This window comes from Janthinobacterium longum, from assembly GCF_051380735.1.
Taxonomy (GTDB): Bacteria; Pseudomonadota; Gammaproteobacteria; order Burkholderiales; family Burkholderiaceae_D; genus Janthinobacterium.
This window is the reverse complement of the sequence record NZ_JBNYXQ010000008.1, coordinates 113,027-226,839: the sequence shown is the minus strand read 5'-3', so window position 1 is coordinate 226,839 and position 113,813 is coordinate 113,027. Positions and strand designations below refer to the sequence as shown.

Below are 113,813 nucleotides of genomic sequence, written 5' to 3'. Positions count from 1 at the left end.
TTTTGGCGTAAAGCTCTCGAAGGTGTCGGCCTCGACGCGGGCCAGTTGACCGGCGTCAAGCAGCCGCGCCCAGTTGGCTGCGCGCACGGCATCGGTGAGACTGATTTCAGCTGTGATCATTGTGCGATGCACCATCGAAAAGTGGGTAAATGTCCCCGAAAAGACAACTCGTCATACCTGCGCAAGCTACTATCATTGCACAAACGCCGTACACATAAAAACACAGAGTGCCACACAACGAGGTGGCGCCTGAGACACGCAACAGGAGACACTGGTGCAAAACAACACAGCAATGCCGACTTTTCCCCGGCGCCTGGTGCAGCATGGCGCCGTTCGTCCCGACAAACCGGCTTTCCGCGAAAAATACCTGGGCATCTGGCAAACCTGGACCTGGCAGGACGTCAATGCCGAGGTTCGTGCGCTGGCCTGCGGCCTGGCCGCGATCGGCTTCCAGCGCGGCATGAATCTTGCCATTATCGGCGACAACCGCCCGCGCCTGTACTGGGCCATGCTGGCCGCGCAAAGCCTGGGCGGCGTGCCGGTGCCGCTGTACCAGGATGCGCCGGCGGCCGACATGGCCTACGTGCTGCAGGACGCGCATATCCAGTATGCCATCGTCGAAGACCAGGAACAGGTCGACAAGCTGCTCGAACTCAAATCACTGTATGCGAACGTGGCCCATATCGCGTATGACGATGAGCGCGGCATGCGCCACTACCACCAGCCCGAACTGATGTCGTTCGCCGGCCTGCAGGCGCTGGGCCGCGAGTACGACCGTGACCATCCGGGCTTTTTCGAGGCAGCCGTGGAAGCGGGCCGCGGGCTGGACTCGGCCGTCATCCTGTACACCTCGGGCACCACCGGCAAACCCAAGGGCGTCTGCCAGAGCCACACCGCCTTGCTGTGCGCCGGCGAAGGTGGCGTGGCCTTCGACAAGCTGACCGACGAGGAAGACATTTTGTCTTACCTGCCGATGGCATGGGTAGGCGACTGCCTGTTTTCGCTGGCGCAGGCGATGGTGGCGGGCTTTACCGTCAACTGCCCGGAGTCCGGCGATACGGTGATGATCGACATGCGCGAAATCGGCCCGACCTGCTACTTTGCGCCGCCGCGCGTGTTTGAAAACATGCTCACCAGCGTGATGATACGGATGGAAGACGCCAGCAGCATCAAACGCCGTATCTTCAGCCATTTCATGGACGTAGCCAGGCGCTGCGGCGCGCAGATTTTGGACGGCAAGCCAGTCTCCCTGATGGACCGCCTCAGCTACCAGCTGGGCAATGTGCTGGTCTACGGCCCGCTGAAAAACGTGCTGGGACTGTCGCGCGTGCGCGTGGCCTACACCGCCGGCGCGGCCATCGGACCCGACCTGTTCCGCTTCTACCGCTCGATCGGCGTCAACCTCAAGCAGCTGTACGGCTCGACCGAAACCTGTGCCTACGTGTGTTTGCAGCCGGACGGCAATATCAAGTTCGACAGCGTCGGCCTGCCGGCGCCCGGCGTGGAAGTCAAACTGGCGGCCAACGGCGAAGTGCTGGTCAGGTCGCCGGCCACCATGAGCGGCTACTACCACCGCCCCGAAGCCACCACCGAAGTGATCGACGCCGACGGCTACTTTCATACCGGTGACGCGGGCGTGTTCGACAGCGAAGGCCATTTGAAGATCATCGACCGCGCGGCCGATGTCGGCAAGCTGACCTGCGGCGCCATCTTCGCGCCCAACTATATCGAAAACAAGCTCAAGTTCTTCCCCTTCATCAAGGAAGTGGTCGCCTTCGGCCATGGCCGCGACCAGGTCTGCGCCTTTATCAATATCGATATCGAGGCGGTCGGCAACTGGGCCGAGCGGCGCGGCATTGCCTACGCCGGCTATACCGACCTGGCCGCGCGCGAGGAAACCTATGGTCTGGTGCGCGATTGCATCGAGCAGGTCAATGCAGAACTGGCGGCCGATCCGCTGATGGACCGCACGCAAATCCACCGCTTCCTGGTGCTGCACAAGGAACTGGACCCCGATGATGACGAACTGACCCGCACGCGCAAGGTACGCCGCAAATTCATCGCCGAAAAATACGCGGTGCTGATCGCTGCCCTGTACGAGGGCAAGACCTCGCAGTTCATCGAGACCCAGGTCAAGTTCGAGGATGGCCGCACCGGTTCCACCAGCGCCGACCTGCAGATCTGGACCAGCAAAACCCGGCCGGCCCTGGGCCTGGCAGCATGATGGAGCAAGCGACGATGCCTATGAATGAACCCGACGTCCACTTCGGCACCGAGCGCAAGACTGGCCCCGTGATCCTCGACCTGAAAAATATCTCGCTGTCATTCGGCGGCGTGAAGGCGTTGACCGATATCTCGTTCGACGTGAAGCAGCACGAGATCCGCGCCATTATCGGCCCCAACGGCGCCGGCAAAAGTTCGATGCTCAATGTGATCAACGGCGTTTATCGCCCGCAGCAGGGCGAGATCATCTACCGCGGCGAACACCGGCGCGGCATGGACTGCTACCAGGCCGCCAAGTCCGGCATTGCGCGCACGTTCCAGAACATCGCCCTGTTCAAGGGCATGACGGTCCTGGACAACATCATGACCGGCCGTAACCTCAGGATGAAATCGAGCTTCCTGCTGCAGGCCCTGTACTGGGGACCGGCACGGCGCGAGGAAATAGAGCACCGCAAGAAGGCCGAGGAAATCATCGACTTCCTGGAAATCCAGGCGATCCGCAAGACCCCGGTGGGGCGCCTGCCCTACGGCCTGCAAAAGCGCGTCGAGCTGGGCCGCGCACTGGTGGCCGAACCGGAAATCCTGCTGCTCGACGAACCGATGGCCGGCATGAACGTGGAAGAAAAACAGGACATGTGCCGCTTTATCCTCGACGTCAACGACCAGCTGGGCACCACCATCGTGCTGATCGAGCATGACATGGGCGTGGTAATGGATATCTCGGACCGCGTGGTGGTGCTCGACTACGGCAAGAAGATCGGCGACGGCACGCCGGACGAGGTGCGCAGCAACCAGGATGTCATCAACGCGTACTTGGGTAGTGTAGCCGGGAATTCAGGCAGCACGCTGCCTGCCGGCGAAACGACCTGCCCGTAATCGGGCAGGGCTATCCGCACACCACACTGGAAGACTCATGAATATCAATTTTTTCTTTGAAGTGCTGATCGGCGGCCTGCTGTCGGGCGTGATGTATGCACTGGTGGCGATCGGCTTCGTGCTGATCTACAAGGCCTCGGGCGTGTTCAATTTTGCGCAAGGCGCGATGGTGTTTTTCGCCGCCCTGACCTGCGTCGGCATCATGGACAAATTCGGCCTGTCGCTGTGGCTGGCGATACCGCTGACGATGGTCACCATGATCGTATTGGGCATGGCGATCGAACGGGTGGTGCTGCGCCCGCTGGTGAACCAGCCCGAGATTACCCTCTTCATGGCCACGATCGGCCTGGCGTTCTTTATCGAAGGCCTGGCGCAGCTGATGTGGGGCTCGCAGGTACACAAGCTGGACCTGCCGATCGAAGACGTGCCGATGCAGTTCTTGATGGATAACTTCAACATCATCATCTCGCAGTTCGACGTGGTGGCGGCCGGCATCTGCGCGCTGCTGGTGATCTGCCTGGCCCTGCTGTTCTCGAAAACCAAGGTCGGCCGCGCACTGCGCGCGGTGGCCGACGACCACCAGGCGGCGCTGGCCGTGGGCATTCCGCTGCAGCGCATCTGGGCCGTGGTGTGGGGCGTGGCGGGCCTGGTGGCGATGGTGGCGGGCCTGTTGTGGGGCGCCAGGAATGGCGTGCAGTTCGCGCTCACCTTTATCGCCCTCAAAGCGCTGCCGGTGCTGATCCTCGGCGGCTTTACCTCGATACCGGGCGCGATTGTCGGCGGCCTGATTATCGGCGCGTCCGAAAAACTGGCGGAGGTATATATCGGCCCGATGGTGGGCGGCGGCATCGAAGGCTGGTTCCCGTATGTGTTGGCCCTGCTGTTCCTGCTGGTGCGCCCGGAAGGCCTGTTCGGCGAAAAAATCATACGGCGCATCTGACGCCTGCCCCTGCACAATGCTATCGCAAAGGACCACCCCATGATCTACCGTGAAGCCGGACAATTCAAGACCAGCTACCAGGACGACAACCAGATCTTCCCGATCCGCCAGGACCGCCTGGCACTGACGGCGACTTTGATCGCCGCCGTCTTCCTGCTGCCGTATTTCGCCTCGCCCTACATCCTGTCGGCGATCATGATCCCGTTCCTGATCTTCGCCCTGGCCGCCCTGGGCCTGAACATCCTGACCGGTTACGCAGGCCAGCTGTCGCTCGGTACGGCCGCCTTTATGGCCGTCGGCGCATTCGCCTCATATAACTTCATGGCGCGCCTGCCTGGCCTGCCGCTGCTGGTGTCGTTTATCCTCGGCGGCCTGTGCGCGGCCATGGTCGGCATCGCCTTTGGCCTGCCTTCCTTGCGCATACGCGGCTTCTATCTGGCTGCCTCCACGCTGGCAACGCAGTTTTTTGTCGTCTGGTGCCTGACCAAGATTCCCTACCTGACCAACTACAGCTCGTCGGGCGTGGTGACGGTGCAGCCGATGCAGATCCTCGGCTACCAGTTCGATACGCCGCAAAGCAAATACCTGCTGGTGCTGGCCATCGTCGCAGGCATGGCGCTGCTGGCCAAGAACATGATCCGCTCGAACGTGGGCCGCTCTTGGATGGCCGTGCGCGACATGGATATGGCGGCCGAAGTGATCGGTTTCAGGCTGATGCGCACCAAGCTGCTGGCGTTTGCCGTCAGCTCGTTCTACTGCGGCGTGGCCGGCGCCCTGTATGCCTACGCCTACCTGGGCACCGTGGAGCCGGAAGCCTATAACCTCGACCTGTCGTTCCGCATCCTGTTCATGATCATTATCGGCGGCGTCGGTTCCATCCTCGGCTCCTTCCTCGGTGCCGCCTTTATCGTGCTGCTGCCGGTGTTTCTGAACATCGTCGCGCACGGCCTGTCATTGCCCACCAGCGTGGCCTCGAACCTGGAACTGATGGTGTTCGGCGCGCTGATCATCTTCTTCCTGATCGTCGAGCCGCACGGCCTGGCCAGGTTGTGGCAGATCGCGAAAGAAAAATTGCGGCTCTGGCCTTTCCCCCACTGATTTTGCAGTCGATGTCGGTTCTGTTGAATACCAAATAAAACAAGAGGAGACACAATGAAACACATCAAATCGCTCATGCTGGCCACCGCCTTTGCCACTGCCGGATTGACCATTGCCGGCACCGCGCAGGCGCAGGATCAGTACATCGCCCTGCCGTCCTACCGCGTGGGCCCATATGCGGCCGGCGGCTCGGGCTTTTACGGCGGCATCATCGATTACTTCAACCTGGTCAACCAGGCCGGCGGCGTCAATGGCGTGAAGATCAGCTGGGAAGAATGCGAGACCGAATACAACCCCTCGCGCGGCGTGGAATGCTACGAGCGCCTGAAAACCAGGCAAGGCGGCGCCACCCTGGTCGAAACGCTGTCCACCGGCGTTGCCTACGGCATCCTGGACCGCGTGGCGCAGGACAAGATCCCGATGACCATGATCGGCTACGGCCGCTCGGACGCCGCCAACGGCAAGGTCTTCCCGTATGTCTACCCCCTGATCTCCAGCTACTGGAGCCAGGCCGCCGCCATGATCAAATACCTGGGCGACAAGGAAGGCGGCATGGACAAGCTGAAAGGCAAGAAAATCGTCCACCTGTACCACGACTCGGCCTTCGGCAAGGAGCCGATGCCGGTGCTCGACGCGCTGTCGAAACAGTATGGCTTCGAGCTGATCAAGATTCCCGTCGCGCCGCCAGGCAGCGAACAGCAGTCGCAGTGGCTGCAGATCCGCCAGGCCAGGCCAGATCACGTGATCCTGTGGGGCTGGGGCGTGATGAATTCGGTGGCCATCAAGACCGCGCAGCGCAACGGTTTCCCGCGCGAGAAAATGCTCGGCGTGTGGTGGGCCGGTTCCGAGGAAGACACGATTCCATCGGGTGACGCGGCCAAGGGCTACAGCGCCATGACGTTCAACACGCCCGGCAACTACCCGGTGCTCGACGATATCCGCAAAAAACTGTACGCATCCGGCAAGGGCAACCTGGCCGACCAGTCGCGCATCGGTTCGGTCTACCATATGCGCGGCGTGACGGCCGCCATCCTGTGGGTCGAAGCGATCCGCACGGCGCAGGAAAAATTCGGCAAGGGCAAGCCTATCACCGGCGAGCAGATGCGCTGGGGCCTGGAAAACCTGAACGTCGACGACGCACGCCAGAAAGCCGTCGGCGCGCTGGGCATGTTCCCTACCGTGAAAACCAGCTGCGACGATCATGAAGGCTCGGGCGCCGTCAAGGTGCAGCAGTGGGATGGCAAGAAATGGACCGCCATCACGCCAAAATGGATCGTCGGCGACAAGGCACTGGTGCGCAAACTGGTCGAGGAATCGTCAGGCAAGTATGCGGACGAGAAAAAGATCACGCCGGCTTGCATGAAGTAAGCAAAAAAAACGGGCCGGCCGCTGCCGGTCCCCTGTTTGACATTTTGAAGAAGCAGCCATGACACTCACTGCCACGCAAACGCCGGACATTCCTCCGCCCTATTTGTCGGTCAACAATATCGAAGTCATCTACGACCATGTGATCCTGGTTCTCAAGGGCGTGTCGCTGCAGGTCCCGCAGGGCAAGATCGTCGCCCTGCTCGGTGCGAATGGCGCCGGCAAGTCGACCACCCTGAAAACCATCTCGACGCTGTTGCGTGGCGAGCGTGGCGACGTTACCAAGGGCGAAGTGCAGTTCAAGGGCGAGCGCGTCGACCAGCTGACGCCGAACGAACTGGTAAAACGGGGCCTGTCACAGGTGATGGAAGGGCGCCACTGCTTCGGCCACCTGACGATCGAGGAAAACCTGCTGACCGGGGCCTACACGCGCAGCATTTCGCGCGGCGAACTGAAGGACGCGCTGGAGAAGGTGTATCACTATTTTCCGCGCCTGAAAACGCGGCGCAGCAGCCAGGCCGGATACACCTCGGGCGGCGAGCAGCAGATGTGCGCGATCGGCCGCGCGCTGATGGCCAAGCCGTCGATGATATTACTGGACGAGCCATCGATGGGCATCGCGCCACAGATCGTCGAAGAGATCTTCGGCATCGTCAAGGACCTGAACCACAAGGAAAACGTGTCGTTCCTGCTGGCCGAGCAGAACACCAACGTGGCGCTGCGCTATGCCGATTTTGGCTACATCCTGGAAAACGGCCGGGTGGTGATGGAAGGCCAGGCGCAGGATCTGGCCAGCAATGAAGACGTCAAGGAATTCTACCTCGGCGTGTCGAGTGCCGGGCGCAAGAGCTTTCGCGACATGAAGTTCTACCGCCGCAGGAAACGCTGGCTGGCCTGATCAAAAAACGCTCACTTTCAACGCGCCTGGCAGTCACGGACAACCGGGCGTGAGGACAAACACGCACTGACATTTGGAGAATGATAGCCATGACCGATACGCTCGACACCCTGGAAACGCGCACCTTTGAGGCGCGCGAAAGCGAATTGATGGCCGGCCTGCCGCAGCTGGTCGCACGCGCGCAAGGCGCGCCGGGATGGGCGCGCATCCTGGCCGGCGTCGATGCGGCCACCATCACCAGCCGCGAGGCACTGGCGCGGCTGCCCGTCACGCGCAAGTCCGACCTGAAACATCTGCAGCAGGGCGAGCCGCCGTTCGGTGGCCTCAATACAACGCCGAAACACGCCCTGGCGCGCGTGTTTGTCTCGCCCGGCCCGATTTTTGATCCCGAAGGCCGCGGTAGCGACTGGTGGCGCTTTGCGCGGCCCATGTACGCGGCCGGCGTGCGCGCCGGCGGCCTGCTGCAGAACTGCTTTTCGTACCACTTCACGCCGGCCGCCTTTATGGTCGAAGGCGGCGCCGCGCGCATCGGCTGCACCGTGATCCCGGCCGGCATCGGCCAGACGGAAATGCAGGTGCAGGCGATGGCGGACCTGAAACCGGACACCTATGTCGGCACGCCGTCGTTCCTGAAACTGATCATTGAAAAAGCACGCGAAATGGGCGCCGACATCAGCAGCGTCAGGCAGGCCCTGATGGGGGCCGAAGCGCTGCCCGAATCCTTGCGCAGCTGGTTTGCCGCCAACGGCGTGCCGCATGTGTTCCAGACCTATGCCTCGGCCGATATCGGCAGCATCGCCTATGAAACGGCCAGCAACGGCAAGCTCAATGCCGGCATGGTGGTCGATGAAAACGTGCTGCTGGAAATCGTCCATCCGGGCAGCGGCATCCCCGTGGCGCCCGGCGAAGTGGGTGAAGTGGTGGTCACCGTCTTCAATGCCGACTATCCGCTGATCCGCTTTGCCACCGGCGACTTGTCGGCCGTGCTGGTCGATGCACCGGCCTCGCCGTGCGGGCGCACCAATACCCGCATCAAGGGCTGGATGGGCCGTGCCGACCAGACCACCAAGGTGCGCGCCATGTTCGTCCATCCGTCGCAGGTGCATGAGGTAGCGCGTCGCCATCCGCAGATCCTCAAGGCGCGCCTGGTAGTGTCGGGCCGCATGGCCAACGACGAGATGACCCTGCATTGCGAAGTGGAACAGCCGGGCGATGGTGCGGGGGTGGAAGCCATCGTCACATCGATCCGCGAACTGACCAAGCTGCGCAGCGAGGTGCGGCTGGTGGCCCGTGGCAGCTTGCCACTGGACGGGAAAATCATCGACGACGTGCGCGACTACACATAGCGCCATAGCACGCATGAGCCAAATTGCGGGATAATATCGGCATTAACCATTAGCCCCGTTTATCGCCATGCAAGAGTCCATGCAAGAATTTCATCACAATCGTGCCCGCGATCTGCTCAAGAACGCGGAGCTGCTGTTTGACCAGGAAGCCGTGCAGGCATCGATCACGCGCATGGCCGATGTGCTCAACGCGCGCTACAACGCCGAAGGCACCAAGGACTTCCCGCTGGTGCTGGGCGTGATGGGCGGCGCGGTCGTGTTTACCGGCAATCTGCTGCCACAGCTGAGCTTCCCGCTGGAGTTCGACTACATCCATGTGAGCCGCTACGGCGACGATGACAAGGGTGGTGAAGTGGTGTGGAAAGTCATCCCGCGCTCGAACGTGGCGGGACGCACCGTCATCGTGCTCGACGATATCCTCGACGAAGGCGAAACGCTGGCCCACGTCAAGCAGCGCCTGCTCGACATGGGTGCGGCCGAAGTCATCCTGGCGGTATTCGCCGACAAGGCAATTGGCAAGAAAAAGCCGGTGCAAGCCGATATCGTCGGCCTGGTGATCCCGAACCGCTTCGTGGTCGGTTTCGGCATGGATGCGTATGGCTACTGGCGCAACCTGCCGGGACTGTGGGCGATCAAGCCCGAGGATTTGAAGCAGGAATAAGCCATCTTGCAAGATGGCTTATTCCGGGGTCAGACCCGTCGGGTCTGACCCCAGCCTTTACGTTTTACAGCTTCAACCGCGCGCGCGCCGCCTCATATTCGGCCGTCAAGCGCGCCACCATCTCGGCCACCGTGGGTACGTCGTCCATCAAGCCCACGCCCTGTCCAGCGCCCCAGATATCGCGCCAGGCCTTGGCGCTGCCAGAGCCGAAATTCATTGCGCTTTTGTCCGCTTCCGGCAGCGCTTCCGGATCCAGCCCGGCCGCTTCGATCGATTTTTTCAGGTAGTTGCCGTGCACGCCCGTAAACAAATTCGTGTAGACGATGTCGGCCGCGCTGGACTCGACGATGGCGTCGCGGTAGCCGTCGCTGACGTTCGATTCTTTCGTCGCCAGCCAGCGCGAGCCGATGTACGCAAAGTCGGCACCCATCGCCTGCGCGGCCAGTACAGCGTCACCGGTGGCGATCGAGCCAGACAGCGCCAGCGGGCCGTCGAAGAACTTGCGCACTTCACCAACCAGCGCGAACGGCGACAGGGTGCCCGCATGGCCGCCGGCGCCGGTAGCGACCAGGATCAGGCCATCGACACCGGCTTCCAGCGCCTTTTTCGCGTGGCGGATCGAGATCACGTCGTGCAGCACGATGCCGCCATAGCTGTGGATGGCGTCAAGCATTTCCTTCGGCGGCGCGCGCAGCGACGAAATGATGATGGGAACACGGTGCTTGACACACACTTCCACGTCATGCGCGAGGCGGTCGTTCGACTGGTGCACGATCTGGTTGACGGCGATCGGGCCCACTTTTTTATCGGGATTGGCGGCCTGGAAGGCGGCCAGTTCGGCTTGCAGGTCGGTCAGCCAGGTGTCGAGCAACTCGGCCGGGCGCGCGTTGAGCGCCGGGAAGGAGCCGACGATGCCGGCCTTGCACTGCGCCGCGACGAGGGCCGGACCGCTGGCGATAAACATCGGCGAGGCGATAACGGGAAGGGACAGGTTTTGCAACGCTACAGGCAATGCCATGGCGGACTCGCTGAAAAGTTAATTGGACTATCGGAACAACGATTATAGATTAAAAAAAGTACGGTCGTGCTCTATTTTTGGTCTGTCCGTTTTCAGCCCTGGTTCAGCAGATACGCGCCGTCTACCCTGGCCGCCGCCGCGCGCACCAGCTGCGCCACCGCCCACTCGGCCAGCGCCGGCACTTCCTGGCGCAGGAAGCGCCGGTTCGCCTGGTGCAGCAGCGGCATATTGCCCAGCAGCGCAGGCACGTCGGCAAGCACGATGCGCTGGCGTTCCAGCAGCAAAAATTTCAGCAGCACTTTGACGGCGTTTTGTGCATTGCGCGCCGGCTCCGACGACAGGTAGTCCAGCCGTGAAAAGGCGCGTTCCAGCGCGCCTTTCGCATCGGCAAACGGCCGGCCATGACCGGGGATCACCACCCGCACATCGAGCGTGGCGATCAGCTCCAACGTGGCGCGCGCTTCGGCAAACCCCGATTCGCCCTCCAGCTCCGGGAAGATCACGCCAAAGCCGTTTTCCCACAGCGCGTCGGCCGACACCAGTATGCCCTCGGCGGCACAGTAAAAGATCAGTGAATGGGGATCATGGCCCGGTGCACCCAGCGCCTGCCAGCCCTGGTCGGCCAGCACCAGCTTGTCGCCGGGAGCGACGGTGGCATCAAAAGAAAAGCGCGGACACTGCTGCCCGGTGGCCCTGAAGCTGAGCGCGTCGACGTCCCAGGCACGCACCTTGGCCGCTTCCGACACGGGAATCGCGGTATGGCAGCCGTGGGGAGCATAAGCGGCCTGCAGCAGCGCGTTGCCGCCGCAATGGTCGGAATGCAGATGAGTATTGAACAGTCGGTCCAAGGGCCGGCCCTGCAGGCTGTGGCGCAACAGCGCCAGGGTTTGCGGCGCATGCGTGACGTAGCCGCTGTCGATCAGCGCCACCTCGTCGCGGCCGTGCAGCACGATATTGTTCGACGACAGCCAGCCGCGCTCGAACACGACGATGGAGTCCGGCAGCAGCGTCATGGTTTTCTCAGTAATCGGGCTCGAAATCGAGCAAGGACTCGCGCCCGGGAAGCTGGGCCCAGACGGCGCGCTTGAAGTCGTCGTCGGCCTTGCTCCAGGCGATGATCTCGTCGAGCGTGCGCAGACAGCCTTCGCACAAGCCGCTGTTGCGGTTCATCTTGCACAGGCTGACGCAGGGCGACGGCACTGGCGTCGACAAGGCTGGGGGAAGGACTGGCGAAGTATCGACCATCATGAAAGGCACCTGTAAATGGAACAGCCATTATGCCGCGAAACGCTGGCCCGGTGGCGAGCCGAAAAATGCTGTCGCATCAACAAGAGTGCACACTTTCCGGCGCTGATTTTACATTCTGTAGGACAAGAACCCCGGCCAAAATCAGACGGGAATGACTTGACTGGGATGCCTTCAGGTCTATAATACCATCCATACAGATGGCAATTGGATGCCGCATGGAGTTTATGGAGCGCTATGGCCACGCAAGACAGCAAGCCCAAAATAGGGGAATCGGAAAAAATCACCATCAATCTGGGCCTGATCGACCTGGGACAGATTGATCTGCTGGTACGGGAGGGATTCTATTCCAACCGCACGGATCTGATCCGTACGGCGATACGCAACCAGCTCGGTACGCACGCCGATGTGGTGAAGCAGACGGTAGCGCGACGCAGCCTGGTGCTGGGCATGCAGCATTATTCACGCGCCGACCTGGAAGCGATCCAGGCAGCCGGCCAGCGCCTGCAGATACAGGTACTGGGACTGGCCAGCATCGCCAACGATGTGTCGGTGGAACTGGCCCTGGCCACCATCGAATCGATTTTTGTATTAGGTGCCCTGCATGCCAGCACCGTTGTCAAAACGGCGCTCGCAGGGCGAATTCACTAGCGCGACGGTCGCGGCAAGCTGCCGGACCCGTTGCGCATGCAACAGTTAAGGACTGCCATGAAACTTCCGCACGACATGATGGCGCAAATGCGCGCCGCCACCAGCAAACTGATGGGCAGCGGCCCGCAAGCCGCCACCGAAGCGATCCAGAGCGCATTATCGGCCGCTGGCCTGATGCCGCCCGCCGGTGCGGCAACGCCGGCAGCGCAGGCAACAGCCACGCCGCAACAACGCCCGATGCAAGATATCAATCCGCCACCAGCTGGCAGCCAGGCCAGGGCAGCCCAGCCACAGCCTGAAGCAACCGAGGCACAAGCTGCGCCGGTGCCGCCTACTCCCGCGCAGGCTGCGCAGGACTTCGCCCAAGACTTCATGTCACGCCTCGGTGTACCGGCCGGCCTGGGCCAGCACGGCTTCGACATGCCCAGTTTCGAGATGCCGAACTTCCAGCCGTCCGGCCTTTCCGGCTTTGGCGGCCCGGCAGTCAGGAGCGCGCCGCTCCCAGAAGGCGCGCAGTTCATCGACGGCAGCTACGCCAACCAGGCAGGCACGCGTTCGTACAAACTGTATATCCCCAGCAGCTACCATGGCCAGGCCATGCCGCTGATCGTGATGCTGCACGGCTGTACGCAAAATCCCGACGACTTTGCGGCCGGCACGCAGATGAACGCAGTGGCCGAAGAAAAGCAGTGTTTTGTCGTTTATCCTGCGCAAACCCAGGGCGCCAACAGCTCGCGCTGCTGGAACTGGTTCAACGCCATCGACCAGCAGCGCGACCAGGGCGAACCGTCGCTGATCGCCGGCATTGCCCGGCAGATCATCGACGAGTATCCGGTCAATGAACGCGAAGTGTTTGTCGCCGGCCTGTCGGCGGGCGGCGCCATGGCCGTGATCGTCGGCACTCTGTACCCGGAGCTGTTTGCCGGCGTCGGCGTGCATTCGGGCCTGCCCTTCGCCTCGGCACAGGACTTGCCGTCGGCGCTGTCGGCGATGAAGGGCGGCGCGATGTCGAAGCGCCAGGCGCCGGAAGGCGGCGTGCCGATCATCGTCTTCCACGGCGACCGCGATACCACCGTCAACCTGCGCAATGGCGAAGAAGTGATTGCACAGGCGGTACGCGGCCAGGATGCCAGCAGCGACTCGGTCGACGGCAGCGTACCGAATGGCCACCGCTACACGCGCACCACGCACAGCCAGCCGGACGGCTCGCCGCTTGGTGAATACTGGGTAATCCACGGCGCCGGCCACGCCTGGTCGGGCGGCAGCGACAGCGGCAGCTACACCGATGGCAAAGGGCCGGACGCGAGCCGCGAAATGATGCGTTTCTTTACGACCCTGGGCTGAACGCCGCCGCCTCGCGCACGCCGTCGGCATAGCGGCTGGCAATGGCCCGGAACTGCTCCTGGATCAGCAAAAAGGCGTCGACCATGTCGGCGTCAAAATGCGTGCCGCGCCCTTGCGCGATAATCTTCACTGCCTCTTCGTGGCGCATGCCATCCTTGTAGATGCGGCTGCTGATCAGCGCGTCATACACGTCGGCCAGCGCCATCAGGCGCGCCGAAATCGGAATCTGTTCGCCGGCCAGGCCCAGCGGATAACCGCTGCCGTCCCATTTTTCGTGATGGCTGTAGGCGATCTCTTTCGCATGCTTCAAAAAATCGACTTCGATGCCCAGTTCGCGCTCGGCCGCCAGGATGGCGTCGCGCCCCAGCGTGGTATGGGTCTTCATGATGGCCATTTCATGCGGCTCGAAGCGGCCTGGTTTCAGCAGGATATGGTCGGGAATGCCGACCTTGCCGATATCGTGCAGCGGCGCCGTCTTGAACAGCAGTTCGATATTCTTGTCGGTCAAAAAATCGCGGAAGCGCGGCAAGTGGCGCACCTGTTCGGCCAGTGCCTTCAGGTAAAACGAGGTGCGGCGGATATGGTTGCCCGTTTCGCTGTCGCGCGTTTCGGCCAGCGAGGCCATGGCGTGGATGGTGACGTCCTGCAGCGCCGCCACTTCCCGCACCCGGCGCTCCACTTCGCTTTCCAGGTAATGGTTCTGGTCACGCAGGAAATCCTGCATGCGCTTCATGCCCAGCTGGGTTTTGATGCGCGCCAGCACCAGCGGCGCCGAAATCGGCTTGGTGATGTAGTCGACGGCGCCCAGCGCCAGGCCCAGCTGCTCGTCGGCCACCTCGCTCATGGCGGTGACGAATATGACGGGAATATTGACGGTGGCCGGATCGGCTTTCAGCGCGCGGCACACATCGTAGCCGCTCATGCCGGGCATCATGATGTCGAGCAGGATCAGATCGGGCTGGTCGCTGCCGGCGGCGATCTTCAGCGCACGCTCGCCGTTGACGGCAATCTTGGTGCGGTAATCGTCTTCCAGCACCGCGCGCAGCAGGTCGATATTGTCGGGGGTGTCGTCGACCACCAGGATGGTCGGTTTGCTGTTCAATGGCTTCATGGCTGTCCTGTCTGCGGTGACTGCAGTGTCAAATCGAGCGCGGCGGACACTTCGCCCAGCTGCGCCAGCGCGCCTTCAAAATCGTATTGTCCCAGCATGCGTTTCAACTGGCGCGCATGTTCGGCCTGGCCGGCCGCCACCAGCATCGGCGCGATGCAGTCGAGATGTTTTACCGCCTGCGCATCGTCCTGCAGCAGCAATTGCGACAACTCGCGCAAGCGCGTTTCCAGCTGCACGCGATCCACCGCCGCCACCACCGCCGCAGCCACTGTATCGGGCTTTGGTGCGGCCCTTGCCTGCATGGCTTGCGCAATCTTCGGCACCAGTTCATCGAGCGCCAGGGTGCATGCCTCCAGGGCCTGCGGCAAGCCGTCGTGCGAACCGAGACTGAGCAAATGCTCGACCCGCGCCGCGCTGTCGGCCAGGCCGCCGGCGCCGATATTGCCTGCCAGGCCCTTCAGGGTATGGGCGACCCGAATCGCCGTTTCCAGCTGGTTGTTATCGATCGCGGCAGCGATGCGCAGCATGGCATCGAACTGGGTTTCGACGAAGCGGTCCAGCAATTTTCGCATCAAGCCGACATTGCCACCCACACGGCGCAAGGCGTCGGCCATCATCAATCCCGGCACGACCGGCAAGGACGCTTCGGGCTGCGGCTGCGTCATCTCCAGCTGTTCGGCATGCGGCCCGCTTGGGGCCACCCAGCGCGCCAGGGTGCCGAACAGCTGCGCCACGTCGATCGGCTTGGCGATAAAGTCGTTCATGCCGGCATCCAGGCATTTTTCCTTGTCGCCGACCATGGCATTGGCCGTCATGGCGATCACCGGCAGGTTCGAATAGCGGGCGTCCTGGCGCAGCTTGCGCGTGGCCTGGTAGCCGTCCATCACCGGCATCTGGCAATCCATCAGCACGCCGTCATAGGAATTCTCGGCGATTTTCGCCAGCGCGATGGCGCCGTTGCCGGCAATGTCGACGCGGATGCCGGCGTCGCTCAATATCTGCTGCGCCACTTCCTGGTTCACCTCATTGTCTTCCACCAGCAGCAGCCACGCGCCGCGCAAGGCCCGCTCGTCTTCCTTGTAGCTGCTCTGGCGCTGCGTCTTGCGGCTTTGCCCGGGGACCCCGCCAAACACCAGGGCGATCTGGTCGAGCAGGGTCGAGGCGCTGATCGGTTTGCTCAAGATGCCGTCGAGCGGCAGCTCGCGCTGGCGCGCCGCGTCCAGCAGCGCTTCGCGGTGATACGCCGTGGCCATGATGCAGGCCGGCGTGGACGCGATGCCGGCCGCGTCGGCGCGGATGCCGGCCAGGGTATCGAGGCCGTTCATGCCCGGCATTTTCCAGTCCATCAGCAACAGGCCAAAGGGCCGGCCTTCGAGGCGCGCCTGCGCGACCAGGCCGATCGCCAGTACGCCGCTGCTGACGGCGCGCGCCTCGAAGCCCAGCGCGGTGAGCATGCTGACGAAGATCTCGCGCGCGCTGGGGTTGTCGTCGACCACCAGCACGCGCAGGCCGGCAAACTGTACCGGCAGTGGTTGCAAATGCGGCAGCTGATCGCGGCGCACGGCGGCCAGGCCGAAGCGGGCCGTAAAGAAAAAGGTGCTGCCCACGCCCGCTTCGCTCTCCAGGCCGATCTCGCCTTCCATCATTTCCACCAGGCGCTTGCTGATGGTCAGCCCGAGGCCCGTGCCGCCATGGTGGCGCGTGGTCGAGGTATCGGCCTGCGTAAAAGCCTGGAACAACTTGCTGCGCTGGGGCGGCGTCAGGCCTATGCCCGTATCGCGCACGTCGACGCGCAAGACGGCCGAATGATCGTCGATCTGCTGCAGCCGGATGGTGACGACGATTTCTCCCTTGTCGGTAAATTTGATGGCGTTATTGGTCAGGTTGATCAGCACCTGCCCCAGGCGCAGCGGATCGCCCTGCAGCGCATTGGGCACGTCGGCGCCGACATCGAACAACAGTTCCAGGCCCTTGTCCTGGGCCCGCATCACGGACAGGTCGGCGATCTGCGCCAGCACGTCTTCCAGGAAAAAATCGACTTTTTCAAACGTCATCTTGCCGGCCTCGATCTTGGAAAAATCGAGGATGTCGTCGATGATGGCCAGCAGGTTCTTCGACGCCGACTCCACCTTTTCAAGGTAGTTGCGCTGGGTCGGCGTCAGGTCTGTCTGCAAGGCCAGGTGGGTCATGCCGATAATGCCGTTCATCGGCGTGCGGATTTCGTGCGACATATTGGCGAGAAAATCGGACTTCATCTTGGTCGCGTCTTCGGCCACCTCGACCGCATGGCGCAAATCCTGTTCCAGCGCCAGGCTGATACTCATGTTTTTCAGCGCCTGCATCAATTCGCCCGTTTCGTCGCGCGAATCGACGTCGATCACGGAACTGAGGTCGCCATTGGCCACGCGCGTGGCGATCGCCACCGCCTGCCCCAGCGGGCGCGTGATCGAGCGCGCCGACCAGGCAAACGCCAGCCCCACCAGCAGCGCCGCCAGGCCGATTGAGCCCATCAGCAACAAAGAGGTATCGATATCGCTGCGGATACGCGCCGCGCTGTCGCTGATCTGCTGCTGTTGCTTCACGTCGAGCTGGCCCACATACCGCAGCACTTCTTCCAGCTCTGCGCGCATCGCATAAATGCAGCTGCCCGACAGCACGATCACCACCAGCGTCAGCAGGATCAAGATCGCATAGCCAGCGTTGATGCGCACGCCGATGCGGATATCCCTGAAACGCATGATTATTTCCTTACGGTAACTTCCGAAGAGGGAGTCTGGCCGGCTTGCCGTACTGGGCGCAAGCACAAATGTGAAGAAAATCGAAAATGGTCACGCTTATTTTGATGGTGCACCAGCTGTCGGCGGCACGCTCAGACCGGCGATATGGGCTTGCAGGCAGGCCGGGCACCAGCAGCCGATGGCAGCCGCGCTTGGCACCGGCACCGAAACCACCGGCGGCATGGCTGTGCACCAGCAAGGTTCGCTGGCGTCAGGATCGAGCTGGCCGCAGCAAAATTGCGCACCGCAAAGCGTACACTGGCTCATGATTGTTAATGAATTGATCACTGTGGCATGCATATCAGGCCAGACTATCGGATGATCCGGAAAAATACAACAAGATCGTCCTATAATGCCTCCAGGATTTTCGTCTTCCCTGTAAAATCTCCCCTATCTATTTTCCGGACTCGCCATGAATCAACTCGCTAATTTGAACCTGGACATGAATGACGACTTGACGGCCGTATCGCCGCAAATCAAGGCGCAGATTCTGGCCGAGGCCCTGCCCTACATCCGTAACTTCCACGGCAAGACCATCGTCATCAAATACGGTGGCAATGCCATGACCGACGAGCGCCTCAAGCACGGCTTCGCGCGCGACGTGATCCTGCTCAAGCTGGTCGGCATGAACCCGGTCGTGGTCCACGGCGGCGGACCGCAGATCGACAATGCGCTGAAGAAAATCGGCAAGCAAGGCACTTTCGTGCAGGGCATGCGCATCACCGATGAAGAAACCATGGAAGTGGTGGAGTGGGTGCTGGGCGGCGAAGTGCAGCAGGACATCGTCATGCTGATCAACCATTACGGCGGCCAGGCTGTCGGCCTGACCGGCAAGGATGGCGGCTTGATCCGCGCGCGCCGCATGCAGATGCCGGACCGCGAAAAGCCGGGCGAATTTCTCGACATCGGTTTTGTCGGCGAGATCGACGCCATCAATCCGGCCGTCGTCAAGGCGCTGCAGGACGACGCCTTTATCCCGATTATTTCGCCGATCGGCTTCGGCCAGGACGGCCAGGCCTACAATATCAACGCCGATGTAGTGGCCGGCAAAATCGCGGAAATCCTGAAAGCGGAAAAGCTGATCATGATGACCAATATCGCCGGCGTGCAGGACAAGCAGGGCAACCTGGTGACCGACCTGTCGGCACGCGAGATTGACGAGATGTTCGCCGACGGCACGATTTCGGGCGGCATGCTGCCAAAAATCTCGTCCGCACTGGACGCCGCCAAGTCCGGCGTGAACACCGTGCACATCATCGACGGCCGCATCGAACACTCTTTGTTGCTGGAAGTGTTGACCGAGCAGGCTTTTGGTACTATGATCCGTTCGCACTAAAAAAAACGCGACACATCGCGAGCAACATGGCGGCGCACTCACCTGGCGCCGCTTTCAATTTGCCCTTGTAGCTCAGTGGTAGAGCACTCCCTTGGTAAGGGAGAGGCCACGTGTTCGATCCACGTCAAGGGCACCATCAGCTTCGATCCGTATCTGAAAAAACGCCCATGGCTGCGTTGCCTTTCCTAGCCGTACATTCGTACTGCCTTCGTCAAGGCGCCTTGCCCTGAACGCTTTTTCATCTACTCTGCCGCCTGTATTGCGCGGCTGAGCTGACGTGACGTTTCTATCTGCGTTTCAAACTCAATAAACTCGTTCTACCTTCAAGCCCTTCTTGCGCAGCAGGTCGGGTACGCTTTGCTTGCCGACCAGGTGCAGTACGCCGATGGCGGCCAGGCTGGTCTTTTCCTGCCTGAGCAGCCTGGCGATGCCGTCGGCGAGCTTGGGGTTGCGGCCATCGAGCAGGACTTCCTGCATGAAGCGGGCGGCGAAGGAGGGGTCGGTGGCGGCTTTGGCGGCCAGGCGCTCGAAGGCGGCTGAATCGGCGGTGCGCCAGGCGTTGGCGATTTCGCGCGCTTCTTGCTGCTGGTCCTTGTCCTCGATCGACTCGATGCTGTCTTCCAGAAAGCGGCATTGCTCGTCCTGCGTCATGCCGCCGAACAGCGCCAGCTGGCTTTCCATCGATTCCAGTTCCAGCACAGGGATGCTGCGCTGTTTCGCCTGCTGCGCCAGGTAGCTGTCGACGGCCAGGTCGGTGCGGTAGCCGAGAGTGGAAAATTCGCTGATGGCCAGCACGCTGGCCAGCATCCAGGGCTTCATCGGCACCGCTGCCTCGGCAGGTATGCCATATTTTTGCAACAGCGGCGTCACGCGCGGCGCCAGCACCTGGCGGCAGTCGGCAGGCAGCTTGCTGCCCGGCGCATCCATGCCGTACTTCAGCACGGCGCTGGCGGCCAGGCGCGGGTCAAGGGTGGGGTCGATCTCCAGCGCCAGCGCGCCGGCCTCGTGCAGGGCGCGCGTGACGGTGGGCTCCAGAGGATAAAAATCGGGCGCGCCGACGTGGATGGTGCCGAACAAATACAGGGTGTGGCCGGCATCCTGTACCTTGAACAGCGCACCCCGGTTGACGGCCACCAAAGGTGCTTCGGCAAAGGCTGCCGGCAGCGGCAGCAAGAATAATCCGCAGAACATCACTATAATCTGGCGTCGCATGGTTTTCCTGATGGTTGGTTTCGTCGTTAATTTTTATATATTGATTGCTGAAGACTCTCGTGCCCGTGCTCCATCTTAATCGCTCCTCGCCGGTCTGGCTGTTCGACCTCGACAACACGCTGCACAACGCCTCGCACGCCATCTTCCCGCTGATCACGGCCAATATGAATACCTATATTGCGCGCGTGCTCGGCGATGGTGTGACGCCGGCCGGCGACGCCATCGTCAATGCGGCGCGCGCGGCCTACTGGCGCCGCTATGGCGCCACTTTGCTGGGCATGGTCAAGCACCACCAGGTACAGGCCGCGCACTTTCTCAGCGAGACGCATGCCTTTGCCGACCTGCCGTCGATGATAAGCGCCGAACGGGGACTGGGCGCCTTGCTGCGGCGCCTGCCTGGGCGCAAGATCTTGCTGACCAATGCGCCGCTGCGCTATTCGAGCGACGTGATGCGCCACTTGCGGCTGCGCCGGCATTTTACCCATCACGTGGCAATCGAAGCGATGCATGTGCACCGCCAGCTGCGTCCGAAACCGTCGACCCTGATGCTGCGCAAGTTGATGCGCAAACACCACATCCAGCCCAGCCGTTGTATTTTGGTTGAAGATACGCTGGCCAATCTGAAGGGCGCCAAAAAGATCGGTTTGCGTACGGCGTGGGTCACGCAATACCTGAAAATGGCCGATCCCATCGGCATGGCGCGGCTGCCAAAAGCGTTAAATCGCCCCGCTTACGTCGATGTCAAAGTAAAATCTGTCCGGCATTTGGCACGCCGCCTTCACCGCCTGCGCTGAAGGGGACCGTCTCTGCCATCGGGATGATCCCCGGTGGCGGGCCGCTAGCGGCGGTTTCGAAGTCTCCTCAAGGCAGCATTTTTTTAACTACAAGAGAAAACATGGCAAGCACACCGCCGGGCCAACGCAGGCTACAAATTCTTCAGGCCCTCGCCGCAATGCTGGAGCAGCCGAAAGGCGAAAAGATCACCACGGCCGCACTGGCGGCCAGGCTGGCCGTATCCGAAGCGGCGCTTTACCGCCATTTCGCCAGCAAGGCGCAAATGTTCGAAGGACTAATCGAATTCATCGAGTCGAGCGTCTTCGGCCTGATCAACCAGATCACGGAAAAGCACAGCGACGGCCTGTCGCAGACGCGCGACATGGTCGGCATGCTGCTCAATTTCGCCATCAGCAATCCGGGCATGACGCGCGTGCTGATCGGCGACGCACTGGTCAATGAAGACGAGCGCCTGCAAGTGCGCATGAACCAGTTCTACGACCGCGTGGAACTGGCGCTCAAGCAGGCCCTGCGCGTGGCCGTCTCGGAAGGCCATGGCAAGGAAAGCGAAGTGGCGGCGCGCGCCACGCTGCTGGTCAGCTTCGTTATCGGCCGCTGGCACCGCTATGCAAAAAGCGGCTTCAAGATCAATCCGTCCCAGGAAGCGGCGCTGCAAATCGCCATGCTGCTGGGCTGATTCCATCGCCGCTGTCGCCATGCGCGCCGATTGCTATGCCCTGCTTGACGACGCCGCCAGCCCGGGCGCCGGCTCACGCCTCTATACGGGCCTGGCGGGCGTGCTGCGCTGCGATGCGGGCGAGCAGTGGCCGGCACTGCTGGACGGCCTGCAAGCGGCTTTAAAACGCGGCCTGTACGCGGTCACGGCGTGCAGCTACGAACTGGGTGTGCATTTGCTGGCGATGCCGGCGCGCGCGTTGGCCGGCGCCGCTCCCCCGCTGGCGCAGGTGCTGCTGTTCGAGCACTGCCAGCACTTGACGCAGGAGGAAGTGCTGCAGTGGCTCGCTACCCAGGCAGCGGCAGGCGCTACACCGGCCGGCATCGCCAATATCGCGGCCAATATCGACCAGCAGCAGTTCAGGCAGGCGCTGGCACGCATCCACGACTATATCGCCGCCGGCGACACCTACCAGATCAATTACACGTACCGGCTGCGCTTCGATGCGTTTGGCGCACCGGCCGCCCTGTATGCGCGGCTGCGCGCGCGCCAGCCGGTGCCGTATGGTGCGCTGCTGATGCTGCCCGACGGCGCTACCCTGCTGTCGCTGTCGCCCGAACTGTTCGTGCGCCATGCGCAAGGTGAGCTGACGGCGCGGCCGATGAAAGGCACGGCGCCGGCGGCGCCAGCGGACCGGGAAGAAGAAAACAAGCGCCGCGCGCAAGCATTGTCGCAAGACCCGAAAAACCGCGCCGAAAACCTGATGATCGTTGACCTGCTGCGCAACGATATCGGCCGCATCGCCCAAACCGGCACGGTGCGGGTACCGGCCCTGTTCGAAGTAAAACGCTACAGCAGCGTATTGCAGATGACGTCCACCGTGCAGGCAACGCTGCGCACGGACGCCACCCTGGCCGATATCTTCCAGGCGCTGTACCCGTGCGGCTCGATCACGGGCGCACCCAAGCGGCGCAGCATGGAAATCATCGCCGAACTGGAACCGGCTCCACGCGGGATGTATACCGGTGCGATCGGCTGGTTCGATCCGCCCACAGCGGGCGGCGCGCGCGCGGTGGGCGACTTCTGCATGTCGGTGCCGATCCGCACCCTGGCGCTGCAGGCGCTTGACCCTGCCAGCGGCACGCGCCGGGGTGAACTTGGCGTAGGCGCCGGCATCGTGCATGACAGCGTGGCAGCCGAAGAATACGCGGAATGCCAGCTCAAGGCGCGCTTCCTGACGGGACTGGCGAACGACTTCGAGCTGTTCGAGACTTTGCATGCCAGCCGCATCGATGGGTGCCGCCAGCAGGCGCGCCACCTGGCCCGTCTGAGCGCATCGGCCCGCTACTTCGGCTTTGCCTGGGATGAAAACGCGGCGTTGGCCACCTTGCATGCCGCCTGTGCCGCGCGGCTTGACGATACTCCCTTCCGCCTGCGCCTGGCGCTGCGTCAGGATGGTGCGTTCAGCGTGCAGAGCGGCACGCTGGCGCCCCTGCCCGCCACCGTCAAAGTGATGCTGGCGCCCGAGGCGACAGCGAGCAACGACCTGTTCCTGCGCCATAAAAGCAGCGTGCGCGTCCGCTACGACGCCGCCTGGCGCGCAGCCGAAGCGCAGGGCTGCTTCGACATGCTGTTCTTCAATGAGCGAGATGAACTGACCGAGGGCGGGCGCAGCAATGTGTTCGTGCGGCTGGACGGGCGCTGGCATACGCCGCCGCTGGCCTGCGGCCTGCTGCCCGGCGTGCAGCGCGCGGCCATGCTGGCCGACCCGGCATGGAATGCGCAGGAAACCGTGATCACGCGCGCCATGCTGGGCATGGCAGAGCAAATCGTTGTATGCAATGCACTGCGCGGGGCGATGCCGGCGCAGCTGGTCTAAGGCCATCGGGTAAGGACAGCATCTTTGCTTCATTTGCAGTCGCAACTGACATCATATATACTCATATTTGAGACAATAAGAACTCAATATGAAGCCCAATTACAAACCACTGTTCGTGTCATTTGTTAAAAAGCAACGCAAGCCTTTACAACTTGCGATTGAGGATGCGGTCGAGGAGGTTTGCAACACACCTGCGATCGGTGAAGCCAAGACAGGTGATCTGCAAGGAATCCGGGTGTATAAGTTCGTGCAAAATCGCCAGCAATACTTGATTGCCTATCGTCCTCCAACGGTTGAGCAATTGGAAGCAAATGGCGCAGATATCGAGCTATTATTTATTGATTTCTACCAAGTAGGTGTACATGAGAATTTCTACACTGCCCTCAAAAAATATTTGAAATCGTGAGGCCGACAATGAGTCTTTTTACCGCAGAAATAGTGTTCAAGAATTTCCGCCAGTTGCCTTCTGCCGAGCGGGCGAAATTTTTTGCACTGCTGGCAGAACCCAGCATCTACGCCGAGAATTTCTCTCATGAGGAAGTGTTTGGCCACTTGGCGCAAGACGAGTTTACGTCGCGCGAAGCGGCCGAGTATCTGGGCGTATCGATGTCAACCTTTCGTCGTTATGTCAGCGACGGCAAGATCAAGGCATCAAGTGAAATGGGCAGAAACCAGCTTTTTGCAACCAAAGAACTGAAGGCTTTCAAGCGATCACGCCGGGAAGCCACAGAAGGCGCTGCATCGATCGCATAAGGCAGACCATGCGCGCCAGCAGGCGCCGCTGGCACGCACGCTGCTGCCGTCCTTACATCGCCAGCGCTTTTTCCACCGCACCGACCAGTTTCTTGTCATCTGGCGTCACCTTGCTGGGGAAGCTTTCCAGCACCTTGCCGTTACGGTCGATCAGGTATTTATGGAAGTTCCACGCCGGTGTCTTGCCGGTCTGCTTGATCAGGTCGGCATACAAGGGGTTTGGCGTGGAACCGGAGACTACCGACTTGGCGAACATGGGGAATTTCACGCCGTAGGTGTTGTAGCAGAGGTCGGCGATATCCTTGCTGTTGCCCGGCTCCTGATTGCCGAAATCGTTCGACGGAAAGCCCAGCACCACCAGGCCCTTGCTGCCGTACTTGGCATACAGCGCTTCCAGGCCTTCATACTGCTTGGTAAAGCCGCAATAGCTGGCGGTATTGACGACCAGCACCACCTTGCCAGCGTACTGGCACAGGTTTTGCGGCGCTTCATCCTGCAGGCGGTTGAAGGTCTGCTTGAGAATGGCCGGGCAGGCCACTGGTGCAGCGGCGGCCGGGGCAGCGGCGGCAGCGATGGTAGCAGTAACGGCGGGTTGGGCGGCAAAAGCGGGCAGGCCCGCACACAGGGCGGTCAACGCGAACAGCTTGGCAATAGTCTTGGACATGCGGGCACCATGATGAAAGATAAAAAAGCATTCTATGCCAATCCTTGCGCGAGCGTGCACGCTGCCGATGCGACGCGCAGGTTTGAGCGGCGTCAAGGGCAAGGCAGTCGCCGCCCTGCCCGGCGTTTTTTTACCTATGCTCGCTATTTCCTGTGCTCAATCTTTCCAGACCAAGGAAACGCCATGTCCCGATTCCACTCCACTATTGTGCTCGCTGCCAGCCTGCTGCTCGCCTCGCAGGCCCATGCCGTGGTCGGCAGCCCAAAGCCCCCCGTTACCAGAGACGAGGCCAGCGCCCTGCCCGCGCTGCAGGTCGACCTGCGCCAGACGACGGTGTCCGGCCTGTCGTCGGGCGGCTTTATGGCGGCGCAGTTCGCCGTCGCCTTTTCGGCCACTGTCAGCGGCGCCGGCATTGTCGCCGGCGGGCCGTACTATTGCGCCAGCCAGCCGGGCCGCTTTCCGTTTATCGCATACCTGAACAATGCCTTGAGTACCTGCATGAACCCCGCTAACGCGCAAATATCGCCACCGGACGCGGCCGGCCTGCTGCGCGCGGCGCAGGACTTTGCGCGCGACAAGCTGATCGACGACACGGCCAACCTGCAGCGCCAGCGCATTTATCTGTTCAGCGGTACAAAAGACCAGATCGTGACGCGGCCGGTAGTGGAACAAGTGGCCAGGTTCTACCAGCTGGCCGGCACCCCGGCGGGCAATATCCGCTTTGCCGACACGGTGGCGGCCGGCCACGCCATCATCACCGACAGCCTGCGGGATAACGCCTGCGACGCTACCGAGCCGCCTTTCATCAACAACTGCGGCTTCATGCAAGCGCGCGACATATTGCAGCACCTGTACCCGGACCTGCGGCCGCCGTCGGCCACCTTGAACGGCAAGCTGATCGCCTTTAACCAGCGCGGCTTTATCAGGAGTTCGTATTCCAGCATGGGCAATACCGGCTACGCCTATATTCCCGCCGCCTGCAACAGCGAGAGCTGCCGCGTGCACGTGGTGTTCCACGGCTGCCTGCAAACCACGCAGGCGATCGGCGAGCAGTTTTATATGCGCACCGGCTACAACCAGGTGGCCGACGCGAACCGGATCGTGGTGCTGTATCCGCAGGTGGAACCGAGCCCGGTCTACCCATACAACCCGAAAGGCTGCTGGGACTTCTGGGGTTATACCAGCATCAATCCGCTGGATCCGGGTTTTTACCGCAAGAGCGGCACGCAGATGGAGGCGGTCAAAAACATGCTCGACCGCCTGGCCGCGCGCCGCGGCTCACGCTAGTTTTTACTCCACCTTGTAGGAAGACAGTTTCGGATCGGGTGCGGGATAGCCGAGCTTCATCGACTGCAGGGTTTCCAGCAGCAGCGACGCCACCACCAGGTTGCGCTGGGTTTTGGAATTGGCCGGCACCACATACCAGGGCGCGTGGTCGGCGTCGGTCTCGCGTATCGCGGTTTCATAGGCCCGCTGGTAGGCGTCCCATTTCTTGCGCTGCGCAATATCGTTGGGGTCGAACTTCCACTGGCGGTCGGGATCGTCCAGGCGCTCCTGCAGGCGGCCGCGCTGCTCGTCCTTGGAAATATGCAAAAAGATCTTCAGGATGACGGTGCCGGTTTCGCTCAGCATGCGCTCGAAATCGCGGATCTGCGCGTAGCGGCGCTGGCATTCAGCCTTGTCTATCATGTCCTGCACGCGCGTGATCAGCACGTCTTCATAATGGCTGCGGTTGAAAATCGCGATCTCGCCTTTCACCGGCACATGCTGGTGCACGCGCCACAGGTAATCGTGCGCCAGTTCGATATCGGTCGGCCCCTTGAAGGCCACGGCGCGGATGCCCATCGGGTTGATATTGCTGAAGATGGCTTTCACTGTGCCATCCTTGCCGGAAGTATCCATGCCCTGCAGGACCAGCAGCACTTTCTGCTTGTGCTGCGCATACAGCATGCTCTGGCACTCGGCGATCTGCGCCGTCAGGGCCACGGTTTCCTCGCGGTCCAGCGCCTTGCACTGGGCATGGGTCAGCTTCTTGTTGGCGGCCTTGGTGGCGGCGCCCAACAGGCGCTTGCCGGCACGGTCCTCGTCGAGGTCAAACCCTTTGCCGGCGCGGAACTGCGTGCGCGCCTTCATGCTGCCACCTGCACGTTGCGGTGCTCGATTTTTGTACAGTGATCCATCACCACGTCCAGGCCGGCCGCGCGCGCGATTTGCGCCGCTTCCTCGTTGACGACATCGAGCTGCAGCCACAAACAGCCGGCCTTGATGGCGACGGCTTCCTGCGCGAACGGCACGATATCTTCGGCTTTGCGGAAAACATCGACGATATCGATGCGCCTGGGCGCGACAGAGGCGGCAGCCTCGGTCAGCGTGGCAAAGGCGCGCTGGCCCAGCACTTGCTGGCCGGCCAGCGCCGGGTTGACGGGCACGATCTGGTAGCCCTGCCCTATCAGGTATTCGGCCACCTGGTGGCTGGCGCGTTCAGGTTTGTCGGACAGGCCGACGATGGCGATAATACGGGCGTCTTGCAGGATGCGGGCGATAGTGGACATGGTCTGGACTTGGGCAGGCGTGCGAGATTGCCCGCCTAGCGTAGCAGATTCAGGCCCGTACCGCTGTCCGCCTGAAGACCTATTTGCGCACGGCTTTCATCTGCGCCACGAACTCGCGCGCGCGGCTGGTGACGGCGGCATAATCGCCCTTGGCACCGGGGCCACTCAGGCTGCCGCCGATGCCGACAGCGACGGCGCCGTTGGCAAACCACTCACCGAGGTTCTCCACCGTGACACCACCGGTCGGCATCAGTGGCACTTGCGGCAGCGGTGCGCGCAGGGCCTTGATATATGCGGGGCCGAACATCTCTGCCGGGAACACCTTGACGATATCGGCGCCAGCCTGCACGGCCGTGACGATTTCGGTCGGCGTCATGGCGCCCGGCATGGCCAGCACCTGGTAGCGCTGGCAGACGGCGATGGTGTCGACATTGACGCTGGGCGAAATAATGAACTGGGCGCCGGCCAGGATGGCCGCACGCGCCGTTTCCGGATCGAGCACGGTTCCCGCGCCCAGTAGCACGTCCTTTCCGTGGCGCTCGCGCAGGGTGCGCAGCACGCCCAGGGTGTCGGGGGTGGTGAACGCCACTTCCAGCGCCGTCACGCCGCCGGCGATGCACGCCTCGGCAATCTGTACCGCCGCTTCGGGCGAGTCGGCGCGCACGATGCCGACCATGCCGCGTTCGATAATGCCTTGAAAAATTGCTTGTTTCAACATGCTGATACTCCTGATTGGTTGGTCAGACTGGCAGTGCCGTGAAGCGCACTTCGGGCAAGCCGCGCACGCCCTCGATGCGCGCATGGAACAGGCCACCGGCCTGCGGCTCGGCCGCCAGTTGTTCCGGCGTCAGGTTTTCCTGCGCCGTGGTGATAAATATCTCGTTGAAATCGGCGCCACCGACGCTCACGCAGCTGGGCTGAGACACCGGCAGTGTGACCTGCCGGGCTATGCTGCCATCGGGTGCAAAGCGCAGCACGCGCGAGGCGCCCCACTGCGCGCTCCACAGGTAGCCATCGGCGTCGATGGTGGCGCCATCGGGCGCACCGGGGTCGCCGGCCAGCTGCGCAAACACCTTGATGCAGCTCGCGTCGCCACCGAGGTAGTCGTCCCAGCGCCAGATCACACCCTGGATCGAATCACAGAAATACATGGCCGCGCCATCGACGCTGAAGCAGATGCTGTTCGAGATCGCCACATTCGGCAGCGGCAAACGCTCCAGCGTCAGGTCCAGGTTCAGGCGGTAAAAACTGCCGATACGGTCGCGGCAAGGGCGCTCGTCCAGGGTGCCGAACACAAAGCGGCCCTGGCGGTCGCAGCGGCCATCGTTCAGGCGCGTCATCGGCATGTCGGCTTCGACCACGTGCAAGGTCGTGACGGCGCTGCTGCGCAGGTCATACCAGGCCAGGCGCGAGGCCAGGCCCAGCAGCAGCACATGCTCGTCGTCCGTCAGTGCAAAACAGGCCAGGCGCTCGGGCATCACCCAGGTCTCGCGCACGCCGGTGGCGAGCGTCAGCGCATGCAGCTTGCAGCCTTCAATATTGGTCCAGAAAACGCGCCCGCTGCGTTCGCACCAGCGCACGCCCTCGCCCAGGAAATCCCGGGAGTCGACCAGCAGTTCGGCTTTTGTCTCCATTATTTTTTTCCTCCGGGGGTCAGACCCCCGTCTACGTTAGCTCAGAGCTTTGAGTTGTCAACATTGAGGGTCTGACCCCAGCAGTTCGGCGGATCAGCAGAAAGCTGGGGTCAGACCCGGCGGGTCTGACCCCGGTGTCAGTGCGACTCGCGCGGAACGGCGGAACCACGGCAACCAACCAGGAAGTCCAGGTCGGCGCCTTCGTCGGCCTGCATCACGTGCTTGATATACATCGACTGGTAGCCGCCGCGCATGGTCGGCGCAATCGGCTTCCATTCGGCGCGGCGGCGTGCCAGTTCTTCGTCCGAGACTTCCAGGTGCAGGCGGCGGCCATGCACGTCGAGTTCGATCATGTCGCCATCGCGTACCAGCGCCAGCGGGCCGCCGGCGGCGGCTTCCGGCGCCACGTGCAGCACCACGGTGCCGTACGCCGTGCCGCTCATGCGCGCATCCGAAATACGGACCATGTCGCGCACGCCCAGCTCCAGCAGTTTTTTCGGCAGGCCCATATTGCCCACTTCGGCCATGCCCGGATAGCCTACCGGGCCGCAGTTCTGCAGCACCATGATGCAGCTGGCGTCGATGTCCAGTTCAGGATCGTCGACCCGTTCCTTGTAATGCTCGATGCTGTTGAAGACCACGGCGCGGCCACGGTGCTGCATCAGTTCCGGCGAGGCGGCCGACGGCTTGATGACGGCGCCGCGCGGCGACAGGTTGCCGTGCAGGACGGCGATGCCGCCTTCGTCCTTGAACGGCTGCTCCAACGGCGTAATGACTTCCGGGTTGAAGTTTTCAGCTTCGGCCACGTTGATGGCCATGGTGGCGCCGGTCACCGTCAGCGCTTCGCCATGCAGTTTGCCCAGCAGGTCGCGGATAATGACGGGCAGGCCGCCCGCATAGTAAAAATCTTCCATCAGGTACTGGCCCGACGGCATCAGGTTCAGCAGGCATGGAATGTCGCGGCCCAGGCGGTCCCAGTCGGCCAGGCGCATGTCGACGCCGATGCGGCCGGCAATCGCCAGCAGGTGGATCACGGCATTGGTCGAGCCGCCGATGGCGCCGTTGACCATGATGGCGTTTTCAAACGCGTCGCGGGTCAGCACTTTCGACAGCTTCAGGTCTTCATGCACCATGTCGACGATACGGCGGCCCGTCAGCTGCGCCTGCAGCTTGCGGCGCGAGTCGACAGCAGGAATGGCGGCGTTACCCGGCAGGGTCACGCCCAGCGCTTCGACCATGCTGGCCATGGTGGAAGCGGTGCCCATCGTCATGCAGTGGCCGGCCGAGCGCGACATGCACGATTCGGCCTGCTTGAATTCGGCAGACGTCATGCGGCCAGCGCGCACGTCTTCGGAGAATTTCCAGACGTCGGTGCCCGAGCCGATAGGCTTGCCACGGTAGTTACCGTTCAACATCGGGCCGCCCGACAGCACGATGGTCGGCAGGTCGACGCTGGCCGCACCCATCAGCAGGGCAGGAGTGGTCTTGTCGCAGCCGGTCAACAGCACCACGCCGTCGATCGGGTTGGCACGAATCGACTCTTCGACATCCATGCTGGCCAGGTTGCGGAACAACATGGCGGTCGGGCGCAAATTCGTCTCGCCCAGCGACATCACGGGGAATTCGACCGGGAAACCGCCAGCTTCGAGCACGCCGCGCTTGACCATTTCGGCCAGGTCGCGGAAGTGGGCATTGCATGGCGTCAGTTCGGACCAGGTATTGCAAATGCCGATCACCGGACGGCCATCGAAGGCGTCGCTGGGGAAACCCTGGTTTTTCATCCAGCTGCGGTGGATAAAGCTGTCTTTGTCGTCGCCACCAAACCACGACTGGGAGCGTAATACTCGTTTGTTCTTTTGCTCGCTCACGCGGCCTCCTGCTGTGAAATCAAGCCGCGCGCGGCGGCAATTAAAAGGGCCCCATGGCCCGCCAGATTGGCTTGCTGTCCATCGTCGACGACGATGCGCTTGCCGTAAAAAAATCCGTGTTCTTCGATCAGTAATGCCAGCGCCTGGCGCAGCATGGCCTTGCCCGTGATGACCAGCGTGGTTTCGGGGCGCATCTGGATGGCGCTGCTGTTGCGCAGCGCCAGCAAGTCGCCGCTGAGTACTGCGCCCATCAGGAAATTGGCGCGCTCATTGCGCTCGACGGCGCCGAACTGGCCCAGGGTGCGCACGCTGAAGCAGGCACGCGCCAGGCCCGTCTTTTGCGCGGCGGCCGCGCCGGCCAGCAGCATCTTGGGCACCAGCGACTCGGCAAAGTCGCCGTCGACCGATTGGCGTATCAGGGTATGCTGGGTAATCGCCTGCAGCAATTCGCCGGCAATGGTGGTAGCGCAGCCCATGATGCGGCCGCGCTCGTCAACGCTGACGAGCTTGGTATGCGAACCGGGCATGATCAGGGTGGCCGGATCCTGCAACTGCAGGCGGTCCAACAGGCCGATCACTTCCGTCTCTTCGCCGCGCATCATGTCCATCGCTTCGGCATTGTGCAGGCCGATGGCGCCATGCTGGTTGCGCACGCCAGGCACCAGCCACAGGGGCTGGGCCAGCACGTCGGGCAGGTCAACCGCCTGCATGCCCTGCGCCAGTTGGGCCAGGCCGGCAGGCGCCGGCAGATGCGGTATTTCCTTGACGCCCATCGGCGAGGTAATCATGCCCGAGGCCAGCACCAGGGCGACATCGGCGCTGGAAATCGCCGCCTGCTCCTGCACGGCGGCGATGCTGTCGCGCAGCGCCTGCTTTAGCGCGCCGTTGTGACCATCGATGGCCGTATTGCGCACACCGATTTCCTGTGACGCCTGGGCGATGACGGCGCCGTCCCGCCATAACAGGGTACGCGTATTGGTGGTACCGGCATCGATGGTGATTATATTCATGGGCAAGTTTCGCAGCGTCGGTAAAAAGATGGGCTAAAAACTGCCCTATGTTAGAACCGCGCGGCATATCTGACCAATCACTTATTTAACGCTACCGATACCGATTCTGATATGTCAAATGCATCGATATCCTGCACCCCCAGACGATACACGAAAGTGTGCCGCGCCGCGGCGCCACACGGCAGTTCCAGCGCCTCGGTGGCCAGGCAAAAGCGGTGCTGGTCCGACTGCAGGCGCAGCCGTGGCTGGGTGGTAAAGAAGCGCAGCTCGCGGCCCGAGGCCGGGTCGGCCACGCGCGCCGCTTCACGCAGCAGGCCGTCGGCGGCCAGGCAGAAACCATGGTCGAAGCCCACCGTGCCAGCTGGCTGGGCGCCGGGCCAGGCCAGGCGCGCACCGAGCGGCGCCGGCTGGCGAAAATCAAACGCGCTGCCGGCCACCTCGGTGACGCCGGCCGCCGGCAGGTAATGATCGGCCGCCACGCGCAGCACATGGTCTGCCACCATGCCGCCGCCATGCAGATTGAACGCGGGCGCGGCCAGGCCGATGCGGGCCGGCGCGATGGCCACCGCCTCGCAATCGATGCGCAAGCCGCCATTGTCTTCCAGCCGGTAGCGCAGGCGCACGCACAAGCCGTCACGCGCCAGGCTCAGTTCCAGGGCGGCGTCGCTGGCGGCCTCGCAGTGCCAGTGCGCGCCTGGCACGTCGGCTGCGGGCGCGGCCATCGCATGCCCGAGTACATCGGCCAGGCGGCCGTAGCGGTCGGGCGCCCACCACGCTTGCAGGCTGGCCTCTACCGGATTGACCTGCACGCGCATGCCGCGGTGGTTGCTCAAAATGTGGCTGCTACCGGAAACGGTCATGGCGGAGCGATGCTGGCAGAGCGGCTGCGCAGCTGGAATTCGCGTGGCGTGCAGCCCAGTTCGCGCTTGAAGACGGCATGCATGTACTGCACCGTGGTAAAGCCGCAGCGCACGGCAACGTCGGCCACTTGCCCCGGTTCGCGCGTCAGCAGGGTCTTGGCCGCGTCGAGCTTGAAGTGCAGGATCTCGTCATGCACGCTGCGCCCCAGCTCGTGGCGGAAATGCGCTTCCAGGGTCGAGCGCGACACGCCCACGTAATCGGCCACCTGCTCGGTCTTGATGCCCTGGCAGGCGTACTGGCGGATGAAATGACGCGCCTGCATCACTTGCGGATGCTGGAACGGCTGGTGGCGCGTCGAGGCCAGCACATTCAGGCCGGCCGGCGGCACCAGGATGCGGGTGCTGGACAGGCGCGCGCCATTCAACATCTGGTGCAGCAGGTGAGCCGCCGTGCGGCCCATCTCTTCGGCGCCCTGGATCACTGAACTCAAGGGTATGCGCGTCAGCATGCGCGCCAGCGGGTCGTTGTCGATGCCGATCAGGGCCACTTGCTCGGGCACGGCGATGCCCGCATGCATGCAGGCCTGCAGCAACTGGCGCGCCCGCGCGTCGCTGACGGCAATGATGCCGACCGGTTTTTCCAGGCTGTTGAGCCAGGCGATCTGCTGCCCGACCGCTTCGTCCCACGACGGCGCGCTGGTGGCCACGCCCCGGTACACGTCGGCGCGCATATGGTCGCGCTCCATCAGCGCGCAGAACGCCGTTTCGCGCTCCTGCGCCCAGCGGTTGACGTCGGCTTCGGGCAGGCTGAAACAGGCAAAGCGCGTGAGGCCCGCTTCGACCAGGTGGTCGTAGGCCAGCTTGACGATCTTGAAATTGTCGGTCGCCACGTAGGGAATGCCAGCCGGATAGCTGCTTTCCTGCGCGTAGGAGCCGCCCACGGCCACCACCGGCAGATGGCTGCTGGCCAGCGCCGCGCAGACGGCCGGGTCGTCGAAATCGGCGATGATGCCGTCGCCCTGCCAGCGCTCGATGCCGGGCAGGCGGCAGCGAAAGTCCTCTTCCAGGAACAAATCCCACGACACGCGCGTGGTGTTCAGATACGACGCAATGCCGGCGATAATGTCGCGGTCATAAATCTTGTTGCCATTGAACAGCAGCGCGATCCGGTGCGCGGTCGGCATTTTCATTCTGTGTCTCCTCCAGGTGGCGGCCGGGACGTATCTTCGCCCCTGGCTGCAGGTCAAGCACCTGCCTCGAACACCTGACAAAACCGTAGCGAGCGGCAGTGAGTTGCGGCCGAGAAGCGGAGCTGTACGAATGTACAGTGAGCATCGCAGGCCGCAAATCGCGACGCGCAGTAGGTTTGGTCAGGTGTTCTTAGCGGCGTCCCGCGCGGGTACTGACATCGACCCAGACCGCGAGGGTGAGAATACTGCCTTTCACGATCATCTGCCAATACGTGTCCACGTCCAGCATCGACATGCCGTTATCGAGGCTGGCCATCACCAGTGCGCCGATCAGGGCGCCGTAGACGGTGCCCGAGCCGCCGCGCATCGAGGTGCCGCCGATAAAGCAGGCGGCGATGGCATCGAGTTCGCTGAATGTGCCGGCCGAGGGCGAACCGGCGGCCAGGCGGCCCGTGTTGATCAGGCCCGCCAGCGCGCACATCAGGCCCATGATGCCGAAAATCCACAGCTTGACGGCTTTCACGTTGATGCCCGACAGGCGCGTCGCTTCCATATTGCTGCCCACCGCGTAGATGCGGCGGCCGAACACGGTCTGGCTGGTGATATAGCTGAACAGGCCCAGCAGCGCCAGCAACAGCAGCACCGGCAGCGGGATGCCTTCATAGCCGTTCAGCGTGCGCACAAAGGCATACAGCACGGCGCCGATCACGGCCACGCGCAGGGCGTCGACCCAGACCGCCGTTTGCGGCAGGCCATGCTGGGTGCGGCTGACCCGGCCACGCCAGGTCAGGAAGGCCGCCAGCACGAACAGGAACACGCCCAGCACCACGCCCGGCGTGGCCGGCAGGTAGCCCTGGCCCAGGTAGACCATCGGCTCGGAGACGGGCGCCACCGTGATGCCGCCCGTGATGCCCAGCAAGATGCCGCGATACGCCAGCATGCCGCCCAGGCCGACGATAAACGAGGGGATGCCCCGGTAGGCCGTCAGGTAGCCGTTCAACAGGCCGATCACCAGGCCGCAGCCCAGCACCGCCATCAGGTTCAGCGCCAGCGGCCAGTGCTGAGTGACGTCAAGCACGGCGGCGATGCCGCCCAACAGGCCCAGCAAAGAACCGATCGACAGGTCGATCTCGCCGGCGATAATCACCAGTACCATGCCGCAGGCCAGGATGCCGGTCACCGACATCTGGCGCAGCAGGTTCGACAGGTTGCGCGGCGTAACGAAGCTGCCTTCGGTCTTCCACGAAAAAAAGGCCCAGATCAACGCCACCGCGATCAGAAGGGCCAGCATCTTGTATTGGGTGAAAAGCTGTTTGATGCCGATAGGTTTCATGCCACGTTATCCTTGTGTTCGGTGTTCGCTGCCAGCGCCGCCGCCAGCACGGTTTCCTGGCTCAGGCCATCGTTGATAAAGTCGCCGCGCAAGCGGCCTTCGCCCATCACCAGCACGCGGTCCGACACGCCCAGCACTTCGGCCAGTTCGGACGAGACCATGATGATGGCCACGCCCTGGTCGGCCAGCGCCAGCATCAGCTTGTAGATTTCATATTTGGCGCCCACATCCACGCCGCGTGTCGGCTCGTCCAGAATCAGCACGCGCGGGCGCGTCAGCAGCATCTTGGCCAGCACGGCCTTCTGCTGGTTGCCGCCCGAGAGACTCGTAATCGGCAGCGCAGGGCTGGCCGTTTTCAGCTCCAGCTGGGCGATCTCGCCGCGCACCGCCGTCAGCTCCGCATCGCCATCGATGCGCGTGGCGCGCACGAACTGGCCCAGCACCGACAGGGTGATGTTCTGGCCCACGTCGAGGTCCGGCACGATGCCGTGGTGCTTGCGGTCTTCCGGCACCATTGCCAGGCCCATGGCAATCGCCTTTTGTGGCGAACTGGTGTCGATCTGCTTGCCATCGAGCCAGACCTCGGCCTGGCATGGTCCCTGGTAGGCGCCAAACAGGGCGGAAACGAGTTCCGTGCGCCCTGCCCCCACCAGCCCGGCGATGCCGAGAATTTCGCCACGGCGCAGGGTGAACGATACATCGTCGACGCGTTTGCGCTGCGGGTTGTCGGCGTCGATGCAGGTCACGTGGCGCGCCTCGAACAGCACCTCGCCGATCGCGTCTTTCTTGCTACGGTGCGGATACAGCTGGTTCATTTCGCGGCCCACCATCTGCGCGATAATGCGTTCAACGTTCATCTGCCCCATCGGCGTGGTGGCGATATGCTTGCCGTCGCGGATGACGACGATGGTGTCGCAGATGGCCGCCACTTCATCGAGCTTGTGCGAAATATAGATGCAGGTGACACCCTTGGCCTTCAGCGCGCGGATAATGTCGAGCAGCACGGCGATTTCGGACGCCGTCAGCGACGACGACGGCTCGTCGAGTATCAGCAAACGCGCATTCTTGTTGAGCGCCTTGGCGATCTCCACCAGCTGCTGGTGGCCGCCGCCGTAATTCATCACCGGCAGCGCCACGTTCAGTTCGGGGATCTTCAGTTCGCGCAGCAGCTCGTCGGCGCGCTTGTACATGGCGCCATAGTTCATGCGCCCGCCCGCCAGGGTGATCTCGCGGCCCATGAAGATGTTTTCGGCCACCGACAGCTGCGGCACCAGCATCAGCTCCTGGTGGATGATGATGATGCCGGCCGCCTCGGTATCGCGGATCGATTCGGCGCGCAAGGGCTGGCCATCCCACAGGATTTCGCCATCCCAGGTGCCGTGCGGGTACACGCCTGACAGCACCTTCATCAGGGTCGACTTGCCGGCGCCGTTCTCGCCGCACAGGCCTATGCATTCGCCGGCCCGCACCTGCAGGTCGATGCCGTCGAGCGCGCGGACACCGCCAAACTGTTTGACGATGCCTTTCATTTCAAGCAGATAGTCGGACATGCTCACTCTCGTTGCGGTTACAGTCGCTGGTATTGATTACCCCAAAAGCAAATTCCGGGGTCAGACCCTCAGGGTCCGACCCCAGCATTTCCGCCGTTGGGGTAAAAAATGACGTGGGTGATCAGTTACCCAGTTGCGCCTTGGTGTAGAACCCGTCGTCAACCAGAATATTCACGTTCGCCTTGGTCAGCGGCGTTGGTTTCAGCAGCACGGTGCTGACTTTTTTCAGGCCGTTGTCATAGCTGGAGTTGTAGGCCGGCTTTTCGTTGCGCGCCAGTTGCACGGCCAGCTTGGCCGCTTCCGAAGCGATGGTTTTCAACGGCTTGTAGACGGTCATGGCCTGGGTGCCGGCGATCACGCGCTTGACGGCCGCCAGATCGGCGTCCTGACCCGAAACCGGCACCTTGCCGGCCAGTTTTTGCGCGGCCAGCGCCTGGATGGCGCCGCCGGCCGTGCCGTCGTTCGAGGCAACGATGGCGTCGATCTTGTTGTTGTTGGCCGTCAGCGCATTTTCAACGATGGACAGCGCTTCGGTAGCGCTCCAGTCCTTGACCCACTGCTGGCCGACGATCTTGATATCGCCCTTGTCGATAAACGGTTTCAGCACCTTCATCTGGCCTTCGCGCAGCATCTTGGCGTTGTTGTCGGTCGGCGAGCCGCCCAGCAGGTAATAATTGCCTTTCGGTTGGACCTTGGTTACGCCTTCGGCCTGCATTTCACCGACTTTTTCATTGTCGAACGAGATATACGCGTCGATATCTGCACCCAGGATCAAACGGTCATACGACAGCACCTTGATGCCGGCCTTTTTGGCTTCCTTGACGGTGTTGTTCAATACCGTCGCATTGAAGGGCACGATCACCAGCACGTCGACACCGCGCGAAATCAGGTTTTCGATCTGCGAGATCTGGCGCTGCTCGCTGGCGTCGGCCGATTGCACAAAGACCTTGGCGCCCTGCTTTTCGGCGGCGGCGATAAAGAAATCGCGGTCGCGCGTCCAGCGTTCGACGCGCAGGTCGTCGATGGAAAAACCGATTTTCGGATTTTTTGCGTCAGCCAGGGCGGCGCTGCTGGTCAGTGCCAGCATGGCGGTCATGATGGCGGCGCTGATGATTTTGTTCATTGTGTGTCTCCTTGTTGGATTTTATTAACGACGTTTTGAACTACGGGTGCTGCTGAAAAAGTTGGGATCAATGGTTATGCCGTGGCAGGGTCTGGCCCACGGCGCGGTATTTCAGCGCCAGCTCCATGCAGGCGCCGGTTTCCAGCTGGCCCACGCTAGCGCGGTAGATTTCCTGCCACGGCGTAGAACTGTCGTTGATCGGTGGCGGCAGCTCATGTGTGCGGCGCGCCAGCTCGGCTTCATCGACCAGCATGTCGCAGCGCCCGGCCGCCAGGTCGACGCGGATCATGTCGCCTGTGCGCAGCAAGGCCAGGCCACCGCCGACCGCGCTTTCCGGCGACGCATTCAGGATCGACGGGCTGTCCGAGGTGCCCGACTGGCGGCCGTCGCCCAGCGTCGGCAAATTCAATATGCCGGCTTTCAGCAAGGCGTCGGGCGGCTGCATATTGACCACTTCGGCCGAACCGGGCCAGCCCACCGGCCCAGCGCCGCGCATCACCAGCATGCAGCTGTCGTCAATCTTGAGGGCCGGATCGTTGATGCGGGCGTGATAGTCGGCAGAACCGTCGAACACGATGGCGCGCGCTTCAAAGATACCTTCGCAGCCGGGACGCGACAGATAGCGCTCGCGGAAGGCGGGCGAAATTACGCTGGTTTTCATGATGGCAAAGTCGAACAGATTACCTTTCAAGGCCAGAAAGCCCGCCTTTTCCTTGAGTGGTTCGGCAAACGGACGGATCATTTCGCGGTCATTGCTTTCCTGCCCTGCCAGGTTCTCTGCCATGGTCTTGCCGGTGACGGTGGGGCGGTTCGCGTGCAGCAGGCCCGCCTGCTGCAGCTCCCACATGATGGCCGGCACGCCGCCGGCGCGGTGGAAGCGCTCGCCCAGGTATTTACCGGCCGGCTGCATGTTCAACAGCAGCGGCACGTCGTAGCCATGCGCCATCCAGTCGCTTGAATGCAGTTCCACGCCGGCGTGGCGCGCCATCGCCATCAAATGCGGCTGGGCGTTGGTCGAGCCACCGATCGCCGCGTTGACGATGATGGCGTCCAGAAATGCTTCGCGCGTCAGGATGCTTGAAGGACGCACGTCCTCATGCGCCAGGGCGACGATGCGGCGCCCCGTTTCATAGGCGATCTGGCCCCGCTCGCGGTACGGCGCGGGGATTGCCGAGCAGCCGGTCAGCGACATGCCCAGCGCTTCGGCCAGCGCGTTCATGGTCGAAGCCGTGCCCATGGTGTTGCAGTGGCCGGCCGATGGCGCCGAAGCGGCGGCGATCTGCAGGAATTTGTCGTTGTCGATCAGGCCGGCGGACAGTTGCCGGCGGCCCTTCCAGATGGCCGCGCCCGAGCCCACTAGTTCACCGTCCATCCAGCCATCGAGCATGGGGCCGCCCGACAGCACGATGGCAGGAATATCGACCGTGGCGGCGGCCATCAACTGCGCCGGCGTGGTCTTGTCGCAGCCGGTGGTCAGCACCACGGCGTCGATCGGATAACCGTGCAAGATCTCCACCAGGCCCAGGTAGGCCAGGTTGCGGTCCAGCGCGGCCGTCGGCCTGCGGCAGTTTTCAAAAATCGGATGCAGCGGGAATTCCATCGGAATGCCACCCGCATCGCGGATGCCGTCGCGCACGCGCTTGGCCAGGTCCAGGTGGATGCGGTTGCACGGGCTGATGTCACTGCCGCTTTGAGCGATGCCGATAATCGGCCGGCCCGAGCGCAGTTCTTCGGCCGTGATCCCGTAGTTCATGAAGCGCTCAAGATACAGCGCCGTCATGTCGATATGGTCGGGATTGTCGAACCAGTCCTGCGAGCGGAAACGGCGCGGCGCAGTCGATGGCGGTATTTTCATCTCGCTCATGCGCCGTACCAGCCCGCGTCGACATAGTATTCACGCCCGGCGCACTTGGCCGCGTTGTCCGACGCCAGGAACAGCGCCAGCGCTGCCACGTCTTCCGGCTCCACGCGCAGTTGCAAGCACTGGCCCTGCAGGATCATGGCTTCGGCTTCCGGCGTATGCCACAGCCGCTCCTGGCGCGGCGTGCGCACGGCGCCCGGAATAATGCAGTTGACGCGGATGCCGTCGACGCCCAGGTCGCGCGCCAGGCCGCGCGTCAGGCCTTCGATGCCGGCCTTGGCCGTCATGTAGATCGACAGGTTGGCTTGCGCCAGGTGCCAGGAAATCGAACCGAGGTTCAGGATCACGCCGCTTTTCCGGGCGCGCATGGCCGGCGCCACGGCCTGGGCGCAGAAATACTGGTGGCGCAGGTTGACGGCGATGCGCTCGTCCCAGTAGGCGGGCGTGACGTTTTCGATCTGGTGGCGGTCGTCGTTGGCAGCGTTGTTGATCAGGATATCGGCCGCACCGCAAGTCGCTTCGATCTCGGCAAACGTGGCGGCCAGGCCGGCCAGGTCGGTCAGGTCGCAATAGCGGAACACGGGCGGCTGCGGCAGGTCGGCAAGTTTGGTTTCCAGTGCGCGCGAGGCTTCCTCGGCGATGTCGAGGAAGGTGACATGGGCGCCCTGGCGCGCAAACGCTTCGACGATGGCCACGCCGATGCCGGTGCCGCCACCGGTAATGATGACGTTTTTTCCGGCCAGGCTGGGATAGGTTGCATGCAGCATATGATGTCTCTTTCTGTTTCTAATTATTAATGGGTAGTCAGATCAGGCCGCGTTTTGCCAGGCTGCTGTACAGCGCGCGCACGCCGAACTGCCACGGTGCGATCGCGTCGCAATGCTGGACTTCATTGACCAGCGCGCCAAGTGCGGGGCTGGCGATCGTCACGCGGTCGCCAAGGTGGTGGGTAAAGCCGCCGCCCGGGGCGCCACGGTCTTTCACGGGCGAGAACATGGTGCCCAGGAACAGCATGAAGCCGTCCGGATACTGGTGGTACTGGCCGGCAGTCTGGCGCACCAGGTCGAGCGGGTCGCGGCTGATCTCGCGCATGAAGCTGGCGCCTTCGAGCACGAAACCATCGTCCGCCCCTTCGATCAGCAGCGACACTTCGGCGTCGCGCACGGTGTCGATGGTGTAGCGCTCGTCGAACAGGCGAATGAAAGGGCCGATGGCGCAGGAACCGTTGTTGTCCTTGGCCTTGCCCAAGAGCAGCGCGCTGCGCCCTTCGATATCGCGCAGGTTGACGTCATTGCCCAGGGTCGCGCCCAGCACTTCGCCGCGGCTGTTGACGGCCAGGACGATTTCCGGCTCCGGATTGTTCCAGGCGGAGGCCGGCAGCAGGCCCACTTGCGCACCGCAACCGACCGACGACATCGGCTGTGCCTTGGTAAATACTTCCGCGTCGGGGCCGATGCCCACTTCCATGTATTGCGACCAGGCGCCGCGCTGCTGCAGCTGTTCCTTGAGGCGCTGCGCCGCGTCCGAGCCGGGCTTCAGGGCCGACAGATCGCTGCCCAGGGTTGCCTGCAGGGCGGCGCGCAAGGTATTGGCCTTGTCGGCGTTGCCGCCGGCCTGTTCCTCGATCACGCGCTCGAGCAGGCTGACGGCAAACGTCACGCCGCAAGCCTTGACGGCCTGCAGATCGCACGGCGCCAACAGCAGCGGCTGGCCTGCCGGCGCAGCCAGGGCCTGCGCCAGCAATTGCTCTACCTGTCCCAGCGACTCGCCCTGCGCCTGGCGCACGAAGGCGAGCGGATTGTCGCGCTCCAGCAACTCCGATACGGTGGAGACGGACGACGTGATATCAAATACTTCACCGCCACGCACGACTACCACGCAGGGACCGTCGCGCCAGATGCGGCCGATCAGGGTGGCGTCGGCAAGGTCCTGCGGCAGCAGGGAAACAGGGGAAATCGGCAACATGGCAGCTTTCGGGAAAAGGGAGCAAAGTTCAGGTGAGGCCGATTCTGCGCGCCGTCCAACCTGACCGCAATTACGAAAATCACCAAATTGCATGATGATTATTGGTATTGCGACGCACCAAAAAAACCCTGTCCGATGGCCAGGTCGCGCCCTTTTTCCTGCCCACAAAAATCCATGCCGCAGTGCATCAATAAGGGGGGTGATATCTATTTGGATATCGCATAAGTGAAAAAATTGATTGGTGAGGTCTCACTGGACAAACTAGTATCAGCCGTGGCCTGGATTGGCCACCAGCATCACGCCGGCCGACAGACCGCGAAGCTGGACCATTCAACTATTCAAAGACGGTGGAGACCTAATATGAAAACAACAATGAAAATGCTGAGCGCGAGCCTGGTGCTGGCCATGTCCGGCATGACCGTGATGCCAATGGCCAACGCCGCAGACAAGGGCGCAGTCGGCATTTCGATGCCAACCAAATCGTCGATGCGCTGGATCGCCGACGGCGACAACATGGTCAAGGTATTCAAGGAACGCGGCTACAAGACCGACTTGCAGTTCGCCGACGACGATATCCCGAACCAGCTGGCACAAGTGGAAAACATGATCACCAAGGGCGCCAAGGTGCTGGTGATCGCCGCCATCGACGGCACCACCCTGTCGAACGTGCTGCAAAAAGCGGCCGACAAGGGCATCAAGGTCATTTCCTATGACCGCCTGATCCGCGGCACCAAAAACATCGATTACTACGCAACGTTCGACAACTTCCAGGTCGGCGTGCTGCAAGCGGGCTATATCGAATCGGCGCTGAAACTGAAAGAAGGCAAGGGCCCGTTCAATATCGAACTGTTCGGCGGTTCGGCTGACGACAACAACGCCCACTTCTTCTACAACGGCGCCATGTCGGTACTGAAACCATACATCGACAGCGGCAAGCTGGTGGTGCGTTCGAAGCAGATGGGCATGGAAAAAGTGGCCACCCTGCGCTGGGACGGCGCCGTGGCGCAAGCCCGTATGGACAACCTGCTGAGCGCCTACTACGGCAATGCCCGCGTCGACGCGGTGCTGTCGCCATATGACGGCCTGAGCATCGGTATCCTGTCGTCGCTGAAAGGTGTTGGCTACGGTACGCCGAAGCAGCCATTCCCGGTCGTGACGGGCCAGGATGCCGAGATCCCTTCGGTGAAATCGATCATCCGTGGCGAGCAGGCTTCGACCGTGTTCAAGGACACCCGCGAACTGGCCAAAGTGACCGCCAATATGGTCGACGCGATGATGAACGGCAAAACGCCGACCGTCAACGACACCAAGACCTACAACAATGGCGTGAAAGTCGTGCCATCGTTCCTGCTCAAACCAGTCATCGTCGACAAGGCAAACTGGAAGCAAGTGCTGGTTACCGGCAGCGGCTACTACACCGAAGCGCAAGTAAAGTAATTTCGTAGACGGGTACTGAAGGCCCGGCAATGCCGGGCCTTTCGCTTCACGCAATATCAAGACAAGACTGCAGCACGACCGCAACATGCGGCGCGGCCGTGCCAGAGAGGTTATATGACGAACACTATCCTGGAAATGCGCGGGATACGCAAGACGTTCCCGGGTGTAGTTGCGCTCGACAATGTCAATCTGCGCGTGCGCAGCGGCGAGATCCACGCCATCGTGGGCGAAAACGGCGCCGGCAAATCGACCCTGATGAAAGTGCTCAGTGGCGTGTATGGCCACGGCAGCTACTCGGGCGACATCGAGTATCAAGGTCAGGTGCGCCAGTTCCGCGGCATCAAGGACAGCGAAGAAATCGGCATTATCATCATTCACCAGGAACTGGCGCTGGTGCCCCAGCTGTCGATCGCCGAGAATATCTTCCTCGGCAACGAGCCGGCCAAGATGGGCGTCATCGACTGGGAACACACGCAAAGCAAGACGCGCGACCTGATGCGCAAAGTCGGCCTGAAAGAGTCGCCCGACACCCTGATCACGAATCTGGGCGTGGGCAAGCAGCAGTTGATCGAAATTGCCAAGGCACTGTCGAAAGACGTCAAGCTGCTGATCCTCGACGAGCCAACGGCCAGCCTGAACGAAAGCGACAGCGCGGCCCTGCTCGACCTGCTGCTGGGCCTGAAAGCCCAGGGCATTTCGTCGATCCTGATTTCGCACAAGCTCAATGAAATTTCGCGCGTCGCCGATGCTATCACGGTGCTACGCGATGGCAACACCGTCGATAGCTTCGACTGCCGCGTGGAGCCTGTCAGCGAAGACCGCATCATCGAAAAAATGGTCGGACGCGAGATGGCCGACCGCTATCCGCCGCGCACGCCCACCATCGGCGAGACCATTTTCGAAGTGCGTGACTGGAAGGTCTACCATCCCGAGCACGCCGACCGCGCCGTGATCAAGGGCATCAACCTGCACGCCAAAAAGGGCGAGATCATCGGTATCGCCGGCCTGATGGGTTCAGGCCGCACCGAACTGGCAATGAGTATTTTTGGCCGTGCTTACGGCCAGCGCATCAGCGGTACGGTATTGAAAAACGGCCAGGAAATCGACGTCAGCACCATCGGCAAGGCGATTGCCCACGGCCTGGCCTACGTCACGGAAGACCGCAAGGGCCTGGGCCTGATCCTGGAAGAAGATATCCAGAAGAACACCAGCCTGGCCAACCTGGACGCGATTTCGAAGCACATGGTGATCGACGAGCAGCGCGAGTACAGCGTGGCCGAAGAGTTCCGCCGCAAGCTCAAGACGCGCTGCTCGAGCGTGGCGCAGAAGGTAGTCAATCTGTCCGGCGGCAACCAGCAGAAAGTGGTGCTGGCGAAGTGGCTGTTTTCACGCCCTGACGTACTGATCCTCGATGAACCTAGCCGCGGCATCGACGTCGGCGCCAAGTACGAGATCTACAGCATCATCAGCGACCTGGCCGCCGAAGGCAAATGCATCATCATGATTTCGTCGGAAATGCCGGAATTGCTGGGCATGTGCGACCGGATCTATGTCATGAACGAAGGCCGCTTTGCGGCAGAACTAAGCGCAGCAGAAGCGTCGCAAGAAAGAATCATGCGCGCAATCGTCACACACGGAGAGAACAATGGATAACAAACTGACAGCCGGCGCACCAGCAGCGCCAGCGGCCGCGCCGGAAGCGAAAAGCTACGCCGGCTTTTTGAAGAACAATATGCGCGACTACGGCATGCTGCTCTCCCTGATCGTCATCATGGGCTTTTTCCAGTACATGACCAACGGCACCCTGATGGAGCCGCTGAACCTGACCAACCTGGTGCTGCAGAACAGCTATATCGTCATTATGGCGCTGGGCATGCTGATGGTCATCGTGGCCGGCCATATCGACCTGTCGGTCGGCTCGGTGGTGGGCTTTGTCGGTGCGCTGGCGGCGGTACTGATCGTCAACTACAACATGAACTTTGTCGCGGCCAGCATTATCTGCCTGATCGCCGGCGCCGTCATCGGTGGTGCGCAGGGTTATTTCGTGGCCTTCTTCAAGATCCCGTCGTTTATCGTCACGCTGGCCGGCATGCTGGTGTTCAAGGGCCTGACCCTGGCGCTGCTCGCTGGCCAGTCGGTCGGCCCGTTCCCGGACGGCTTCCAGATGCTGAGCTCGGGCTTCCTGCCTGACCCGTTCGGCGGTGACCATCTGCGCGGCTTCTCGCTGCTGCTGGGCGTGATCGCTGCTGCCGCACTGATCATCACTTCGCTGCGCAGCCGCGCCAAGCAAATGAAACACGGCATGGAAAACGAGCCACGCGCTTTCTTCCTGCTGAAAAACGGCGTGTTCGCCGCCGTGATGGTGTACTTCAGCTACCTGCTGGCCTCGTACCGCGGTTTCCCGAACGTGCTGGCAGTGATGTCGGTGCTGATCGTCGCCTACACCTTTGTTACCAATCGCACCGTGCTGGGCCGCCGCGTCTACGCCGTCGGCGGCAATGAAAAAGCGGCGCGCCTGTCGGGTATCAAGACCGAGCGCGTCAGCTTCTACACCTTCGTCAACATGGGCATGCTGGCCGCCCTGGCCGGCCTGATCTTCGCAGCACGCCTGAACACCGCCACGCCGAAAGCCGGTACCGGCTTCGAGCTGGACGTGATTGCAGCATGCTTTATCGGCGGTGCCTCGGCGTCGGGCGGCGTCGGCAAGGTCATGGGTGCAGTGATCGGCGCCTTTATCATGGGCGTGATGAACAACGGCATGTCCATCATGGGCATCGGCATCGACTACCAGCAAGTGATCAAAGGCCTGGTACTGCTGGCTGCCGTGTTTATCGACGTCGTCAATAAAAACAAGTAATCCAGTTCGAGCCTTTAGGGGGTTCAAGCCGGCGCATGCGCCGGCTTTTTTTATGGGCGCCTGGTCAGAACGGCACGGCGTCGGCCGTGACCAGCGTAATCGGATTGCCGGGATTGAGCAGCTGGCGCCAGACGCAGTTGTGATGTTCGACGATGGCCGGCGCGGCCAGGTGCGGGCGGTCGCGCGTGGTATGCGCGTCGCTGATTACTACGGTCGCCAGTTCCAGGCTGGCGGCGCGGCGCACGCTGGTGTCGATGCAAAATTCGGTGGCATAGCCGCATACATAAATCGTGTCGATGCCGGCCTGCGCCAGGTGCTGCTGCAGCCCGGTCTGGCGAAACGCATCGCAGGAGTTCTTGGCACTGACATGGTCTTGTGGCTGCGGCGCGATTCGCTCGGGAAACTGCCAGCCATGCGTACCAGCTTCCCATTCCGAGCCGTCAGTATCGTGCTGCACATAGATCACCGGCACGCCAGCGGCGCGCGCCCTGGCGATCAGGCCGGCGATGCGCTCGAGCATGGCATCGGCCTGCCAGGCTGGCGGCTCGCTCAGTACGGCGTTCTGGAAATCGATCACAATCAAGGCATGGTGCATGGTGTTCCTTTCAAGATAAGGTTCTATCGTAGCTGTTAATCTCGCATTAGTTACTCCGATTTGGGGGCGGCGTGGTATCTGGCCGCAATTCTGTCGCGGCCGCATGGGCCGCATTGGCAGGTGCCATGTCCGCCGCCGCCGCGAGGTCGGCGACGCGCTGCGGTGCGCGCGGCACTGTGGCGGTGACACATTGGTTCAGCGGCTCACGCTCGGCAGGGCGCCGGTAGCATATGGTCAGCAGTTCCTTGGACGACGATGGCGTTGGCAGGGTGGCTATGTAAATCGTCGTCGCGTCGCCCCAGGAGCACGAATAATTGCCAGGGATACGGATGCATTTTCCAGTCAGCAGGCCTGCTTCCTCCTCTCTCGAGGCCGGTGCGTCGGGCTTGCGCGCCGCTGCGGGTAGACGAGCCAGCAGGGTGCGCAACATTGGCCGATCATTGATCAGCGTGACGTGGAAACCAGCCCTGCGCAACAGCGTAATCAGGCCTGGTCCGAACCGGCTGTCGGCGAAGTGGTCGGCGCCGATGGCGTAGAATGGCAGGCGCTCGGTCGCAAGTACCGCCGGAAGTTGTGCGACCCAGGCGCGGTTGCGCTCGGCGATCAAGAAGTGGTGCTTGATCAACTCCTCACCAGACCAGCGTCGTTCGGCGTGCGCCATGTCCGGCCCAGCCGTGCCAGTCGCCGGTGCCAACCCGAGCGTATCTCGGATGTCGTCCAGGCTGGCGCGGTAGAGGGCATCGATGTAGCGGTAGAGTCCGCGCAGGCCGCTCTCCGGTTGCAGCATCGGCACCGCAACAGCCTGCGGCCGCCAGCCGTCGATTAAGCTTCGGATCAGGATGCTGCGCTCCGCCGGCACCAACGCGCAATAGGCATTGAAAAACGTCGCCGTATCGTCAATCGAGCGCAATGGGCGCGGCTTCTCGATCATAAGGCGTCCCGATTGCGAAGGTAGTACGTTAACTGTCGTCGCGTTTTTGGCCGGGCCGCCAGCGGGCTGCTCATAGACTCGTCCAGACCACGCTTGCAGCAGCAGTTCGAATCGCATAAAGCGGCCCAGGTGCTCGATCCCCTCGTTCAGCGGCATGACACGCTCCAACACAGGGTCTGGGTGAGCGCGCAGGGCAGCGTTCAGCTCCGTATCCAACGCGCCCTCATCTGGCCCTTCGACCGTGCAGTGTCGTTGCTGGTAATCGTAGTCGAGCCGAGGACTGGCGCCACGTTCGAGTAACAGTTCCGAGGCGGCCGCAAAGGCTTCGCGAATAGGTCCATTAAAATATGGATCCTTTTGCATCGGAGTGCCGATATGACTTTCTGGTAAAAAGAAGGCCAGCTTGCCATCCTTTTCGGCGGCTAACAGGCGAGCGCCAAGCTCCGCTTGCGCGGCCCCGGCTGGCGTGCCGCAGACGGCGCCCGCCAGCGTAAAAACGCCCAGCATTGTACGAAAAAACGATGTGGGTAGGCTCAGGTGTGACATTGAATTTCCTGTCATTCGTGTTGGCATGCTCTTATCCTCCATGCTTCATGCTGGCGCGCAGCGGATCCCGCAACCACTCGAACAGGGAACGCTGCGCCAGCAATTGGCCCTCCTAATTGTGTCTCAAACTGTCGCTGAGTAAATCGCCGACCTGTAACTTGGGAGCAGAAGAAATGCCGATGCGCAAGCTACAGGCGACCGGCGTGACCTGCACCGCCACAGTCTCCTTGCGCGCGTAGTGGGTAGTGCAGACAAATACCGTAGCTGCCGACAGTAACGTGGCGAAGAACAGTGTCAAAGCCCAACCGGAGAGCCCAAGCAACATCACTGGCGCACCGAGTCGTGAACGAGCTTCATCGACCGCCTCCGAGCGAAACAGTTGCTGCAGGGGGCTAAAGTGCTGCCTGTATTATTTGCGTATGGATGAGACGTACATTAAGGTCTTGTCGCTGCGATGTCTGAAGCGGAAAATTTTACTTTTTGAGAAAGATACATAATCAGGAATATTTTTTATTCCTTACGGCCACTGAGTTATCTAAATTTTTTCCAGTATCTTGAGATATGAATCATTAAATTTATCCCGTATAATTTTAATAATTTCAGGTTCATTTTGTTGCTGAAATTATCAGAGTTTTCTTCTATTACTTTATAGTGCTGATTGAATTTTTGAATATCATTTTCAGCATAAGCTGCAAGCGCAAGAAAAAAGTCATTAAATTTGAATTTTTCATCAATTTTTTCGTTTTCCCGAAGTGCCAATATAATGCTTTCTTTCACCTCGGAACGCCTATCCAATCTCAGCTCAATTTGTCGCAGATGAAGAAAAAGGCTAGATTGCGTTCAATTTATTTCCATGTATTGCTTGATAATTTTTCCAGCTTCTTCAAAACATTTGGCATCAGCGAGCACCCGCCATCCACTGTTCATTTTTCTATCAAAATCAACCAAGGAAAGCGATGACACTGCTGATGCTTGACGAGAAAATTCGGCATGACAGTCAATGATTGGAGCAGCTTGCACCATTGCGTGCATGGCAAAAAAATGAGAAAAATGAAAATTTTGAACATATTTTTCATGAATAAATGTAGCAATATTTTTCAGCATATTGAAATGTTTTTTCACAATCGACTTGGGGTTTACCTGACGAAGTGCGTTCTCAAGCTATCCACCCAAGTTAAGTCACCGTCCTGCAGCGCGCCTTCGCTGGCAATCCTATCCAGTCAGGCGCATAGCGGCTGAATAGTCACAAAATAAACTGCCCATGACACTGATCGTTGACTCAAATATATTATCAAACGAATAAAAACCATCAAAAATACATCAACTACCGAGGTTGTACGCCACACGGTAAATTATCACCATCAGAAGGGCTGCTGCTGCAGACGCAAAAGTACGTAATACGAACCCTCTGAAAGTTACAACTGATTGCACTCCGGAGTCGATTTTGACAAACCGGAACCAAAATAAGTTCGGCAAAATGCCGACGATAAATAATACGGAAGGCGAGATTGTTATCTTGTTTCCAAAAATAAGCGGCAACATCAGGTATGAAAGCGTCAAAATGACAATTACAAAGACTTTATATTGCGATTTTAATTTTTCAACAGACTGATTTTTCATAGTATATCCAGAATTGAAATACCGCTTTGATCAAATAAAAAACTACCAAAATAAATTTCTTCGAAAATACTAAATTTTATAAAAATTTACTCTTGTAATTTATATCCGAAGACTTTTACTGTCAATAATTTATGGACCAGTTTTATTACATTTTGGAAAGGTTTGTAAAGACGGCGCGCTTGCGATCGTGAGAATTCAAATTGGCGAGCTAGTCAGCACCAACATTTATACTGCCGCCAGCCGCGCCGCCCTATCCCCCCACCACGCCGCTTCCTCGAACACGGAAAAGCCCGACAGGTCCGCATGCGCGAACAGTATCGCGCCTTCGTGTTCGCGTAGCGCTTTCAAGCCGGCATTGCTGCGAAAGCCGGGCAAGGGGGCGGCCATGGCGTGGCCGCGCACGGTGATGTCGACGCGCTCGACGCAGCTGGCAAAGTCGCGGCCATAGGCTGTTTTCAAGTCGACGCTGGCCAGCGCCAGCAGTTCTTCGGGGGTGGCCGTGTCGAGCCACTTGCGCGCCTGTTCGGGCGTGCGGTCGGACAGCGCCACGTAGGCGCTGAAGACGGTTTTTTCGGGCGGGCGCACGCGGATGTCCTGGTGGGTGGAGACCACATAGCCCAGGCCCGGTTCCTGGTACACCACGTTGTCCCAGCACAGCGGCGCATGCGGCAGTTCATGGGGAAAGCGCTTGAGCAGGAAATTGGCCACCATCCACGGCGCATAGGCAGGCACATGGCGCTTCAAATCAAAGCCATAGCTGGCCATGTCGCGTACCACGCGCGCGGCTACATACAAGGGCATGGCGCAGATGGCCTTGCGGGCGCGCACAAGGTAGGTGCGCGGCTGGCCGTCGACCAGTTCAAAGCACAGCGCCTCCACGCCGCTGGCGGTAGTGGTCAGCGACACCACCGTGCCGGCATGGCGCTGCACCCCGGATGCCTGTTCCAGCGCGGTGGCGACCGGCTGCATGCCGCCCGGCCAGGTCAGCCAGGCGCCGTTTCCCGCGTTGGCGGCCTGGCCCCAGCGGCTGCAATAGTAGTGCAGCCCGGCCCAGGCCGAGACCTGATCGTAGCGCGTGCCGTAATCGTCGCGGCAGCAGTAGTTCAGGTACCAGTGCAAGGTGGGCGAGGTATAGCCGTGCTGCTCCATCCACGCTTTTAACGTGATGGTGTCGAGCGCCTGCCAGGCCGGGTCTTGCGAAGATTCGATGGTCGGGAATACAAACACGCGCTTGCCGTCGCTGCCGTGTGCCTGGCGCAATTGCTCCACCTGCGCAAAAAAGCGCCGGTGCTGCGCAAGTTCTTCGGCGGGCACGCCTTCGACGGGAATAAAGCCGTCCTGCCAGTGGCCGTTGAACAGCAGCCGTTCCTCGGGCGCATGCAGGATATAGCGCTCGTCGTAGGTCGGTTTTTCTGCCATCGGGTCGCGCTGAATAATGCCCAGGTCGAACAGGATCTCGCGCACGTGCGTGGATTCTGGCGAAGGCAAAGGCAGGTAGTGGCCGCCGGTGGGATACGCCAGGTCGCCGAAATGGCCACCGGCCGCATTGCCATAGGGTTGCGGGCCGTCGACCATCAGGAAGTCTTTGTGACCGAGCTTGTTGAGCCGCCAGGCAGCGCTCAATCCGGCGATGCCGGAACCGAGAATGGCGACGTCGGTGGTGAGGGTGCGCGACGGCGGTGGCAGCGCCCTGCGCTCGCGCAGAAGGTTACGCAAATAATGCCCCTCGCTGCGGCCCGGATACAAAATCTTGGGCGTGATTTCCTGCCAGCGCAGGTAGGCCGCGATACTGCCGGCGCCAGCTGCCACCGCCGCCGTGCCGCCGGCCGCCCACAGCATAAAGGAGCGGCGCTGCATCAGCGTATCACCCGATTCCAGTCCTGCTCGAATTCATGCACAAGCGACTGCGTATTGAGGCGGTTCGGCGCCATCGGCAAGCGCTGCATATCGGGCGGGAAAATGAACATTTCGCGCGTGGTATCGGCACTCAGGTAGCGCATGGGCAGGCGGTAGCGGGTCGGCGGCACATAATCGGCCTGCGGCGACGCCAGGATAAAACCCCATTCGCCGAACGACGGCACATAGGCGTGATACGGCCAGGTGCGCATGCCCACTTCACGCAAGGTGGCATCGATGGTCCAGTAGGCGTGCGGCGCAAAGAACGGCGAAGTCGATTGCACCACCATCAGGCCCTTGGCCGCCAGGTGTTTTTTCACCAGGTCGTAAAACGGTACCGAGTACAGCTTGCCCAGCGCGAAGCTGGACGGGTCGGGGAAGTCGACGATGGCGGCGTCAAACATGTCCTGGTTGTTGCGCAGCCAGACTGCAGCATCGGCATTGATGACGGTCACGCGCTTGTCCGAAAACGACTTGTGATTCAATGCGGCCAGCTCGGGGCGGGTGGTAAACGCGCCCGTCATGGCCGGGTCCAGGTCGACCACGGTAACGTGTTCGATATTCGAATAGCGCAGGATCTCGCGCAGGGCCAGGCCGTCGCCACCACCAAGCACCAGTACGCGGCGCGCCCACGGCAGCGCTTCGAGCACAGGATGCACCAGCGCTTCATGGTAGCGGTATTCGTCGCGCGAGGAGAACTGCAGGTTGCCGTTGATGTACAGGCGCGTGTCGTCCTTCCAGCGCGTGATGACCAGGCGCTGGTAGGGCGTGGTGGTGGAATAGACGATCTGGTCGCCGAACAGGCCATGCTCGCCCCACTCCACCATGCGGTCGGACATGGCAAAACCGGTCACCAGCAGCAGCATCACGGCGCAGGCGCGCAGGAACTGGCCGCTCATGTTTTTCAGTTCGGCGCGAAACACCCAGATGCTCCACAGGCCAACCGCCACGTTGAGCATGCCGAACAAAAAGCCCGTGCGCACCAGGCCCAGGTAAGGCGACAGCACCAGCGGGAACAGCAGCGACACGGCCAGCGCGCCCAGGTAGTCAAACGTCAGCACGCGGCTGACCAGTTCGGAAAATTCGGTCTGGCGCGTGTTCAGCGCGCGCATCACCAGCGGCACTTCCATGCCCACCAGTGCGCCGATCAGGAATACCATCACATACAATAAAGTGCGAAACGGCGCGGCCATCCACGAAAACGTCATGAACAGTATCGCCGCCGACAAGCCGCCGATCAGGCCGACGGCCAGTTCGATATCGACAAAGCGCGACAGCACTTCGTCGTCTTTCACATACTTTGAAAAGTGAGCGCCCACCCCCATGGCAAACAGGTAGCAGCCGATAATCGTGGAAAACTGCAGGATGGAGTCACCGAGCAGGTAACTGGACATGGCGCCGGCGATCAGCTCATACGCAAGGCCACAGGAAGCGACCACGAATACCGATAAAATCAGAATCTTTTTGTTCATTGGGCTGGTTTTGTTCTAATATGCTTGGACGTTATCAAATGCTCAATCGAGGAATGCCGTGCACGACATCCTAAACTATCTGATCCACCTTTTACTGGCCGCCGTGCTGCTGATTGCTTTTTTTGTCATCTACACGCGCGTCACGCCGTACAACGAAGTGCTGCTGATACGCCAGGGTAATCAGGCTGCGGCGCTGTCGCTGGGCGGCGCCATCCTCGGCTTTTCGGCCACCATCGCTTCCTCGCTGATGCATACGGCGAACTACCAGCAATTCTTCGGCTGGGCGTTTGGCGCGATGGTGGTGCAGCTGCTGGCCTACCTGGTCACCACGCGGCTGCTGCGCATGTCGAAGGACCAGATCGAATCGAACAACACCGCTTTTGGCGGCCTGCTGGGCGCCATCGCGCTGGCCATCGGCGCCATCAACGCCGCCTGCATTTCCTGACCCCGTATTTACCTTCGCAAGGACACAATCATGAGCCTCGGCAGCTTTATCAAGAAGCAGTTTATCGATGTACTGCAATGGAACGAAGAGAAGGAAGGCGTGCTGGCCTGGCGCTTTCCGATGCAGGATTTCGAAATACAGAACGGCGCCATCCTGAACGTGCGCGAGTCGCAGGTGGCCGTGTTTGTCAACGAAGGCAAGATCGCCGACGTGTTCGGCCCCGGCACGCACAAGCTGACCACGCAAACCCTGCCCCTGCTGACCAACCTGAAAAACTGGGACAAGCTGTTCGACTCGCCCTTCAAGTCCGATGTGTATTACTTCAGCACCCGCGTGCAGACGGGCCGCAAATGGGGCACGCCGCAGCCGATCACGATACGCGACAAGGACTTCGACATGATACGGGTGCGCGCCTTTGGCATGTACTCGTACCGCATTGCCGACGCCCGCACCTTCTTTACCGAAATTTCCGGCACGCGTGAAGTCTATACGCGCGACGAAGTGGAAGACCAGCTGCGCGGCATCCTGATGTCCAGCATGGCCAGCTCGCTGGGCGGCGCCAACGTGCCCTTCCTCGACATGGCGGCCAACCAGGCGCTGATGGCGCAGCAGGTCAAGGACGGTCTGGCGCAGGCGTTTGCCCGCTATGGCGTGGGTCTCGATGAATTCAATGTGGCCAGCATCAGCCTGCCCGAAGAACTGCAGGCGGCGCTCGACGAGCGCATCTCGGCCGGCATGAAGGGTGGCCTGGGCGCCGACAAGATGAGTGGCTTTACCAAGTTCCAGGTGGCCAATGCGATTCCGCTGGCGGCGCAGAACGAAGGCGGCATGGCCGGCATCGGCGCGGGCCTGGGCGCTGGATTGTCAATCGGCCAGGTGATGGCGCAAGGCATGGGCAATGCATTGCAGCCACCGGCACCGGCAGCACCTCCCGCACCAGCCGAGGAACCGGTCGAAGCGCGGCTGGAAAAACTCAAGGGTTTGCTGGACAAAGGACTGATTTCGCCGGCCGACTATGACGGTGCGAAAGCGGAACTGCTGAAAAAACTGATCGGCTAAGCGCGACTGCATGCAAACTGTTTCCTGTCCCAGCTGCGGCGCGCAAGTCCACTTCCGTTCGCACGCTTCCGTGCTGGCCGTGTGCGAGTACTGCCACAGCACCATCCTGAAGGACGCCGATTCGGTGCGCGATATCGGCAAGATGTCGGCCGTGCTGGAGGATTATTCGGCTATACAGATCGGCACGGCAGGCGTGCACGAAGGCGTCAACTTTACGGTAGTCGGGCGCATCCAGCAGCGCTATGCGGCAGGTACGTGGAACGAGTGGTATCTGCTGTTCGACGACGCCAGCACGGCGTGGCTGGGTGACTCGTCGGGCCTGTACACGCTAACGCGCGAGCGCAAGGCAAACGGTGCCCTGCCCGCTTTTGCAGAGCTGCGCCCGGGCCAGCAATACACCATCAACAACGAACCGTACACGGCGGCCGAAGTGCGCAGCGGCGAGTGCGTCGCCGGCCAGGGCGAACTGCCATTCAAGGTCGGCAGCGGCTGGCGCATCCAGGTGGCCGATCTGCGCAACTACGCCAGCTTTGCCACGCTCGACTACACGGACGGCCCGCAGCCGGTGCTGTACCAGGGCGTGGCCGTTACCCTGGAAGGCATGCAGTGCCAGCTGCTGCGCGACCAGGATGCAATTGCCGCCAGCGCCGGCAAATACCGCGGCAAGCTCGATGCGCTCGACTGCCCTTCCTGCGGCAGCGGCATCAAATATGTGCCCGGCGCCGCCTCTCAACTGGTGTGCCCTTCCTGCCATGCCCAGCTTGACGCCAGCGGCCCGGAAGCGCAGGTGCTGGCCAAGGGCAAACAGCTGGAAGACGAAGCCGCAGCTGAATTTACGCTCGATCTTGGCGCCACGGCGAAGATCAACAATGCCGACTTTACCGTGATCGGCATGATGCGCCGCGCCGACGACGAAGCCACCGAGTGGAACGAATACCTGCTGTACAGCGCCCACGCGGGCTTTTTCTGGCTGGTGGAAACCGACGAAGGCTGGTCGCGCTCGAATGTACTACCGAACTGGCCGACCTGGCCTGCGCTGGAGGCCGAAAAATGCATGCTCGACGGTGCTGTTTATACCAAGCTGTATGACTACGGTTCGCGGGTGACCTATGTGGCTGGCGCCTTCAACTGGAAGGTGGCCGTCGGCGACACCACCCATGTGGTCGAATTCGAACAGGGGCAGACCAAACTGGCGGCCGAGCTGACCGGCGAAGAAATGACCTGGTCACGCTCGGTGCCGGTCGCCTACGACCAGATGAGCGCCTGGTTCGGCGCCGCCTTCCATGGCAGCACGCCCACGTCGAACGTCAAGATGTCGCATCGCGGCGTGGCCAAGGTCTTCATCATCATCACCCTGGTGTTGAATGCGATCCCGATGTTCGTGTCGTTTTCCAGCACGCTGATGTGGAGTTTGCTCGGTTGCGTGGCGCTGTTTGTGCCCGCCCTTTTCCTCGACAAGAACAAGACCCCATAATGAGCAAATACGTGATCTATGCACTGATGGTGACGTTTTCCGTCACGGCCGCCAACTGGGTGCGCATGTTCAAGGTCGCCGGCAGTGGCGGTGGCAGCAGCTGGAGTTCGCGCACCGGCAGCGGCGGCGGCAGTTATGGCGGCGGCTCCAGCGGCGGCAGCCACAAGTGACGGCAAGCGCGCACCTGCCGCTCGGTACACACTTGCTGGCCGATCTGTCCGGCGTCGATGCGGCACTGTTGCGCGACTGCGCGGCGCTGGAAAGCCTGCTGCGCCAGGCGGCCATCGAAGCCGGCGCGCGGGTATTGCATGGCCACTTCCACAGCTTCGGCGCGGAACTGGGCGTAACCGGGGTGCTGCTGCTGGCCGAATCGCATATCTCGATCCACACCTGGCCCGAAGCCGGCTTTGCCGCCGTCGATATATTCATGTGCGGTGCGGCGCGCCCGCAGGTCGCGCTCGATATCATCGCCGCTGCCCTGCAGGCTGGCCACTGCGCCTTGCAGACGGTGCGGCGCGCACCGCCAGATCACGCATAAGCCGGCTGGCCGATCGTCGGAGGATCGCTTACACTGTCGGCTCGCTTCCCTACTGGTTGATCCCCATGCGCCGTTCCGCCCTGCTTGCCCTTCCACTCCTGCTGCTGGTGACCGCCTGCGACGACTATACGGCGCCCAGCCTGTACCAGGCCACCACGCCCGATTGCAAGACGTGGACGGAAGGCTCGCGTTTCGAACTGCCACGCGGCATTACCGTGTATGCCACGCCACCGACCACGCTGAAAGACGGCGGCACCGAACTGGCGCTGATTTTCACTTTGCCGGTCGGCACGCAAGCCAGTTTTACACGCTTGTCCTTCCTGCTGGAAGAGCCGAAAAAGCCGCCTTTTGCCAACGCCAACGTCACCACCATCTACCAGCGCGGCCTGGACCAGAAAGCGGAAATCGTCGACGTGATCGAGCAGCTGCCGATCATGTTCTCGGCAGTGGGCAACAGCAAGGCGACGCAATGGCGTTTGCGGCTGCAGCTGCCGCGCCAGCTGCCGCAACGGTTTGACCTGAATATGCCGGACATGCTGGTGGCCGGCAAGCGCTATCCGGTGCGCACGTTTACGTACCGGTATTTCGACGAGCGCAAGGCGTATGGCATGTGCAGCTGATTAAAAAAAAGCAGCCCAAAGGCTGCTTTTTTTGCGTGCGCGGCAATTAATGCTTGCGCAGCTTCTGGATCGCGGCCAGCTGCGCAATCGCGCTTGCCAGCTCGGCTTGCGCTTGCGCGTAGTCGATGCCCGAATCCTTGTTGTGGATGTTTTCTTCCGCCAGCTTCTTCGCTTCCAGCGCTTTCGCTTCGTCCAGGTCGTGACCGCGAATCGCGGTATCGGCCAGGACGGTCACGGTGTCAGGCTGCACTTCCAGCAGGCCGCCGGCAACGAAGACGAACTCTTCTTCAGCCTGGCCGACTACCTTGATGCGGACCGCGCCCGGACGGATGCGGGTAATCAAGGGCGTGTGGCGTGGGTAGATACCCAGCTCGCCCTGCTCACCCGGCAACGCGACGAATTCTGCTTCACCTGAAAAAATCAATTCTTCAGCGGAAACCACGTCAACGTGAATTGTGTGTGCCATGTGTGTCCTATCGGGTTGAAGAACCCCGCCCTGCGAGGGGCGGGGTTAGGCCCAGACTTAACTTAGTTAAGTTTCTTGGCTTTTTCGATTGCTTCGTCGATCGTGCCGACCATGTAGAACGCTTGTTCCGGCAGGTGATCGAGTTCGCCCGACGCGATCATCTTGAAGCCTTTGATCGTGTCTTTCAGCGAAACGTATTTACCTGGCGAACCGGTAAATACTTCAGCGACGTGGAATGGCTGCGACAGGAAACGCTGCATTTTACGTGCACGGGCCACCAGCAGTTTGTCTTCCGGTGCCAGCTCGTCCATGCCCAGAATCGCGATAATGTCACGCAGTTCCTTGTAGCGCTGCAGGGTCGTTTGCACGGCACGCGCGGTGTCGTAGTGCTCCTGGCCAACGATCAGCGGGTCCAGCTGGCGCGAGGTCGAGTCCAGTGGATCAACTGCAGGGTAGATACCCAGCGAGGCGATGTCACGCGACAGTGCAACGGTCGAATCCAGGTGAGCAAAGGTGGTTGCCGGCGAAGGATCGGTGTAATCATCGGCAGGCACGTAGACAGCCTGGATCGAGGTGATCGAGCCGGTCTTGGTCGACGTGATGCGCTCTTGCAGACGGCCCATTTCTTCGGCCAGGGTAGGCTGGTAGCCCACCGCCGACGGCATACGACCCAGCAGTGCCGATACTTCGGTACCGGCCAGGGTGAAGCGGTAGATGTTGTCGACGAAGAACAGAACGTCCTTGCCTTCATCACGGAACGATTCAGCGATCGTCAGGCCGGTCAGCGCGACGCGCAGACGGTTACCTGGCGGTTCATTCATCTGGCCGTAGACCATCGCCACTTTGGAGTTTTCCGGATTTTCCAGATCGACCACTTTCGCGTCAGCCATCTCGTGGTAGAAGTCGTTACCCTCACGAGTACGCTCACCCACACCGGCAAACACGGACACGCCGCTGTGTGCCTTGGCGATGTTGTTGATCAGTTCCATCATGTTCACGGTCTTGCCCACGCCGGCGCCGCCGAACAGGCCGACTTTACCGCCTTTTGCAAACGGGCACACCAAGTCGATCACCTTGATGCCGGTTTCCAGCAGTTCTTGCGATGGCGACAGTTCGTCGTACGCAGGAGCGGTGCGGTGGATCGAGGCGATCTGTTCGTGCGATACCGGACCGCATTCGTCGATCGGGTTACCCAGCACGTCCATGATGCGGCCCAGGGTTGCCTTACCGACTGGCACCATGATTGGTTTGCCGGTGTTCTGGATCATCATGCCGCGACGCAGGCCATCGGACGAGCCGAGTGCAATGGTACGGACAATGCCGTCGCCCAACTGCTGTTGTACTTCCAGGGTTAGTTCCGAGCCCGCCATCTTCAAGGCATCAAATACCTTAGGCATCGCGTTGCGGGGAAACTCAACGTCCACCACAGCACCGATACACTGAACGATTTTGCCATCAGCCATGTTCGTTCCTTCAAATATAGTTAAATTCGTTTAAACCGCTGCCGCACCGGCGACGATTTCGGAGAGTTCTTTGGTAATCGCAGCTTGGCGGGTCTTGTTGTAGACGAGCTTCAGTTCGCCGATCACACTACCTGCGTTGTCGCTTGCAGCTTTCATCGCGACCATCCGTGCCGATTGCTCGGACGCCAGATTCTCCGCGACTGCCTGGTACACCAGCGCTTCTACATAGCGCTCCAGCAATTCGTCGATGATGCTTTGTGCATCTGGCTCGTAGATGTAATCCCACGAGTGTGCGCTCTTGTCGGCGACCATTTTGTCGGCCGTCAGGGGCAGCAGCTGTTCGACCACTGGTTCCTGCTTCATCGTGTTGATGAATTTGGTGTAGCACAGGTACACTGCATCGAGCTCGCCTGCCTGGAACTGTTCGAGCATGACCTTGACAGGTCCGATCAATTTATCCAGGTGCGGCATATCACCAGTTTGAATGGCAGAAGCGACGATCTTGACGCCGATGCGATTCAAAAAACCCAAACCCTTGTTACCGATAGCGACTGCTGCAATCTTGTTGCCGGCTGTTTCCAGCTCGCGCGACTTGGTCGTCACCTGGCGCAAGATATTGGTGTTCATGCCGCCGCACAGACCCTTGTCGGTCGTGACGACGATGAAACCCACTGCCTTGGCGTCCGTGCCTTGCGCTGCCGCCAGGAACGGGTGCGTGTATTCCGGATTGGCATTCGCCAGATTGGCGGCGATATTACGAATCTTGTCACTGTAGGGACGAGCAGCCCGCATCCGGTCTTGCGCCTTGCGCATTTTGGACGCGGCGACCATTTCCATCGCCTTGGTGATCTTCTTCGTATTCTCTACGCTTTTGATCTTGCCACGTATCTCTTTGCTTGATGCCATGAGTCCTTACTCCTTCTGCGCGTAGGGCAGCGCCTCACTCGAGGTGGGCGCCGCCTGGCCGCTTAATATGCGCCGGATTTCTTGAAATCAGCAATGGCCGCCGACAGAGTTGCTTCGCTGTCTTTGTCGAGTTGCTTGGTTTCTTCGATCTTGGCCAGCAGAGCAGCTTGCTTGGTTTTCATGTAAGCGTGGATGCCTGCTTCGAACGACAGCACTTGCTTGACTGGCACGTCGTCCATGAAGCCCTTGTTCACCGAGAACAGCGAGACAGCCATCAGCGAGATCGACAGTGGCGAGTACTGGGCTTGCTTGAGCAATTCCGTTACGCGGGCACCACGGTCGAGCTGCTTGCGGGTCGATTCGTCCAGGTCCGAAGCGAACTGTGCAAACGCGGCCAGCTCACGGTACTGCGCCAGATCGGTACGGATACCGCCGGACAGGTTTTTGATGACCTTGGTCTGGGCGGCGCCACCGACGCGCGATACGGAAATACCGGCGTTAATTGCAGGACGGATACCGGCGTTGAACAGCGACGTTTCCAGGAAGATCTGGCCGTCGGTAATCGAAATCACGTTGGTCGGCACGAAGGCCGAAACGTCACCTGCTTGGGTTTCGATGATCGGCAGTGCCGTCAGCGAACCGGTCTTGCCAGTCACGGCGCCGTTGGTGAACTTCTCGACGTAGTCGGCGTTCACGCGGGCTGCGCGTTCGAGCAGGCGGCTGTGCAGGTAGAACACGTCGCCCGGGTACGCTTCGCGACCTGGTGGGCGGCGCAGCAGCAGCGAGATCTGACGGTAGGCAACAGCTTGCTTGGACAGGTCATCGTAGACGATCAGTGCATCTTCACCGCGGTCACGGAAGTATTCGCCCATGGCGCAACCCGAGTACGGCGAGATGTATTGCATGGCGGCCGATTCCGAAGCGGAAGCGGCGACAACGATGGTGTATTCCATCGCGCCGTGCTGTTCCAGCGAGCGCACGATGTTCTTGATCGACGAGGCCTTCTGGCCAATCGCGACGTAGATACATTTCATGCCCTGGCCTTTTTGATTGATGATCGCATCAATCGCCACGGCCGATTTACCGGTTTGACGGTCGCCGATGATCAGTTCGCGCTGGCCGCGGCCAACAGGAACCATCGCATCGATCGACTTCAGGCCGGTTTGCATCGGTTGCGAAACGGATTCACGGGCAATCACGCCCGGAGCGATTTTTTCAATCGCAGCCGTCATTTTCGCTTCGACCGGACCTTTGCCGTCGATCGGCACGCCGAGCGCGTTGACCACGCGGCCCAGCAGTTCAGGACCAACCGGGACTTCCAGAATGCGGCCGGTGCATTTCACCGTGTCGCCTTCGGAGATGTGCTCGTAAGCACCCAGAATCACGGAACCGACGGAGTCGCGCTCCAGGTTCATCGCCAGGCCAAAGGTATTGCCCGGGAATTCCAGCATCTCGCCTTGCATCACGTCCGACAGGCCGTGGATGCGGCAGATACCGTCGGCAACGGAAATAACCGTACCTTGGTTACGCACTTCAGCGCCGCCATCAAGACCTTGGATCCGGCTCTTGATCAACTCGCTGATTTCAGATGGGTTGAGTTGCATACTAACTCCTAAAAGTGTTTCTCTCAGCTTGCGCGAGGGGTAAGGGTCTGTCTAAGCTGGCCTGCCGAAGCGCGTGTCTTACGACACCAGTGCGACGTGCAATTGCTGCAATTTGGCGCGCACCGAGGTGTCGAGCACCTGATCGCCAACAACGACGCGCACGCCGCCAAGCAGCGATGGATCCACTGTGACAGCAGGATTGAGCTTGCGACTGAATTTCTTTTCCAGCGTTGCAACCAGCTCGGCCGTTTGGCCTTCGCTCAGATCGAAAGCGCTCGTGATCTCGGCGTCAGCCGCACCTTCCAGGCCATTTTTCAAGGCATGGAATTGCGCGCCGATTTCCGGCAGCAGGCTGATGCGGCCATTTTCGACCAACAAATTGACGAAGTTTTTGACTTCTTCGTTGAGCGGCGATTTCAACAACGACAGGATGGTGGCGGCGACGTCGCTCTCCGAAACTTTCGGATTGCGCGCGTACGCCTGTACCTCGGGGTGGCTGCCGACCTGGGCCAATTCGGACACCAGTTCGGACCACGCCGCGAGGTTGCTTGACTCCTTACCTGCTTGGGCTACGCGGAACAAAGCTTCCGCGTAGGGACGGGCGACGGTTGCGAGTTCTGCCATGATTACAGCTCGACAGCAAGACGCTGCAACATTTCGGCGTGAGCCGTTGGGTTTATTTCACGTTTCAAGATCTGCTCTGCACCCTTGATCGCCAGGTCAGCCACCTGAGCGCGCAATTGTTCGCGTGCTTTCGACAGTTGCTGCTCGGCGTCGGACTGGGCTTGCGCAATGATCCGCGCCGCTTCAGCCTGAGCATTTTGCTTGATCTCTTCAGCAACCAGCTGGGCACGCTTTTCAGCGTCCGCAACGCGTTGCGACGCTTCTTCACGTGCACCGTTCAATGCTTCTTGCGCACGCTTTTCAGCGACAGCCATCGAAGCCTGACCTTGATCGGCCGCAGCCAATCCATCCGCGATTCGTTTGGCACGCTCATCCAGCGCTGTATTCAGCGCTGGAAATACGAACTTCATCGAGAACCAGACCAACACCGCGAAGGTGATCATCTGGCCGATGAGCGACATATTGATGTCCATACCTTTGCTCCTGACTAAAAGTTTCTCCTAGGATTGGAGCGAATTACTGAGCAACAGCAGCCATCAATGGAGCCAGGAACGGGTTAGCGAACGTGTACAGCAGAGCGATACCAACGCCGATCATCGAGATGGCGTCCAGCAGACCAGCGATAACGAACAGTTTGGTTTGCAGTTGTGGCATCAGTTCTGGTTGACGTGCCGAAGCTTCCAGGAATTTACCACCCAAGATAGCGAAGCCCAAAGCGGTACCGATTGCGGCCAGGCCGATGATGATTGCTGCTGCCAGAACGGTCATGCTTTGTACTTGTGCGATCAGAGCTTGCATAAAATTCTCCTAAATTTAAAAACGAAAGGTATTAACAAAAAAACAAAATATAAAGTTGCTGATTAATGCTTCTCAACCGCAAGGCTCAGATACACAACCGTCAACGCCATAAACACAAAAGCTTGCAAAGTTACAATCAAGATATGGAAAATTGCCCATGGACCACCCAACGCCCACTGTGCCCACCAAGGCAACAACGCGATCAAGATGAAAATCAGCTCGCCGGCATACATATTGCCGAACAGTCGCAGCGACAGGGAGATCAGTTTTGCAACCAACTCAACCATTTGCAGCAAGAAATTAACTGGTGCCAACAAGATCGTGCCGATAATGCCACTGGCATGGAACGGCGCCGTGAACAGCTCCTTGATCCAGCCGCCGAGGCCCTTGGCCTTGACGGAAAACGCGATAATGCACAGAACTACCGAGAACGACATGCCAAAAGTATGGTTCACGTCCGCAGTTGGTACCACGCGCAGGTTATGTACGCCAAAAAAGGTCAAAATCTTCGGCAGCAGGTCAACCGGCAGGAAGTCCATTGCGTTCAACAGCCAGACCCACACGAAAATCGTGATGGCCAGCGGCGCGATGATCTTGCTTTTGGCGTGAAAAGCACCATTGATGGTCTCATTGACCATTTCCATGATCATTTCGACGAAGTTTTGCAGCTTGCCGGGAACGCCAGCCGTCGCACGGCGCGAAGCCATGTAGAAAACGGCCAGGAAAACAAAGCCCAGGGCAGCCGAGATCCAGAAGGTGTCCAGATTGAAGGTGCCACTGGCACTTTTCAAGTGGGTCAAATGGTGACTGATGTATTCTGTGGCGTTGGCCGGGGCAGCATGGCCCGCTTCAATAGCGTGTTCTGTGGTCATAATGAATTTAGATTTGTCGTTTCAGAGCACAACAGGCCCTGAAACCAATGATTAAACAGCGAGCAATGAAAACCAGTATGCTAAGGTTGCCACCGCGAAACCCAAGATCAGCCATAACCAGGCGGCCGACTGAAACAACACCAGTGCCAATACAAACAGCACCGCTGTGATAAACATTTTCACCGCTTCCGCGCGCACGTGCGCACGAAAAGCCTTTTTGGCGTCGCTGGAGCCGCGAACCACCAGCATGGCATATGTCATGCTGCCTATGACGGCGATTGCACCGCCAACTGCGGCGGACCAGCCCTTCACGCTGCCACCAAAAAACAGGGTAACAGTGGCGAAGGTGATCACGATTGCTAGCTGCAAGGCAACTACTTTGTAGACCGGCTTGGCAATGTTTTGCTTCGAATCACTCAATTACCAAGTCCCCGGAAAAATCTACACACGCAAAGACACGGGATTATAGTTGGCTTTGATATACAGAGTCAAACGTTGACGCACCGCTGCTGGGCAATTGCAGCATGAAACAGACGCTTTACCGACACTTCGCGGCGATTTGCACCAACATATGGCAAAGCGGCTTGCCGCGCCGCCCGCGCTTGTGTTAGCAGCCCGTCATTTAACCACGCAAACGGCTCAGCAAACCGTCCAGTACGTCAAGATCGGCAAAATCGATCACCAATTGGCCACGGCCCTTGCTGCCCATCTTGAACACTACCGGAGTGGCGAGGGCATCGGACAGCTCTTCTTCCAGGCGCGCGATATCGCCCGATTTTTCTTTCACGCGCGGTTCCACCGGGTTGGCTGCCTCTTCCACGGTGCGGGTCACGAGCTTTTCCGTTTCGCGCACGGACAAGCGTTTTGCCACCACCTGGTTGGCCAGCGCGATCTGGCTGGCCGCATCGACCGCCAGCAAGGCGCGCGCATGGCCCATGTCGATATCGCCAGCCATCAGCATGGTTTGCACGGGCGCTGCCAGATTCATCAGGCGCAACAGGTTCGATACCGCGCTGCGCGAGCGTCCGACCGCAGTGGCCGCTTGCTCATGGGTAAAACTGAAGTCGGTGATCAGGCGGTGGATGCCCTGCGCCTCTTCCAAGGGGTTCAGGTCTTCGCGCTGGATGTTCTCGATCAGCGCCATGGCGGCCGCCGCCAGGTCGTCGACATCACGCACCAGCACCGGTACTTCCGCCAGCCCGGCCAGCTGTGAGGCGCGGAAGCGCCGTTCGCCGGCGATGATTTCATATTTTACAAGGCCGCTGACGCTATCCTGGCCGATCGGGCGCACCAGGATAGGTTGCATCAGGCCCTGCGCCTTGATCGAGGCGGCCAGTTCATTCAGGGCGCCCTCGTCCATGCGGGTACGCGGCTGGTATTTGCCAGCCTGCATTTGCGTTACCGGCAAGGTTGTCGGCGTATTCACTTCGGGACTGGCGAAGTCGCCGCCGCCACCCAACAGAGCGTCAAGGCCGCGGCCCAGTCCTTTTAATTTTTTCGTAGCCATGCTGTCCTAATCAGTTTTCAAGTAAGCGCTCACATATTGACCCTGAGCGCTCGCTTATTACATATGCTTGATGCGCTCGACCATCTCGGCACCGAAGGCGATATACGCTTGCGCGCCTTTCGAGCTGGGGTCGAAGTTGACGCCAGGCAATCCATACGATGGCGCTTCGGCCAAGCGCACGTTGCGCGGAATAATGGTCTTGAAGACCTTGTCGCCAAAGTGCTGTTCCAGCTGGGCCGACACCTGTTGTGATAATGTCATGCGCGGATCGAACATGACGCGCAACAGGCCGATGATCTTCAACTCGGGGTTCAGGTTGGCATGGACCTTCTTGATGGTGTTGACCAGGTCCGACAAACCTTCCAGCGCGTAGTACTCGCACTGCATCGGGATGATCACGCCATGTGCGGCACACAGGCCGTTCAGGGTCAGCATTGACAGTGCCGGCGGGCAATCGACCAGGATAAAGTCATAGTCGCCGTCGACTTCGGCCAGCGCGTCCTTCAGGCGGCTTTCGCGACGATCCAGTTCGACCATCTCCACTTCGGCACCGGCCAGCTCGCGGTTCGACGGCAGCACATCGAAGCGCCCCGCTTCCGAACGCTGGCGTGCCGTTTTGACATCGGACTCGCCCAGCATCACTTCATAGGTCGACGCTTTCAGGCCCGCCTTGTTGATGCCGGCGCCCATGGTCGCATTGCCTTGTGGGTCGAGGTCGACCAGCAGCACGCGCTGATCCAGCTTGGCCAGGCCGGCAGACAGGTTGACGCTCGTTGTGGTTTTACCAACACCACCCTTTTGATTTGCTACACAAAAAATTTTGGCCATGTATCTTCTAGTTGTAAATGGATGCAAACTTCATTGTCGCGCCCCGGCTCTCCACCGAAACGATTTATACTGTTTATTTGATTTATATCATTTACATAGTATAAATCGTTTATATTATTCATACGATTTATATAGTATAAATGGTTTATATCGTTTATTTTTTTGGCTTTCAAATTCTTGTTATAAATACCAGATGACGCTCTGCATCCAGCCCTGGCACCTGTATAGGGGTCAATTTCGTCACTTTCCAGTCTGCCGGCAACCGCTCGCGCTCGTCTGGCGGTGCCACCCCTTTCAAGGCGATAAATTGACCGCCCTCTGCCAAAACGTGGTTCGACCAGTTGACGAAGTCGGACAGGTCGGCAAAAGCACGCGAGGTAATCACGTCGAATTTCTGCTTCACTTCCAGCTGCTCCACGCGCTTGGTGTACACCGTGACGTTGGCCAGGCCCAGTTCGGCCTTCACTTGCGTCAAAAATGCCGTCTTCTTGTGCACCGTATCGATCATCGAGACTTTGATATCGGGCCGTGCGATAGCCAGCACCATGCCCGGCAGGCCGCCACCGGCGCCCACGTCGAGCACATTTTTCGCGTCAACAAATGCCGGCACGGCGGCCAGTGAATCGAGCACGTGCAGGGTCAGCATCTGCTGCGGATCGCGTACTGAAGTGAGGTTGTAGACGCTGTTCCACTTGGCCAGCAAGGCCAGGTAGTCGAGCAATTGTTCAGCCTGCTGCGCGCTCAGCTCCAGCCCCAGCGCGGCAATGCCATCATTCAAAATCTGGGCAAGTTCAATCCGGTCAAACTGCTTCATTCAACAACCTCGTCCTTTAAATTAGTGGTCTGTATTTCAGCCTGCCCCGCGCCAAAACCGCGCTTTTTCAGGTGGACCAGCAACAGCGAAATGGCGGCCGGCGTGACGCCGGAAATGCGCGATGCCTGGCCCAGGGTTTCAGGGCGCTGCTTGTCGAGTTTCTGGCGCACTTCGACCGACAGCGCGCCAATATCGAGGTAGTTGAAACCCTCTGGCAAGGCCAGGTTTTCATAGTGTTCATGACGCTCGATTTCCTTGGTCTGGCGCTCGATATAGCCCGCGTATTTGAGCTGGATTTCCACCTGTTCGCGTACCGCCGGGTCTTCCACGCCGGGGCCAGCCAGGGCCTGGCCTGCCACGCCCGTCATGCTCATCAGCGTGTCGTAGGCCACGTTCGGGCGGCGCAGCAGATCAGCCAGCGAGTATTCGCGCTCGATCGCCTGGCCAACGATGCGTTCCGATTCGGCCGCTGCCAGGATGCGCGGATTGACCCACGTGGAACGCAGGCGCTCGAGTTCAACCGCCACCGCTTCGCGCTTGCGCTCAAACGCTTCCCACTGCGCATCCCCGACACAGCCCAAAGCGCGGCCGATTTCCGTCAGGCGCATGTCGGCATTGTCTTCACGCAGGCTCAAACGGTACTCGGCGCGGCTGGTAAACATGCGGTACGGCTCTTGCACGCCCTGCGTGATCAGGTCGTCGACCAGCACGCCCAGATAGGCCTCGGAGCGGCCCGGTGTCCACGATTCCTTGCCTTGTGTCAGCAGTGCGGCATTGATACCGGCCAGCATGCCTTGCGCAGCCGCTTCTTCGTAACCGGTGGTGCCATTGATCTGGCCGGCAAAGAACAGCCCTGCCACCACCTTGGTTTCCAGCGACGCTTTCAAGCCGCGCGGGTCGAAATAATCGTATTCGATGGCATAACCGGGGCGCAGAATATGTGCGTTTTCCATGCCCTTCATCGAGCGCACCAAGGCGATCTGCACGTCGAACGGCAAGCTGGTCGAGATGCCGTTTGGATAGAATTCGTGCGTCGTCAGGCCTTCCGGTTCGAGGAAAATCTGGTGCGATTCCTTGCCGGCAAAGCGATGGATCTTGTCTTCGATCGACGGACAATAACGGGGGCCCACGCCCTCGATCACGCCCGTGTACATGGGGCTGCGATCAAGGCCGGCGCGGATGATGTCGTGCGTCTGGCTGTTGGTATGCGTGATCCAGCACGGCACCTGTTGCGGGTGCATGGCCGTGTTGCCCATTACCGAAAATACCGGCACCGGATCAAGGTCGCCCGCCTGTTCCTGCATCACCGAAAAATCGATGCTGCGGCCATCGATACGCGGCGGTGTGCCGGTTTTCAGGCGGCCCTGCGGCAGCTTCAGTTCTTTCAGGCGGCTGGAGAGCGAGATCGCAGGCGGATCGCCGGCACGGCCGGCGGAGTAATTGTTCAGACCCACGTGGATCTTGCCGTCGAGGAAAGTACCGGCGGTCAACACCACGGCGCGCGCCAGGAACTTCAGGCCGATCTGTGTCACGGCGCCGACCACGCGGTCGCCTTCGATCATCAGGTCATCAACGGCCTGCTGGAACAGCCACAAATTCGGCTGGTTTTCCAGGCGCGAACGGATCGCGGCTTTATAGAGAATACGGTCGGCCTGGGCGCGCGTGGCGCGAACTGCCGGGCCTTTCGAGGAATTGAGGATGCGGAACTGGATGCCGGACTCGTCGGTGGCAATCGCCATCGCGCCACCCATGGCGTCGACTTCCTTGACCAGATGGCCCTTGCCGATGCCGCCGATCGATGGATTGCACGACATCTGGCCCAGGGTCTCGATATTGTGCGTGAGCAAAAGTGTCTTCTGCCCCATGCGGGCGGAAGCGAGGGCCGCCTCGGTACCGGCGTGACCACCACCGACGACGATGACGTCGAATTCTGTAGGAAATAACATGAGTATCAGGTAAATGCGAGGAGTGAGCTCCGATTATAGAGTCTTTTTGCGGCCATAACTTTTTACGGGTCATTTTTTGCCTATTTTTTACTCAGCAAGCAAGTTACGCTTATCTTCGTGTTCCACGTGGAACAACGATATCGCTGATCGAAGATGGTTTCACGTGGAACATGGGCCCGAAAAGCGGAGTAAATTCTCGGACTGGCTCTTCTGTCGCAGATACGACCGCTTGGTGAGATAACAGACAGATACAACACCGTCTGCTGATACACTACCCTCATGAACAACAAAGATATTCCCATCCATCCTGACACAACGACATTTCCTCATGGGAAATGCGCGGGTTGCCACGACAGTGCGCCGCTGGATTTTGACTTCGAATATGCTTACCAGCCCATCGTCGACTTGGCCACGCGCAGCATCTATGCCTACGAGGCGCTGGTACGCGGCCCTAACGGCGAGAGCGCCGCCAGCGTGCTGGCGCAAGTAACGGATGCGAACCGCTACCGCTTCGACCAAGCCTGCCGCGTAAAGGCCGTGGCCGGCGCCGCGCAGCTGGGGATGAAGGAATTCCTGTCGATTAATTTCCTGCCGAATGCCGTCTATCGCCCCGAAGTGTGCATCCGCAGCACCCTGGAAGCGGCGCGCATACACAATTTTCCTACCGATAAGATCATCTTTGAAGTGACAGAAGGCGAGCGGGTGCTGGATCGCCCTCACTTGGTGAATATCTTCAGTGAGTACCGGCGCTTCGGTTTCCAGACAGCCATCGACGATTTCGGCGCCGGCTTTGCAGGCCTGAACCTGCTGGCAGAATACCAGCCCGATATCATCAAGATCGACATGGACCTGGTACGCGACGTTGATCACCACGCGCCACGCCAGGCCATAGTGCGTTCGATCGCCGGTCTGTGCTGCGAACTGAATATCAAGGTGCTGGCCGAAGGCATCGAGACGCGCGCCGAACGTGACTTCCTGGCCAGCTGTGGCATTACGCTGATGCAGGGATACTGGTTTTCAAAACCCGTGTTCCAGGGTTTGGCAGACATACCGGACAGTGCCTGGAATTGAAAATGGCCACGTGAAACGTGGCCATTTTCTTTTGGACCTGCTACCTTAATCAGGAACGTTCACCAGGGCCCCCGTCAAGCTAATGGTATTGGCCACAGCGGGCACCGCAGCAATCGCCGGCACATTGACGTTAGTGATTGGCGTGTTGGCGTCAGGCCGCTTCACCGTGCGCACCACTTGCGATAGCGGCAAGGCCTGGTTCGAGCGCAGGTGCAAATACATGGCGTCGAGCGCACGGTTCAGATACACATGTAGCGGCACCACCAGTGTCGGCAAGGCGCTGCTGAAAGAATCGAAATGGTTGGCGTTGGTCACCTCGATATAGCGCAGCTTGCTGTTGGCGCCCTCCGCTGCCGCGTTCAACCCTAGGTAGGCGCGTGAGGCGTGGTTGACGGGGATCAGGGTATCGCTGCGGCCCTGCACGATGATCGCCGGCTTGCCATTGAGCTTGCCAGTTGCCTGTACCTCGGCCACGCCGGCACGCACGCGCGTGCTTTGCGCCGCCAGTATCCCGGTCAAGGCTGCGCCGCTGACGGCATCCACGCCAGTGGCCAGGCTGCGCAGGCACAGAAAACCGTCAAGCGCCTGGTCGGCCAGCTTGCTTGATGGCGACACGGCGGTCGTATACACACTTGCCCCACCCACCGCATCTTCATAGAGTACGTTGCCGAGGATGCCGTTCTGCGTGGCGAAACTGGCCGCCTTCTGTGCATTGGTGTAGGCAACAGGATGGCCGAGCGCATCGGTCTGGGCAAAACTGAAACCGCAGACTTTATCCGTCACGGAGAATTTCCCGTAGGCATAAGCATAGGTCACAGCCACCAGGATATTCGTGCCCGCATGCGAGGCCTGCAAGGGGTCGGAGTCCGCAAGCCAGCCATACGCCTGCAAGCGCAGTTTCGCATCCTGCTGCTGCGAGGCCAGGTCGCCGCCAGTCAACAAGCCTTTGGCCACCAGCGCCGTGCAGCGTCCGGCATTGCCGGCAACAGAGGCGATGCAGGGCTGGTAAAGGGCTGCATAGCTGGCGTAGTCGAACAGCGCACGGCCAGCGCCGGCCATTGTCAGCGCGCCCTGGCGCACGTTGTAGGCAGTCGATGGTTGCGGCTGTATCTGTGGCTCACTGACGGCCACGCCACTGATCAGGCCACGGCTATCCTGCTCAGCGGCCAGCAGCGCGGCACCAGCGCCGTTGGAAATGCTCGACGCAATCGTGATGGTATTGGACGGTTTCAAACGCAGCAGTCGGCCAACCCCATCGCGTGCGGTCGCGCCATAACGCTCGTTGAGCACATAATAGGCAAACTCGACCGCCTGCAAGGTCGCCCTGCCCCACTCTTTCTCCGGATTCTGCTGCGAGTGCGCATGCTTGAAAGCGATGCGGTTCGGATAGGCACTGGCAAAGGCGGCACGGTCGGCCTCAACCAGGTCGGGTGCGAAGATGGCACTCTTGCCGGCTTGGCCACACGTGGCACGCAATCCGCTCTGCAGATTGACGCTGTCGTCTTCAAACACATACAGGCCGGTGCCGGAGCCCTTGTCGGCATAGGCCACGGCGCAACCTTTTTTCAAGCCCCATTCGCCGGAGCTGCCGACGGCGCCATAGATGCCGCGCGAGCCACTGGAAGTACCGGTAACGATGCAGGCGCGCTCGGGATCGAAACTGGCGGGCACCTGCACCATCAGGGTGACGTTCTTCTTGCCCGTGCCATCGTCGGCGTAGGCGATATATTCGCTGCCGGCAATCAGGCCTTCGCCACCACCCACTACGCCATTGGCGTCGACATTCGGGCCGTACAAAGTACCGTAGCCGCTGCTGGCGGCTATATCGAGCACGGCGCGGTAATTGGCGTGGATGGCGTTGCGGCGCAACTCCATCGCAGTCGGACGCTCGGGATCGGCATACGCGGGGGCCGCTGCGCCCAGGCCCGTCTTGCCCAGGCCAGCTGTCAACAAATCATTGGTCTTGCCGTCGACGTCAAGGCGCGTGATGGCGCCCAGGTAGGCGGGCAACTGGTTCAGGTCTTCTGTCGTGTGGCTGCTGCCGCAGGCGGACAATAACAACAGTGCGCCCAGGCCGCTGGCACGCGGGACGGTGGTGGTCATCGCTGTTCTCCCTTCATTGATGAGCTAACGCTAAAAACGGTCTCCAGATGAAAAAAGCCGGACTTGCGTCCGGCCGTGCTTGCTGCTTCAATCTCAGGCTGCTGGCCTGGCTGCCCTGATCCCGAAGCGGGCGAGCACCTCGCCCACGATACCGCGCCGGAACATCAGCACGCAGATCACGAAGATGATCCCGGTAACAATGCCCACCGATTCGCCCAGGGTACCGAACCACTCCACGCCGGTATGCGTGGCCAGATAGGTGCCGAAGTCCCCCAGCTTGTTTTCCAGCGCAATGATCAGCACGGCGCCAATAATGGGACCAGCCAGGGTACCCATGCCACCCACCAAGGTCATCAGCACGACCAGGCCCGACATGCCCCAGTAGACATCGGTCAGGGTTTCAAAGCCCAGCACCAGGGTCTTGGTGGCGCCGGCCAGGGCAGCCAGCGAGGCCGACAGCACGATGGCCATCAGCTTGTACTTGTTGACGTCATAGCCCAAGGAAATCGCGCGCGGCTCGTTTTCCTTGATCGCTTTCAACACCTGGCCGAACGGCGAATGGATGGTGCGCACGATCAGGGCGAAGCCGGCGATAAAGATCGCCAGCACCAGGTAGTACAAGACGGTGTCATTGCCGAGGTCTATGGTGCCCAGCAAGGTTCCACGTGGAACACCTTGCAAGCCATCTTCGCCGCCTGTGAACGGCAAACGCAGCGCCAGGAAGTACACCATCTGCGCCAGCGCCAGGGTGATCATGGTGAAATAGATGCCCTGGCGGCGGATCGCCAGTCCACCCATGACCAGGCCCAGGAAAGCGCCAGTGGCGACGCCGGCCAGCAGGCCCAGCTCCGTCGGCCAGCCCCAGGTACGCAGCGCATAACCGGTAACATAACCGGCGCCGCCAAAAAACGCCGCATGACCGAATGACAGCAGACCGGTATAGCCGATCAGCAGATTGAAGGCACAGGCAAACAGGGCAAAGCACAGCAACTTCATCAGGAAGACCGGATAGCCGTAAAACGGTGCGGCCAGCGCCAGCGCCAGGGCGATTGCGTAGCCTACATTCTTATTCATCGTGATTGCTCCAATACATGACTGATGAGATTACTTTTCTTTGCCGAACAGGCCGGCCGGACGCAGCAGCAGCACGATAACCATCACCACGAACACCACGGTGGCCGAGCCTTCAGGATAGAACACGCGGGTCAGGCCCTCGATCACGCCCAGGCCCAGGCCCGTCAGGATGGAACCCATAATGGAACCCATGCCACCGATCACCACCACGGCGAACACGACAATAATCAGGTTCGAGCCCATCAGCGGCGAGACCTGGATAATCGGGGCTGCCAGCACACCGGCAAAGCCGGCCAGCGCCACGCCGAAGCCGAACGTCAGGGTCACCATCAGCGGCACGTTGATGCCGAACGCTTCGACCAGTTTCGGGTTTTCCGTGCCGGCCCGCAGGTAGGCGCCCAGCTTGGTTTTTTCGATCACGAACCAGGTCGCCAGGCATACCACAAGGGAGGCGACAACCACCCAGGCGCGATAGTTTGGCAAAATCATGAAGCCCAGGTCGGTGGCGCCAGCCAGCAATTCGGGTACCGCATACGGCTGGCCCGATACGCCATAAAACGAGCGGAACACGCCTTCGACAATCAGCGTGATGCCGAAGGTCAGCAGCAAGCCGTACAGGTGGTCGAGCTTGTACAGCCAGCGCAGCATGGTTTTTTCGATCAGGATGCCGAAGGCGCCGACGATGAGTGGGGCGATCACCAGCATGGCCCAGTAATTGATATCGAAATAGCTCAGGCCCATCCAGGCCAGGAAGGCGCCCATCATGTACATGGCGCCGTGCGAGAAATTAATGACGTTGAGCAGGCCGAAGATCACGGCCAGACCGAGGGACAACATGGCATAGAACGAGCCGTTGACGAGGCCCAGCAGCAGCTGGCTCATCATTGCTTGTAATGGAACGCCGAAAATTTCCATGGCATCACAGTATAAAAAGCACCGCCGGACGGCGGTGTGGTGTCAAGGGAGACGCACGGCCACGACTGGGCGTGGCCGTGCAAGGTGAAGCATGGCCAGTGCTGTCAGCTTATTTCCAGAGCGAACATTTCGATTCGGCCTTGGTCAGGTACGCTTGCGCACCAGGCACAGTGGCCACCACCTTGTAGTAATCCCATGGGTATTTCGACTCGGCCGGCTTTTTCACTTCCATCAGATACATGTCGTGCACCATGCGGCCGTCGGGACGCACTTCGCCGTTCTTGGTGAACATGTCGTTGATTTTGGTTTTTTTCAGGTAGGCCATGACCTTGTCGGAATCGTCTGTGCCGAGCGCCTTGACGGCTTTCAGGTAATTGCTTGCGGCCGAGTAGTCGGCTGCCTGCAGCATCGACGGCTCTTTCTTCATCTTGTCGAAATAGCGTTTCGACCAGGCCCGGGTTTCCGGATTCAAATCCCAGTACCAGCCATCAGTCAGGTACATGCCCTGCGTCAAATTCAGGCCCAGCGAATGGATGTCGTTGATAAAGATCAAAAGGCCCGCCAGCTTGACGGTTTTCGACACGCCGAATTCATTGGCGGCCTTGATGCTGTTGATGGCGTCGCCACCGGCATTGGCCAGGCCCAAAATTTGCGGCTTGGCCGCTTGCGCCTGCAACAGGAAGGAAGAAAAATCGGAGGCGCCCAGCGGATGCTTGACGCTGCCGAGCACCTTGCCGCCGGCCGCCTTGACGACCTCGGCCGTGTCTTTTTCCAGCGAATGGCCAAATGCATAGTCGGCCGTCATGAAATACCAGTTCTTGCCACCCTGCTTGACGATGGTGCCGCCGGTGCCGCGCGCCAGCGCCACGGTGTCGTAGGCGTAGTGCACGGTGTAGGGCGAGCACTCTTCATTGGTCAGGCGCGAGGAACCTGCGCCGATGGCAACAAACACCTTTTTCTTCTCGGCCGCGACCTTGGCCATCGCCAGGCTGGCACCGGAATTGGTGCCGCCGATCAGCATGTCGACGCCCTGCTGGTCGAACCACTCGCGCGCCTTGGAGGCGGCGATATCGGCCTTGTTCTGGTGGTCGGCGGAAATGAATTCCACTTTCTTGCCAGCCAGCACCACGCCGGCGTCGGCGATTGCCATCTTGATGGCTTCGGCGCCACCGAGGCCGTCGACGTCGGAATACACGCCCGACATGTCCGAGATAAAACCGATCTTGATGGTGTCGCCCGAGACCTGGGCGTGAGCGAAGGAGGAAAAGCCCACCGCGCAAATGGCAGCGGTGGCAATGGCGATAGCGTTACGTTTCATGGTGTCTCCGTTGGAAATTATTGTTTGCTATTGAATTCGATCGCTCGCACTACACGCCAAGCAGTTCGGTCAGTACCGGCATCTTGGCCTCCAGTTCGGATGCAGCAAAAGTCTCGACGATCTGACCGTGCTCCATCACATAAAACCGGTCCGCCAGCGGCGCGGCAAACCGGAAATTCTGCTCCACCATGACGATGGTGTATCCCTTCGCTTTCAAAGTGGTAATCATGCGCGCCAGCCCTTGCACGATGACAGGCGCCAGGCCTTCCGATATTTCGTCGAGCAGCAGCAGCCGCGCGCCGGTGCGCAAGATGCGCGCCACGGCCAGCATCTGCTGTTCGCCGCCGGACAGGCGCGTGCCCTGGCTGTGGCGGCGCTCTTGCAGGTTGGGGAACATGGCGTAGATTTCGGCGACCGACATGCCCTTCTCGCCGCTGGCCACGTTCAGTCTGGGCGGCAGCATCAGGTTCTCCTCCGTCGACAGCGAAGAAAAAATGCCGCGCTCCTCGGGACAATAACCAATGCCCAGGTGGGCGATCTTGTGCGTGGCCAAACCGATCGCCTCGACGCCGTTGACCTTGATCGAGCCGGTACGCGCGCCCGTCAGTCCCATAATGGCGCGCAAGGTGGTGGTGCGGCCGGCGCCATTGCGGCCCAGCAAAGTGACCACCTCGCCCTGCTGCACTTTCAGGTTCACATCATGCAAAATGTGCGACTCGCCATACCAGGTTTGCAGCTGCGAAATTTCCAGCGCCGGCGCTTTGTTGATCGATGTCATCAATGCGCCCCTTCCAGTTCGGCGTGGGTGGTGCCCATATACGCTTCCATCACCTGCGAATTGCGCGACACTTCGGCATAACTGCCTTCGGCCAGCATGGCGCCGCGCTGCAGCACGGAAATCTTGTCGCAGATGCCGGAGACCACGCTCATATTGTGTTCCACCATCAAGATGGTGCGGCCGGCCGAGACCTTTTTGATCAGCTCGGTGACACGGTGCACGTCTTCGTGGCCCATGCCCTGCGTCGGTTCATCGAGCAGCATCATTTCCGGCTCCATTGCCAGGGTGGTGGCGATCTCGAGCGCGCGCTTGCGCCCGTAGGGCATGTCGACCGTGATGGTGTCGGCAAATTCGGTCAGGTCGACCTCGGCCAGCAAGGCCATGGCACGGTCGTTGAGCTGGTTCAGGGCGCGTTCGCTTTGCCAGAAATGGAACGAGGTACCGAGCTGGCGCTGCAAGCCGATGCGTACATTCTGCAGCACGGAAAGATGCGGGAATACGGCAGAAATCTGGAAAGAACGTATCACCCCCATGCGGGCAATCTGGGCCGGTTTTGCGGCCGTGATGTCATTTCCATTGAACAGGATCTGTCCGGAAGTGGGAACCAGAAATTTCGTGAGCAGGTTAAAACATGTGGTCTTGCCGGCCCCGTTAGGGCCGATCAAGGCGTGGATATGGCCGCGCTCCACTTGCAGGTTCACATCGCTCACAGCGGTGAAGCCCTTGAATTCCTTGGTCAAATTTCTTGTTTCCAAGATGATGTTTGACATCGTGTCTCCTAGTTGTACTTTTTGTACTACTTAGTTTTTTTCATATTACACAACTTGAATTTGCCGCACAATACAGTATAACTACGGGGACTTTCGCCTCTCTATCATGGTGCAAGCGGCCTCAAACCGTATCGGGTTTCCAGCATTTTTGTATCATTTGTGCCGCTTTTTCGGCAATCATCACGGTCGGCGAGTTGGTATTGCCCGAAGTGATAAACGGCATGATCGAGGCATCGACCACGCGCAAGCCAGCCACGCCAATCACCCGCAACTGGCTGTCGACCACCGACAAGGGATCGCTGGCCAGGCCCATGCGGCAAGTGCCGACCGGATGAAAAATCGTCGTGCCGATCTCGCTGGCCGCCTGCACCAGTTCGGCTTGCGTCTGGTAATGCGGACCGGGCTTGTATTCCTGCGGAGCAAACCGCTGCAAGGCCGGCGCAGCAACGATGCTGCGCGTCAGGCGCAAGGCATCGGCTGCCACCTGGCGGTCTTCCGGCGTACTCAGGTAATTGAGGGTGATGGCTGGTGCTGCATAACTGTCGTTCGAGGCCAGTTCCACACTGCCGCGCGAAGTCGGGCGCAGATTGCAGACGCTGGCCGTAAATGCAGGAAATGTATGCAGGGGCGTGCCGAATTTGTCGAGCGACAAGGGCTGTACGTGATACTGCAGGTTGGGCGTGGCCTGGCCCGGGTCGGAGCGGGCAAACGCACCCAGCTGCGACGGCGCCATCGACATCGGTCCGCTCTGGAATAGCGCATATTGCAAGCCGATCTGCATCCTGCCCAGCAAATTGCCAGCCATCATGTTCAAGGTCTTCACGCCCTGCACCTTGAATACCATGCGCAGCTGCAAATGATCCTGCAAATTGCCACCCACGCCAGGCGCGTCGACCACCGGCGCAATACCATGTTGCCGCAGCAAGCCGGCCGGGCCTATGCCGGACAATTGCAGCAGATGCGGTGAACCGATGGCGCCGGCAGTCAGCAGCGTTTCACGCCGCGCCGTCGCCTGCCACTGCGTGCCGCCGCCCGTAAAGGTAATGCCGGTACAGCGCGGACCGTTTTCCGAAGTAGTGATTTGCAGGCGTTCCACGTGGCAGCCCGTCATGATGGTCAGATTTGGGCGCTGCGAGGCCGGTTTCAAAAATGCTTTCGAGGTATTCCAGCGTATGCCGCGGCGCTGGTTGACGTCGAAATAGCTGCTGCCGCTGTTATCGCCGCAATTGAAGTCCGGCGTTTTCGGGATGCCGACCTGTTCTGCGGCGTCGCGGAAAGCATTCAGGATATCCCACGATAAGCGCTGTTTTTCCACCCGCCATTCACCGCCGGCACCATGGTAGGGTGAAGCGCCGCCATGATAATCCTCGCTTTGCCTGAACAGCGGCAGCACCTGGTCCCAGCCCCAGGAAGCGTCGCCGACAAGCTCGGCCCAGCGGTCGTAGTCCTGTGCCTGGCCACGCATATAAATCATGCCGTTGATGGATGAACTGCCGCCCAGTACTTTTCCGCGTGGATAAATCAGGCTGCGCCCGCCCAGGCCCGCATCGGCCTTGGTGGAATACAGCCAGTCAGTACGCGGATTGCCGATGCAATGCAAGTAGCCGACGGGGATATGGATCCACACATAGTCGTCCTTGCCGCCAGCTTCCACCAGCAAGACGGTGGCATCCTTGTCACGCGTGAGCCGGTTGGCCAGCACGCACCCTGCCGTACCGCCACCGATGATGATGTAGTCAAATTCGCCTGCCGATTCCAATGAAGCTCCTTTCGGTAATACCTTTAAGGGTGGGCGGCGTGTCTCCTCGCCGCTTGCCATTACCAGAGTCTGTTCGTGCATGAGTCGCAAAACAGATTACCACCAGTGACCTTGCTCGGCGACATTAATTGCTCAGCCTGCTCCATGGCTGCTCAATCCGTGCTCAAAAAACACCGCTTTCTGCTGTGGATAAGTGTAGGGATATCCACAGGTACGATATGTGCGTAAACGAAAAATTTTTCAGAGGCGATTTTTTTATCCCAAAACTGTTGACGCGTCATACAGCGCTTGAACAGTGTTTATACGCGCGCCAAGTTTTTGTTTACAAGGATAAATCTGTACTTATCCACAGGAAAGTGCTGCGTTAACTACTATTACTATTCTTGTATACGGTCTTGTTAGAGTAAACCTGGTCACGTGCACTTGATCTCGCCATGGCAACGCTGCCAGCTAAAAAAATCAGGCACCAATGACCCGGCAAAAAAACGGCAAGCCGGCATATCAACATCGACGCTGCAAAACGGTTTTGCAGGAAACGACGCCTGTACGCATGCCTGCCGACAATCCAGGCAAGGCGTGCAAAATGAAAAAAAGGGGAATTTCAGAACGATTGTGGATAAGTCAGTCGATATCCACAGGATGACTTGTGCGTAAACATGAAATCAGCGCAGGGCCGATATTTTATACAATTTTGCTCCTTCAGCGATACAGGCCTTATGCAGGCTTTTTTTTACGCGTAAACAATTGATCCTGTTGAAAAAAAGCGACTTATCCACAGAAAAATCGGCGTTTACTATTACTACTATTTTTATATATCAATCTATTGTAAACCGACAAAAAAAGCGCGAACGCCGCCGTTTTTTCCAAAAACCGGCAAATACCGCAAAAAAAACGTTAACAGCGACCCTGACACCCACTGCCAAACCGTCTACAGGAATTCGCGGTCGATCCTGCGCAACATACTGGCCAGCCATTGAGGTGTGCCAACAGCACGGCGGCAAACGTGAAAACCGTGTTTTTTTGCTGGCTACTGTGGATAACTGCCTGTATATCCACAGGACGAGATGTGGGAAAAGTCCTTCTTTGTCCACAGGCTAACTTTTATCCCAAACAAGTCCTGCCTCGATACAATGCTTGTGCAAGGGCTTTTTTGTGGGCTAAGTGCTTGTTAACGCGCCTGTATACCGACTTATCCACAGAAAAAGCGTCGTTTACTATCACTACTATTTTTATGTATACATCTTTATTTAAAACACAGAAACCAACGCAGACCGTAGAAAAGTCACGTAAACGGTGCTGTTAACGTTTTCAACCGCGCAAAACCAGTGAAAAACACATGAATACAGACAAAAAAATGCGCCTGGGAATCATCAGTGCCCTGCATGAAGAACAGCAGGGGCTGGTAGAAGCCATGCAAGGGGCCGTCACGCGTTCGCACGGCATGCGGGTCTACACCCTTGGGCAGCTGTGGAATATCGACGCTGTGTGCGTCCTGTCGCGTCTGGGCAAGGTTGCTGCCGCCATGACGGCTTCTTTGCTTGTGGAAAAGTTCGGAGTTACCCACATCGTCTTTACCGGCGTGGCCGGCAGCGGGGATAGCTCAGTCAAAGTGGGCGATATCGTGGTGGCCGAAGCCTTGTTGCAGCACGATATGGATGCGCGGCCCCTGTTTCCCCGCTTCGAAGTGCCGCTGACCGGCTTGCAGCGCTTTGCCAGCGATCTGGCATTGAGCGAACAACTGGCCAGTGCTGCGCAGGACTTTTTGGGTGAAGACGCAAACACCGTGCTCGATCCGGTGGAAATCAGGCAATTTGGTTTACAGCAGCCACAAGTGCATCGCGGCCTGATTGCCAGCGGCGACCAGTTTATCGGCAGCGCCGCCCATCTGAACCAGTTGAAAGCGGATCTTCCGGACCTGCTGGCCGTTGAAATGGAAGGCGCAGCTGTCGCGCAAGTGTGTTTTGAACTGGGCGTGCGGTTTACCGTGATGCGCACGGTGTCCGATAACGCCAATGAAGAAGCGGCCGTCGACTTCATGCGTTTCGTGAACGGCGTTGCTTCGCGTTATGCTTTTGGCACCATCAAACGACTGTGCCAGCGTCTGGCCGGCTGATTTTGTATAAAAAAAAGGCAGAACCCGCCAGGTTCTGCTTTTGTTGAGCAGCTTACACGCTCAGCATCATCAGGCTGGCGTTGCCGCCGGCCGCCGTCGTATTCACGCACAGCGCCCGCTCTGCGACCAGGCGCCACAGAGGGATGGCGGAGTCAGCCGTTGTGTCGATGATGCCCACCACGGCCCCTTCACGGGCCGCCAGCAGCGTTTTGAGCTCGCCTGCCAGTGCTGCTTCTATCATGGCGATCTGGAAATCATGTTCGCCCGACGAAATATCCGTGATGACCTGGATGCGGTCTTTCAGCGCCGCCGGCAAGTCGGCCGGGATCAGGCTGACCGATTGGGCCAGCACCAGCGCCTGGTTACCGGTTGCCAGCACCGCCGCCAGCTGGTTCATCAGCACGCCCGAAGTGGCGGCCGCGCACAAGATGGTGCCGCGCGCGGCAAAGCTCAGGGTATTGCGCTCGCCCGTCGGACCCGGCAAGACGATGGTGCTTCCCAGCAAGGTCGTGCGCGTGTATTCCTGAGCCAGCTGCATCACCTGGTCGTGGCCGTGCATCTTGGCCCAGACGATCAGCGCATCAAGCGCTGGCGCTGCCTGGCGCTGGTGCTGCGCTCCGGCCGGCGCATTGCGCTGCAGGCGTTTCAGATACAGCGGGCCGCCCGCTTTCGGACCGGTCCCCGACTTGCCTTCGCCGCCGAATGGCTGCACGCCGACCACGGCACCGACGATATTGCGGTTCACATAAATATTGCCCACATGTGCGCGCTGGGTGATGAAATCAATCGTTTCATCGATGCGCGTATGAATCCCCAGCGTCAGGCCATAGCCGCTGTTATTGATCGACTGCACCAACTGCGGCAACTGGGCGCGCTTGTAGCGGATGACGTGCAGCACGGGGCCGAACACTTCTTGCGTCAGCTGGTCCAGCGACTTGATTTCCAGCACGGTCGGCGCGACAAACGTGCCTTCCACGGGCGGCAGGTCGAGCGAAAAATGGTCGAGCGCCACGGTTTTCATGCGGTTGATATGGGCCAGCAGGTTGCCTTGCGCTTCGAGATCGATGACGGGGCCAATATCGGTTGCCAGGCGGTCAGGATTGCCGACGCGCAGTTCCTGCATCGCACCCTTGAGCATTTTGATGGTTTTGTCGGCAATTTCTTCCTGCAGGAACAAAACGCGCAAGGCCGAGCAGCGCTGGCCAGCGCTGTCGAACGCCGACGACATCACATCTTGCACTACCTGTTCCGGCAAGGCCGAGGAATCGACGATCAGTGCATTCTGGCCACCGGTCTCGGCTATCAATGGAATATCGATGTTTTCCGCCACGGCGCGCGCAGCCAGGGTACGGTTGATCAGCTGCGCCACTTGGGTCGATCCGGTAAAGATCACGCCTTTGACGCGCGCATCCTGGCATAGCGCCGCGCCGACGACTTCACCGCTGCCGGGCAAAAATTGCAGGGCGCCGCGCGGCACGCCCGCTTCGTGCATCAATTGCACCGCGCGCCAGGCGATCAGCGGCGTTTGCTCGGCCGGCTTGGCCAGTACCACATTGCCGGCTGCCAATGCAGCGGCCACCTGGCCCGTGAAAATGGCCAGCGGGAAATTCCATGGACTGATGCAGGTCACCGGACCCAGCGCCACGGTAGCCGGCGCATGGTCGACCTCGGCCGCGTAATAGCGTAAAAAGTCGACCGCTTCGCGAATTTCGGCGATCGCGTTCGGCAGCGACTTGCCCGCTTCGCGCACGGCCAGCGCCATCAGCTCGATGTGATGCTCTTCGAACAGATCGGCGGCGCGGCGCAGCGCATGGGCGCGCAACGACGCTTCCGTGCCCTGCCATGCGGGAGCGAAGGCGCTGGCGGCGGCCAGCGCTGTTTCCACGTCGGCCGGGCACGCTTCAGCGACCTTGCCTACCTGGTCATCATGACGCGCCGGATTGCAGATCATCAATGTGGGGGCGTTCAGGCTGACAGCGCCATCGATCAATGGCGACGCTTGCCAGGCGTGTGTCTGCGCCAGGCCCTCGGCCAGCGCGCGCAAGGTGTCGTCGTTGGACAAGTCGATGCCGGCAGAATTCTTGCGCTCGCTACCGAACATGGCCTGCGGCAGGGCGATCGCCGGATGCGGCAAACCGCCCTGCAGCCGAGCCTGTTCGATCGGATCACGGATCAGGCTGTCGATGGCCACGTTTTCGTCGACGATCTGGTTCACAAACGACGAATTGGCGCCGTTTTCCAGCAGGCGGCGCACCAGGTAGGCCAGCAAGGTTTCGTGCGAGCCGACCGGCGCATAGATGCGGCATGGCTTGTCCAGATTGGCCGTGCCCACCACCTGGTCGTACAGGGTTTCGCCCATGCCGTGCAGGCACTGGAATTCATAGTCAGTGATGCCGTCGCGCCTGGCCCAGGTGTAGATCGTCGCCAGCGTTTGCGCATTATGGGTAGCAAATTGCGGGTAGATCAGGCTGCTGGCGGCCAGCAGTTTTTGCGCGCACACCAGGTAGGATACGTCGGTGTAGACCTTGCGCGTATAGACTGGATAGCCGTCCTGGCCATCGACCTGGGCGCGTTTGATTTCAGCATCCCAATACGCACCCTTGACCAGGCGCACCATGAATTTGCGGCCGCTGCGCCGGGCCAGGTCGATCAGGTAATCGATGGCGAACGGGCAGCGTTTTTGATACGCCTGCACCACGTAGCCGATGCCTTCAAAGCCGGCCAGATCCGCATCAAACGCCAGTGCTTCCATCAGGTCGAGCGACAATTCCAGGCGGTCGGTTTCTTCCGCATCGATATTGAAGCCGATGTTGTATTGCTTGGCCAGCAGCAACAGCGCTTTCACGCGCGGCAGCAATTCGGCCAGCACGCGGGCACGCTGGGCGCGGCTGTAGCGCGCATGCAGGGCAGATAATTTGACGGAGATGCCGGGGCCGTTCTTGATGCCACGCCCGTTCGACGCCTTGCCGATGGCGTGGATCGCCGTTTCATACGAAGCGTAGTAGTTGAGCGCATCCTGTTCGGTCAGGGCTGCTTCACCGAGCATGTCGTAGGAATAGCGGTAGCCGCGCGTTTCATTGTCGCGGCTGTTTTTCAGTGCTTCTTCGATGGTCTGGCCCGTTACGAACTGATTGCCCAGCATGCGCATCGCCAGGTCCACGCCTTTGCGTATCAACGGTTCGCCGCCCTTGGCGATCAGGCGGGTCATGGCTGAACCCAAGCCCGACTCGCTGCTGGTACCGACCAGCTTGCCGGTAATCAGCAAGCCCCAGGTGGCCGCATTGACGAACATCGACGGCGATTCGCCCAGATGCTTTTTCCAGTCACCCTTGCTGATTTTGTCGGCAATCAGGCGGTCGGCCGTCTGAGTGTCAGGTATACGCAACAGTGCTTCGGCCAGGCACATCAGGGCAACCCCCTCTTCCGAGGACAGTGAGAATTCATGCATCAGTGCATCAACACCGGACGAGCGTGTGCGTTTTTGGCGCACGGCCGCCACCAGCCGGTGCGCCAGCGCCTGGCCTTCGGCGGTGGTTTCGGTGCTGGAAGGACGTACCTGTTGCAATAGCCACTGGACGGCGGAAACCTCGTCGCGCCTGTAGGCGGCAGTGATGGCGGCACGTGGCGCCGTCGCTGGAGGCAAAATTTCCGCCTGGAGCGCGGCGAATGGATGCGGGGTAAAAGCCGGGTGGCCAGCAGGGTGCATAGGGACTCTTTACAAGGAAAAAGATGACGGAACCGGCGGTATTTTTTGCCCTTTTTTAGTGCAAAATAATACAGAAAGTCGGATGCTAAGATGATTCGATTGTAAAGGGGATTCTTATGGATTAATTCTGGTAATACAGAGGGCTAGCAATAGATAGTTTTTGATGCGACAATTTAACCAAATAATATTTATTTGGGGAGTGCTTCGGATGCTGGACAAGATAAGCAAGAAAATCTTGATGGAATTGCAGAGCGATGGACGCATCAGCAATGTGGAGCTGGCCGCGCGCGTGAACCTGTCACCGGCCGCCTGCCTCGAGCGCGTGCGCAAGCTGCACGAATCGGGCTACATCATGGGCTATACGGCCCAGTTGAATCCGCAACTGCTCGACGTGTCGCTGCTGGTGTTTATCGAGGTCGTGCTCGACCGCACCACGCCGGAAGTGTTCGACGCCTTCAAGCATAGCGTACAAATCATTCCGGAGGTACTGGAATGTCATATGGTGGCCGGCGGTTTCGATTATCTGGTCAAGGCGCGCGTGAAAGACATGGCGGCCTACCGCGAATTCCTCGGTAAAACCTTGCTGCAAAAAGGCGTGCGTGAAACCCACACTTATGCGGTGATGGAAGAGGTCAAAAATACCACCAAACTGCCGATCAAATGACCTCGCTTGCATCCCGTCATTTTTCCGATTGAGCTAAGCGGATAAATGTTGTAGGGTGGAACTACAAATCTGCCATCCGGTAGCCGCCTGATACGACGCGCAGACGTCGGGATCAAGGTGCGGTGCGTGCAATCGTGCACACCCGCATCCGGCTACAGCTTGCCCCGACTGGGGCCGGTACGGATTCTCGCAGCGGGGGACAAATGAAGCAGTTGCCGCACCAGATGGTACGTTTCTTTCTATTCACGCTCGCGGCCATCGTGCTGGCCTGTTGCCTGGTGTTCCTGCTGCAACTGGCGGGCGCCACTTCCCCTTACCTGATCGCCGTGCTGGCCGCCCTGGTGGGGGCGGTGCTGCTTGCCATGGCGAACCGCAGCGATGGCAAGCAGGGCCTGCAGCTGTTTGCCGGCACGGTCGGGCGCGCCATCGACGCCATCATGATAGGCGCGGCGGAAACCTCGTATTTTGTCGATTCGGTCAAAAAGAAAGTCGACCTGGATGTGCAGACGGCCAGCGATATCGCCGACAGTTCCGAACAGAATGCGCGCACCACCGAAAAAATTGCCGCCAATGCCGAGCGGGCTGCCAAAGTGGCCGCCGGCGTACGGGTCGAAAGCGTGGCAGCGCGCGCCGAACTGGACCAGGGCTTGCAGCGTGTCCACCGCGCGCGCGAAGACGCGCAGGCGGCGTCTACCGCCATGCTCAGCCTGCAAGACAAATCGAAACGCATTACCGGCTTTACGGAAGCGATCTCCGATATTTCCGCACGCACCAACCTGCTGGCGCTGAATGCCGCCATCGAGGCGGCGCGGGCCGGCGAACATGGCCGCGGCTTTGCGGTGGTGGCCGGCGAAGTGCGGCAACTGGCGCTGCGCACCAAGGAAGCCAGCGACGAGATCAGCGTGATGGTGCGTGAAATCAATCAGCAGGCCGAGCTTGCCGCGCGCGACATGCAGTCGCTGGCCGCCGGCGTGACGGAAGCGGCGCGCAATGTGGAAAGCGTGCATGGCTCATTGAGCCATATCGAGGAATCGTCAGGTGTGTCGGAAGACGAGATCGGCCAGATCGCGCGCGCCTCGCGCGAACATGTGGACACCACGCAAGTGATCGCCGACGCCATCGCGCAGATACGCGACAGCATGTTGTCGACCAATACCGAATTGCCGCGCGCCACGCAGTCGGCGATGGCGCTGGCCGAACGGGCCGAAGTGATCGCCAGCGCGCTGGGAGAATCCACCGTATCGACCCCGCACGACGAGATCCGCATTGCCGCCCAGCAGGCCGCGCACGCGGTGGGCAAGTTGTTCGAGCAGGCGATTGCCGCCAGGCGCATCACGCGCGAGGCGCTGTTCGACCGCCACTACCGGCCTATACCGAATACCAATCCACCCAAGCACAGCACCCTGTTCGACGCGTTTACCGACAAGGTCTTGCCGGACCTGCAGGAAGCGTTATTGGTCGCCCTGCCCCAGCTGGCGTATGCGGGTGCGGTCGACACGAATGGCTATTTTCCGACCCACAACAAGAAATTTTCACAGCCGCTGACGGGTGACTACGATCACGATATCGTGCACAACCGTACCAAGCGCATCTTCAGCGACCGCACGGGCGCGCGCTGCGGCAGCAATACCCGGCCGTTTTTGTTGCAAACGTATAAAAGGGATACGGGCGAGGTCATGCATGACCTGTCGGCGCCCATCTATGTGGACGGCAAGCACTGGGGTGGGTTCCGCGTCGGCTACCGCTCCAGCAACGCCTGATTAAAGCTACTGCGCGGTGCGATTTGCGGCCTGCGATGCTCGCCGTACTTTAGTACGGCTGTGCTTCTCAGCCACAACTCACATCCGCTCGCTACGCTTTCCTCAGGCGTTGTCGTGGCATTGATCAAGCTGATCAATCGATGTGGGGTTTGGCGGTGACGCCACCACCGGCGGCCGTGGCCGAGCGCAACACCGGCGTATTCATGCCTTCGAGGTGATTGCGCAGCCATTTGTGGGCCGGGCTGCGCGCGTCGCGTTCGTGCCACAGCATGTCCAGGTGGACCGCCGGCAAGGTCAGCGGCAAGTCCTTGTACAGCAGCGATTCGGTCATGCCGGTCGAGGCAATCAGGTGACGTGGCAGGACCGTGATCAGGTCGGAGTTGGCCACCACGCGGCCGGCCGTGAAAAACTGGTTCACGGTCAATAAAATGCGCCGTTCGCGGTGGATCTGCGACAGCGCTTCGTCGATCAGGCCATGAGCGCGGCCGGAAAAACTCACCAGCAAGTGATTCGCGGCGCAATAATTGTCCAGGGTCAGCTCCTGGTTGGCCAGCGGATGGCCGCGCCGCATCACGCACACGTATTTGCCCGAGTAAAGGCGCTCGTGGCGGATCGGTGAGCCTGTTTCACTCGACAATTGCGCCGCTACCCCGGGGAAGAAGCCGACTGCCAGGTCGATGTCGCCACGCAGCAACATCGGCCGCGGTTCGCGCGTGGTCAGTGGCATCATGCGCACATTCACGCCCGGTGCCTCGCGCTCGATCGAGCGCATCAACGACGGCAGCCAGAACGCGGCGGTGGCGTCGGCCATCGCCATGCGGAAGGTGGCATGGGTTTTCGAGACATCGAAGGTTTCCGGCGTCACTGCCGCTTCCAGGCTGGCCAGGGCTGAGCGTACGGACGGCCACAGCGCTTCGGCGCGCGGCGTCGGCTTCACGCCATACGCCGTGCGGATCAGCAATTCATCGCCCAGACTTTCACGCAGGCGCTTGATGGCGTTCGATACCGCCGGCTGTGTCATTGCCAGATGGCCGGCCGCACGCGTCAGGTTTTGTTCCGTCATGACGGCGTCGAAAACACGCAGCAAGTTCAGATCCAGCGTCAGAAAACTCATGGAAAGTCCAAGGTAAAGTTGAATTCAGAGAAATTATTTACCAGTGTAAACCGCGCCGGGGCGGATTGATTTCACTGGTAAAAAAATATTACAGTTTTCCATTCATGATTCATATAATTGGTATCAGAAAATGGAATTAGATTTATATGTTGCACCGCACTATAGTACTGCCAAATTCTATAATGCACTGGAAATCATGTCTACCTTCGCCACCGCCCTGTACGCAATACCCGCAGCCGTACTGGACATCTCCCTGATCGCCTTCCTGCAACTCGCGCTGGCGCTGGTCGCCATTGCTGCCTTTGCACTGGTCTTCAAACCTTTGCTGGTCGGTATCGCCCGTGCGCTGGTGCTGGTGGTGCGTCCCAAGCTGAGCCGTGAGCAACGCCTGGCGCGCGAGCTGGCCACACGCACATAAGATTTTCCCGCACATGCAAAAGCCGGTCACGCCGGCTTTTTTAACGTCCGTGATTCAGCTCACCTCGCCCAGCAAATGGGAACGCAATTGCATGTCGGCCGGATGGGCGCCGATCCAGATCTTCAGTAGCGCATTATAAAAAGCCAGGTCGGGCACTTTTTCGCCCAGCTGCTTGCCGTTCAGCCTGCACACCGTACCTTCTTCGGGCACCCAGTCCACCGTCAGCATGTCGCCTTTTTTCAAGCCCGGCACCATTTCAAACATGGACCCCAGCTGCATCGTCTGGCTCAGCAGGCGCGTGCGGTCGGCCTGGTCGGAACTGCGGTTCAGGCCTTCCATGAAGGACTTGCCCAGGTCGTCGGAACTGATATCGCGCAACATGACGATTTCGAGCCGGCGCGGCCCGGGTAGCGCCAGGATCTCGGCCAGCTGGCTTTTCTTTTCAGGCAAGTAGAGCGCGATGGTGTAGACCTTGAAGATCAGCTTGTAGCGCACGCCGGCGCCATTCAGTTTCAAGGGCTGGTTCGCCAGTTGCACCGTGTCGTCGAGCTTGACGCCGCCCACCTCGACGGCCAGCGCCGGCAGCGCCAGAGCGGCGCAGAGACAGGCGGTGGCCAGCGAGCGGCCGAGTCGGGATATGCTGAGCATCTGCTGCCTTCCATGAAATAAGCGAAGGGACAGTGTAGAACAGTTGCCGCAAGAGGGCCGCGCAGCTTGGCGGCCGGAATGTTTACGCTTTCAGCGGCAATTCGGCTTGCAGGCGTTCGTACTTCGCCTGCAATTGTTCCGGGCTTTCGATCCAGGCCGGATTGAGCGGGATGCAGCTGACCGGGCACACTTGCTGGCATTGCGGCTCGTCGAAGTGGCCTACGCATTCGGTGCACTTGTTCGGGTCGATTTCGTAGATTTCGGCGCCCATGTAGATCGCGTCATTCGGGCACTCGGGCTCGCAGATATCGCAATTGATGCATTCGTCGGTGATCAGTAGTGCCATGATGTTTACTCTTGCTTATTGCGTCAATGCAGCGTTGGCGGCAATCTTGCTTTGCAGCCAGCGGTTGACCGAGGGGAAGACAAACTTGGAGACGTCGCCGCCCAGCGCTGCGATTTCGCGCACGATGGTGCCCGAAATAAACTGGTACTGGTCCGATGGCGTCAGGAACATGGTTTCGACATCAGGCAGCAGATAGCGGTTCATGCCGGCCATCTGGAATTCGTATTCGAAGTCGGACACGGCGCGCAGGCCGCGCACGATCACACGTGCTTCATGGTTGCGCACGAAATCCTTGAGCAGGCCGGAAAAGCTTTCCACTTGCACATTCGGATAATGACCAAGCACTTCGTTGGCAATTTCCAGGCGTTCGTCGAGCGAGAAAAACGGATTCTTGTTCTTGCTGTCGGCCACACCCACGATCAGCTTGTCAAACAGACCCGATGCGCGGCGCACCAAATCTTCATGACCGCGCGTGAGCGGATCGAACGTTCCCGGATAAACGGCTACAACCATTGCGGCTCCCTGACGATGCACCAATATAGACGCGCATTATGCCTGAATTTGGTGCTTTGCCTTGGGCTGGGGGCCGCTTTTGGCTGATTTCTGCTCAAATTATAAGCAGATTCAGGCCGTTGTCAGCACTTGTTGTAAGTTAGCAAATGATAATAAACTGTCCCTGCTTTATCGGCGCGGATGACTTCCCACGGCGCCATCCAGTCCGGCTTGTCCAGTTCGCTGTTTTCATCGAACACCATCGACAAGCCCGATTCCGCATAAACAATGCCGCCCTCTTTCAACAGATTCGCGCACAGCGGCAATACCTTGGCTAAAAAGTCTTGCTGGTAAGGCGGATCGAGGAAGATCAGGTCGAAACGCTGGCCGTGTGCCGCCAGGCCTTGTGCCGTCAGCAAGGCGTCGCCGCGCAGCAGCTGCACATTGTCGGCACGCAGTTTGGTCTTGTTTTCTTCCAGCTGGCGTATCACGGGCGTATGTGTGTCGACCATGGTGACGGACGATGCACCGCGGCTGGCCGCTTCGAAGCCCAGCGCGCCGCTGCCGGCAAACAGATCCAGCACCTGGGCGTTGGCCCACTCGCCGTCGCGCAGGTGATTGATCCAGTTAAATACCGTTTCGCGCACGCGGTCCGGTGTCGGGCGCAAGCCCAGCGCCTGCAGCACGGGCAAGACGGAGCGCTTCCATTGCCCGCCAATAATGCGCACCTGGTTCGGTGGCGGCGCGTGGTGGACCGGCACTTTGGCCGGTTTCTTGATCTTCTTTTGCATGGGGGATTTCTTCAATTCGATGGCGGCCACTATAGCATATGGCCCCCACCGCCCCTGTGCCGGCGCTGCTTATTTGGGCTGCGCCGCCAGCGAATTGAAGTCGTCGATCCAGCCCTGCATGCGCTTGACGGCATGGGCTTTTTGCGCCGGCGTGGCGATCTTGATGACGGTCAAAACCATCTGCGCCGTGCTGTTGTCAAACGTATCAAAAAAGGCCTTGCGATCGGAGTGTTCGAGGCGCTCGAAACTGTCCTTGATCAGGGTATTGATCAAAGCCACGGTGGCTTCCTTGCTCAGTTTTTCGTTCTGCACCTTTTGCACCAGGTTCAGCACATTGCGCTGGCGGCGCGAGCGCTCGTCGAGCCAGATTTCATTGTCCAGCGGCCGCGCGTCGGACGCCTTGCGGATAATGGCTTCCTGCTCGCTGCTGAAACTGCCGAACCACAGCTCGAACTGCTCCATCGATTTCTTGTAGCGCAGCTGCTGGCGCTTTTCCTGGTCGCCCGTGAGAAACTTCTTGCGGTAGTCGTCATTGTTCGACTTGAACTTCTTCTCCATTTGCGCCACCTGTTCCGGTTTCAGCGAGCGCGCCAGGTCGGCCAGGTCGGGCGCCGCTTTCAGCAGCAGCGACTGGGTACGGCTCTTGATTTCGCTGTAGTCGGCCAGCAGGTCCGCCTGCGTGGGGTTGCCCTGTACCTGCTTCTGGCCCTTGCGCAGGATTTCCACGTAGTCCTTGAGCTGGGTCTTGCGGTGCCAGTCGAACAGCTTGTCGATATCTTCGCGGACCCAGCCTTTCTGGTCGCGGTCCAGGTCGACATAGGCGTTCAGCCACCAGTACAGCACGGTGTCGCCATTGTTGTAAGCCAGGCGCAGGCTGGTGCAGCCGGCCACCACCACCAGCATCAGCGTCAATACTGCGTACTTCAAGCGATTCTGGAAAAGGGCCTGCGTGTTAAACTTTTTCATATTCTTAACTTATAAAATAAATACGGACTATGAACGTTGTCATTCTCGCCGCCGGTATGGGGAAACGCATGCAGTCGGCGCTGCCAAAAGTACTGCACCCACTGGCTGGCAAGCCGCTGCTGTCGCATGTGATTGATATGGCGCGCACCTTGGCGCCGTCCAGATTATGCGTGATTTACGGACATGGGGGCGCAGCGGTGCTGAAACTGCTCGAGCAGTACAAGTCCGGACAGTCGCTGGACATCGCCGCCGCCGAGCAGGCGCAGCAGCTGGGCACTGGCCACGCCGTGCAGCAGGCGCTGCCTTTGCTGGACGATACCGTCCCTACCCTGATCCTGTACGGCGACGTGCCACTGACCAGCAGCAATTCCTTGCAGAAACTGGTACAGGCGGCCGGCAACGGCCAGCTGGCGATTCTGACGGTGGTGCAGGATGATCCTTTCGGCCTGGGCCGCATCGTGCGCGAAAATGGCGCCATTGTGCGCATCGTCGAGGAAAAAGATGCCACGCCCGAGGAACGCGCCATCCGCGAAATCAACAGCGGCATCATGGTCGCACCGACCGTGCAACTGAAGAAATGGTTGTCAGCCCTGTCGAACAACAATGCACAGGGTGAATACTATCTGACCGACATCGTCGCCCAGGCGGTGGCCGACGGCGTGCCCGTCACCTCGGCCCAGCCCGGCGCCGTGTGGGAAGTCGCTGGCGTCAACAGCAAGGTGCAACTGGCGCAGCTGGAACGGATTCACCAGAACAATATCGCGCTGGCCCTGCTTGAGCGCGGCGTGACGCTGCTGGACCCGGCCCGCATCGACGTGCGCGGCGAACTCATTTGTGGGCGCGACGTCACCATCGACGTCGGCTGCGTGTTCGAAGGCCGGGTGGAACTGGGCGACGGCGTGCGCGTGGGCGCCAACAATGTGCTGGTCAACGCCACCGTGGCGGCCGGTGCGCACATCAAGCCGTTCTGCCATATCGAAGAAGCTGTCGTTGGCGCCGGTTCGCTGATCGGCCCGTACGCGCGCTTGCGCCCAGGTACGGTGCTGGCCGAGGAAGTGCATATCGGTAACTTCGTCGAAGTGAAAAACAGCCAGGTGGCCGCCAACAGCAAGGCCAATCACCTGGCGTATATCGGCGACGCCACCATCGGTTCGCGCGTCAATATTGGTGCCGGCACCATTACTTGCAACTACGACGGCGTCAACAAATCGCGCACCGTGATCGAGGACGACGCTTTTATCGGCAGCGACAGCCAGCTGATCGCACCGGTGACCGTCGGCAAGGGCGCCACCCTGGGCGCCGGCACCACCTTGTCGAAAGATGCACCGGCCGGCAAGTTGACCGTTTCGCGCGCCAGGCAAATCACCATCGAGGGCTGGGAACGCCCGGTCAGGAAGCCGAAATAAGTTGCGCTGCCTGATGGCAGACGATGCCGCGAGCCTTTACGGCTTGGCGGCATTTTTTATATGCATGGGTGTTGTGGACAAGCTTGTGGACAGTTGGTGTGCAAAAAGGGGATAAGTCAGCAATTTTTGAATTGTCATTTTTACTATGTGGATAAAGCTGTGTGCAAGCATGCGAAAGACGCAGGGATAAGCCTGGTATAAGCCATGTAAAAGCTGTGAAAAAGACGGGACAAGTTTCGCGTCTTCTCCAGCCTCATCCATCTTTACCCTGCAAATGAACATGATATTTCGAGATGTTCATTTTGAGTTTTCCATCTGTGGATAATGCTGTGTACAAATACTGAATAAGCCAGGAATAACTTCCAAGTTATTGAATTAAATAAGTATTTTATGCATGATTCGCATGGTTTCCTGTGGATAAATTTGTGCACAAGCCTGTTGCCAACTGGTGAGCAATCGCTGGGCAAGTCGGGATAACTTGTTTTTCACCCTAGCTTTTCCCAGGCATGAAAAAAGCAGCTGCGCCATGCAGCCCCGGAGCACTTCGCAGGCTGTGGATAACAATGTGCACAAGTGGCATAACAAGTCTGGATAACTTGTCTGTGCCCCGGCTCAGACGGCGATGCGCGTCTCGAACTTGCTGCGGAAGGTGGAAAAATAGCTTTTTACATTGCGCACGTTGGCGTGCGCTGTAAACAGGCTGTGCGCCAGCGCATGGTAGGCCGGCATGTCGGCCACCTGCACGAGCAGCACGAAATCGGGGCCAGGCGAGACGCGGTAGCATTGCAGCACGGCCGCTTCGTTCGCCACCAGTTGTTCGAACTCGGCCATGCGTTCGGCCGCCTGCACATCGAGCGTGATCTCGACCACGGCCGTCAGGCTGGGCCCCACCCGTTGCGGCGCGACGATCGCCACCTGCCGTTCGATCACGCCGCTGTCGGTCAGATGCTTGACCCTGCGCAAACAAGTCGGCGCCGAGACATGCACCAGCCGCGCCAGTTCGCTGTTGGTTTGTGATGCATCAACTTGCAAGGCATTCAGAATGCGCCGGTCGATATCGTCTAGCAGGATGGTAGTGTCGCTCATGAATTAGAAAATAAATTTGAATTAAATGAAAGAATATTTCATCGCAAAATATACATGAAATATTCAATCAAAAAAAAATGAATTTAGAAAGCTTATTTCATACTCGCTGGATTAGCATGGATGCATTAGTTAATTCAATTCGAGGTTTCCATGTGCGGCATAGTCGGCGCGGTAGCGCAGCGTAATATCACCCCCATCCTGCTCGAAGGCCTGAAGCGCCTGGAGTACCGCGGCTACGATTCCTGCGGCATCGCCCTGCACGCCGATGGCCGTTTGCAACGTTCGCGCTCCACCGCGCGCGTGGCCGAGTTGGAAAAGCGGATCGCCGAAGAAGGCCTCGCCGGCTTTACCGGCATCGCCCATACGCGCTGGGCCACGCATGGCGCCCCGGTTTCCTTCAATGCCCACCCGCACTTTTCGCCAACCGAAGACAACGCCCGCGTGGCGCTGGTGCATAACGGCATTATTGAAAACCACGACGACCTGCGCGCCGAACTGACGGCCCTCGGTTATGTGTTCCAGAGCCAGACCGATACCGAAGTCATCGCCCACCTGGTCGAGCATATGTATAACGGCGACCTGTTCGAGACGGTGCAACAAGCCGTCAAGCGCCTCGACGGCGCTTATGCGATCGCCGTTTTCTGCCGCGACGAACCGCACCGCGTGGTCGCCGCCCGCCAGGGGTCGCCGCTGATCGTCGGCTTGGGCGAAGGTGAAAACTTTGTCGCTTCCGACGCCATGGCGCTGGCCGGCACCACCAGCCAGATTATCTACCTGGAAGAAGGCGACGTGGTCGACCTGCAACTGTCGCGCGTGTGGATCGTCGACGTCGACGGCAGGCAAGTCAACCGTGAAGTCAAGACCGTGCATGCGCACACCGGTGCCGCCGAACTGGGCCCGTACCGCCACTACATGCAGAAAGAAATCTTCGAGCAACCGCGCGCCATCGGCGACACGCTCGAAGGCGTGACGGCCATCATGCCCGAGCTGTTCGGCGACGGCGCCTATAAAATCTTCAAGCAGATCGACCGCGTGCTGATCCTGGCCTGCGGCACCAGCTCGTATGCCGGCATGACCGCCAAGTACTGGATCGAATCGATCGCCAAAGTGCCGGTCAGCGTGGAAGTAGCCAGCGAATACCGCTACCGCGACAGCGTGCCGCATCCGAACACCCTGGTCGTCACCATCTCGCAAAGCGGCGAAACGGCCGACACCTTGGCCGCCCTGAAACACGCGCGCAGCCTGGGCATGCATCACACGCTGACGATTTGCAACGTGGCCACCAGCGCCATGGTGCGCGAATGCGCGCTGGCCTACATCACCCGCGCCGGCGTCGAAGTGGGCGTCGCCTCGACCAAGGCCTTTACCACCCAGCTGGCCGGCCTGTTCCTGCTGACCCTGTGCCTGGCGCAAGTCAACGGACGCCTGACCGACGACGAAGAAGCGGCCCACCTGAAAGCCATGCGCCACCTGCCCGTGGCAATTGCCGCCGTGCTGGCGCTGGAACCGCAAATCATCGCCTGGTCCGAAGAATTCGCCCGCAAGGAAAACGCCCTCTTTTTAGGCCGCGGCATGCACTACCCGATCGCCCTGGAAGGTGCGCTGAAGCTGAAGGAAATTTCCTATATCCACGCCGAAGCGTACCCGGCCGGTGAACTCAAGCACGGCCCGCTGGCCCTGGTGACCAATGAAATGCCGGTCGTCACCATCGCCCCGAACGACGCCCTGATCGAAAAGCTGAAGTCGAACATGCAGGAAGTGCGCGCCCGCGGCGGCCAGCTGTACGTCTTCGCCGACGTCGACTCGCGCATCAGCTCGGGCGAAGGCCTGCACGTGATCCGCCTGCCGGAACACTACGGCGTGCTGTCCCCGATCCTGCACGTCGTAGCGCTGCAACTGCTGGCGTACCACACAGCGCTGGCACGCGGCACCGATGTGGACAAGCCGCGGAATTTGGCCAAGTCGGTGACGGTGGAGTAAGGGTTCAATGGCTGGGAGAGAAGGTGTTGGCAAACAATAAAGTCTGACACAAGTGGCCTTGGATACTTGCCATTAGCTGAAGCCCATGTTTGCCTTGATCTGACCACATGGGCTTTTTAATGCCGCGACGATGTCGTTTCAATGATTCCACTGCAAACGGAAATCAGGACTGACGCCATCGCTGAGCAAGCTTGCCGCGATGACGCCAGGGCCTCCCGGTCATCCAGTTCGTTTTTCGACGCGCGCGCCTTCATGCTCCCGATCGCGAAATATATAGATACATGAACTGCGAGAAAGAACTGCGGGAGCCAAAGTGATTGATATTGTTCGGTTGGCTGACATGGAGCGAGGCTGCGATATAGTGCCGCTTTCCCTATAGTCATTAGGACAGCCCATGGATCGCGTACATGCAATGCAAGTATTTCTTAGAGTGGTCGAAAGCAGAAGTTTTGTCCGCGCAGCAGAGACCTTGGGTTTGCCGGCTTCCTCAGTCACCGCCATCATCAAGCGGCTGGAAAAGCATTTGCAGATACGGCTGCTTAACCGTTCCACTAGAAACCTTAGCCTGACGCCAGAGGGCGAGCGCTACCTGTCCCGCTGCCGCGAAATACTTGACCTGATTGACGACACTGAATCGAGCCTGCACGGCTCTGCCGAGCGTCCGCATGGGCGCTTACGCGTCGATGTGCCCGCAGGGATTGTGCACGCCTTGATCCTGCCAAAGTTGGAGCAGTTCCAGCAGCGCTACCCCGATGTGTATCTGATGATAGGCGTAAATGATCGTCAGGTGGACTTGATCCAGGAAGGCATCGATTGCGTGATCCGCACCGGCAGCCTCCATAACTCGGCGCTGGTCGCGCGCCGGTTGGGCGAGTTGCGCTGGATTACCTGCGCAGCGCCGTCCTATCTGGAAGAAAAGGGGATTCCCGAGGGTTTGGAGGATTTGCCATTACATCGGGCGGTCCACTATTTTTCCAGCACGACGAGGCGGGTAACTGAGCTGAATTTTACCGAGGACGGCAGCAGTGTCGGTGTGGCGGTTCCTGGCTCGGTAGCGGTTAACGAGACGGGACTGTACATCAAGCTGGGCCTGGACGGAGGCGGCTTGATGCAGCTGGCGGAGATCCTGGTGGCGGACCAGTTGCGCACCGGAGAACTGGTCGAGGTACTGGCCGACATGCGGCCGGCCCCTGTGCCGGTGTCACTATTTTATCCCCATCAGCGCTTTCTCTCTCCTGCGATGCGGGCGTTCGCCGACTGGACGGCTGAGCTGTTCAGCACTGTCGGGTAGCCGACATTGTTCGGATTTTCTGCATGTTGAAAATGCGCGGTGGCACTTTTTCTCCGTGCTGGCCTGCACTAGACTGCCTGCATCTCATCACCTGCGCAGGAAACGACCATGCCCGCACCAGATCGTCAATTACTCCAGCCCCTGGCCTCGGTCTCCCACAAGATACTGATTCGCGGCGCTACCGTCATCAGCATGGATGGCAATGTCGGTAATTTACCCAAGGGCGATATCCTGATTGCCGATGGCGTGATTGCTGCCATCGGTCTGCGGCTCGACGCTGACGGCGCCGAAGTGATCGACGCCGCAGACATGATTGCCATTCCGGGCATGGTCGATACCCATCGCCATTCCTGGGAAGGCCAGCTGCGCCGGATTAACCCCAACGCGGAATCGCTCGAGCACTATTGCAACGCCACGCATTTCTCGTTTGCCAAATACTACCGGCCGCAGGACATCTACGTGGGCAACCTGCTCACGGCCTTGGGCTGCATTGATGCCGGCATCACGACCGTCATCGACAACTCCCACAACAGCCGCACGGCAGCGCACTCCGACGCGGCAGTCGAAGCCCTGCTCGATACGGGCATCCGTGCGGTCCATGCTGCCGGCGCGCCCGTCGCTGGCGACTGGGATACGGCGCATTGGCCCGGCAACCTGGCACGCCTGCAGGCCAAGTACTTCAACGACCCTGACAGCCTGGTGACACTGGCCATGATGGCGCAGCTGGAACCCGACCAGTGGACCGTCGCACGCGAACTCGGCATTCCTATCGTGACCGAGTTTTTCGGCGGCGGTATGGCAGCCGAGCTCGAAGGCCTGCACGAGCAGGGGATGCTTGGCAGCGACAACATCTTTAACCACTGCACCTGTCTGCCTGAATCCGGCTGGAACATCTTGCGCGAAGCAGGTGTGCGCGTCAATGTATGCCCGCGTTCGGATGCCCACTACGGTATCGAGGATGGCGTGAACGCCTGGCAGAAGGCGTTCGAGCATGGCATACGCCCCGGCCTGAGTGTCGACAACGAGACCTCGTACAGCGGTGACATGTTCATGGAAATGCGCGTGGCGTTCTATCTGCAACGGGCCATGGATCATACCCGGCGCCACCATGGGCAGCACCATGTGGCAGCGCCCAGCGATGCGTTCCGGTTACTCGAGGCTGCCACCATCGACGGCGCCGCAGTTGCGGGGCTGGAACAACGGATCGGCAGCTTGAGCCCGGGAAAGCAGGCCGACCTGGTACTGATCCGAACCGGCGACCTCAACATTTACCCGGTCAACAACGCCATCGGCACCGTGGTGCACGCGGCAGAGCGCAGCAATATCGATACCGTCATCATTGGCGGGCGCCTGCGCAAACGCGGTGGCGTCGTGCTGGGCGTCGATCAGGCCAAGCTGCGTGCTGCAATCGACGAATCCTGCATGCACCTGTTCAGTGCTGCGGGTTACAAGCCCGATCTGTTCGAGGCGTCGTTTGCACCGATCCACGGTTCGTAAGCAGCGCTTGATGAACGCGTTACTGTTACCGATTGCTTTCTGCGCCGGCATTGCCATCGCCTTGCAAACTACCTTGAATGGTCAGTTAGCGCGCGGCATCGGCGGAGACTCCCTGACGGCATCGCTGGTGTCTTTCATCATCGGTGCGTTGTCTCTGGCTGTGATCGCCTTGCTGCGCGGCGGTGCCATACCATCACTGGCGCAAGTACCTGCCCAGCCCCTCTGGAGCCTGTTGGGCGGCCTGCTCGGTGCCGGAGCATTGCTGTGCAATGTCCTGCTGGCACCGCGCATCGGCCTGACCATGCTGGTGGGGCTGGCCGTCGTCGGCCAGCTGACGTCTTCGCTGATCATCGATCACTTTGCCCTGCTGGGTGCAACGGCACGGCCGATTTCCGCAGCAAAACTGGTAGGCGCATTGTTGATGATTGCCGGTTTGGCCATGCTGGTATTCGGTGAGCGGGTGTCGAAGCCCTGAGCGGATGAAAGCGGCGCCTCCCTGGCAGAGCCGCATCAGAAAATGATCTACACAAACGAGAAAATCATGTTCGAAATTATTGAAAAGTCCGAGGATATGCTCGGCGAATGTCCGATCTGGTGCCCACGGACACACCGTCTTTTCTGGACCAACATCTTGGGAAACGAGTTGCTGGCCTACGCGCCGGGCACCGGAGTCCGTGGGCGCTGGCCCTTGCCCGAGCGACTGGCATCGTTTGCATTCACCGCGCGGCAAGACGTGCTGTTACTCGGCCTGGCATCCCGCCTGGCCTTTTTTGATCTGGCGACAGGAGTGCTCACCGAGATCGGTGCATCACCCGGCAACCCGAATACGCGCATCGGTGACGGGCGTTGCGATCGCGAAGGTAACTTTGTCTTCGGCACCATGCACGAAGGCGAGCCGCAGGAGCGGGTGGGGGCTTTTTATCGTCTCAATGCCCAAACGATGACCATCGAGTCTCTGGCGCTGCCCGGCGTTGCCATCGCCAATAGCGTTTGCTTCAGTCCCGATGGCACGACGATGTATTACTGCGATTCGCTGCAGCCGAACATTTTTTGTTGCGAGTATCCAAGTCTTGAACACCAACGCGTATTTGCGGATGTCCTCGGCGGCGGCGCGCCGGACGGCTCCTGTGTCGATGCGGATGGTTTCCTGTGGAATGCGGAGTGGGGCGGCAGCAGGGTCGTTCGATACAGCCCGGATGGTCGGGTTGACCGTGTTATTGCATCGCCGGCAATCCAGAGCACGTGTCCGGCAATCGGTGGCCACTCGGGCGATATCCTGTTCTGTACCAGCGCGAGAGTGGGTCTTTCCACGCCCACCGATGCAGACGGTGCCCTGCTTGCGGTCAGTGTGACAGGGGCCAATGGCATGCACGAGACCTGTTTTGCCGGCTAGGGGCCTCGGCGCCATGCGTAAGCGCGCATATGCCAGAGATGCAGCTGCACTGTCGGGCCGGTTGGGCGTTCATTCTCCAGTGTTAGCCAACGCGCTTGCGGTTTGTGCACAAGAAGGTGCGCGTTTCAGCCATGCGTTGCCGATGTACTACACGCCAATCTGATTCCTCGCTGCGTGCGGCGACACGGCGCCTTGGTTTCCGCCTGGGCGGCGGTCTGTCGGCAACCCGTATGGTCAGCACACACATGTGAGCTAAAAAACAGACACCGGGCACCGGCTTGTCGGCCATGCCTTCCTGCCCGACATCCCTACCCCAGCGTCAGCACATGCACCCCACTATCCTCGCAGCCCACATCAATCATGCGCCCCGCCTGGTCGAACAACAGTATGTGCCCGTCATCGACCTGCACCCTTGCCGCTTCGCATGCGCCCAGCGACAGTTGGGCCAGTACTTTTCCCGTCCGGTTGTCGACCACCAGGCATTCCAGCGTGTCGTCGTCAGGGTGGCTGCGCACCAGCAGCAAGCCGGCCGCCTGTGTCACGTCGATGGCGCTGTAAATCGCCCACGATGCCAGCGTAAATGGTGCGGCAGAAACGCCGTTATGCACTTGCAGCGACATGTATCCTTCATTGTGCTGTTCACGGACCAGTGTCGGTGTGTCGCGCGCGTGGTGCGGCAACAGCGCCAGCAGTTCATGTTGCGGGCGGGGAAAGCTGTCGCGTTGCGTCAGGCGGCGCGCGGGCAGCTGATAGCGCCATTGCTCGATCTCGTGCGCGGTTTCCAGCAGCAGGGTTTGCGTGCCCTGCTCTTCCAGGAAGGCGATCACGCGGCCCGGCAGGTCGGCCACCTGCCAGCACACCGTCAATTGATCCTTGCTGATATCGATGGCGACCAGGCGGTTGTCGATCACTGCGTTCCATACCAGGCCGTCATGGTTGTCGGCCCAGAAGCGCAGCGGTTCGATGATCCAGTCCGATACCTTGCGCGCGAGCAGGTCGATGCGGCTGACGCGCCACTTGCTGTCGCGCTGCACCAGCGCCAGCGCGCGCTGGCCGCCGGCCGCCAGCACCAGGCGCGTGGCCGGCACGGGGAACTGCGCCAGCTGGCGGCCATGGCGGTCGATGCGCACCACGCCGCCCTCGCCCAGCGCCAGCAGGTAGTGGCCGTCGGGCAGGCGGCGCGCGTCGTGTATCGGCAGCAAGCCGCGCTCGTCCAGACGCACGCGCAGCATCTCGCTGCGCGCCGTCAGCCCCGGTGGCGGCGTGATGGCGGTCATCGATAGCGGCGGCAGGTCGGCCTGCAGGATGGCGCCGTCGGACAGGGCCAACAGCCTGGTCAGCGATTTCTTGTCGAAGTCGCTGCGCCCGGCCATGCGATCGGTCAGCAGCGGGCGCATCAGTTCTGCCGCCACCCGTTTGGTGGCGGGCGAATGCTGCGATAGCACCAGCAGTTCCGTGCCCAGGCGCATGCGCTGCTGCACGCCGTGTTCGCTGTCGTCGTCCAGCAGTTGCAGCACGCGCGCCTCGCTGTCGGGCAGGCTGGCCGGCAGCAGCACCAGTTTCTTGAGCAGCGAGCGCAGGCCCAGGGTGCCGCCGGCGCGCTCGCCTTCGAGCAGCCAGGCCAGCGCCTGGCCTTGCTGTTCCGGCAGGGGCCAGATGGCCTCTGCCGCTTCGGCAAGCTGGCCGCGCATGGCCAGGTCTTCGGCCCACAGCAGCCGCATCAGCGCAGCTTGCGGGCTGCGGCGTTTCTCCAGCAGCTGGACTGCGGCGGCGAAGGCCTGGCCTATGCGGGCCAGTTGCAGCGCCCGCTCGAGATTGCCGGCCATGCACCACAGGCGCACGGCGATTTCCGGCGCCAGCTCCATGGTTTCGGCCAGCTGGGCGGCCTGCTTGAGGCGGCCATGCTGTTCCAGATAGTCGACCGCTTCGCTGCCCTGCTTGAGCAGTTCGGCCAGCACATAGGTGGCTTCGTCGATCTTGCCTTCGCGGTCCAGCCGCTCAAAAGTGCGGCGGTAGGTTGTGCGCAAATAGTCTTCCAGCTCGCTACCGAGGCCGATCGCGCTGCGCGCCTGGCCCGGGCCGGAGATTTCCAGGCTGCTGCGCGGGCGCGGCGTGCCGAAGGCCTGGCGGCTGGGCTGCGACGAGCTGTCCAGCGGAATGGCATGGCGCAGTGCTTCGGCCGTATCGCCTTCTTCAAGCAACGCCATCATCTTGCGCAGATAAGCGGCCTGGCGCCAGCCGATAATGCGGGAGGCGCGCGTCAGGATCGCCAGCCGGCTTGCCAGCGCGGCCAGTCGTTGCGCCAGCACCGACTCAGGCTGCCGCTGGCCATGCCCGCCGCCCGCCTGCCTGGATTGACCCTGCGCACGGCCACCGAACAGCCTGGCCAGCATGCCCGCCATGCCCGCCGCCACCTGGCCGATGCCGGCGCCCGATATCGCCGGCCGCTGGCCGTGCCGGGCCTGGTCGAGCTGTCTTAAAAAATCTGCGCGGCTGGCGCTGGGCGGCGCCAGCGTATCCGAAAAGATCTCATGCACAGGCATCGCCGCCAGCAGCGCCGGATCGGTGGCGGTGGCGGTGGCGGCGGCGCGCGGTGGCTGCAAAGGCGCATGCAGGGCAATCGCGTCCAGCTCGAGCCAGGCGGCGGGATCGATGCGCGGTGCTGCGGCAAGGCTGATCAGTTCCGCCTGCGCCGCGCGTACCAGCCAGCAGTACGATGGCGGCGTGGCGGCACGCTCGTCCGCCGCCAATGGCGCGCTGCTGAGGATGCCTGCCTGCTCGCATAGCGGCAGGCCGTCGAGCAACTCGCAACGGGCCTGGCGCGGGCTTGCCAGCAGCAGCAGGAAACCGTCCTGCACCAGATGCAGCCGTGCACCGGGCGCCCAGTGGCGCAGCACGCGTCGGCGCGCCTCGGCTTCGCCAGTCAGCGCCAGGTCGAACCACAGCGCATGCACCAGTTGCATGCCTTCATAAAGGGGGCGGCGGACTTTATTCATAGGCGTCATCGGCGTCATCGGCACCGCCATCGCAGGAAATTTGCAGCAATGGCTGTTCGCCATCAAGATCGCGCACCACCACCGTGCTGCTCTTGGCCGTGATCCAGGCGATGCGGGCACTGGCGGCGTCCATGCTGGCCTGCTGTATCGGTTCGGGCGAGGTCGCCAGTTCATGGCGCACATGGCCGACCCGCATTTCGATGCGGCGGCGGCCCGGGTGCAGCACCACCAGGCCCGGTTTCGGGTGCTTGCTGCTGATGGCCACGCCCAGCACAGTGGCGCCATCGTCGATGTCCATCGTTTCGCCCTTGTTATGGCTGCCGACCCACCATTGCGTCGCGCCGGTTTTGATTGCCAGCAGCGTGCCGCCGTGACCATCGGGCTCGCCTTTCAGTGCGCCATGCAGTAGCGCGCTGCCTGCTTGCGCGATCCGGTTCATCTTGGATGGAGACGAATTCTGGCTATGCCAGTGATACAGCTGGACGCCGCCGCCCTCGGCGCAGCCGATGTACAGCGAATCGCCCAAATGATGGATGCCGATCACGTCGTCGAGCATATGATGGAAAGATACAGTCGGCATGGCCGTTGGCGATGCCGGCGGGACGGCTTGCCAGCAAACCAGGCGTCTTTTGGTATCGAGCACAACCACATGTTCATAGCGTTTGACTGTGTGGTTCGCCAGCAGATAAAACGCCTCCAGCCACCGTGCCATGCCGGGCGGCGCATGAAAGTCTTCCAGCGGTGGGCGTTCGCACAAGATCGGCTTGCCGGAAAGCAGCGGGCCGGGAAAGTTGTGAAACTTCAGCGTGCCATCGGCGCTGGTGATGCACGACAACGTGGTCTTGAACACGCCTGCGGCAAGGATGGCGCCGTGCGCGGGCACCGACAGGATGCGGTATTTGCCCGGCTTGCCAGAGGCCGACTGCGGCACATGATAGACGATGCCACTACCGTCGAGCTGGCGCACGCAGACCAGCTTGCCGCCACTGGAAAAACGCGGCGCTTGCGCGCGCGATGGCCGGGTGTCGCGGTGATGGATCGTGCCCGGCAGCGCGGCAGGCGTGAACGGTTTTCGCAACAGGCGCACGGCGACAGGCGCAGCGGGCAGTTCGAGCTGCAGCGTGCGCTGGTCGCGCCGTTGCCGCACGCAGACGTGCAGGTGATTGCCGCCCAGAGCGCGGCGGATAGCAACCTGGTTGCGCGCCTGCCTTGGGGCTTCGCCGCTAACGCCGATCAGCCAGCAGTCGGCCAGGTCGGCGCCGAGCTCTGCTTCCCATTGCTGGCGGGCGTCAACCGGCGCCGGCTGCAAGGTGCGCGAACGCAGCAGCTTGCGCAGCGCATCGTGCCCGCTGTCGTCGAACATGACGCCCGGCCGCTGCCAGATACCCCAGCGAAATTGCGCGCCGGCCTGCTGCGCGCGGCGCGCCAGCAGGATGAACAGCGCCAGGTGGGCCAGGCGCGGCTCGCCCAGTTGCGCCGGGCCGGCGTCGAACAGCGCCACGCTATGCAGCGAACGCTGGTGCACGGCCGGTTCCGGGCCGTTGAACAGCAGTTCGCCGCTGCCGGCGCGGCGCAAAAATTCGTCCGGTTCGGCGTCGGCAATCGCCCATTCCGAGATCAACAGGCGCTCGTAGTGGCCGCGTCGCACGATGTTGCCGATGCCGGCAGGCTCGGCGCCGCGTTCCAGTGTGGCCGTGCTGAGTTTGCCGACCAGCGGATGCAGGCGCAGCAGCAGCGCGCCGACGGCGGGCGCCAGGTCTGGCGCAAACAAATTCAACCAGAGCGCCCATGGCTCCAGTGCGGCCGGCAGCGCTGTCATGCCAGCTCCTGCGCCAGCCAGTCCAGCAGCGAAGGCGTGAGCGCCTGTGCGCCGGCCAGCGGCAGCAGCAGTTCCGGCGCGTGCCACAGCAGTACCGGGCTGCTGGCGGCACGTTCGATCAGCCTGGTTTGCACCAGGTCGGCCGGCAGCGCTGGCGCCAGATGCGTGGGGGTCCACAAATTGGGCGCATGCGGATCTGGCGCGCAATAGCGTGCGCCATCGATCCACGGCAGCGCCTGGTTGGCGCCCAGCAGCACCAGCAGGTCGCGCGTGGCCACCACCGACAGCGCTTGCAGCTGTTTGAGACTGCATGATTGCAATAGCGCCAGCAGCGCGGGCGCAAGCAGCGCGGGCGCGACCAGGCCGGCCGGCACCAGTGCGGTGGCGCGCGTTTGCCAGGCCATTACCGGCATCAGCGCTGGCCCGCCGCAGCGATCAGGCGCTGGCGCCGCTCCGCCAGTTGTTCCGGCAATTGTGCGGTATCGAAGTTGGCGTCGATTTCGCGCAGCAGCGCTTCGATCCGCACGTGTTCGCCAGCGCCATCGGCCAGCAGCAGGTCGGCGCTTTCCAGCAGCCGCGCCAGGCGCGCCATCGGCTGCTGCGCGGCCTGTTCGACCACCGCCTGCAGTAGCGGATGGCTGGCGTCGGCCAGCAGTTCGCGCAGGGTTTCGCGTGCGCTCTGCTGGCCGGCGGCGGTCGGTATCACATACAGCAACGGCCACAGGTCGGCGCGGGTGGCGGCGCTACGGCCGGCCAGCACGGCGGCTGCGGCGATCAGTTGCTGGGCCTTGACGATGCGGCGGTCCGACAGCTGCACGTGGGCCTGGCGCAGCAGGCGGATCGCCTGCGCCAGCGCCAGCCGCACGCCCTCCATGTCGACCTGCGCCACGGCCTGGTTCAGCACGTCGAGGCTGGCCAGGTCGGCGATCGCCGTCACCTTGTGCCGGGCAGCGGCCCAGCCGCCCGCCAGCAGGTCTTCCAGGCGGTTGTCCGGTACCGGTTCGACGAATACATGCAGCAGGAAGCGGTCGGCGAATGCCGCCAGGCCTTCGTCTTCGGGCAGCGCATTGGCCGCGCCGACGCAGACGCGCAGCGGGCAATCGATGCGCGTGTGGCCGCGCCGGAACTGGCGTTCGTTCAGCAGTCCCAGCAAGGTGTTGAGGATGGCGGTCGAGCCGAGGAAGACTTCGTCGAGGAAGGCGATCTCCGCCTCCGGCAGCATGCCGGCGATATCGGTTTCAACCTGGCCTTCGCGCAGTTTGCTCAGGTTGACGGGGCCGAACAACTCCGATGGCTCGGTAAAGCGGCCCAGCAGATACTCGAAATACTGGCCGCCCAGGCTGTGCGCCACGCGCCGCACCACTGCGCTCTTGGCCGTGCCGGGTGGCCCGATCACCAGCAGATGTTCCTGTGCGACCGCTGCCAGTATCATCAGTTCGGCCAACTGTTCGCGGTCGACCAGGCCAGCGGTGGCCTCGCGTATGGCGGCGCGCAAATGCCGGGCCGCTTGGTTTACAGGCAATGTCATGGGTGGCTCTGAGCAATGTCAAGAATGGCATCTTAACAAGGAACTGCCATGGTGTCCTGCACAACACGGTGATCGCACAAACCTGCCGTGCGGCGGCCTGTCGGCTCAGATGGCGCGCAGCCGCATCTGCAATGCCTCGGGCGACATCGTGAAACCCATCACTTCTTCGGCTTCGCTGCCGTCTGCCGTATCGATGGTGGTAATGTCGAACGTCGCCAGCAGCATGGCACAGGCCACCTTGATTTCCAGCAGCGCCAGATAGCGCCCGGGGCAGGTGCGCGGGCCGGCGCCGAAGGGCATCGCGGTCTGCTTGCCGATGGCGTCGCCGCCTTGGCGCAGCCAGCGGTCAGGATCGAAGTCGCTGCCAGGCGGTATGGCATTGTCGTGTCGCATCACGCACCAGACCAAGCCGCCTTTCGGCACCACCACGTCGCCCACCATGCTGTCGCGCAGGGCTTCGAGCGCGATAAAGGGCGTGGCCGGTTTCAGGCGCAGCGCTTCCTGGATGCAGGCGTCGAGGTAGACGAGCGCGTCCATCTGTTCGATGGTGCAGCGTGCCGTATCGGGCGCCAGGCGCTGCACCTCCTCGCGCGCCTGCTGCAGCGCGGCCCGATTGCGGTGCAGCAGATATAGCAGCCAGGCCAGCGTGCTGCTGGTGGTTTCCTCGCCGGCCAGCAGCATGGTGGCAACATTTCCGGCAACAATATTGTCGTCGACGCCGCTGCCCTCTTCCTGCGCCGCGCGCAGCATCGCCTCCAGCAGGTTGGCCGGATGCTGGCGGCGTGCCGGTTCGGCCTCGAGCCGCGTGCGTGCACCGGTGATCAGCTGGTCGACGGCGGTGCGCAGCGCGGCGACGCTGGCGTCCAGTTCACGCTCGCGCGCCAGTCTCAGGTAGCGCCAGTACGGAAATGGTGCCATCGAGCGGCGCGCCACGCCGGCGAGGATGATTTCCATATGGCGCTGCAGAACATGCTCGCCATGTTCGAGCGTGTTGAACTCGATGCCGAAGGCCAGGCCGGCAATGATGTCGATGCTGTAGCACTTCAGGTCGACCGCCAGTGCTATGCCGGTGCCAGCCTGCGCGGCCTGGCGCCAGCGTTCGCGCAGGCGCAAACAGGTCGCCACCAGCGCCGGAAAATAGGCCTTGACCGCGTGCGGCGCGAGCGCGGCCATGACCATGCGGCGCTGCGCGCGCCAGGCCGCGCCTTCGGCCACGATCAGGCCGGGACGGCCATCCATTTCCATCGCGACTTGCGCCGTGGCGGATGGTCGGCGAAAGCCCTCCGGCCGGTCGCGCAGCACGCCGCCGACCAGTATCGGGTCGGCCACCACCAGCACCGGCGTGGTGGCAAAGCGCATGGCGAACAGCGGGCCATATTGCCTGGCCCACGCTTCCACCTGGCGGTGCATGCTCGTCGGTGAAAGTTGCGGCAGGTTGCCCAGCAGCGGCCACGGGCGTGGTCCGGGCAGGTCGGAAAGGTGGCGTGGCATATGTTCTCCTGTAGTGGCATGCGCCTACTGTGCCGCCGTGTGGTATCGCCGTCTTGAACGTTTGCGACAAGCGGCTGCCGGGTTAGAATTTCACCATGTCCCATCCCGCCACCACGCGTTTGCTCGTGCCCCCTTATGCGCTGTCTTCCTGCGTGCGCGCGATCATCACGCGCAGCACGGTAGAGGCACCGCTGGTCGACCCTGAGGACCGCTACAACCATTCGCCGGCCACGCCGCTGTGCACCATCGCCTGGTTTATTGAGGGTGAGGGCGAACTGATCGTGCCTGCCGGTTTGCCGACACCGCCAGCACCGGTGCGCGCCGCCTTTGCCGGCCCGCAGACACAGCCAACTATCAGCTGGAATCCCGGTCCCGTGCGACTGTTCATGGTGATGTTCTATCCGCAGGCCTTGCAGGCGATCAGCGGCATCGACATGGCGTGCTGCGTGGACCGCTGGGCGGCGCTGGACGAGGTGCTGGGCGACGAGTGGCAGGCCCTGTCCGATGCGATCCTGGCCGCACCTGATGATGCCGCGCGGCTGGCGCTGCTGGAACAGTTCCTGGCGCCGTTATGGCAGGCGGCGCGGCCCAAGGGATCGGGAGCGCTGGCGGGCGATTGGGTGCGCCACCTGGCATGGCAGGCGGCCGATACGGCCTTGGGACGTGGCGTGCGCAATATCGAGCGCCGCATCAAGGCGCGCGCCGGGCAGTCCATGCGCAGCCTGTTGCGGCTGCGGCGTGCCGAGCAGTCGTTTTTCGAGGCGCGCGACAAAGCCCGGGGCGGGCCGGCGAAGCTGGCCGATGTGGCCGCGCAAGGCGGCTATGCAGACCAGGCCCACCTGAGCCGCGAGGTGCACGCCATCACCGGCCACAGCCCCGGAAAGCTCCTGCGCCTGCTGGAATCGGGCGACGAGAGCTACTGGATATATCGCATCTGGCTGTAGGCGCTGCTTACGCTGCGCGCAGCGCCAGCGGTGTTCGCCGTGCCGCCATGCGTGGCGTATTGCCGGCCGGGGCCGGTGCCTCGCTGGCGTCAAGCTGGAAGCGCTGCACCAGTTGCGCCAGCATCGCCGCCTGATCCTGCATGCTGGCCGCTGCCGCCGCTGCCTGTTCCACCAGTGCCGCGTTTTGCTGGGTGACGGCGTCCATTTCATTGATCGCCTGGTTGACGTGACCGATACCGGTACTTTGTTCCTGGGAGGCGGCGCTGATGGCGGCCATGATCTGGGTCACGCGCGACACGCTCGAGACCACCTGGTCCATTGTCACTCCCGCTTCCGCCACCAGGGCGCTGCCGACCTTGATGCTGTCGACGGAGTTGCCGATCAACACCTTGATTTCCTTGGCGGCCTCGGCGCTGCGATGCGCCAGGCTGCGCACTTCCGAAGCCACGACGGCAAAGCCCCGGCCCTGTTCACCAGCACGGGCCGCTTCGACGGCTGCGTTCAAGGCCAGGATATTGGTCTGGAAAGCGATGCCGTCGATCACGCCAATAATGTCGACGATGCGTGTGGCCGACGCATTTATGGTGTCCATTGTCTGTACCACGCGCGAGACGACCTGTCCGCCCTTCTCTGCCACGCCGGCGGCCGACAGCACCAGGGTGTTGGCCTGCTGCGCGTTGACGGCGTTCTGGTTGACGGTGGAGGTCAGTTCCTCCATCGAGGCGGCCGTCTCTTCGAGCGAACTTGCTTGGCTCTCCGTGCGGGCCGACAGGTCGCTATTGCCGGCGGCAATTTCAGCCGAAGCCAGCGCGATGGTGTTGGCGCTGCGGCGGATCTCGCCGATGGTGTCGGCCAGCTGGTTCTGCATGGTCTGCATGCCGAACAGGATGCTGCTGTCATCACCCTTGACGGTGTTGAGTGGTGCGCTCAGGTTGCCGCTGGCAATGCGCGAGGCGGCCTGCCTGACAGCGCCCGGGTCGCCGCCTATGGTGGCGCCCAGGCTGCGGTTGACCAGCGTGACGAGCAGCGCCAGCGCCAGCGAGACCACCGCCAGCACCACGGCCGCATTCACCAGTTCCTTCTTGAAGGCATCGTTGATATCGTCCATGTAGACGCCGGTAATCAGATCCCATTCCCACGGCGCGTAGCGCATCACATGCGAGACCTTTGGCAGCGGTTGGGTACCACCCGGGCGTGCCCACACGTAATACACATAGCCGGTGCCGCTGGCGCTGGCGCCCGCTTCAGCGATATGACGGTACAAATAGTAGCCGTTGGAATCCTTGAAGCCGCTCATGTCCTTGCCATTGTTTTGCGGCGCGAACGGGTTCATCAGGGAAATCATGTTTTTGTTGGTAATCGCGGTATAGCCGCCGCCGCTGAAGCGCAGCGACTTGACCGCGGCTATCGCCTGTTTCTGTGCGTCTTCCTTGCTCAGGGTGCCGCTTTTTGCCTGCTCGTCGAAATGCTTCACGATGCTGTGCGCCACTTCGTTCACATTGCTCAGGTCCTTGCGCCGCTCGTCCAGGCGCAACTCGCGTGTTTGTACCGCGCTGTAGATAAAAATGATCACTATGCACAGCAAGCTCGCTACCAGCGGCAGCCAGAGTTTTTGTTGAAACGAAAGCTTATTCATCAAGGACTTTTCAAAGAAGAGATCAACCGTTGCCTGGAGGGGCGATGGCAGGAGGGAATGCAGGGGTGGGCAACACAGCAATGGCAATGCAAAAAATTCTTTTATGTAATTAAAATTGTTGCACAGTATAGTTGCTTTCTATTCAGCAAAAAAGTCTATAAAGTGGCATGGTTTGTTGTCAAATACGGTCGAATCGATGGACAAGCTCGTTGCAATGCAAGTGTTTATTACCACGGTAGCCTGTGGCAGCCAGTCGGGCGCTGCACAGAAACTGGGCTTGTCGCGACCGGTCGTGTCGCGTTACCTGGGGGAACTGGAGGACTGGGCCGGGGCCCGCTTGCTGCACCGGACCACCCGCAGGCTGAGCCTGACGGATGCCGGCACCGAGGCGCTGGCGCGTTGCTGCCAGTTGCTGGAGATGGCGAAAGGCATACAGGCGGCGGTGGGAGAGCCCAGTGGCGTGCCGCGCGGCAGGCTGCGCATCACCGCCAGCACCACCTTGGGGCGTTCGGTGCTGACCAATATGATCGCGCAATTCCTGGAGATTTACCCCGGCGTTGGCGTCGACATGCTGCTGTCGGACCAGACCGTCAGCCTGGTCGACGAGCGCATTGACCTTGCCATCCGGATCACCAATATCCTGGACTCGAACGTGGTGGCCAGGAAGCTGGCGCAGTGCCGCGTCATGCTGTGCGCCTCGCCCGCCTACTTGCGCCGCCACGCCACACCGCGCCGTGTGGAGGAGCTCGGCAGTCACAATTGCCTGATTCATTCCTTCTATGGGAAAGGCACCTGGACCTTCAACTGCAACGGTGAGGAACTGGCCGTGCCCGTTACGGGCAATTTCGGCGCCAATGATGCATCGGCCATCGAGCAGGCGGTGCTGCATGGCGCCGGGCTGGCCATGCTGCCGGCGTATATGGCCTTGCCGCTGATCGACAAGGGCGAACTGGTCGCCTTGCTGCCGGAATGCGAAGCGATACCGTTGAACATCTATGCCATCTACGCCACCCGCAAGAACATGCCTTTGGCGCTCAGCAAGCTGATTGAGTTTCTCGGGATCAGTTTCAAGGATGCGCGGTTGGGGTGAATGCTGTTTTCAGCAACTAGCGCCGGCGAGCAGGATCTGCACAAGCCAACAGGCAAGCACCGTGACAGTCTGCTTTATAAAAAATTGTTAATTTTTCATGCAGACTGCCTGCCGTTCAGCCAAAAGAGGTAAGCAGGGGGCGGCAAGCTTGCCGCTGGCTGCCTTGGCAGAGCAGTCGTTATCACAATGGCAGGCAGAAAAATCAACTAGACGACTGGTCTATTCGTTGTTATAGTGCGGCCATGAACACGCATTTCACTCAGTGCGCTTTTTTTGACATTGTTTTTAGACGACCAGTCTAATATTTTTATACAGATCGAACATTACCATGTACCATGCTCCACTGCTACAGCCCACCACCCTGGGCCGCCACACCCTGAAAAACCGCATCGTATTGCCGCCGCTGACACGCCAGCGCGCAGCCCAGCCGGGCGATGTGCCAACCGCGCTGATGGCGCAGTATTACGCCCAGCGTGCCAGTGCCGGCCTGCTCATCACTGAAGGCGCGCAGATCGAACCGCGCGGCCAGGGCTATGCCTGGACTCCCGGCATCTACAGCCAGCAACAGATCGCCGGATGGCGCCAGGTGACCGACGCGGTACATGCCCAGGACGGCATTATCTTCGCGCAGCTGTGGCATGTCGGCCGCGTCTCGCACACCGCGCTGCAGCCTGGTGGCCAGGCGCCGATCGCGCCGTCCGCCATCCAGGCGCAACAGGTCAAGGCGTTTATCGAAACTGGCGATGGTGCCGGTGAACTGGTCGCGCCCTCGATGCCACAGGCCTTGAGCGTGGCCGGGATTGCCGAAGTGGTGGCCCTGTATGCACAGGCGGCACAAAACGCGCTCGACGCCGGCTTCGATGGGGTTGAAATCCACGCGGCCAACGGTTACCTGGTGAACCAGTTCATCTCGCAGCACGCCAATGTGCGTACTGATGAATACGGCGGCTCATTGCAGAACCGCCTGCGCTTCCTGCGTGAAATCGTGCAGGCGGTGGCCACCGTGGTGGGACCGGAACGGCTGGGCGTGCGTTTTGCACCGCTGTTCAGCGGCACCGACCAGGACCGGGTGTATATCGGCCTGGTGGAAGACGATCCGCACACCACGTACATCGAGGCGATCAAGGTGCTGGAACAGGCGGGCGTAGGCTATCTGTCGATTGCCGAGGCAGACTGGGACAATGCGCCCGAGCTACCGCAAGCGTTCCGCCACGATGTGCGGCAAACCTTCAGCGGCCGCATCCTGTACGCCGGTCGTTATACGGCAGAACGCGGTGCGCGCCTGGTCGAGGCCGGCCTGGCCGATCTGATCGGTTTTGGCCGTCCGTTTATCGCCAATCCTGATCTGCCGGCGCGCCTGGCCCATGGCTGGCCGTTGAACGCGGTAGACCAGGCCACTATGTATGGCGGCACCGCACAAGGCTATACGGATTATCCGGTGCATGCAGACCTTGCGCGCCAGGCCGGTACAGCGGCCTGACGCCCGATGGCCTGGTGTCAGCGGCCCAGCTGCATGACCTTGCTCCACGCCGCCACGAAGTCGCCGACGAATTTTTCTTCGCCGTCGGCGCTGCCATACACTTCGGCAATCGCCCGCAAATGCGCGTTCGAGCCGAACACCAGGTCGACGCGGCTGGCACGCCATTGCAGCGCGCCCGTCTTGCGGTCGCGCCCTTCAAAGGCCTCGGCGGCATCGGACGTTGCCGTCCATACCGTGCCCATGTCGAGCAGCTTGACGA

Annotated in this window: 105 protein-coding genes and 1 tRNA gene (2 of these 106 running past the window's edge); 42 read left to right on the top strand and 64 right to left on the bottom strand. The window is 60.8% G+C overall.

Annotated elements, in window-relative coordinates; translation table 11 throughout:
- Positions 1-120, bottom strand: partial view of a Crp/Fnr family transcriptional regulator gene (locus tag ACQ4WM_RS19725; protein ID WP_436548351.1) — the start only. 579 nt of this gene lie to the left of the window's left edge; only the first 120 of its 699 coding nucleotides appear in the window; it begins with the start codon at positions 118-120; its stop codon lies beyond the left edge, outside the window.
- A gap of 172 nt (positions 121-292) precedes the next feature.
- Here ACQ4WM_RS19725 and ACQ4WM_RS19720 point away from each other — a divergent pair, with 172 nt between their 5' ends.
- The 8 genes from ACQ4WM_RS19720 to ACQ4WM_RS19685 all read left to right on the top strand — a co-directional run bounded on the left by ACQ4WM_RS19720 (position 293) and on the right by ACQ4WM_RS19685 (position 9,407).
- Positions 293-2,224, top strand: coding sequence for an AMP-binding protein (locus tag ACQ4WM_RS19720; RefSeq protein WP_436548379.1), 1,932 nt, complete (start codon positions 293-295; stop codon positions 2,222-2,224).
- 14 nt (positions 2,225-2,238) lie between these two features.
- Positions 2,239-3,099, top strand: coding sequence for an ABC transporter ATP-binding protein (locus tag ACQ4WM_RS19715; protein ID WP_436548350.1), 861 nt, complete (start codon positions 2,239-2,241; stop codon positions 3,097-3,099).
- Between the two features lie 43 nt (positions 3,100-3,142).
- Positions 3,143-4,039 (top strand): branched-chain amino acid ABC transporter permease, encoded by an 897-nt coding sequence (locus tag ACQ4WM_RS19710; protein WP_436548378.1) that lies wholly within the window; start codon positions 3,143-3,145, stop codon positions 4,037-4,039.
- 39 nt (positions 4,040-4,078) lie between these two features.
- A complete protein-coding gene (locus tag ACQ4WM_RS19705) occupies positions 4,079-5,137 on the top strand; it encodes a branched-chain amino acid ABC transporter permease (RefSeq protein ID WP_436548349.1) in 1,059 nt (352 codons plus the stop codon).
- 54 nt (positions 5,138-5,191) lie between these two features.
- Complete coding sequence (locus ACQ4WM_RS19700; RefSeq protein ID WP_436548348.1) at positions 5,192-6,505, top strand: ABC transporter substrate-binding protein; 1,314 nt, start codon at positions 5,192-5,194, stop codon at positions 6,503-6,505.
- A gap of 58 nt (positions 6,506-6,563) precedes the next feature.
- A complete protein-coding gene (locus ACQ4WM_RS19695) occupies positions 6,564-7,400 on the top strand; it encodes an ABC transporter ATP-binding protein (protein WP_436548347.1) in 837 nt (278 codons plus the stop codon).
- 89 nt (positions 7,401-7,489) lie between these two features.
- On the top strand, positions 7,490-8,746 hold the full coding sequence (locus ACQ4WM_RS19690) for a phenylacetate--CoA ligase family protein (protein WP_436548346.1): 1,257 nt from the start codon (positions 7,490-7,492) through the stop codon (positions 8,744-8,746).
- A 79-nt stretch (positions 8,747-8,825) separates the two neighbouring features.
- Positions 8,826-9,407: a hypoxanthine-guanine phosphoribosyltransferase gene (locus ACQ4WM_RS19685; protein ID WP_436548345.1), complete on the top strand. Its 582-nt coding sequence runs from the start codon at positions 8,826-8,828 to the stop codon at positions 9,405-9,407.
- Between the two features lie 64 nt (positions 9,408-9,471).
- On the opposite strand, the gene ACQ4WM_RS19680 is transcribed toward ACQ4WM_RS19685, so the two are convergent.
- From ACQ4WM_RS19680 to ACQ4WM_RS19670, 3 genes are all read right to left on the bottom strand, one after another.
- The gene (locus ACQ4WM_RS19680; RefSeq protein WP_436548344.1) at positions 9,472-10,425 is read right to left on the bottom strand and encodes an NAD(P)H-dependent flavin oxidoreductase; all 954 of its coding nucleotides are present in this window, start codon (positions 10,423-10,425) and stop codon (positions 9,472-9,474) included.
- A 92-nt stretch (positions 10,426-10,517) separates the two neighbouring features.
- Entirely contained in the window at positions 10,518-11,438 is a 921-nt protein-coding gene (locus ACQ4WM_RS19675) for an MBL fold metallo-hydrolase (RefSeq protein ID WP_436548343.1), read from the bottom strand.
- Positions 11,439-11,445: 7 nt separating this feature from the next.
- On the bottom strand, positions 11,446-11,673 hold the full coding sequence (locus ACQ4WM_RS19670) for a DUF1289 domain-containing protein (protein WP_436548342.1): 228 nt from the start codon (positions 11,671-11,673) through the stop codon (positions 11,446-11,448).
- A 234-nt stretch (positions 11,674-11,907) separates the two neighbouring features.
- On the opposite strand from ACQ4WM_RS19670, the gene ACQ4WM_RS19665 reads away from it, so the two are divergent.
- The gene (locus ACQ4WM_RS19665) at positions 11,908-12,321 is read left to right on the top strand and encodes a CopG family transcriptional regulator (protein ID WP_436548341.1); all 414 of its coding nucleotides are present in this window, start codon (positions 11,908-11,910) and stop codon (positions 12,319-12,321) included.
- A gap of 57 nt (positions 12,322-12,378) precedes the next feature.
- Positions 12,379-13,665 carry an extracellular catalytic domain type 1 short-chain-length polyhydroxyalkanoate depolymerase gene (locus ACQ4WM_RS19660; RefSeq protein WP_436548340.1) on the top strand — a complete coding sequence of 429 codons (1,287 nt, stop codon included), beginning with the start codon at positions 12,379-12,381 and terminating at the stop codon, positions 13,663-13,665.
- On the opposite strand, the gene ACQ4WM_RS19655 is transcribed toward ACQ4WM_RS19660, so the two are convergent.
- Together ACQ4WM_RS19655 and ACQ4WM_RS19650 are read right to left on the bottom strand one after the other, a co-directional pair.
- Positions 13,649-14,776: a response regulator gene (locus ACQ4WM_RS19655; protein WP_436548339.1), complete on the bottom strand. Its 1,128-nt coding sequence runs from the start codon at positions 14,774-14,776 to the stop codon at positions 13,649-13,651. The genes ACQ4WM_RS19660 and ACQ4WM_RS19655 overlap by 17 nt on opposite strands.
- Complete coding sequence (locus tag ACQ4WM_RS19650; protein ID WP_436548338.1) at positions 14,773-17,514, bottom strand: hybrid sensor histidine kinase/response regulator; 2,742 nt, start codon at positions 17,512-17,514, stop codon at positions 14,773-14,775. Before ACQ4WM_RS19650 ends, ACQ4WM_RS19655 begins: the two co-directional genes overlap by 4 nt.
- A gap of 70 nt (positions 17,515-17,584) precedes the next feature.
- Here ACQ4WM_RS19650 and ACQ4WM_RS19645 point away from each other — a divergent pair, with 70 nt between their 5' ends.
- The 3 genes from ACQ4WM_RS19645 to ACQ4WM_RS19635 all read left to right on the top strand — a co-directional run bounded on the left by ACQ4WM_RS19645 (position 17,585) and on the right by ACQ4WM_RS19635 (position 19,025).
- On the top strand, positions 17,585-17,875 hold the full coding sequence (locus ACQ4WM_RS19645; RefSeq protein WP_436548337.1) for a hypothetical protein: 291 nt from the start codon (positions 17,585-17,587) through the stop codon (positions 17,873-17,875).
- Positions 17,876-17,995: 120 nt separating this feature from the next.
- The gene (argB, locus tag ACQ4WM_RS19640) at positions 17,996-18,889 is read left to right on the top strand and encodes an acetylglutamate kinase (RefSeq protein WP_065307827.1); all 894 of its coding nucleotides are present in this window, start codon (positions 17,996-17,998) and stop codon (positions 18,887-18,889) included.
- Between the two features lie 61 nt (positions 18,890-18,950).
- Positions 18,951-19,025, top strand: a tRNA-Thr gene (locus ACQ4WM_RS19635).
- A gap of 167 nt (positions 19,026-19,192) precedes the next feature.
- Here the strand turns inward: ACQ4WM_RS19635 and ACQ4WM_RS19630 are convergent.
- Positions 19,193-20,101 carry a TraB/GumN family protein gene (locus tag ACQ4WM_RS19630; protein WP_436548336.1) on the bottom strand — a complete coding sequence of 303 codons (909 nt, stop codon included), beginning with the start codon at positions 20,099-20,101 and terminating at the stop codon, positions 19,193-19,195.
- Between the two features lie 59 nt (positions 20,102-20,160).
- On the opposite strand from ACQ4WM_RS19630, the gene ACQ4WM_RS19625 reads away from it, so the two are divergent.
- The 5 genes from ACQ4WM_RS19625 (at position 20,161) to ACQ4WM_RS19605 (ending at position 24,183) form a co-directional block, all read left to right on the top strand.
- Positions 20,161-20,895 (top strand): HAD-IA family hydrolase, encoded by a 735-nt coding sequence (locus ACQ4WM_RS19625; RefSeq protein ID WP_436548335.1) that lies wholly within the window; start codon positions 20,161-20,163, stop codon positions 20,893-20,895.
- 101 nt (positions 20,896-20,996) lie between these two features.
- Complete coding sequence (gene slmA, locus ACQ4WM_RS19620) at positions 20,997-21,572, top strand: nucleoid occlusion factor SlmA (RefSeq protein ID WP_436548334.1); 576 nt, start codon at positions 20,997-20,999, stop codon at positions 21,570-21,572.
- Positions 21,573-21,591: 19 nt separating this feature from the next.
- Entirely contained in the window at positions 21,592-23,430 is a 1,839-nt protein-coding gene (gene pabB, locus ACQ4WM_RS19615) for an aminodeoxychorismate synthase component I (protein ID WP_436548333.1), read from the top strand.
- A gap of 88 nt (positions 23,431-23,518) precedes the next feature.
- Positions 23,519-23,836: a type II toxin-antitoxin system RelE/ParE family toxin gene (locus ACQ4WM_RS19610; RefSeq protein ID WP_436548332.1), complete on the top strand. Its 318-nt coding sequence runs from the start codon at positions 23,519-23,521 to the stop codon at positions 23,834-23,836.
- Between the two features lie 8 nt (positions 23,837-23,844).
- Positions 23,845-24,183, top strand: coding sequence for a helix-turn-helix domain-containing protein (locus ACQ4WM_RS19605; RefSeq protein WP_436548331.1), 339 nt, complete (start codon positions 23,845-23,847; stop codon positions 24,181-24,183).
- Between the two features lie 52 nt (positions 24,184-24,235).
- On the opposite strand, the gene ACQ4WM_RS19600 is transcribed toward ACQ4WM_RS19605, so the two are convergent.
- Positions 24,236-24,847 (bottom strand): glutathione peroxidase, encoded by a 612-nt coding sequence (locus ACQ4WM_RS19600; protein WP_436548330.1) that lies wholly within the window; start codon positions 24,845-24,847, stop codon positions 24,236-24,238.
- A 183-nt stretch (positions 24,848-25,030) separates the two neighbouring features.
- Between ACQ4WM_RS19600 and ACQ4WM_RS19595 the strand changes: the two genes are divergently transcribed.
- Positions 25,031-26,134 carry an extracellular catalytic domain type 2 short-chain-length polyhydroxyalkanoate depolymerase gene (locus ACQ4WM_RS19595; protein WP_436548329.1) on the top strand — a complete coding sequence of 368 codons (1,104 nt, stop codon included), beginning with the start codon at positions 25,031-25,033 and terminating at the stop codon, positions 26,132-26,134.
- Between the two features lie 3 nt (positions 26,135-26,137).
- Here ACQ4WM_RS19595 and ACQ4WM_RS19590 read toward each other — a convergent pair whose 3' ends face one another.
- The 14 genes from ACQ4WM_RS19590 to ACQ4WM_RS19525 all read right to left on the bottom strand — a co-directional run bounded on the left by ACQ4WM_RS19590 (position 26,138) and on the right by ACQ4WM_RS19525 (position 41,793).
- Positions 26,138-26,980: a PPK2 family polyphosphate kinase gene (locus ACQ4WM_RS19590; RefSeq protein WP_436548328.1), complete on the bottom strand. Its 843-nt coding sequence runs from the start codon at positions 26,978-26,980 to the stop codon at positions 26,138-26,140.
- Positions 26,977-27,399, bottom strand: a complete 423-nt coding sequence (locus ACQ4WM_RS19585; RefSeq protein ID WP_436548327.1) for a CoA-binding protein — start codon at positions 27,397-27,399, stop codon at positions 26,977-26,979. Before ACQ4WM_RS19585 ends, ACQ4WM_RS19590 begins: the two co-directional genes overlap by 4 nt.
- 79 nt (positions 27,400-27,478) lie before the next feature.
- Positions 27,479-28,117, bottom strand: a complete 639-nt coding sequence (locus ACQ4WM_RS19580) for a bifunctional 2-keto-4-hydroxyglutarate aldolase/2-keto-3-deoxy-6-phosphogluconate aldolase (protein WP_436548326.1) — start codon at positions 28,115-28,117, stop codon at positions 27,479-27,481.
- A gap of 22 nt (positions 28,118-28,139) precedes the next feature.
- A complete protein-coding gene (locus ACQ4WM_RS19575) occupies positions 28,140-29,033 on the bottom strand; it encodes an SMP-30/gluconolactonase/LRE family protein (protein ID WP_436548325.1) in 894 nt (297 codons plus the stop codon).
- Between the two features lie 137 nt (positions 29,034-29,170).
- On the bottom strand, positions 29,171-30,901 hold the full coding sequence (gene araD / locus ACQ4WM_RS19570; RefSeq protein WP_436548324.1) for an L-arabinonate dehydratase: 1,731 nt from the start codon (positions 30,899-30,901) through the stop codon (positions 29,171-29,173).
- On the bottom strand, positions 30,898-31,911 hold the full coding sequence (locus ACQ4WM_RS19565) for a 2-dehydro-3-deoxygalactonokinase (RefSeq protein ID WP_436548323.1): 1,014 nt from the start codon (positions 31,909-31,911) through the stop codon (positions 30,898-30,900). Before ACQ4WM_RS19565 ends, araD begins: the two co-directional genes overlap by 4 nt.
- A 77-nt stretch (positions 31,912-31,988) precedes the next feature.
- Positions 31,989-32,744: an aldose epimerase family protein gene (locus ACQ4WM_RS19560; RefSeq protein ID WP_436548322.1), complete on the bottom strand. Its 756-nt coding sequence runs from the start codon at positions 32,742-32,744 to the stop codon at positions 31,989-31,991.
- A 23-nt stretch (positions 32,745-32,767) separates the two neighbouring features.
- Positions 32,768-33,961, bottom strand: coding sequence for a XylR family transcriptional regulator (locus tag ACQ4WM_RS19555; protein WP_436548321.1), 1,194 nt, complete (start codon positions 33,959-33,961; stop codon positions 32,768-32,770).
- A gap of 190 nt (positions 33,962-34,151) precedes the next feature.
- Entirely contained in the window at positions 34,152-35,294 is a 1,143-nt protein-coding gene (locus ACQ4WM_RS19550) for a sugar ABC transporter permease (RefSeq protein ID WP_436548320.1), read from the bottom strand.
- The gene (xylG, locus tag ACQ4WM_RS19545; protein WP_436548319.1) at positions 35,291-36,844 is read right to left on the bottom strand and encodes a D-xylose ABC transporter ATP-binding protein; all 1,554 of its coding nucleotides are present in this window, start codon (positions 36,842-36,844) and stop codon (positions 35,291-35,293) included. The genes ACQ4WM_RS19550 and xylG overlap by 4 nt, the downstream gene beginning before the upstream one ends.
- Positions 36,845-36,965: 121 nt before the next feature.
- Entirely contained in the window at positions 36,966-37,940 is a 975-nt protein-coding gene (xylF, locus tag ACQ4WM_RS19540) for a D-xylose ABC transporter substrate-binding protein (RefSeq protein WP_436548377.1), read from the bottom strand.
- Between the two features lie 94 nt (positions 37,941-38,034).
- Positions 38,035-39,822 carry an IlvD/Edd family dehydratase gene (locus ACQ4WM_RS19535; protein ID WP_436548376.1) on the bottom strand — a complete coding sequence of 596 codons (1,788 nt, stop codon included), beginning with the start codon at positions 39,820-39,822 and terminating at the stop codon, positions 38,035-38,037.
- A 5-nt stretch (positions 39,823-39,827) separates the two neighbouring features.
- A complete protein-coding gene (xylB, locus tag ACQ4WM_RS19530; protein WP_436548318.1) occupies positions 39,828-40,595 on the bottom strand; it encodes a D-xylose 1-dehydrogenase in 768 nt (255 codons plus the stop codon).
- A 37-nt stretch (positions 40,596-40,632) separates the two neighbouring features.
- Complete coding sequence (locus ACQ4WM_RS19525; protein ID WP_436548317.1) at positions 40,633-41,793, bottom strand: fumarylacetoacetate hydrolase family protein; 1,161 nt, start codon at positions 41,791-41,793, stop codon at positions 40,633-40,635.
- 405 nt (positions 41,794-42,198) lie between these two features.
- Between ACQ4WM_RS19525 and chvE the strand changes: the two genes are divergently transcribed.
- The 3 genes from chvE (at position 42,199) to mmsB (ending at position 46,087) form a co-directional block, all read left to right on the top strand.
- Complete coding sequence (chvE, locus tag ACQ4WM_RS19520) at positions 42,199-43,230, top strand: multiple monosaccharide ABC transporter substrate-binding protein (RefSeq protein WP_436548375.1); 1,032 nt, start codon at positions 42,199-42,201, stop codon at positions 43,228-43,230.
- A 114-nt stretch (positions 43,231-43,344) separates the two neighbouring features.
- Positions 43,345-44,883 carry a multiple monosaccharide ABC transporter ATP-binding protein gene (mmsA, locus tag ACQ4WM_RS19515; protein WP_436548316.1) on the top strand — a complete coding sequence of 513 codons (1,539 nt, stop codon included), beginning with the start codon at positions 43,345-43,347 and terminating at the stop codon, positions 44,881-44,883.
- Positions 44,876-46,087 (top strand): multiple monosaccharide ABC transporter permease, encoded by a 1,212-nt coding sequence (gene mmsB, locus ACQ4WM_RS19510; RefSeq protein ID WP_436548315.1) that lies wholly within the window; start codon positions 44,876-44,878, stop codon positions 46,085-46,087. The genes mmsA and mmsB overlap by 8 nt, the downstream gene beginning before the upstream one ends.
- Positions 46,088-46,151: 64 nt before the next feature.
- On the opposite strand, the gene ACQ4WM_RS19505 is transcribed toward mmsB, so the two are convergent.
- From ACQ4WM_RS19505 to ACQ4WM_RS19475, 7 genes are all read right to left on the bottom strand, one after another.
- Positions 46,152-46,682, bottom strand: a complete 531-nt coding sequence (locus tag ACQ4WM_RS19505) for a cysteine hydrolase family protein (RefSeq protein ID WP_436548314.1) — start codon at positions 46,680-46,682, stop codon at positions 46,152-46,154.
- Between the two features lie 46 nt (positions 46,683-46,728).
- The gene (locus tag ACQ4WM_RS19500) at positions 46,729-48,159 is read right to left on the bottom strand and encodes a hypothetical protein (RefSeq protein ID WP_436548313.1); all 1,431 of its coding nucleotides are present in this window, start codon (positions 48,157-48,159) and stop codon (positions 46,729-46,731) included.
- Between the two features lie 531 nt (positions 48,160-48,690).
- A complete protein-coding gene (locus ACQ4WM_RS19495; protein ID WP_436548312.1) occupies positions 48,691-48,936 on the bottom strand; it encodes a hypothetical protein in 246 nt (81 codons plus the stop codon).
- A gap of 63 nt (positions 48,937-48,999) precedes the next feature.
- The gene (locus ACQ4WM_RS19490; protein ID WP_436548311.1) at positions 49,000-49,263 is read right to left on the bottom strand and encodes a hypothetical protein; all 264 of its coding nucleotides are present in this window, start codon (positions 49,261-49,263) and stop codon (positions 49,000-49,002) included.
- Positions 49,264-49,479: 216 nt separating this feature from the next.
- Positions 49,480-49,779, bottom strand: a complete 300-nt coding sequence (locus tag ACQ4WM_RS19485; RefSeq protein ID WP_436548310.1) for a hypothetical protein — start codon at positions 49,777-49,779, stop codon at positions 49,480-49,482.
- 225 nt (positions 49,780-50,004) lie between these two features.
- Positions 50,005-51,636: an NAD(P)-binding protein gene (locus tag ACQ4WM_RS19480; RefSeq protein WP_436548309.1), complete on the bottom strand. Its 1,632-nt coding sequence runs from the start codon at positions 51,634-51,636 to the stop codon at positions 50,005-50,007.
- Positions 51,636-53,147 carry a polyamine aminopropyltransferase gene (locus ACQ4WM_RS19475; protein WP_436548308.1) on the bottom strand — a complete coding sequence of 504 codons (1,512 nt, stop codon included), beginning with the start codon at positions 53,145-53,147 and terminating at the stop codon, positions 51,636-51,638. Before ACQ4WM_RS19475 ends, ACQ4WM_RS19480 begins: the two co-directional genes overlap by 1 nt.
- Before the next feature lie 58 nt (positions 53,148-53,205).
- Between ACQ4WM_RS19475 and ACQ4WM_RS19470 the strand changes: the two genes are divergently transcribed.
- The 6 genes from ACQ4WM_RS19470 (at position 53,206) to ACQ4WM_RS19445 (ending at position 57,283) form a co-directional block, all read left to right on the top strand.
- Complete coding sequence (locus ACQ4WM_RS19470) at positions 53,206-53,592, top strand: DUF350 domain-containing protein (protein ID WP_436548307.1); 387 nt, start codon at positions 53,206-53,208, stop codon at positions 53,590-53,592.
- A 30-nt stretch (positions 53,593-53,622) separates the two neighbouring features.
- On the top strand, positions 53,623-54,651 hold the full coding sequence (locus ACQ4WM_RS19465; protein ID WP_436548306.1) for an SPFH domain-containing protein: 1,029 nt from the start codon (positions 53,623-53,625) through the stop codon (positions 54,649-54,651).
- 10 nt (positions 54,652-54,661) lie between these two features.
- Positions 54,662-56,125 carry a DUF4178 domain-containing protein gene (locus tag ACQ4WM_RS19460; protein WP_436548305.1) on the top strand — a complete coding sequence of 488 codons (1,464 nt, stop codon included), beginning with the start codon at positions 54,662-54,664 and terminating at the stop codon, positions 56,123-56,125.
- On the top strand, positions 56,125-56,295 hold the full coding sequence (locus ACQ4WM_RS19455) for a hypothetical protein (protein ID WP_171898927.1): 171 nt from the start codon (positions 56,125-56,127) through the stop codon (positions 56,293-56,295). The genes ACQ4WM_RS19460 and ACQ4WM_RS19455 overlap by 1 nt, the downstream gene beginning before the upstream one ends.
- Positions 56,292-56,663 carry an adenosylmethionine decarboxylase gene (gene speD, locus ACQ4WM_RS19450; protein ID WP_436548304.1) on the top strand — a complete coding sequence of 124 codons (372 nt, stop codon included), beginning with the start codon at positions 56,292-56,294 and terminating at the stop codon, positions 56,661-56,663. The genes ACQ4WM_RS19455 and speD overlap by 4 nt, the downstream gene beginning before the upstream one ends.
- A 65-nt stretch (positions 56,664-56,728) precedes the next feature.
- Positions 56,729-57,283 carry a hypothetical protein gene (locus tag ACQ4WM_RS19445; protein ID WP_436548303.1) on the top strand — a complete coding sequence of 185 codons (555 nt, stop codon included), beginning with the start codon at positions 56,729-56,731 and terminating at the stop codon, positions 57,281-57,283.
- 46 nt (positions 57,284-57,329) lie between these two features.
- Here the strand turns inward: ACQ4WM_RS19445 and ACQ4WM_RS19440 are convergent, their stop codons facing one another.
- From ACQ4WM_RS19440 to mnmG, 13 genes are all read right to left on the bottom strand, one after another.
- The gene (locus ACQ4WM_RS19440) at positions 57,330-57,749 is read right to left on the bottom strand and encodes a F0F1 ATP synthase subunit epsilon (protein ID WP_065307860.1); all 420 of its coding nucleotides are present in this window, start codon (positions 57,747-57,749) and stop codon (positions 57,330-57,332) included.
- 62 nt (positions 57,750-57,811) lie between these two features.
- Positions 57,812-59,212, bottom strand: coding sequence for a F0F1 ATP synthase subunit beta (atpD, locus tag ACQ4WM_RS19435; RefSeq protein WP_065307861.1), 1,401 nt, complete (start codon positions 59,210-59,212; stop codon positions 57,812-57,814).
- Positions 59,213-59,242: 30 nt separating this feature from the next.
- Positions 59,243-60,118: a F0F1 ATP synthase subunit gamma gene (atpG, locus tag ACQ4WM_RS19430; RefSeq protein WP_436548302.1), complete on the bottom strand. Its 876-nt coding sequence runs from the start codon at positions 60,116-60,118 to the stop codon at positions 59,243-59,245.
- A 62-nt stretch (positions 60,119-60,180) separates the two neighbouring features.
- Positions 60,181-61,722 (bottom strand): F0F1 ATP synthase subunit alpha, encoded by a 1,542-nt coding sequence (atpA, locus tag ACQ4WM_RS19425; protein ID WP_436548301.1) that lies wholly within the window; start codon positions 61,720-61,722, stop codon positions 60,181-60,183.
- A 78-nt stretch (positions 61,723-61,800) separates the two neighbouring features.
- Positions 61,801-62,346, bottom strand: a complete 546-nt coding sequence (locus ACQ4WM_RS19420; RefSeq protein WP_436548300.1) for a F0F1 ATP synthase subunit delta — start codon at positions 62,344-62,346, stop codon at positions 61,801-61,803.
- A gap of 2 nt (positions 62,347-62,348) precedes the next feature.
- Positions 62,349-62,819, bottom strand: a complete 471-nt coding sequence (locus tag ACQ4WM_RS19415) for a F0F1 ATP synthase subunit B (RefSeq protein WP_436548299.1) — start codon at positions 62,817-62,819, stop codon at positions 62,349-62,351.
- 43 nt (positions 62,820-62,862) lie between these two features.
- Positions 62,863-63,144 (bottom strand): F0F1 ATP synthase subunit C, encoded by a 282-nt coding sequence (gene atpE, locus ACQ4WM_RS19410; RefSeq protein WP_010393790.1) that lies wholly within the window; start codon positions 63,142-63,144, stop codon positions 62,863-62,865.
- Positions 63,145-63,206: 62 nt separating this feature from the next.
- Positions 63,207-64,016: a F0F1 ATP synthase subunit A gene (gene atpB, locus ACQ4WM_RS19405; protein WP_436548298.1), complete on the bottom strand. Its 810-nt coding sequence runs from the start codon at positions 64,014-64,016 to the stop codon at positions 63,207-63,209.
- A 51-nt stretch (positions 64,017-64,067) separates the two neighbouring features.
- Positions 64,068-64,436, bottom strand: coding sequence for an ATP synthase subunit I (locus tag ACQ4WM_RS19400; protein ID WP_436548297.1), 369 nt, complete (start codon positions 64,434-64,436; stop codon positions 64,068-64,070).
- Positions 64,437-64,638: 202 nt separating this feature from the next.
- Entirely contained in the window at positions 64,639-65,523 is an 885-nt protein-coding gene (locus ACQ4WM_RS19395) for a ParB/RepB/Spo0J family partition protein (RefSeq protein WP_436548296.1), read from the bottom strand.
- A gap of 57 nt (positions 65,524-65,580) precedes the next feature.
- Entirely contained in the window at positions 65,581-66,351 is a 771-nt protein-coding gene (locus ACQ4WM_RS19390; protein WP_436548295.1) for a ParA family protein, read from the bottom strand.
- A 169-nt stretch (positions 66,352-66,520) separates the two neighbouring features.
- Positions 66,521-67,165: a 16S rRNA (guanine(527)-N(7))-methyltransferase RsmG gene (gene rsmG / locus ACQ4WM_RS19385; protein WP_436548294.1), complete on the bottom strand. Its 645-nt coding sequence runs from the start codon at positions 67,163-67,165 to the stop codon at positions 66,521-66,523.
- Positions 67,162-69,111, bottom strand: a complete 1,950-nt coding sequence (mnmG, locus tag ACQ4WM_RS19380) for a tRNA uridine-5-carboxymethylaminomethyl(34) synthesis enzyme MnmG (protein ID WP_436548293.1) — start codon at positions 69,109-69,111, stop codon at positions 67,162-67,164. Before mnmG ends, rsmG begins: the two co-directional genes overlap by 4 nt.
- A 279-nt stretch (positions 69,112-69,390) precedes the next feature.
- On the opposite strand from mnmG, the gene ACQ4WM_RS19375 reads away from it, so the two are divergent.
- Positions 69,391-70,182, top strand: a complete 792-nt coding sequence (locus ACQ4WM_RS19375; RefSeq protein ID WP_436548292.1) for an EAL domain-containing protein — start codon at positions 69,391-69,393, stop codon at positions 70,180-70,182.
- Between the two features lie 45 nt (positions 70,183-70,227).
- Here ACQ4WM_RS19375 and ACQ4WM_RS19370 read toward each other — a convergent pair whose 3' ends face one another.
- The 7 genes from ACQ4WM_RS19370 to ACQ4WM_RS19340 form a co-directional block, all read right to left on the bottom strand.
- On the bottom strand, positions 70,228-72,285 hold the full coding sequence (locus tag ACQ4WM_RS19370; protein ID WP_436548291.1) for a 3-hydroxybutyrate oligomer hydrolase family protein: 2,058 nt from the start codon (positions 72,283-72,285) through the stop codon (positions 70,228-70,230).
- A 93-nt stretch (positions 72,286-72,378) separates the two neighbouring features.
- Positions 72,379-73,359 (bottom strand): branched-chain amino acid ABC transporter permease, encoded by a 981-nt coding sequence (locus ACQ4WM_RS19365; RefSeq protein ID WP_436548290.1) that lies wholly within the window; start codon positions 73,357-73,359, stop codon positions 72,379-72,381.
- A gap of 30 nt (positions 73,360-73,389) precedes the next feature.
- Positions 73,390-74,274, bottom strand: a complete 885-nt coding sequence (locus ACQ4WM_RS19360; protein WP_436548289.1) for a branched-chain amino acid ABC transporter permease — start codon at positions 74,272-74,274, stop codon at positions 73,390-73,392.
- Between the two features lie 109 nt (positions 74,275-74,383).
- Positions 74,384-75,592, bottom strand: a complete 1,209-nt coding sequence (locus ACQ4WM_RS19355; protein WP_436548288.1) for an ABC transporter substrate-binding protein — start codon at positions 75,590-75,592, stop codon at positions 74,384-74,386.
- 49 nt (positions 75,593-75,641) lie between these two features.
- The gene (locus ACQ4WM_RS19350; protein ID WP_436548287.1) at positions 75,642-76,370 is read right to left on the bottom strand and encodes an ABC transporter ATP-binding protein; all 729 of its coding nucleotides are present in this window, start codon (positions 76,368-76,370) and stop codon (positions 75,642-75,644) included.
- The gene (locus ACQ4WM_RS19345) at positions 76,370-77,140 is read right to left on the bottom strand and encodes an ABC transporter ATP-binding protein (protein ID WP_436548286.1); all 771 of its coding nucleotides are present in this window, start codon (positions 77,138-77,140) and stop codon (positions 76,370-76,372) included. The genes ACQ4WM_RS19350 and ACQ4WM_RS19345 overlap by 1 nt, the downstream gene beginning before the upstream one ends.
- A gap of 121 nt (positions 77,141-77,261) precedes the next feature.
- Positions 77,262-78,899 (bottom strand): GMC family oxidoreductase, encoded by a 1,638-nt coding sequence (locus tag ACQ4WM_RS19340; protein WP_436548285.1) that lies wholly within the window; start codon positions 78,897-78,899, stop codon positions 77,262-77,264.
- A gap of 1,354 nt (positions 78,900-80,253) precedes the next feature.
- On the opposite strand from ACQ4WM_RS19340, the gene ACQ4WM_RS19335 reads away from it, so the two are divergent.
- Complete coding sequence (locus ACQ4WM_RS19335; RefSeq protein ID WP_436548374.1) at positions 80,254-81,012, top strand: 5'-methylthioadenosine/adenosylhomocysteine nucleosidase; 759 nt, start codon at positions 80,254-80,256, stop codon at positions 81,010-81,012.
- Positions 81,013-81,064: 52 nt separating this feature from the next.
- On the opposite strand, the gene putA is transcribed toward ACQ4WM_RS19335, so the two are convergent.
- Positions 81,065-84,718 carry a trifunctional transcriptional regulator/proline dehydrogenase/L-glutamate gamma-semialdehyde dehydrogenase gene (gene putA, locus ACQ4WM_RS19330; RefSeq protein WP_436548284.1) on the bottom strand — a complete coding sequence of 1,218 codons (3,654 nt, stop codon included), beginning with the start codon at positions 84,716-84,718 and terminating at the stop codon, positions 81,065-81,067.
- 208 nt (positions 84,719-84,926) lie between these two features.
- Here putA and ACQ4WM_RS19325 point away from each other — a divergent pair, with 208 nt between their 5' ends.
- Together ACQ4WM_RS19325 and ACQ4WM_RS19320 are read left to right on the top strand one after the other, a co-directional pair.
- Positions 84,927-85,382: an Lrp/AsnC ligand binding domain-containing protein gene (locus tag ACQ4WM_RS19325; protein WP_010393827.1), complete on the top strand. Its 456-nt coding sequence runs from the start codon at positions 84,927-84,929 to the stop codon at positions 85,380-85,382.
- A 203-nt stretch (positions 85,383-85,585) separates the two neighbouring features.
- The gene (locus tag ACQ4WM_RS19320) at positions 85,586-87,142 is read left to right on the top strand and encodes a methyl-accepting chemotaxis protein (protein ID WP_436548283.1); all 1,557 of its coding nucleotides are present in this window, start codon (positions 85,586-85,588) and stop codon (positions 87,140-87,142) included.
- A 133-nt stretch (positions 87,143-87,275) separates the two neighbouring features.
- Here the strand turns inward: ACQ4WM_RS19320 and ACQ4WM_RS19315 are convergent, their stop codons facing one another.
- Entirely contained in the window at positions 87,276-88,256 is a 981-nt protein-coding gene (locus ACQ4WM_RS19315) for a LysR family transcriptional regulator (RefSeq protein ID WP_436548282.1), read from the bottom strand.
- A gap of 196 nt (positions 88,257-88,452) precedes the next feature.
- On the opposite strand from ACQ4WM_RS19315, the gene ACQ4WM_RS19310 reads away from it, so the two are divergent.
- On the top strand, positions 88,453-88,674 hold the full coding sequence (locus ACQ4WM_RS19310; RefSeq protein WP_436548281.1) for a hypothetical protein: 222 nt from the start codon (positions 88,453-88,455) through the stop codon (positions 88,672-88,674).
- Between the two features lie 54 nt (positions 88,675-88,728).
- On the opposite strand, the gene ACQ4WM_RS19305 is transcribed toward ACQ4WM_RS19310, so the two are convergent.
- From ACQ4WM_RS19305 to ACQ4WM_RS19285, 5 genes are all read right to left on the bottom strand, one after another.
- Positions 88,729-89,322: a chalcone isomerase family protein gene (locus ACQ4WM_RS19305; protein WP_436548280.1), complete on the bottom strand. Its 594-nt coding sequence runs from the start codon at positions 89,320-89,322 to the stop codon at positions 88,729-88,731.
- Between the two features lie 82 nt (positions 89,323-89,404).
- On the bottom strand, positions 89,405-89,668 hold the full coding sequence (locus ACQ4WM_RS19300) for a YfhL family 4Fe-4S dicluster ferredoxin (RefSeq protein ID WP_436548279.1): 264 nt from the start codon (positions 89,666-89,668) through the stop codon (positions 89,405-89,407).
- A gap of 15 nt (positions 89,669-89,683) precedes the next feature.
- Positions 89,684-90,181, bottom strand: a complete 498-nt coding sequence (gene coaD, locus ACQ4WM_RS19295) for a pantetheine-phosphate adenylyltransferase (protein ID WP_436548278.1) — start codon at positions 90,179-90,181, stop codon at positions 89,684-89,686.
- 122 nt (positions 90,182-90,303) lie between these two features.
- On the bottom strand, positions 90,304-90,951 hold the full coding sequence (gene rsmD / locus ACQ4WM_RS19290) for a 16S rRNA (guanine(966)-N(2))-methyltransferase RsmD (RefSeq protein ID WP_436548277.1): 648 nt from the start codon (positions 90,949-90,951) through the stop codon (positions 90,304-90,306).
- Positions 90,952-91,020: 69 nt separating this feature from the next.
- Positions 91,021-91,917, bottom strand: coding sequence for a DUF6279 family lipoprotein (locus ACQ4WM_RS19285; protein ID WP_436548276.1), 897 nt, complete (start codon positions 91,915-91,917; stop codon positions 91,021-91,023).
- 29 nt (positions 91,918-91,946) lie between these two features.
- Between ACQ4WM_RS19285 and glmU the strand changes: the two genes are divergently transcribed.
- The gene (glmU, locus tag ACQ4WM_RS19280) at positions 91,947-93,323 is read left to right on the top strand and encodes a bifunctional UDP-N-acetylglucosamine diphosphorylase/glucosamine-1-phosphate N-acetyltransferase GlmU (protein WP_436548275.1); all 1,377 of its coding nucleotides are present in this window, start codon (positions 91,947-91,949) and stop codon (positions 93,321-93,323) included.
- 612 nt (positions 93,324-93,935) lie between these two features.
- Here the strand turns inward: glmU and ACQ4WM_RS19275 are convergent.
- A complete protein-coding gene (locus tag ACQ4WM_RS19275; RefSeq protein WP_436548274.1) occupies positions 93,936-94,409 on the bottom strand; it encodes an Lrp/AsnC family transcriptional regulator in 474 nt (157 codons plus the stop codon).
- A 150-nt stretch (positions 94,410-94,559) separates the two neighbouring features.
- Here ACQ4WM_RS19275 and glmS point away from each other — a divergent pair, with 150 nt between their 5' ends.
- The 5 genes from glmS to ACQ4WM_RS19250 all read left to right on the top strand — a co-directional run bounded on the left by glmS (position 94,560) and on the right by ACQ4WM_RS19250 (position 100,570).
- On the top strand, positions 94,560-96,389 hold the full coding sequence (glmS, locus tag ACQ4WM_RS19270) for a glutamine--fructose-6-phosphate transaminase (isomerizing) (RefSeq protein ID WP_436548273.1): 1,830 nt from the start codon (positions 94,560-94,562) through the stop codon (positions 96,387-96,389).
- A 394-nt stretch (positions 96,390-96,783) separates the two neighbouring features.
- Positions 96,784-97,680: a LysR family transcriptional regulator gene (locus ACQ4WM_RS19265; RefSeq protein ID WP_436548272.1), complete on the top strand. Its 897-nt coding sequence runs from the start codon at positions 96,784-96,786 to the stop codon at positions 97,678-97,680.
- A 108-nt stretch (positions 97,681-97,788) separates the two neighbouring features.
- Positions 97,789-99,177, top strand: coding sequence for an amidohydrolase family protein (locus ACQ4WM_RS19260; RefSeq protein ID WP_436548271.1), 1,389 nt, complete (start codon positions 97,789-97,791; stop codon positions 99,175-99,177).
- Entirely contained in the window at positions 99,155-99,652 is a 498-nt protein-coding gene (locus tag ACQ4WM_RS19255) for a DMT family transporter (RefSeq protein ID WP_436548270.1), read from the top strand. The genes ACQ4WM_RS19260 and ACQ4WM_RS19255 overlap by 23 nt, the downstream gene beginning before the upstream one ends.
- Before the next feature lie 66 nt (positions 99,653-99,718).
- Positions 99,719-100,570 (top strand): SMP-30/gluconolactonase/LRE family protein, encoded by an 852-nt coding sequence (locus ACQ4WM_RS19250; protein ID WP_436548269.1) that lies wholly within the window; start codon positions 99,719-99,721, stop codon positions 100,568-100,570.
- A 308-nt stretch (positions 100,571-100,878) separates the two neighbouring features.
- On the opposite strand, the gene ACQ4WM_RS19245 is transcribed toward ACQ4WM_RS19250, so the two are convergent.
- The 5 genes from ACQ4WM_RS19245 to ACQ4WM_RS19225 form a co-directional block, all read right to left on the bottom strand.
- A complete protein-coding gene (locus ACQ4WM_RS19245; protein ID WP_436548268.1) occupies positions 100,879-103,566 on the bottom strand; it encodes a bpX6 domain-containing protein in 2,688 nt (895 codons plus the stop codon).
- Entirely contained in the window at positions 103,559-105,385 is a 1,827-nt protein-coding gene (locus ACQ4WM_RS19240) for a hypothetical protein (protein ID WP_436548267.1), read from the bottom strand. The genes ACQ4WM_RS19245 and ACQ4WM_RS19240 overlap by 8 nt, the downstream gene beginning before the upstream one ends.
- Entirely contained in the window at positions 105,382-105,789 is a 408-nt protein-coding gene (locus tag ACQ4WM_RS19235; protein WP_436548266.1) for a bpX5 domain-containing protein, read from the bottom strand. The genes ACQ4WM_RS19240 and ACQ4WM_RS19235 overlap by 4 nt, the downstream gene beginning before the upstream one ends.
- Positions 105,790-105,797: 8 nt before the next feature.
- Complete coding sequence (locus ACQ4WM_RS19230; RefSeq protein WP_436548265.1) at positions 105,798-106,913, bottom strand: AAA family ATPase; 1,116 nt, start codon at positions 106,911-106,913, stop codon at positions 105,798-105,800.
- A 105-nt stretch (positions 106,914-107,018) separates the two neighbouring features.
- Entirely contained in the window at positions 107,019-108,404 is a 1,386-nt protein-coding gene (locus ACQ4WM_RS19225) for a cytochrome P450 (RefSeq protein WP_436548264.1), read from the bottom strand.
- A 95-nt stretch (positions 108,405-108,499) separates the two neighbouring features.
- Here ACQ4WM_RS19225 and ACQ4WM_RS19220 point away from each other — a divergent pair, with 95 nt between their 5' ends.
- On the top strand, positions 108,500-109,348 hold the full coding sequence (locus ACQ4WM_RS19220) for a helix-turn-helix domain-containing protein (RefSeq protein WP_436548263.1): 849 nt from the start codon (positions 108,500-108,502) through the stop codon (positions 109,346-109,348).
- A gap of 7 nt (positions 109,349-109,355) precedes the next feature.
- Here ACQ4WM_RS19220 and ACQ4WM_RS19215 read toward each other — a convergent pair whose 3' ends face one another.
- A complete protein-coding gene (locus ACQ4WM_RS19215; RefSeq protein WP_436548262.1) occupies positions 109,356-110,984 on the bottom strand; it encodes a methyl-accepting chemotaxis protein in 1,629 nt (542 codons plus the stop codon).
- Between the two features lie 172 nt (positions 110,985-111,156).
- Here ACQ4WM_RS19215 and ACQ4WM_RS19210 point away from each other — a divergent pair, with 172 nt between their 5' ends.
- Both ACQ4WM_RS19210 and ACQ4WM_RS19205 read left to right on the top strand, forming a co-directional pair.
- A complete protein-coding gene (locus tag ACQ4WM_RS19210) occupies positions 111,157-112,074 on the top strand; it encodes a LysR family transcriptional regulator (RefSeq protein ID WP_436548261.1) in 918 nt (305 codons plus the stop codon).
- A gap of 328 nt (positions 112,075-112,402) precedes the next feature.
- Complete coding sequence (locus ACQ4WM_RS19205) at positions 112,403-113,554, top strand: alkene reductase (protein ID WP_436548260.1); 1,152 nt, start codon at positions 112,403-112,405, stop codon at positions 113,552-113,554.
- 17 nt (positions 113,555-113,571) lie between these two features.
- On the opposite strand, the gene katG is transcribed toward ACQ4WM_RS19205, so the two are convergent.
- On the bottom strand, positions 113,572-113,813 hold the final stretch of the coding sequence (katG, locus tag ACQ4WM_RS19200) for a catalase/peroxidase HPI (RefSeq protein WP_436548259.1). Its footprint extends 2,002 nt past the window's final position; only the last 242 of its 2,244 coding nucleotides appear in the window; its start codon lies off the right edge, out of view — the gene reads right to left on this strand; it ends in the stop codon at positions 113,572-113,574.

Coding starts and splice junctions, on each gene's coding strand:
- ACQ4WM_RS19720 (WP_436548379.1), top strand. CDS start 293: ATGCCGACTTTTCCCCGGCGCCTGGTGCAGCATGGCGCCGTTCGTCCC.
- ACQ4WM_RS19715 (WP_436548350.1), top strand. CDS start 2,239: ATGCCTATGAATGAACCCGACGTCCACTTCGGCACCGAGCGCAAGACT.
- ACQ4WM_RS19705 (WP_436548349.1), top strand. CDS start 4,079: ATGATCTACCGTGAAGCCGGACAATTCAAGACCAGCTACCAGGACGAC.
- ACQ4WM_RS19700 (WP_436548348.1), top strand. CDS start 5,192: ATGAAACACATCAAATCGCTCATGCTGGCCACCGCCTTTGCCACTGCC.
- ACQ4WM_RS19695 (WP_436548347.1), top strand. CDS start 6,564: ATGACACTCACTGCCACGCAAACGCCGGACATTCCTCCGCCCTATTTG.
- ACQ4WM_RS19690 (WP_436548346.1), top strand. CDS start 7,490: ATGACCGATACGCTCGACACCCTGGAAACGCGCACCTTTGAGGCGCGC.
- ACQ4WM_RS19685 (WP_436548345.1), top strand. CDS start 8,826: ATGCAAGAATTTCATCACAATCGTGCCCGCGATCTGCTCAAGAACGCG.
- ACQ4WM_RS19680 (WP_436548344.1), bottom strand. CDS start 10,425: ATGGCATTGCCTGTAGCGTTGCAAAACCTGTCCCTTCCCGTTATCGCC.
- ACQ4WM_RS19675 (WP_436548343.1), bottom strand. CDS start 11,438: ATGACGCTGCTGCCGGACTCCATCGTCGTGTTCGAGCGCGGCTGGCTG.
- ACQ4WM_RS19670 (WP_436548342.1), bottom strand. CDS start 11,673: ATGATGGTCGATACTTCGCCAGTCCTTCCCCCAGCCTTGTCGACGCCA.
- ACQ4WM_RS19665 (WP_436548341.1), top strand. CDS start 11,908: ATGGCCACGCAAGACAGCAAGCCCAAAATAGGGGAATCGGAAAAAATC.
- ACQ4WM_RS19660 (WP_436548340.1), top strand. CDS start 12,379: ATGAAACTTCCGCACGACATGATGGCGCAAATGCGCGCCGCCACCAGC.
- ACQ4WM_RS19655 (WP_436548339.1), bottom strand. CDS start 14,776: ATGAAGCCATTGAACAGCAAACCGACCATCCTGGTGGTCGACGACACC.
- ACQ4WM_RS19650 (WP_436548338.1), bottom strand. CDS start 17,514: ATGCGTTTCAGGGATATCCGCATCGGCGTGCGCATCAACGCTGGCTAT.
- argB (WP_065307827.1), top strand. CDS start 17,996: ATGAATGACGACTTGACGGCCGTATCGCCGCAAATCAAGGCGCAGATT.
- ACQ4WM_RS19630 (WP_436548336.1), bottom strand. CDS start 20,101: ATGCGACGCCAGATTATAGTGATGTTCTGCGGATTATTCTTGCTGCCG.
- slmA (WP_436548334.1), top strand. CDS start 20,997: ATGGCAAGCACACCGCCGGGCCAACGCAGGCTACAAATTCTTCAGGCC.
- pabB (WP_436548333.1), top strand. CDS start 21,592: ATGCGCGCCGATTGCTATGCCCTGCTTGACGACGCCGCCAGCCCGGGC.
- ACQ4WM_RS19610 (WP_436548332.1), top strand. CDS start 23,519: ATGAAGCCCAATTACAAACCACTGTTCGTGTCATTTGTTAAAAAGCAA.
- ACQ4WM_RS19605 (WP_436548331.1), top strand. CDS start 23,845: ATGAGTCTTTTTACCGCAGAAATAGTGTTCAAGAATTTCCGCCAGTTG.
- ACQ4WM_RS19600 (WP_436548330.1), bottom strand. CDS start 24,847: ATGTCCAAGACTATTGCCAAGCTGTTCGCGTTGACCGCCCTGTGTGCG.
- ACQ4WM_RS19595 (WP_436548329.1), top strand. CDS start 25,031: ATGTCCCGATTCCACTCCACTATTGTGCTCGCTGCCAGCCTGCTGCTC.
- ACQ4WM_RS19590 (WP_436548328.1), bottom strand. CDS start 26,980: ATGAAGGCGCGCACGCAGTTCCGCGCCGGCAAAGGGTTTGACCTCGAC.
- ACQ4WM_RS19585 (WP_436548327.1), bottom strand. CDS start 27,399: ATGTCCACTATCGCCCGCATCCTGCAAGACGCCCGTATTATCGCCATC.
- ACQ4WM_RS19580 (WP_436548326.1), bottom strand. CDS start 28,117: ATGTTGAAACAAGCAATTTTTCAAGGCATTATCGAACGCGGCATGGTC.
- ACQ4WM_RS19575 (WP_436548325.1), bottom strand. CDS start 29,033: ATGGAGACAAAAGCCGAACTGCTGGTCGACTCCCGGGATTTCCTGGGC.
- ACQ4WM_RS19565 (WP_436548323.1), bottom strand. CDS start 31,911: ATGAATATAATCACCATCGATGCCGGTACCACCAATACGCGTACCCTG.
- ACQ4WM_RS19555 (WP_436548321.1), bottom strand. CDS start 33,961: ATGAAAATGCCGACCGCGCACCGGATCGCGCTGCTGTTCAATGGCAAC.
- ACQ4WM_RS19550 (WP_436548320.1), bottom strand. CDS start 35,294: ATGAAACCTATCGGCATCAAACAGCTTTTCACCCAATACAAGATGCTG.
- xylG (WP_436548319.1), bottom strand. CDS start 36,844: ATGTCCGACTATCTGCTTGAAATGAAAGGCATCGTCAAACAGTTTGGC.
- xylF (WP_436548377.1), bottom strand. CDS start 37,940: ATGACCGCCATGCTGGCACTGACCAGCAGCGCCGCCCTGGCTGACGCA.
- ACQ4WM_RS19535 (WP_436548376.1), bottom strand. CDS start 39,822: ATGAAAATACCGCCATCGACTGCGCCGCGCCGTTTCCGCTCGCAGGAC.
- xylB (WP_436548318.1), bottom strand. CDS start 40,595: ATGCTGCATGCAACCTATCCCAGCCTGGCCGGAAAAAACGTCATCATT.
- ACQ4WM_RS19525 (WP_436548317.1), bottom strand. CDS start 41,793: ATGTTGCCGATTTCCCCTGTTTCCCTGCTGCCGCAGGACCTTGCCGAC.
- chvE (WP_436548375.1), top strand. CDS start 42,199: ATGTCCGGCATGACCGTGATGCCAATGGCCAACGCCGCAGACAAGGGC.
- mmsA (WP_436548316.1), top strand. CDS start 43,345: ATGACGAACACTATCCTGGAAATGCGCGGGATACGCAAGACGTTCCCG.
- mmsB (WP_436548315.1), top strand. CDS start 44,876: ATGGATAACAAACTGACAGCCGGCGCACCAGCAGCGCCAGCGGCCGCG.
- ACQ4WM_RS19505 (WP_436548314.1), bottom strand. CDS start 46,682: ATGCACCATGCCTTGATTGTGATCGATTTCCAGAACGCCGTACTGAGC.
- ACQ4WM_RS19500 (WP_436548313.1), bottom strand. CDS start 48,159: ATGTCACACCTGAGCCTACCCACATCGTTTTTTCGTACAATGCTGGGC.
- ACQ4WM_RS19490 (WP_436548311.1), bottom strand. CDS start 49,263: ATGCTGAAAAATATTGCTACATTTATTCATGAAAAATATGTTCAAAAT.
- ACQ4WM_RS19485 (WP_436548310.1), bottom strand. CDS start 49,779: ATGAAAAATCAGTCTGTTGAAAAATTAAAATCGCAATATAAAGTCTTT.
- ACQ4WM_RS19480 (WP_436548309.1), bottom strand. CDS start 51,636: ATGCAGCGCCGCTCCTTTATGCTGTGGGCGGCCGGCGGCACGGCGGCG.
- ACQ4WM_RS19475 (WP_436548308.1), bottom strand. CDS start 53,147: ATGAACAAAAAGATTCTGATTTTATCGGTATTCGTGGTCGCTTCCTGT.
- ACQ4WM_RS19465 (WP_436548306.1), top strand. CDS start 53,623: ATGAGCCTCGGCAGCTTTATCAAGAAGCAGTTTATCGATGTACTGCAA.
- ACQ4WM_RS19460 (WP_436548305.1), top strand. CDS start 54,662: ATGCAAACTGTTTCCTGTCCCAGCTGCGGCGCGCAAGTCCACTTCCGT.
- ACQ4WM_RS19455 (WP_171898927.1), top strand. CDS start 56,125: ATGAGCAAATACGTGATCTATGCACTGATGGTGACGTTTTCCGTCACG.
- ACQ4WM_RS19445 (WP_436548303.1), top strand. CDS start 56,729: ATGCGCCGTTCCGCCCTGCTTGCCCTTCCACTCCTGCTGCTGGTGACC.
- ACQ4WM_RS19440 (WP_065307860.1), bottom strand. CDS start 57,749: ATGGCACACACAATTCACGTTGACGTGGTTTCCGCTGAAGAATTGATT.
- atpD (WP_065307861.1), bottom strand. CDS start 59,212: ATGGCTGATGGCAAAATCGTTCAGTGTATCGGTGCTGTGGTGGACGTT.
- atpG (WP_436548302.1), bottom strand. CDS start 60,118: ATGGCATCAAGCAAAGAGATACGTGGCAAGATCAAAAGCGTAGAGAAT.
- atpA (WP_436548301.1), bottom strand. CDS start 61,722: ATGCAACTCAACCCATCTGAAATCAGCGAGTTGATCAAGAGCCGGATC.
- ACQ4WM_RS19420 (WP_436548300.1), bottom strand. CDS start 62,346: ATGGCAGAACTCGCAACCGTCGCCCGTCCCTACGCGGAAGCTTTGTTC.
- ACQ4WM_RS19415 (WP_436548299.1), bottom strand. CDS start 62,819: ATGGACATCAATATGTCGCTCATCGGCCAGATGATCACCTTCGCGGTG.
- atpE (WP_010393790.1), bottom strand. CDS start 63,144: ATGCAAGCTCTGATCGCACAAGTACAAAGCATGACCGTTCTGGCAGCA.
- atpB (WP_436548298.1), bottom strand. CDS start 64,016: ATGACCACAGAACACGCTATTGAAGCGGGCCATGCTGCCCCGGCCAAC.
- ACQ4WM_RS19395 (WP_436548296.1), bottom strand. CDS start 65,523: ATGGCTACGAAAAAATTAAAAGGACTGGGCCGCGGCCTTGACGCTCTG.
- ACQ4WM_RS19390 (WP_436548295.1), bottom strand. CDS start 66,351: ATGGCCAAAATTTTTTGTGTAGCAAATCAAAAGGGTGGTGTTGGTAAA.
- rsmG (WP_436548294.1), bottom strand. CDS start 67,165: ATGAAGCAGTTTGACCGGATTGAACTTGCCCAGATTTTGAATGATGGC.
- mnmG (WP_436548293.1), bottom strand. CDS start 69,111: ATGTTATTTCCTACAGAATTCGACGTCATCGTCGTCGGTGGTGGTCAC.
- ACQ4WM_RS19375 (WP_436548292.1), top strand. CDS start 69,391: ATGAACAACAAAGATATTCCCATCCATCCTGACACAACGACATTTCCT.
- ACQ4WM_RS19370 (WP_436548291.1), bottom strand. CDS start 72,285: ATGACCACCACCGTCCCGCGTGCCAGCGGCCTGGGCGCACTGTTGTTA.
- ACQ4WM_RS19365 (WP_436548290.1), bottom strand. CDS start 73,359: ATGAATAAGAATGTAGGCTACGCAATCGCCCTGGCGCTGGCGCTGGCC.
- ACQ4WM_RS19360 (WP_436548289.1), bottom strand. CDS start 74,274: ATGGAAATTTTCGGCGTTCCATTACAAGCAATGATGAGCCAGCTGCTG.
- ACQ4WM_RS19355 (WP_436548288.1), bottom strand. CDS start 75,592: ATGAAACGTAACGCTATCGCCATTGCCACCGCTGCCATTTGCGCGGTG.
- ACQ4WM_RS19350 (WP_436548287.1), bottom strand. CDS start 76,370: ATGACATCGATCAACAAAGCGCCGGCGCTGGAAATTTCGCAGCTGCAA.
- ACQ4WM_RS19345 (WP_436548286.1), bottom strand. CDS start 77,140: ATGTCAAACATCATCTTGGAAACAAGAAATTTGACCAAGGAATTCAAG.
- ACQ4WM_RS19335 (WP_436548374.1), top strand. CDS start 80,254: ATGCGCCTGGGAATCATCAGTGCCCTGCATGAAGAACAGCAGGGGCTG.
- putA (WP_436548284.1), bottom strand. CDS start 84,718: ATGCACCCTGCTGGCCACCCGGCTTTTACCCCGCATCCATTCGCCGCG.
- ACQ4WM_RS19325 (WP_010393827.1), top strand. CDS start 84,927: ATGCTGGACAAGATAAGCAAGAAAATCTTGATGGAATTGCAGAGCGAT.
- ACQ4WM_RS19320 (WP_436548283.1), top strand. CDS start 85,586: ATGAAGCAGTTGCCGCACCAGATGGTACGTTTCTTTCTATTCACGCTC.
- ACQ4WM_RS19315 (WP_436548282.1), bottom strand. CDS start 88,256: ATGAGTTTTCTGACGCTGGATCTGAACTTGCTGCGTGTTTTCGACGCC.
- ACQ4WM_RS19310 (WP_436548281.1), top strand. CDS start 88,453: ATGTCTACCTTCGCCACCGCCCTGTACGCAATACCCGCAGCCGTACTG.
- ACQ4WM_RS19305 (WP_436548280.1), bottom strand. CDS start 89,322: ATGCTCAGCATATCCCGACTCGGCCGCTCGCTGGCCACCGCCTGTCTC.
- ACQ4WM_RS19300 (WP_436548279.1), bottom strand. CDS start 89,668: ATGGCACTACTGATCACCGACGAATGCATCAATTGCGATATCTGCGAG.
- coaD (WP_436548278.1), bottom strand. CDS start 90,181: ATGGTTGTAGCCGTTTATCCGGGAACGTTCGATCCGCTCACGCGCGGT.
- rsmD (WP_436548277.1), bottom strand. CDS start 90,951: ATGCAAAAGAAGATCAAGAAACCGGCCAAAGTGCCGGTCCACCACGCG.
- ACQ4WM_RS19285 (WP_436548276.1), bottom strand. CDS start 91,917: ATGAAAAAGTTTAACACGCAGGCCCTTTTCCAGAATCGCTTGAAGTAC.
- glmU (WP_436548275.1), top strand. CDS start 91,947: ATGAACGTTGTCATTCTCGCCGCCGGTATGGGGAAACGCATGCAGTCG.
- ACQ4WM_RS19275 (WP_436548274.1), bottom strand. CDS start 94,409: ATGAGCGACACTACCATCCTGCTAGACGATATCGACCGGCGCATTCTG.
- glmS (WP_436548273.1), top strand. CDS start 94,560: ATGTGCGGCATAGTCGGCGCGGTAGCGCAGCGTAATATCACCCCCATC.
- ACQ4WM_RS19265 (WP_436548272.1), top strand. CDS start 96,784: ATGGATCGCGTACATGCAATGCAAGTATTTCTTAGAGTGGTCGAAAGC.
- ACQ4WM_RS19260 (WP_436548271.1), top strand. CDS start 97,789: ATGCCCGCACCAGATCGTCAATTACTCCAGCCCCTGGCCTCGGTCTCC.
- ACQ4WM_RS19250 (WP_436548269.1), top strand. CDS start 99,719: ATGTTCGAAATTATTGAAAAGTCCGAGGATATGCTCGGCGAATGTCCG.
- ACQ4WM_RS19245 (WP_436548268.1), bottom strand. CDS start 103,566: ATGAATAAAGTCCGCCGCCCCCTTTATGAAGGCATGCAACTGGTGCAT.
- ACQ4WM_RS19240 (WP_436548267.1), bottom strand. CDS start 105,385: ATGACAGCGCTGCCGGCCGCACTGGAGCCATGGGCGCTCTGGTTGAAT.
- ACQ4WM_RS19235 (WP_436548266.1), bottom strand. CDS start 105,789: ATGGCCTGGCAAACGCGCGCCACCGCACTGGTGCCGGCCGGCCTGGTC.
- ACQ4WM_RS19230 (WP_436548265.1), bottom strand. CDS start 106,913: ATGACATTGCCTGTAAACCAAGCGGCCCGGCATTTGCGCGCCGCCATA.
- ACQ4WM_RS19225 (WP_436548264.1), bottom strand. CDS start 108,404: ATGCCACGCCACCTTTCCGACCTGCCCGGACCACGCCCGTGGCCGCTG.
- ACQ4WM_RS19220 (WP_436548263.1), top strand. CDS start 108,500: ATGTCCCATCCCGCCACCACGCGTTTGCTCGTGCCCCCTTATGCGCTG.
- ACQ4WM_RS19215 (WP_436548262.1), bottom strand. CDS start 110,984: ATGAATAAGCTTTCGTTTCAACAAAAACTCTGGCTGCCGCTGGTAGCG.
- ACQ4WM_RS19205 (WP_436548260.1), top strand. CDS start 112,403: ATGTACCATGCTCCACTGCTACAGCCCACCACCCTGGGCCGCCACACC.